98 protein-coding genes (1 of these 98 cut by a window edge) are annotated in these 113,434 nt (G+C 67.3%); 48 read left to right on the top strand and 50 right to left on the bottom strand.

Features of this window, described 5'->3' with window-relative positions; all coding sequences use genetic code 11:
• The 4 genes from GRX31_RS05570 to GRX31_RS05555 all read left to right on the top strand — a co-directional run.
• Positions 1-219, top strand: partial view of a GGDEF domain-containing protein gene (locus tag GRX31_RS05570; RefSeq protein ID WP_016451284.1) — the final stretch only. The gene continues 1,380 nt to the left of window position 1, outside the view; only the last 219 of its 1,599 coding nucleotides appear in the window; its start codon lies off the left edge, out of view; the stop codon is at positions 217-219.
• A 60-nt stretch (positions 220-279) separates the two neighbouring features.
• The gene (locus tag GRX31_RS05565; RefSeq protein WP_160851815.1) at positions 280-1,914 is read left to right on the top strand and encodes an alkaline phosphatase D family protein; all 1,635 of its coding nucleotides are present in this window, start codon (positions 280-282) and stop codon (positions 1,912-1,914) included.
• A gap of 137 nt (positions 1,915-2,051) precedes the next feature.
• On the top strand, positions 2,052-3,281 hold the full coding sequence (gene gltS / locus GRX31_RS05560; RefSeq protein WP_160851813.1) for a sodium/glutamate symporter: 1,230 nt from the start codon (positions 2,052-2,054) through the stop codon (positions 3,279-3,281).
• A gap of 23 nt (positions 3,282-3,304) precedes the next feature.
• Complete coding sequence (locus GRX31_RS05555) at positions 3,305-4,918, top strand: phospholipase D family protein (RefSeq protein ID WP_160851811.1); 1,614 nt, start codon at positions 3,305-3,307, stop codon at positions 4,916-4,918.
• Between the two features lie 16 nt (positions 4,919-4,934).
• On the opposite strand, the gene GRX31_RS05550 is transcribed toward GRX31_RS05555, so the two are convergent.
• On the bottom strand, positions 4,935-6,257 hold the full coding sequence (locus GRX31_RS05550) for an NAD(P)/FAD-dependent oxidoreductase (RefSeq protein WP_160851810.1): 1,323 nt from the start codon (positions 6,255-6,257) through the stop codon (positions 4,935-4,937).
• A 397-nt stretch (positions 6,258-6,654) separates the two neighbouring features.
• On the opposite strand from GRX31_RS05550, the gene GRX31_RS05545 reads away from it, so the two are divergent.
• The 3 genes from GRX31_RS05545 to GRX31_RS05535 are packed head-to-tail and all read left to right on the top strand — an operon-like array spanning position 6,655 to position 8,071.
• Complete coding sequence (locus tag GRX31_RS05545; RefSeq protein ID WP_016447576.1) at positions 6,655-6,930, top strand: ParD-like family protein; 276 nt, start codon at positions 6,655-6,657, stop codon at positions 6,928-6,930.
• On the top strand, positions 6,927-7,733 hold the full coding sequence (gene map, locus GRX31_RS05540; protein WP_046986652.1) for a type I methionyl aminopeptidase: 807 nt from the start codon (positions 6,927-6,929) through the stop codon (positions 7,731-7,733). The genes GRX31_RS05545 and map overlap by 4 nt, the downstream gene beginning before the upstream one ends.
• A gap of 2 nt (positions 7,734-7,735) precedes the next feature.
• Positions 7,736-8,071: an SMR family transporter gene (locus tag GRX31_RS05535; RefSeq protein WP_012206837.1), complete on the top strand. Its 336-nt coding sequence runs from the start codon at positions 7,736-7,738 to the stop codon at positions 8,069-8,071.
• A gap of 27 nt (positions 8,072-8,098) precedes the next feature.
• Here GRX31_RS05535 and GRX31_RS05530 read toward each other — a convergent pair whose 3' ends face one another.
• The 3 genes from GRX31_RS05530 to GRX31_RS05520 all read right to left on the bottom strand — a co-directional run bounded on the left by GRX31_RS05530 (position 8,099) and on the right by GRX31_RS05520 (position 13,030).
• Entirely contained in the window at positions 8,099-9,745 is a 1,647-nt protein-coding gene (locus tag GRX31_RS05530) for an acyl-CoA synthetase (protein WP_046986656.1), read from the bottom strand.
• 471 nt (positions 9,746-10,216) lie between these two features.
• On the bottom strand, positions 10,217-11,689 hold the full coding sequence (locus GRX31_RS05525; RefSeq protein ID WP_046986653.1) for a hypothetical protein: 1,473 nt from the start codon (positions 11,687-11,689) through the stop codon (positions 10,217-10,219).
• A gap of 3 nt (positions 11,690-11,692) precedes the next feature.
• Positions 11,693-13,030 (bottom strand): SPFH domain-containing protein, encoded by a 1,338-nt coding sequence (locus GRX31_RS05520; RefSeq protein WP_016451278.1) that lies wholly within the window; start codon positions 13,028-13,030, stop codon positions 11,693-11,695.
• Positions 13,031-13,306: 276 nt separating this feature from the next.
• On the opposite strand from GRX31_RS05520, the gene GRX31_RS05515 reads away from it, so the two are divergent.
• From GRX31_RS05515 to GRX31_RS05495, 5 genes are all read left to right on the top strand, one after another.
• A complete protein-coding gene (locus tag GRX31_RS05515; protein WP_016447581.1) occupies positions 13,307-14,032 on the top strand; it encodes a response regulator transcription factor in 726 nt (241 codons plus the stop codon).
• Positions 14,029-16,245: a sensor histidine kinase gene (locus GRX31_RS05510; RefSeq protein WP_160851808.1), complete on the top strand. Its 2,217-nt coding sequence runs from the start codon at positions 14,029-14,031 to the stop codon at positions 16,243-16,245. Before GRX31_RS05515 ends, GRX31_RS05510 begins: the two co-directional genes overlap by 4 nt.
• A gap of 41 nt (positions 16,246-16,286) precedes the next feature.
• Positions 16,287-18,323: a DNA primase gene (dnaG, locus tag GRX31_RS05505; RefSeq protein WP_160851806.1), complete on the top strand. Its 2,037-nt coding sequence runs from the start codon at positions 16,287-16,289 to the stop codon at positions 18,321-18,323.
• A gap of 260 nt (positions 18,324-18,583) precedes the next feature.
• Positions 18,584-21,019, top strand: a complete 2,436-nt coding sequence (gene rpoD, locus GRX31_RS05500; protein ID WP_016447584.1) for an RNA polymerase sigma factor RpoD — start codon at positions 18,584-18,586, stop codon at positions 21,017-21,019.
• Between the two features lie 149 nt (positions 21,020-21,168).
• Positions 21,169-21,648 carry a CYTH domain-containing protein gene (locus GRX31_RS05495; protein WP_074920971.1) on the top strand — a complete coding sequence of 160 codons (480 nt, stop codon included), beginning with the start codon at positions 21,169-21,171 and terminating at the stop codon, positions 21,646-21,648.
• 111 nt (positions 21,649-21,759) lie between these two features.
• Here the strand turns inward: GRX31_RS05495 and GRX31_RS05490 are convergent, their stop codons facing one another.
• A complete protein-coding gene (locus tag GRX31_RS05490) occupies positions 21,760-22,266 on the bottom strand; it encodes a GNAT family N-acetyltransferase (RefSeq protein ID WP_016447586.1) in 507 nt (168 codons plus the stop codon).
• Between the two features lie 102 nt (positions 22,267-22,368).
• Positions 22,369-23,877: a MocR-like pyridoxine biosynthesis transcription factor PdxR gene (pdxR, locus tag GRX31_RS05485; RefSeq protein WP_016447587.1), complete on the bottom strand. Its 1,509-nt coding sequence runs from the start codon at positions 23,875-23,877 to the stop codon at positions 22,369-22,371.
• 156 nt (positions 23,878-24,033) lie between these two features.
• Here pdxR and gabT point away from each other — a divergent pair, with 156 nt between their 5' ends.
• The 3 genes from gabT to GRX31_RS05470 all read left to right on the top strand — a co-directional run bounded on the left by gabT (position 24,034) and on the right by GRX31_RS05470 (position 27,933).
• Positions 24,034-25,362 carry a 4-aminobutyrate--2-oxoglutarate transaminase gene (gabT, locus tag GRX31_RS05480; RefSeq protein ID WP_043791862.1) on the top strand — a complete coding sequence of 443 codons (1,329 nt, stop codon included), beginning with the start codon at positions 24,034-24,036 and terminating at the stop codon, positions 25,360-25,362.
• A gap of 30 nt (positions 25,363-25,392) precedes the next feature.
• Entirely contained in the window at positions 25,393-26,850 is a 1,458-nt protein-coding gene (locus tag GRX31_RS05475) for an NAD-dependent succinate-semialdehyde dehydrogenase (RefSeq protein ID WP_160851804.1), read from the top strand.
• Positions 26,851-26,955: 105 nt separating this feature from the next.
• Complete coding sequence (locus GRX31_RS05470; protein WP_160851802.1) at positions 26,956-27,933, top strand: ketopantoate reductase family protein; 978 nt, start codon at positions 26,956-26,958, stop codon at positions 27,931-27,933.
• On the opposite strand, the gene GRX31_RS05465 is transcribed toward GRX31_RS05470, so the two are convergent.
• From GRX31_RS05465 to GRX31_RS05440, 6 genes are all read right to left on the bottom strand, one after another.
• The gene (locus GRX31_RS05465) at positions 27,921-30,101 is read right to left on the bottom strand and encodes a TonB-dependent receptor domain-containing protein (protein WP_016451273.1); all 2,181 of its coding nucleotides are present in this window, start codon (positions 30,099-30,101) and stop codon (positions 27,921-27,923) included. The genes GRX31_RS05470 and GRX31_RS05465 overlap by 13 nt on opposite strands.
• Before the next feature lie 229 nt (positions 30,102-30,330).
• A complete protein-coding gene (locus GRX31_RS05460; RefSeq protein ID WP_160851801.1) occupies positions 30,331-31,716 on the bottom strand; it encodes a sulfite reductase subunit alpha in 1,386 nt (461 codons plus the stop codon).
• 45 nt (positions 31,717-31,761) lie between these two features.
• On the bottom strand, positions 31,762-32,838 hold the full coding sequence (locus GRX31_RS05455; RefSeq protein WP_160851799.1) for an FAD:protein FMN transferase: 1,077 nt from the start codon (positions 32,836-32,838) through the stop codon (positions 31,762-31,764).
• Positions 32,839-32,885: 47 nt separating this feature from the next.
• A complete protein-coding gene (locus GRX31_RS05450) occupies positions 32,886-33,704 on the bottom strand; it encodes a DUF4198 domain-containing protein (protein ID WP_160851797.1) in 819 nt (272 codons plus the stop codon).
• Between the two features lie 186 nt (positions 33,705-33,890).
• Positions 33,891-34,418, bottom strand: a complete 528-nt coding sequence (locus GRX31_RS05445) for a DUF2271 domain-containing protein (protein ID WP_016447595.1) — start codon at positions 34,416-34,418, stop codon at positions 33,891-33,893.
• Between the two features lie 20 nt (positions 34,419-34,438).
• A complete protein-coding gene (locus GRX31_RS05440; protein WP_016447596.1) occupies positions 34,439-35,077 on the bottom strand; it encodes a PepSY-associated TM helix domain-containing protein in 639 nt (212 codons plus the stop codon).
• A 372-nt stretch (positions 35,078-35,449) separates the two neighbouring features.
• Here GRX31_RS05440 and GRX31_RS05435 point away from each other — a divergent pair, with 372 nt between their 5' ends.
• The 3 genes from GRX31_RS05435 to GRX31_RS05425 all read left to right on the top strand — a co-directional run bounded on the left by GRX31_RS05435 (position 35,450) and on the right by GRX31_RS05425 (position 37,485).
• Positions 35,450-36,496, top strand: coding sequence for a Bug family tripartite tricarboxylate transporter substrate binding protein (locus tag GRX31_RS05435; RefSeq protein ID WP_160851795.1), 1,047 nt, complete (start codon positions 35,450-35,452; stop codon positions 36,494-36,496).
• A gap of 220 nt (positions 36,497-36,716) precedes the next feature.
• Positions 36,717-37,022, top strand: a complete 306-nt coding sequence (locus tag GRX31_RS05430; protein WP_012206858.1) for a winged helix-turn-helix transcriptional regulator — start codon at positions 36,717-36,719, stop codon at positions 37,020-37,022.
• 109 nt (positions 37,023-37,131) lie between these two features.
• A complete protein-coding gene (locus tag GRX31_RS05425; RefSeq protein WP_012206859.1) occupies positions 37,132-37,485 on the top strand; it encodes an FKBP-type peptidyl-prolyl cis-trans isomerase in 354 nt (117 codons plus the stop codon).
• 107 nt (positions 37,486-37,592) lie between these two features.
• Here GRX31_RS05425 and GRX31_RS05420 read toward each other — a convergent pair whose 3' ends face one another.
• The 4 genes from GRX31_RS05420 to ppsA all read right to left on the bottom strand — a co-directional run bounded on the left by GRX31_RS05420 (position 37,593) and on the right by ppsA (position 43,186).
• A complete protein-coding gene (locus tag GRX31_RS05420; RefSeq protein ID WP_160851794.1) occupies positions 37,593-38,117 on the bottom strand; it encodes a hypothetical protein in 525 nt (174 codons plus the stop codon).
• A gap of 215 nt (positions 38,118-38,332) precedes the next feature.
• The gene (locus tag GRX31_RS05415) at positions 38,333-40,423 is read right to left on the bottom strand and encodes a VC_2705 family sodium/solute symporter (protein ID WP_016447599.1); all 2,091 of its coding nucleotides are present in this window, start codon (positions 40,421-40,423) and stop codon (positions 38,333-38,335) included.
• Positions 40,416-40,778 (bottom strand): DUF4212 domain-containing protein, encoded by a 363-nt coding sequence (locus tag GRX31_RS05410; protein ID WP_016447600.1) that lies wholly within the window; start codon positions 40,776-40,778, stop codon positions 40,416-40,418. The genes GRX31_RS05415 and GRX31_RS05410 overlap by 8 nt, the downstream gene beginning before the upstream one ends.
• Before the next feature lie 17 nt (positions 40,779-40,795).
• A complete protein-coding gene (gene ppsA, locus GRX31_RS05405; protein ID WP_016447601.1) occupies positions 40,796-43,186 on the bottom strand; it encodes a phosphoenolpyruvate synthase in 2,391 nt (796 codons plus the stop codon).
• Between the two features lie 208 nt (positions 43,187-43,394).
• Between ppsA and ppsR the strand changes: the two genes are divergently transcribed.
• On the top strand, positions 43,395-44,216 hold the full coding sequence (ppsR, locus tag GRX31_RS05400) for a posphoenolpyruvate synthetase regulatory kinase/phosphorylase PpsR (protein WP_016447602.1): 822 nt from the start codon (positions 43,395-43,397) through the stop codon (positions 44,214-44,216).
• 8 nt (positions 44,217-44,224) lie between these two features.
• Here ppsR and GRX31_RS05395 read toward each other — a convergent pair whose 3' ends face one another.
• Complete coding sequence (locus GRX31_RS05395) at positions 44,225-45,169, bottom strand: LysR family transcriptional regulator (RefSeq protein ID WP_043791855.1); 945 nt, start codon at positions 45,167-45,169, stop codon at positions 44,225-44,227.
• A gap of 144 nt (positions 45,170-45,313) precedes the next feature.
• On the opposite strand from GRX31_RS05395, the gene GRX31_RS05390 reads away from it, so the two are divergent.
• Positions 45,314-45,595 (top strand): DUF2798 domain-containing protein, encoded by a 282-nt coding sequence (locus GRX31_RS05390; RefSeq protein WP_016447604.1) that lies wholly within the window; start codon positions 45,314-45,316, stop codon positions 45,593-45,595.
• 36 nt (positions 45,596-45,631) lie between these two features.
• Here the strand turns inward: GRX31_RS05390 and GRX31_RS05385 are convergent, their stop codons facing one another.
• The 5 genes from GRX31_RS05385 to ahpC all read right to left on the bottom strand — a co-directional run bounded on the left by GRX31_RS05385 (position 45,632) and on the right by ahpC (position 51,995).
• Complete coding sequence (locus GRX31_RS05385; RefSeq protein ID WP_160851792.1) at positions 45,632-46,753, bottom strand: hemin-degrading factor; 1,122 nt, start codon at positions 46,751-46,753, stop codon at positions 45,632-45,634.
• A complete protein-coding gene (locus GRX31_RS05380; RefSeq protein WP_016447606.1) occupies positions 46,750-47,103 on the bottom strand; it encodes a hypothetical protein in 354 nt (117 codons plus the stop codon). The genes GRX31_RS05385 and GRX31_RS05380 overlap by 4 nt, the downstream gene beginning before the upstream one ends.
• Before the next feature lie 70 nt (positions 47,104-47,173).
• Positions 47,174-49,462, bottom strand: a complete 2,289-nt coding sequence (locus GRX31_RS05375) for a TonB-dependent hemoglobin/transferrin/lactoferrin family receptor (RefSeq protein ID WP_160851790.1) — start codon at positions 49,460-49,462, stop codon at positions 47,174-47,176.
• Positions 49,463-49,771: 309 nt separating this feature from the next.
• Complete coding sequence (gene ahpF, locus GRX31_RS05370; RefSeq protein ID WP_160851788.1) at positions 49,772-51,328, bottom strand: alkyl hydroperoxide reductase subunit F; 1,557 nt, start codon at positions 51,326-51,328, stop codon at positions 49,772-49,774.
• 103 nt (positions 51,329-51,431) lie between these two features.
• A complete protein-coding gene (ahpC, locus tag GRX31_RS05365) occupies positions 51,432-51,995 on the bottom strand; it encodes an alkyl hydroperoxide reductase subunit C (protein WP_012206871.1) in 564 nt (187 codons plus the stop codon).
• 368 nt (positions 51,996-52,363) lie between these two features.
• Here ahpC and bfr point away from each other — a divergent pair, with 368 nt between their 5' ends.
• Entirely contained in the window at positions 52,364-52,840 is a 477-nt protein-coding gene (gene bfr, locus GRX31_RS05360; RefSeq protein ID WP_016447611.1) for a bacterioferritin, read from the top strand.
• 94 nt (positions 52,841-52,934) lie between these two features.
• On the opposite strand, the gene GRX31_RS05355 is transcribed toward bfr, so the two are convergent.
• The 3 genes from GRX31_RS05355 to GRX31_RS05345 form a co-directional block, all read right to left on the bottom strand.
• A complete protein-coding gene (locus GRX31_RS05355) occupies positions 52,935-54,233 on the bottom strand; it encodes a sensor histidine kinase (RefSeq protein WP_016447612.1) in 1,299 nt (432 codons plus the stop codon).
• A gap of 97 nt (positions 54,234-54,330) precedes the next feature.
• A complete protein-coding gene (locus GRX31_RS05350) occupies positions 54,331-55,056 on the bottom strand; it encodes a FadR/GntR family transcriptional regulator (protein WP_016447613.1) in 726 nt (241 codons plus the stop codon).
• Positions 55,057-55,142: 86 nt separating this feature from the next.
• A complete protein-coding gene (locus tag GRX31_RS05345) occupies positions 55,143-56,477 on the bottom strand; it encodes an MFS transporter (RefSeq protein ID WP_160851786.1) in 1,335 nt (444 codons plus the stop codon).
• A gap of 216 nt (positions 56,478-56,693) precedes the next feature.
• Between GRX31_RS05345 and GRX31_RS05340 the strand changes: the two genes are divergently transcribed.
• On the top strand, positions 56,694-57,236 hold the full coding sequence (locus GRX31_RS05340) for an ureidoglycolate lyase (RefSeq protein WP_160851785.1): 543 nt from the start codon (positions 56,694-56,696) through the stop codon (positions 57,234-57,236).
• A 62-nt stretch (positions 57,237-57,298) separates the two neighbouring features.
• Here the strand turns inward: GRX31_RS05340 and GRX31_RS05335 are convergent, their stop codons facing one another.
• The 3 genes from GRX31_RS05335 to GRX31_RS05325 all read right to left on the bottom strand — a co-directional run bounded on the left by GRX31_RS05335 (position 57,299) and on the right by GRX31_RS05325 (position 62,409).
• Positions 57,299-58,267, bottom strand: coding sequence for an alpha-E domain-containing protein (locus GRX31_RS05335; protein ID WP_016447616.1), 969 nt, complete (start codon positions 58,265-58,267; stop codon positions 57,299-57,301).
• A complete protein-coding gene (locus tag GRX31_RS05330) occupies positions 58,268-59,737 on the bottom strand; it encodes a circularly permuted type 2 ATP-grasp protein (RefSeq protein WP_016447617.1) in 1,470 nt (489 codons plus the stop codon).
• Between the two features lie 143 nt (positions 59,738-59,880).
• The gene (locus tag GRX31_RS05325; protein WP_160851783.1) at positions 59,881-62,409 is read right to left on the bottom strand and encodes a DNA internalization-related competence protein ComEC/Rec2; all 2,529 of its coding nucleotides are present in this window, start codon (positions 62,407-62,409) and stop codon (positions 59,881-59,883) included.
• Positions 62,410-62,583: 174 nt separating this feature from the next.
• Here GRX31_RS05325 and GRX31_RS05320 point away from each other — a divergent pair, with 174 nt between their 5' ends.
• Positions 62,584-63,042 carry a RidA family protein gene (locus GRX31_RS05320; RefSeq protein ID WP_012206880.1) on the top strand — a complete coding sequence of 153 codons (459 nt, stop codon included), beginning with the start codon at positions 62,584-62,586 and terminating at the stop codon, positions 63,040-63,042.
• A gap of 40 nt (positions 63,043-63,082) precedes the next feature.
• Here the strand turns inward: GRX31_RS05320 and GRX31_RS05315 are convergent, their stop codons facing one another.
• The 4 genes from GRX31_RS05315 to GRX31_RS05300 form a co-directional block, all read right to left on the bottom strand.
• Positions 63,083-64,852: a methyl-accepting chemotaxis protein gene (locus GRX31_RS05315; protein ID WP_160851781.1), complete on the bottom strand. Its 1,770-nt coding sequence runs from the start codon at positions 64,850-64,852 to the stop codon at positions 63,083-63,085.
• 128 nt (positions 64,853-64,980) lie between these two features.
• Entirely contained in the window at positions 64,981-67,368 is a 2,388-nt protein-coding gene (parC, locus tag GRX31_RS05310; RefSeq protein ID WP_016451257.1) for a DNA topoisomerase IV subunit A, read from the bottom strand.
• Positions 67,369-67,407: 39 nt separating this feature from the next.
• Positions 67,408-68,289: a lytic transglycosylase domain-containing protein gene (locus GRX31_RS05305; RefSeq protein WP_160851779.1), complete on the bottom strand. Its 882-nt coding sequence runs from the start codon at positions 68,287-68,289 to the stop codon at positions 67,408-67,410.
• Positions 68,290-68,294: 5 nt separating this feature from the next.
• Entirely contained in the window at positions 68,295-70,277 is a 1,983-nt protein-coding gene (locus tag GRX31_RS05300) for a DNA topoisomerase IV subunit B (protein ID WP_016447623.1), read from the bottom strand.
• 170 nt (positions 70,278-70,447) lie between these two features.
• Here GRX31_RS05300 and GRX31_RS05295 point away from each other — a divergent pair, with 170 nt between their 5' ends.
• The 5 genes from GRX31_RS05295 (at position 70,448) to bamC (ending at position 74,588) form a co-directional block, all read left to right on the top strand.
• Complete coding sequence (locus tag GRX31_RS05295; protein WP_017404391.1) at positions 70,448-71,674, top strand: MFS transporter; 1,227 nt, start codon at positions 70,448-70,450, stop codon at positions 71,672-71,674.
• Position 71,675: 1 nt separating this feature from the next.
• The gene (locus GRX31_RS30505) at positions 71,676-71,825 is read left to right on the top strand and encodes a hypothetical protein (protein ID WP_016447625.1); all 150 of its coding nucleotides are present in this window, start codon (positions 71,676-71,678) and stop codon (positions 71,823-71,825) included.
• Between the two features lie 67 nt (positions 71,826-71,892).
• Positions 71,893-72,462, top strand: a complete 570-nt coding sequence (locus GRX31_RS05290; RefSeq protein ID WP_160851778.1) for a class I SAM-dependent methyltransferase — start codon at positions 71,893-71,895, stop codon at positions 72,460-72,462.
• Between the two features lie 75 nt (positions 72,463-72,537).
• Positions 72,538-73,434, top strand: coding sequence for a 4-hydroxy-tetrahydrodipicolinate synthase (gene dapA / locus GRX31_RS05285; RefSeq protein ID WP_016447627.1), 897 nt, complete (start codon positions 72,538-72,540; stop codon positions 73,432-73,434).
• A gap of 41 nt (positions 73,435-73,475) precedes the next feature.
• Positions 73,476-74,588: an outer membrane protein assembly factor BamC gene (gene bamC, locus GRX31_RS05280; RefSeq protein ID WP_016447628.1), complete on the top strand. Its 1,113-nt coding sequence runs from the start codon at positions 73,476-73,478 to the stop codon at positions 74,586-74,588.
• Between the two features lie 212 nt (positions 74,589-74,800).
• Here the strand turns inward: bamC and GRX31_RS05275 are convergent, their stop codons facing one another.
• The 3 genes from GRX31_RS05275 to GRX31_RS05265 all read right to left on the bottom strand — a co-directional run bounded on the left by GRX31_RS05275 (position 74,801) and on the right by GRX31_RS05265 (position 77,655).
• On the bottom strand, positions 74,801-75,076 hold the full coding sequence (locus GRX31_RS05275) for a hypothetical protein (RefSeq protein WP_160851776.1): 276 nt from the start codon (positions 75,074-75,076) through the stop codon (positions 74,801-74,803).
• 385 nt (positions 75,077-75,461) lie between these two features.
• Entirely contained in the window at positions 75,462-76,592 is a 1,131-nt protein-coding gene (locus tag GRX31_RS05270) for a cupin domain-containing protein (protein ID WP_046239715.1), read from the bottom strand.
• A gap of 103 nt (positions 76,593-76,695) precedes the next feature.
• The gene (locus GRX31_RS05265) at positions 76,696-77,655 is read right to left on the bottom strand and encodes a helix-turn-helix domain-containing protein (RefSeq protein WP_160851774.1); all 960 of its coding nucleotides are present in this window, start codon (positions 77,653-77,655) and stop codon (positions 76,696-76,698) included.
• A gap of 260 nt (positions 77,656-77,915) precedes the next feature.
• Here GRX31_RS05265 and GRX31_RS05260 point away from each other — a divergent pair, with 260 nt between their 5' ends.
• Both GRX31_RS05260 and GRX31_RS05255 read left to right on the top strand, forming a co-directional pair.
• Positions 77,916-79,367, top strand: coding sequence for an aldehyde dehydrogenase (locus tag GRX31_RS05260; RefSeq protein WP_160851773.1), 1,452 nt, complete (start codon positions 77,916-77,918; stop codon positions 79,365-79,367).
• Between the two features lie 152 nt (positions 79,368-79,519).
• Positions 79,520-80,041 carry an FKBP-type peptidyl-prolyl cis-trans isomerase gene (locus tag GRX31_RS05255; protein WP_043789867.1) on the top strand — a complete coding sequence of 174 codons (522 nt, stop codon included), beginning with the start codon at positions 79,520-79,522 and terminating at the stop codon, positions 80,039-80,041.
• Between the two features lie 67 nt (positions 80,042-80,108).
• On the opposite strand, the gene GRX31_RS05250 is transcribed toward GRX31_RS05255, so the two are convergent.
• Positions 80,109-80,684 carry a glycine zipper 2TM domain-containing protein gene (locus GRX31_RS05250; protein WP_043789866.1) on the bottom strand — a complete coding sequence of 192 codons (576 nt, stop codon included), beginning with the start codon at positions 80,682-80,684 and terminating at the stop codon, positions 80,109-80,111.
• Between the two features lie 145 nt (positions 80,685-80,829).
• Positions 80,830-81,210 (bottom strand): PepSY domain-containing protein, encoded by a 381-nt coding sequence (locus tag GRX31_RS05245; RefSeq protein WP_047474847.1) that lies wholly within the window; start codon positions 81,208-81,210, stop codon positions 80,830-80,832.
• 268 nt (positions 81,211-81,478) lie between these two features.
• Between GRX31_RS05245 and GRX31_RS05240 the strand changes: the two genes are divergently transcribed.
• From GRX31_RS05240 to GRX31_RS05230, 3 genes are read left to right on the top strand one after another with little or no spacing between them, the layout of a single operon-like run.
• Positions 81,479-81,784, top strand: coding sequence for a PepSY domain-containing protein (locus tag GRX31_RS05240; protein WP_012206897.1), 306 nt, complete (start codon positions 81,479-81,481; stop codon positions 81,782-81,784).
• A gap of 6 nt (positions 81,785-81,790) precedes the next feature.
• On the top strand, positions 81,791-82,462 hold the full coding sequence (locus GRX31_RS05235; protein WP_160851772.1) for a response regulator transcription factor: 672 nt from the start codon (positions 81,791-81,793) through the stop codon (positions 82,460-82,462).
• On the top strand, positions 82,459-83,907 hold the full coding sequence (locus GRX31_RS05230) for a sensor histidine kinase (protein WP_160851771.1): 1,449 nt from the start codon (positions 82,459-82,461) through the stop codon (positions 83,905-83,907). The genes GRX31_RS05235 and GRX31_RS05230 overlap by 4 nt, the downstream gene beginning before the upstream one ends.
• Before the next feature lie 25 nt (positions 83,908-83,932).
• Here the strand turns inward: GRX31_RS05230 and GRX31_RS05225 are convergent, their stop codons facing one another.
• The 4 genes from GRX31_RS05225 to coaBC all read right to left on the bottom strand — a co-directional run bounded on the left by GRX31_RS05225 (position 83,933) and on the right by coaBC (position 87,115).
• A complete protein-coding gene (locus tag GRX31_RS05225) occupies positions 83,933-84,757 on the bottom strand; it encodes a hypothetical protein (RefSeq protein WP_160851770.1) in 825 nt (274 codons plus the stop codon).
• A 63-nt stretch (positions 84,758-84,820) separates the two neighbouring features.
• Entirely contained in the window at positions 84,821-85,270 is a 450-nt protein-coding gene (gene dut, locus GRX31_RS05220) for a dUTP diphosphatase (RefSeq protein ID WP_017404378.1), read from the bottom strand.
• Between the two features lie 70 nt (positions 85,271-85,340).
• On the bottom strand, positions 85,341-85,874 hold the full coding sequence (locus tag GRX31_RS05215) for a hypothetical protein (RefSeq protein ID WP_160851769.1): 534 nt from the start codon (positions 85,872-85,874) through the stop codon (positions 85,341-85,343).
• 17 nt (positions 85,875-85,891) lie between these two features.
• Positions 85,892-87,115, bottom strand: a complete 1,224-nt coding sequence (gene coaBC, locus GRX31_RS05210; RefSeq protein WP_160851768.1) for a bifunctional phosphopantothenoylcysteine decarboxylase/phosphopantothenate--cysteine ligase CoaBC — start codon at positions 87,113-87,115, stop codon at positions 85,892-85,894.
• Positions 87,116-87,217: 102 nt separating this feature from the next.
• Here coaBC and GRX31_RS05205 point away from each other — a divergent pair, with 102 nt between their 5' ends.
• The 7 genes from GRX31_RS05205 (at position 87,218) to GRX31_RS05175 (ending at position 93,502) form a co-directional block, all read left to right on the top strand.
• A complete protein-coding gene (locus GRX31_RS05205; protein WP_016447642.1) occupies positions 87,218-88,876 on the top strand; it encodes a CTP synthase in 1,659 nt (552 codons plus the stop codon).
• A gap of 41 nt (positions 88,877-88,917) precedes the next feature.
• Complete coding sequence (gene kdsA / locus GRX31_RS05200; protein WP_017404374.1) at positions 88,918-89,775, top strand: 3-deoxy-8-phosphooctulonate synthase; 858 nt, start codon at positions 88,918-88,920, stop codon at positions 89,773-89,775.
• A 3-nt stretch (positions 89,776-89,778) separates the two neighbouring features.
• Positions 89,779-90,069 (top strand): DUF1330 domain-containing protein, encoded by a 291-nt coding sequence (locus tag GRX31_RS05195; protein WP_074921001.1) that lies wholly within the window; start codon positions 89,779-89,781, stop codon positions 90,067-90,069.
• Between the two features lie 475 nt (positions 90,070-90,544).
• The gene (locus GRX31_RS05190) at positions 90,545-91,237 is read left to right on the top strand and encodes a hypothetical protein (protein WP_160851767.1); all 693 of its coding nucleotides are present in this window, start codon (positions 90,545-90,547) and stop codon (positions 91,235-91,237) included.
• 31 nt (positions 91,238-91,268) lie between these two features.
• Positions 91,269-92,555, top strand: a complete 1,287-nt coding sequence (gene eno, locus GRX31_RS05185) for a phosphopyruvate hydratase (RefSeq protein WP_012206907.1) — start codon at positions 91,269-91,271, stop codon at positions 92,553-92,555.
• Positions 92,556-92,619: 64 nt separating this feature from the next.
• Complete coding sequence (ftsB, locus tag GRX31_RS05180; RefSeq protein ID WP_012206908.1) at positions 92,620-92,898, top strand: cell division protein FtsB; 279 nt, start codon at positions 92,620-92,622, stop codon at positions 92,896-92,898.
• Between the two features lie 175 nt (positions 92,899-93,073).
• Positions 93,074-93,502 (top strand): hypothetical protein, encoded by a 429-nt coding sequence (locus GRX31_RS05175; RefSeq protein ID WP_046987553.1) that lies wholly within the window; start codon positions 93,074-93,076, stop codon positions 93,500-93,502.
• 12 nt (positions 93,503-93,514) lie between these two features.
• Here the strand turns inward: GRX31_RS05175 and hslO are convergent, their stop codons facing one another.
• Both hslO and GRX31_RS05165 read right to left on the bottom strand, forming a co-directional pair.
• Positions 93,515-94,507, bottom strand: a complete 993-nt coding sequence (hslO, locus tag GRX31_RS05170) for an Hsp33 family molecular chaperone HslO (RefSeq protein WP_017404370.1) — start codon at positions 94,505-94,507, stop codon at positions 93,515-93,517.
• 35 nt (positions 94,508-94,542) lie between these two features.
• Positions 94,543-95,067 carry a gamma carbonic anhydrase family protein gene (locus GRX31_RS05165; protein WP_016447648.1) on the bottom strand — a complete coding sequence of 175 codons (525 nt, stop codon included), beginning with the start codon at positions 95,065-95,067 and terminating at the stop codon, positions 94,543-94,545.
• Positions 95,068-95,121: 54 nt separating this feature from the next.
• Between GRX31_RS05165 and GRX31_RS05160 the strand changes: the two genes are divergently transcribed.
• The 3 genes from GRX31_RS05160 to GRX31_RS05150 all read left to right on the top strand — a co-directional run bounded on the left by GRX31_RS05160 (position 95,122) and on the right by GRX31_RS05150 (position 98,742).
• Entirely contained in the window at positions 95,122-95,928 is an 807-nt protein-coding gene (locus GRX31_RS05160) for a ferritin-like domain-containing protein (RefSeq protein ID WP_043789857.1), read from the top strand.
• Positions 95,929-96,116: 188 nt separating this feature from the next.
• Positions 96,117-97,394: an EAL and HDOD domain-containing protein gene (locus tag GRX31_RS05155; RefSeq protein WP_016451246.1), complete on the top strand. Its 1,278-nt coding sequence runs from the start codon at positions 96,117-96,119 to the stop codon at positions 97,392-97,394.
• Between the two features lie 58 nt (positions 97,395-97,452).
• The gene (locus GRX31_RS05150) at positions 97,453-98,742 is read left to right on the top strand and encodes an EAL and HDOD domain-containing protein (protein WP_016447651.1); all 1,290 of its coding nucleotides are present in this window, start codon (positions 97,453-97,455) and stop codon (positions 98,740-98,742) included.
• A 96-nt stretch (positions 98,743-98,838) separates the two neighbouring features.
• On the opposite strand, the gene GRX31_RS05145 is transcribed toward GRX31_RS05150, so the two are convergent.
• The 3 genes from GRX31_RS05145 to GRX31_RS05135 all read right to left on the bottom strand — a co-directional run bounded on the left by GRX31_RS05145 (position 98,839) and on the right by GRX31_RS05135 (position 101,992).
• Positions 98,839-99,837: a Bug family tripartite tricarboxylate transporter substrate binding protein gene (locus GRX31_RS05145; protein ID WP_016447652.1), complete on the bottom strand. Its 999-nt coding sequence runs from the start codon at positions 99,835-99,837 to the stop codon at positions 98,839-98,841.
• Positions 99,838-99,968: 131 nt separating this feature from the next.
• Entirely contained in the window at positions 99,969-100,952 is a 984-nt protein-coding gene (xerD, locus tag GRX31_RS05140) for a site-specific tyrosine recombinase XerD (protein WP_061287430.1), read from the bottom strand.
• A gap of 77 nt (positions 100,953-101,029) precedes the next feature.
• On the bottom strand, positions 101,030-101,992 hold the full coding sequence (locus tag GRX31_RS05135) for a tripartite tricarboxylate transporter substrate binding protein BugE (RefSeq protein WP_016447654.1): 963 nt from the start codon (positions 101,990-101,992) through the stop codon (positions 101,030-101,032).
• Between the two features lie 327 nt (positions 101,993-102,319).
• Between GRX31_RS05135 and GRX31_RS05130 the strand changes: the two genes are divergently transcribed.
• Positions 102,320-103,228 carry an AEC family transporter gene (locus tag GRX31_RS05130; protein ID WP_047219406.1) on the top strand — a complete coding sequence of 303 codons (909 nt, stop codon included), beginning with the start codon at positions 102,320-102,322 and terminating at the stop codon, positions 103,226-103,228.
• A gap of 21 nt (positions 103,229-103,249) precedes the next feature.
• Here the strand turns inward: GRX31_RS05130 and GRX31_RS05125 are convergent, their stop codons facing one another.
• Positions 103,250-104,143, bottom strand: coding sequence for a LysR family transcriptional regulator (locus GRX31_RS05125; protein ID WP_016447656.1), 894 nt, complete (start codon positions 104,141-104,143; stop codon positions 103,250-103,252).
• Between the two features lie 231 nt (positions 104,144-104,374).
• Here GRX31_RS05125 and GRX31_RS05120 point away from each other — a divergent pair, with 231 nt between their 5' ends.
• A complete protein-coding gene (locus GRX31_RS05120; protein ID WP_016447657.1) occupies positions 104,375-105,763 on the top strand; it encodes a sodium:solute symporter in 1,389 nt (462 codons plus the stop codon).
• Between the two features lie 14 nt (positions 105,764-105,777).
• Entirely contained in the window at positions 105,778-106,848 is a 1,071-nt protein-coding gene (gene speB / locus GRX31_RS05115) for an agmatinase (protein ID WP_160851766.1), read from the top strand.
• Here speB and GRX31_RS05110 read toward each other — a convergent pair.
• From GRX31_RS05110 to queG, 3 genes are all read right to left on the bottom strand, one after another.
• Positions 106,845-107,870, bottom strand: a complete 1,026-nt coding sequence (locus GRX31_RS05110) for a helix-turn-helix transcriptional regulator (protein WP_202396492.1) — start codon at positions 107,868-107,870, stop codon at positions 106,845-106,847. The two genes, speB and GRX31_RS05110, sit on opposite strands and share 4 nt — an antisense overlap.
• Positions 107,871-108,094: 224 nt before the next feature.
• Complete coding sequence (locus GRX31_RS05105) at positions 108,095-111,130, bottom strand: diguanylate cyclase (protein ID WP_026062127.1); 3,036 nt, start codon at positions 111,128-111,130, stop codon at positions 108,095-108,097.
• Positions 111,131-111,244: 114 nt separating this feature from the next.
• Positions 111,245-112,300, bottom strand: a complete 1,056-nt coding sequence (gene queG, locus GRX31_RS05100; RefSeq protein WP_160851764.1) for a tRNA epoxyqueuosine(34) reductase QueG — start codon at positions 112,298-112,300, stop codon at positions 111,245-111,247.
• Between the two features lie 12 nt (positions 112,301-112,312).
• Here queG and tsaE point away from each other — a divergent pair, with 12 nt between their 5' ends.
• A complete protein-coding gene (gene tsaE / locus GRX31_RS05095) occupies positions 112,313-112,840 on the top strand; it encodes a tRNA (adenosine(37)-N6)-threonylcarbamoyltransferase complex ATPase subunit type 1 TsaE (RefSeq protein ID WP_070080931.1) in 528 nt (175 codons plus the stop codon).
• Positions 112,837-113,434 (top strand): AMIN domain-containing protein (locus tag GRX31_RS05090; RefSeq protein ID WP_160851762.1); only part of this gene is annotated, 598 nt, incomplete at its 3' end. The genes tsaE and GRX31_RS05090, both read left to right, overlap by 4 nt.

The raw sequence follows: 113,434 nt of genomic DNA, 5'->3' as shown, positions 1-113,434 counted from the left end.
CCTTTGCCAGCCTCTTCGCAGACGCCAGGCCAGCCGGCCCCCCGGCCATTGAGCTTCAGTGCGGGCGTGGCCCAGCTGCAAAGCCACGAAAACGGCATGGACGTGCTGCGCCGCGCGGATACCGCCATGCTGCAGGCCAAGGAGCGCGGCAAGCACAGCATTGCCACGGCATCAGGCGCACAATGGCAGCCAGTTGGAAATGCAGGCGCCGGCCTTTGATCCACCGAGGCCACGCTCCGTATCTCCCCGCTTTCTTGCGCCACCTGCCCCCGAACCGCCATGCCCCTGCCCTTCAGCGCCCCCGTCCCTGCACCGCGGCGCCAGTTTCTGGTCGCAGCGGGCCTGGCCACGGCGCTGGGCCAGTTGCCCGCCTGGGCCCGCCTGGGCGAGCGGCCTGCGCACAACCCCTTCACGCTGGGCGTGGCCAGCGGCGACCCCGAACCCGACAACGTGCTGCTGTGGACGCGGCTCACGCCGCCGCTTGCACAGCTGGGCGAGACCGACACCACGGCCATGCCTGCGCTCAAGATCCGCTGGGAGCTGGCGCACGACCCGCTGTTCCGCCAGATCGTGCGCAGCGGCGAGGCCATGGCCCAGCCCGAATGGGGCCACGGCGTGCATGTGCAGGTGGGAGGGCTGGCGCCTGACCGCTGGTACCACTACCGCTTCATGCTGGGCCAGGCCGTGAGCAGCACGGGCCGCTGCCGCACGGCGCCCGCGCCCGGCAGCATGTCCCAGCGGCTGCGCCTGGCCTATGCCTCCTGCCAGCGCTGGGAGCACGGCTACTACGCGGCCTGGCGCCAGGTGGTGCAGGACGCGCCGGACCTGGTGCTCTTCCTGGGCGACTACATCTACGAGTACGCCACGCCCGCCATGACGCTGGGCCTGGCCCGCACCCACAACCTGCGGGCCGCGCAAAGCCTGCAGGATTACCGGGACCGCTACGCCCTGCACAAGAGCGACCCGCTGCTGCAGGCAGCGCACGCCATGTGCAACTGGTCCGTGGGCTGGGACGACCATGAGGTGGAGAACAACTACGCCGGCGACCAGGGCCAGGGCGATGCCGGGCGCTTCCTGGCCCGGCGCATGGCTGCCTGGCAGGCCTTCTACGAGAACATGCCGCTGCGCGCCAGCGCGCTGACCGGCGCGGGCGCCCAGCATGGCGGCGGCGGGCTGCAGCTGTACCGCAGCCTGCAGTGGGGCCGGCTGGCCCGGCTGCATTTTCTGGACGGCCGCCAGTACCGCAGCGCCCAGGCCTGCCGCGCCGAGGGAGCGGCAGACAAGGGCAGCGTGCGCCCTGCGCAATGCGCAGCCCTGTCGGATACGGCGCGCAGCTTCCTGGGCTGGACGCAGGAGCAGTGGCTGTACCGCCAGCTGGCCGAAGATGCCCGCCAGCACGCAAGCGAGGGACCGCGCTGGAGCATCCTGGCCCAGCCCACCCTGGTGTCCACGCACCGGCCGCCCTCGGGATCGCAGGCCACGGACAGCTGGGACGGCTACCCTGCAGCGCGCCAGCGCCTGGTGCGCCACCTCACGCCGGGCGCCCAGCCCACGCCGCGCAACAGCGTGCTGCTGGGCGGCGACCTGCACCAGAACTATGTCTGTGCCGTGCACGCAGACCCCGAGGCCGCGCCCGAGCGGCGCAATCCCGTCGTGGCCAGCGAGTTCTGCAGCACGTCCATCACCTCGCGCAGCGGCACCACCCAGGCCAAGGTCGATGCCATCGTCGACCACAACCCGCAGGTGCTGTACGCACGCTGCGAGGAACGCGGCTACGGGCTGGCCGACATCACGCCCGAGCGCTGGACCAGCGAGCTGCGCGCCGTGGCCAACCCGATGCGAGCCGACAGCCGCATCTACACGCTGGCCCGCTTCACCGTCGAGGACAGGCGGCCCGGCCCCGTAGCCAGCTGACAGGGCACTGACGTAGGGCACGACCAAAGGGCACTTTCAGCAGGCCTGGCAATCAGTGGCTATCCTGACATCGCCCCCCGGCATGCCGCCTATCGTATGGTGCGCTGCCTTGCCCCGCCCACCGGAAAACGGAAGCCATGCACCTGACTTTCAGCGCCTACTACACCCTGATCTTCGCCGCCCTCGTCCTTTTGCTGGGCAAATGGCTGGTACGGCATCTGCGCCTGCTGCGCGAATTCAACATCCCCGAGCCCGTGGCCGGCGGCCTGGTCGTGGCCGTCGCCCTGTTCGTGCTCAACCAGACCCTGGGCTGCACCTTCAGCTTCAGCAGCGAGCTGCAGATGGCCTTCATGCTGGTGTTTTTCTCGTCCATCGGGCTGAGCGCCAATTTCGCCAAGCTGCGCGAAGGCGGCCGTTCGCTGCTGCTGTTCCTGGCCGTGGTCGCCGTCTTCATCAGCCTGCAGGATCTGGTCGGCGTGAGCCTGGCCAAGATGCTCGGGCTCGATCCGCTGTTCGGGCTGATCGCAGGCTCCGTCACCCTGACGGGCGGCCATGGCACGGCAGGTGCCTGGGGCCAGGTTTTCGAGCGCGAATACGGCATCCAGGGCGCGGTCACCCTGGGCATTGCCTGTGCCACCTTCGGACTGGTGATCGGCGGCCTGATCGGCGGCCCGCTGGCCAAGGCCCTGATCACGCGCCGCAGGCTTGCCGTGCATGACCCCGCAGCCGCCCCCGAAAAACAGCCCCCGCTGGGCGAAAGCGCAAGCCACGGCGGCTTCGAGAACCCCGAGCAGACGCGCCTGATCACCACCAGCGCGGCCATAGAAACACTGGCCCTGTTCGCGGGCTGCCTGGGCTTCGCCGAGTTCATGACGCAGTTCACCGCCGGCACCCTGTTCTCCCTGCCCACCTTCGTCTGGGCGCTGGCCGGTGGCGTCCTGATCCGCAACACGCTGGACTATGTCTTTCACTTCCAGGTATTCGACCGGGCCATCGACGTCTTCGGCAATGCCTCGCTGTCCATCTACCTGGCCATGGCCCTGCTGTCGCTCAAGCTGTGGGAGCTGGCGGGGCTGGCGGCGCCGCTGATGGTGATCCTGGCGGCCCAGACGCTGGCCATGGGCCTGTATGCCGCGCTGGTGACCTTCCGCATCATGGGCAGCAACTACGATGCGGCCGTGCTGGCCGCCGGCCACTGCGGTTTCGGCATGGGTGCCACGCCCACGGCCGTGGCCAATATGCAGGCCATCACCAACCAGTACGGCCCATCGCACAAGGCCTTTCTCATCGTCCCTATGGTGGGCGCCTTCTTCGTCGACATCGTCAATGCCACCGTGATCCAGCTGTTCATACGCTGGCTGCACTGACCACCACGAACACCGAACGCACCATGCCCCTGCTGCGCCGTGCCCTTGCCGCCACCCAGGCGCTCGTCCTGACCCTGCTGCTGGCAGGCTGCAGCCTGCCGCCCCTGGCCGGCCGCAGCGAATCCACGGCACTGCCGCCCGAGGCTGCCCAGGCCACGCTGCTGGGCCAGGCGCTGGCACCGCTGCTGGACCAGCATCCGGGGCTCACCGCAATCCACGCGCTGTCCGACGCACGCAATGCCTACGCCGCGCGCGCCCTGCTGGCCCGCGTGGCACAGCGCACGCTGGATGTGCAGTACTACATCTGGCGCGGCGACACCACGGGCCACCTGCTGCTCGACGAACTGCGCCGCGCCGCCGACCGGGGCGTGCGCGTTCGCCTGCTGCTGGACGACGGCGGCACGGCAGGACTGGACACCCAGCTCGGCGCCCTGGACCAGCATCCGCAGATCGAGGTGCGGCTGTTCAACCCCTTTGCCCAGCGCACGCCCAAGGCGCTGGGCTATGTCACGGATTTCTCGCGCACCCAGCGGCGCATGCACAACAAGAGCTTCACGGCCGACAGCCAGGCCAGCATCGTGGGCGGACGCAACATAGGCGACGAGTACTTCGCGGCCACCGACGGTGTGCTGTTCGCCGACCTGGACGTGGTGGCCATGGGGCCGGTGGTGGCCGACATTTCACATGCTTTCGACCAGTACTGGGCCAGCGCGTCGGCCTATCCCGCTGCCAGCCTGCTGCCGCCGCTGCCCGACTATGCGGTGGCGCGCGCCTACGAGGCCCTGGCCACCGAAGTGCAGCGCCCCGAAGCCCAGGCCTATGTGCACGCCGTGGCGCAAAGCCCGTTCACGCGCGAGCTGCTGGCCGGCCGCCTGCCACTGCAATGGGCCCGCGCCACCCTGGTCAGCGACGACCCGGCCAAGGTGCTGGGCCAGGTACCCAAGGAGGGCCTGCTGATCACCCAGCTGACCCCGGCCATCGGCCAGCCGCAGCGCCAGCTGGACCTGGTCTCACCCTACTTCGTGCCCACCGAGGCCGGCGTGCGCGCCCTGGCCGGCCTGCGCCGCCAGGGCATTGCCGTGCGCGTGCTCACCAACAGCCTGGAGGCGACCGACGTGGCCGTGGTCCATGCCGGCTATGCCCGCTACCGGCGCCCGCTGATCGAGGAAGGCGTGCAGCTGTACGAGCTGCGCCGGCAGATCGGCAGGGAGGACGACGAACCCAGCCCAGGCCCGCGTTCGCCCGCAGCGGCATCGGCAGGGAAAGCGGGGGTGGGCTCAGGCAGCCGCCCCGGCAGCTCGGGCTCCAGCCTGCATGCCAAAACCTTTGCGGTCGATGGCGAGCGCATCTTCGTGGGCTCGTTCAACTTCGACCCGCGCTCGGCCCACCTCAACACCGAGATGGGCCTGCTGATCGACAGCCCCGAGATGGCTTCGCAGATGAGCCACATGCTCGACCAGAGCCTGCCGTCCGCCGCCTACCACGTGCAGATCGATGCACAGGGCCGCCTGAGCTGGACCACGGAAAGCGGCACGCCGCCTGCGCCGCTCACCACCACCACCGAGCCCGGCAGCAGTGCATTCAAGCGCCTGATGCTGCGCGTGCTGGGCTGGCTGCCCATCGAGGGGCTGCTTTGATGCCGGGCCCGGCCGCTCAGTCCAGCCGGATCGACGGGCGCAGGCGCGAATTCATCAGATCAATCAGCCACAGCAGCCCGCCGCGCCAAAAGCCGTAGATGCGGGCCTGGTGCGAGCGGTACAGCATGATGTGGCTCAGCATGGCCATGCGCCCGCGGATCACGCCGCCGTTGAACAGGCCGAATTTGCCCAGCGATCCATAGGCGTCGTAATGGGCCAATGACACCAGGGCACCAAAGTCGCGGTAGGCAAAGCCTTCGGGACGGAAACCCGGCTCCTTCAGCAGGCGCGGCAGCGTCTCCACCAGATAGCGGGCCTGCTGGTGCGCCACCTGGGCGGTGGGCGGCAGCGGCACGCTGGCCCCGGGCAGGGTGAAGCTGGCGCAATCCCCCACGGCGTAGACATGGGGGTCGCTGGTCTGCAACTGGCCGTTGACCTTGAGCTGGTTGCCTTGCGTGGTCTCCATGCCCAGCTGCGCCAGGAAGGCCGGGGCCTTCACGCCCGCTGCCCAGACGCGCAGGCCTGCGGGGACGAACTCGCCGCTGGCCAGCACGAACCCCTCTTCGCTGGCCGACTGCACGCGGCCGTTGACGATCACCGAAACGCCCAGGGCCTGCAGGCGCAGGCGCGTGGCTTCGGAAATCTCTTCAGGAAAACCGGGCAGCAGGCGTGGCCCGGCCTCGATCAGCACGATGCCGAAGCGCGCGGCCTCGCCCAGCGCGCCATAGGCCCGGGCGCTCTCGGCCAGCTGCACCAGCTCTGCCGCCAGCTCCACGCCCGTGGCGCCGCCGCCCACGATGGCCACGCGCAGTTGCTCGCCGCTGGTCATGCAGCGCACCATGCGCAGGCGGATCTCGCTGTTGAAGGCATCGGCCTTGCGGCGCGAGTCGATCATGAAGCAGTGCTCGTCCACGCCCGGCGTGCCGAAATCATTGGCGCCGCTGCCCACGGCGATCACCAGCCTGTCGTAGGCAATGCGCCGGCCCGGCACGATCTCGCGGCCATCGGGCGCCTCGATGGGGGCCAGCAGCACCTCGCGGGCCTCGCGGTCCAGGCCGCACATTTCGCCGGGCTGGTAGGCAAAGCTGGCATCGCTGGCCTGGGCCAGGTAGGTGGTCTGCTGCTGGGCCAGGTCGCGCGTGCCGGCTGCAATGGTGTGCAGCATGGGCTTCCAGACATGGGCCGAATCGCTGTCCACCAGGGTCACCGAGCCGATGGCGTCCGTGCGCCCCTTGCCCAGCGCCGTGGCAATCTCCAGCCCCGCCACGCCACCGCCCACGACGACGATGCGCGCCCCGCCCGATGCCGTTGCCGAACCCGCTTCTTGTTCCTTGCCCATTGCTGCTCCCTGCCGGAAGGCCCGGCCGGCCGCACCATGCGCCGGCTTGCAGGACATTCGCTTCCAGACAGTCTTGATTCTTGTCAGTTTGGGTAGCAGGCGACTTGCTAGGGGTAAGCCCCAGATCTGCAACAGATATCTGATAGAAGACCGCCGATCGCGCAAGGCCCAGTCTTGTACAGGACCGCGCTGCAGGAAAAACATCATCCCTGCCGGATGGCCAGCCGGACGTAATCATTGCGCTATCAACACAAGAGCATCCACCCCGTACGTCACGCAGCATCGACGACAACATGGCGGCCTGCCTCTGCAGGCCTGCACGAATGTCCCGCCGCCGGGCCCGCGATTTGCGATTGTCAATATACGAAACGTATATTCCCCGTATGATCGCCACCCCATGGGAATCGTCAAAATATCCGACCAATTGCACGACCAGATCCGCCTGTCCAGCGCGGCCCTGGGTCGATCCATCAACGCCCAGGCCGAGCATTGGCTGCGTGTCGGCCAGTTGGCCGAACACCATCCCCATCTCGACTACGCAGGCATCTGCGCCCTGCTGCTGCAAGAGGCCGCGGCCACGCTGAAGCTGGGCGAGCCCGAAGCGGCACCGGCTCCCGCCGATACGGCAGCACGCCGCCCGCGCCCCGTGCGCCTGTCGGAAGGCCTGCAATGAGGGGCGCCAAGCTGCGCAGCGTTCCGCTGCACGATGCCCTCGATATCGGGCAATCACGCAAGGCCGGTGGCCTGGCCGCCCGTGTCCTGCAGATGCTGGTGCCCCACGTGCAGCCGGGCGTCAGCACCGAGCACCTGGACAAGCTCTGCCATGACTTCATCGTCGATGAACTGCGCTGCGTGCCCACCAACGTGGGCTACCACGGCTTTCCGAAGACGGTCTGCACCTCGCCCAACCACGTGGTCTGCCACGGCATCCCCGACGCCCGGCAGGTCCTGCGCGAGGGCGACATCCTCAACGTCGATGTGGCCGTGACCACGCCCGAGGGCTGGATCGGCGACACCAGCCGCATGTACTACGTGGGCCAGCCGTCCAACCAGGCGCGCCGCCTGGTGGAGACCACCTACGAGGCCCTGCTGGCCGGCATCCGCGCCGTGCGCCCCGGCGCCACGCTGGGCGACATCGGCCATGCCATCCAGACCGTGGCCCAGCGCGAGCGCTTCAGCGTGGTGCGCGAGTACTGCGGCCACGGCATCGGCAAGGTCTACCACGACGACCCTCAGGTGCTGCATTACGGCCAGCCTGGCCAGGGCATGGTGCTGGAGGCCGGCATGATCTTCACCATCGAGCCCATGCTCAACGCCGGCAAGGCGGCCACGCGCGAACTGGCCGACGGCTGGACGGTGATCACCAACGACAAGTCGCTGTCCGCCCAGTGGGAGCACATGGTGGTGGTGACCGACACGGGCTTCGATGTGCTCACGCGCTGGCCCGAGGGCACGGGCAGCTACGCGGCCATCTGAGCATGGCGTCCAACTACCTGTACCTGGGCCTGGCCATCGTCGCCGAGGTGGCGGCCACCTCCTGCCTTAAGCAGTCCGAAGGCTTCACGCGGCTGTGGCCCAGCGTGGTCACGGTCCTGGGCTACGCGCTGGCCTTCTACTTCCTGTCGCTGACGCTGCGCACCGTGCCCACGGGCGTGGCCTATGCGATCTGGTCCGGCGCGGGCATCGTGCTGATCTCGCTGGTGGGCTGGCTCTGGCAGGGCCAGACGCTGGACCTGCCCGCGCTGGCGGGCATGGGCCTGATCGTGGCGGGCGTGCTGGTCATCCAGCTGTTTTCCAAGACGGCCGGACACTGAGCCGCTGCCCGCGCTGCGGCCCGGCCCTCAGCCCGTGATGGCCTGGACCGATCCTGCCTGCCGGCGCAGCTCGAACTTCTGGATCTTGCCCGTGCTGGTCTTGGGGAGCTCGCCAAAGACCACGGCGCGCGGCACCTTGTAGCCGGCCAGGTGCTTCTTGCAGTGGGCCACGATGTCTTCGGCCGTGGTCTGGGCGCCGGCCTTCAGCTCGATGAAGGCGCAGGGCGTCTCCCCCCACTTGGGATCGGGCTTGGCCACCACGGCGGCGGCCAGCACGGCCGGGTGGCGGTAGAGCACGTCCTCGACCTCGATGGACGAGATGTTCTCCCCGCCCGAGATGATGATGTCCTTGCTGCGGTCCTTGATCTGTATATAGCCGTCCGGATGCTGCACGGCCAGGTCGCCCGTGTGGAACCAGCCGCCGCGGAAGGCCTCGTCCGTGGCCTGCGGGTTCTTCAGGTAGCCCTTCATGGCGATGTTGCCCTGGAACATGATCTCGCCCATGGTCTGGCCGTCATGGGGCACGGGTTCCATGGTCTCGGGATCGAGCACGCTGGCCGAGCGCTGCAGGTGGTAGCGCACGCCCTGGCGGGAATTGAGGCGCGCGCGTTCGCCGATGTCCAGCGCATCCCAGGCTGCATGCTTGGCGCAGACCGTGGCCGGGCCATAGACCTCGGTCAGGCCATAGACATGGGTGATGTCGAAGCCCAGCTGCTCCATGCCCTCGATCATCGAGGCCGGTGGCGCGGCGCCTGCCACCATGGCCTTGACTCCGGCGGGCACTCCCTCCTTCATGGCGGCCGGCGCATTGACCAGCAGGCCGTGCACGATGGGCGCGCCGCAGTAATGCGTGACGCCGTGGTTGCGGATGGCGTCGAAGATGGCCTGCGCCTCCACCCGGCGCAGGCAGACGTTGACGCCGGCGCGTGCCGCCACCGTCCACGGAAAGCACCAGCCGTTGCAATGGAACATGGGCAAGGTCCACAGGTAAACGGCGTGCTTGGGCATATCCCACTCCAGCACATTGCTGATGGCATTGATGGCCGCACCCCGGTGGTGGTAGACCACGCCCTTGGGGTTGCCCGTGGTGCCGCTGGTGTAGTTCAGCGCAATGGCGTCCCACTCGTCGGCGGGCAGCTGCCAGTCGAAACCGGCATCGCCGCCGGCCACGAAATCGTCGTAGTCCAGGCTGCCCACCTGCTCGGCGGCCGGGCCGTACAGCGTGTCCTCGACCTGGATCACCAGCAGCGGCGCGCTGCGCTGGCGCAGCTTCAGCGCCTTGGCCACCACGCCCGTGAACTCCGGGTCCACGATCAGCACCTTGGCCTCGCCATGGTCCAGCATGAAGGCGATGGTTTCCGCATCCAGCCGCGTGTTCAGCGCATTGAGCACGGCCCCCGCCATGGGCACGCCGAAATGCGCCTCCACCATGGGCGGCGTATTGGGCAGCATCACGGCCACGGTGTCGTTCTTGCCCACGCCCGCCTTGTGCAGGCTGCTGGCCAGCTGGCGGCAGCGCGCATAGGTCTCGCCCCAGTTGCGGCGCAGCGTGCCGTGGACCACGGCCAGCCGCTCGGGATAGACCTCGGCCGTGCGGGCGATGAAGCCCAAGGGGCTGAGCGGCGCATGGTTGGCGCTGTTGCGCTCCAGATGCTGGTCGTAAATGTGGGTCATCGTGGTCTCCGGTTCGCTGGGGTTCTTGGTGTGATGCAGGTCTGCCATTGCAGACTGGCGAAACCTGAAGATATAGCAAGACAGGCTTACACAAGCTTGATGCGCGACCACCGGGCGCGCCACCGCACAGGCCCGGATAACCAAAGCGGCATGCATGGTCTTTGCAGGGCATCACAACTTTCAGAATTTCATGGAAATTGAAAATACTCATGCAAAACAATCACTTGATCTGCCTGCAGACGCGCCCCCGACTGTCCCCCAGGCGACTGCACAACCACAGTCCTCTATAAGACATCATTTATCAGATGACTCGGCCGCACGGCCTCGGCTTCACTCGTAGAATCGCCGCTTGGATTCGCCGGCCAGCACCGCTGGAAGGCGAACAAGGAGTTCCTAGAGGAGTCGCCTGGCAACGCTCCAGGCATCGTTGGAGACGAGCCTGCACCCCACCGGTGCAGGCTTTTTTTTGCTTCAGCGCAGGCTCAGGGACTGGCGCTTCCAGGCCGGGTCCTGCCAGCGCTGGAACAGCGGCAGGGCGGACACATCGCCGGTCACGCGCTCGGTGGCCAGGCCGTCCAGCCGCACCACTTCGAAGCTCTTGCGGTAGCGGCCCTGGCCACGGGCCTCGCGCGCCACCAGCATCAGCTGGCCGCCAGGCACCCAGCCCGCCCATTCGGCCACGCCGGTCTCCGGCGCGGTGGCGGCGGGGGGAAGCACATCGGCCAGCCAGCCGCCTTCGGTCTTGCGCAGCACCCACAGTTCGCGCCAGCCTTCCAGCGGCTGCACGGCCAGGGCCACAGCCGTGCCCTCGCGGTTGGTGCTGGCCGATGCAGCCCACACCACGCCATAGGTGCAGCGGCGCAGCAAAGGAGCCTTGGCGCCGTGCTGGGCGTCCACCAGCAGCACGCAGGTTTCGCCGGCAGCACCGGGCTCGGTCAGCAGCGTCGGGCGGGCTCCGGCAGCAGGAGCCGCAGCAGCAACAGGCGACAGCGCCCAGCGCACGGCGCTCACCCGCATGGCCGCGTCGTTGTAGGCGCTCTGGTCTTCATCGGGCAGCTCGGACTTGCTGACGCCCGTGAACTCGGCCAGCGCCCGGGCGGCCGATGCCGCCACGGCAGGGTCGGCCATGCTCTTGCGCGCCTGCTGAAAGGCCAGCGCCGCCCACACGCTGGCGCGGCGCATCTGCACGCGGCCGCGCAGGTAGGGCGGCAGGCCGGTCACATCCACGCGCTCCAGCACATCGGCCTGCCAGGCGTACAGGCGGGCGCGCTCATGGGCCGGCAGATCGGGGTCCACGCATTCGGGCCGTGTCAGCGCCAGGGCGGCGCGGGCGCGCTGCGGCGCGTCGGCGGCCGGCATGGCCAGCACGCGGCGGAAGAATTCCCCTTCGTAGCAGACCTGCATGCGGCCTTCGACCTCATGGGTCGCAAAGCGCAGGCCGTAGCCGCTGGCCACATCCAGGTGGGCCGACAGCGTGGCGCCCGAGGTCTTGCCGGGCGCAGCGGCGGAGGCGCGCCGCGCCAGCCGGTCGGCAAAGCCGCCCAGTGCGTCGAAGGCCTGCGCGCCTTCGGCGCCAGCCAGGGTCCTGGCGGGCGCGGCCTGCAGGTAGGCGGCCGCCAGGCCGATGCCCAGCGCCTCGGCACCGGGCGTGTCCTGCACGAAGCGCAGCACGGCCAGCAGCGCGGGGGCATCGGCCTCTGTCAGGGCCACACGGCGCACATCGCTGGCGCGGATGAAGCCGCCGCGCTCGCGCTTGTGGTCCCAGACCTGGAGGTAGTCCAGGCGTTCGCCCCTGATCTCCAGCACCTCGCCCTGCCACAGGCTGGCCTGCTGCTGGGCGCCATCGCGCGGCGCGGCGCGCAGGCTGGCCTGGTCCTGCACCACGATGGCACTGCCCATGCCGGTGGCCAGCGCTGCGGCGGCCAAGGTCGATACGGTCAGCATGGCTTATTGCTCCTGAACGGCTGCGTTGGCATCTTCGGCCGCCACGGAGGCTGCGCCGGCCTGTGCATTGCGGCTGCCGCCCAGCAGGGCCGCGCCGATGAAGTCGCCATTGGTCGGCGGGGGCGCGATGATGACCTGGATCTTGTCCGAGAGCTTGTCGGCCAGCGTCTTCTGGATCAGCAGCGGGTAGCGCGTGACCAGGGTGCCTTCGCGCGCCATCTGCTCGGCGTTGACCTTGCCCAGGCGGTCCATGCGGAAGGCCTCGGCCTCGGCCAGCTTCTGGCGTGCATCGGCTTCGCCGTTGGCCTCGATGCGGCGGGCCTGGGCGCTGCCCTCGGCAGCTTTCACGCGGGCCACGCGCTCGGCCTCGGCTTCCAGCTGGCGCTGCTCGATCTGGCGCTGCTTGAAGGGCAGCACATGCTTCATGGCCTCTTCCTGGGCACGCGCCGCAATCACCTGCTCGCGTGCGGCGGCTTCGGCGGCCACTTCGCGGCGCACCTTGTCGGCATTGGCGTCCAGCTCGGTTTCCTTGACGCGCTTGTCCTTGAGTTCCAGCGTGTAGCGCATCTTCTCGGAGGCCAGCTCCTCGGCCAGCAGGCTGTCCATGCCGCGGCGGTACTCGGCGGGCAGGTCCACCTTGCCGATCTGGATGCTGCGCAGCGTCACGCCGTCGGCCGCCAGGCGCGTGCGCAGTTCGGTTTCCATGATCTGGGCGATCTCGGCACGCTTGGTCGAGAAGATCTCGCGCACGGTGTAGCGTGCGAACACCTTGTAGACCAGGCCCTGCACGGCGGGCTCCACGATGTCGCCGCCTATGTCCAGAGGCAGGTTGCCGGCCTTGACGGCGGGCGATGCGGGATCAAGCGCATAGCGCACGTTCAGGTCCAGACCCAGGGACAGGCCCTCGACCGACTGCAGGGGTGCGCTGCCATTGGCCTGGCGCATGGCCTCCGGACGGTAGCTCTGGTCGCGCAGGGAGAACACGCGCACCGTGTGCAGGCCCGGCACCACCCACACGCTGCCATCGCGCCACAGGCTGACGGAGCCCGTGAACTGGTTCAGGCGCACGCCCAGCGTGCCCTGCTCCAGGTGCTGCACGGGCGGGTTGCGCACCACCACCAGGCCGGCCGCCACCACCACGGCACCGATGGCCAGCCAGCGCACGGTACGTGCCGTGGGCAGCAGGACTGCCCAGTCCACGGGCTGGCGGCGGGGCGCGTTGCCCGGCAGCGTGCCGGCGTCGGCTGCAGGCTCGGAGAAATCGGCGGTGCCGGCTCCGTCCAGGCGGGCGGACTTGCGGCCCGTCAGGGCCTGCATGATGCGGTTCCAGGTGGCTTTCATGGTGTTCTCTCTCTCGGCTGTGATGGCTGTTGTTGGCTGTTGTTGGCTGTTGTTGGCTGTTTCTGAGGCACCGGAAACAGGGGTGGCTCATTGAGGACCGATTGTTCGGATCCACCCCGGAAGCAACAACGCAGCGCACGGACCAAAGCGCTCACACCGGCGGCGCAAACGCTCCGGCCCCGGAAGAAAAACTCACACCCGGGCCGGCGCAGGGCCGAGATAATCCCGCGAACACCGCCACGGCGGCCTCCCCCGACCCCACCCCTGCACAGCCCCATGACCCGTATCGCCGTGATCGAAGACGACCTGCCCACCAGCAACCAGTTGGCGGGATGGATACGCAGTGCGCGCAGCGGCATCGTGATCGACCAGTGGTTCACGCGCGACGAGGCCGAGGCCGCCCTGGCGCGCGAGCACTACGACGCCGTGGTGCTGGACATCGAGCTGGGCCGCGAGCGCCATGCCGGCGTGGCGCTGATCAACGCCATCAACAAGCTGGGCCAGGGCACGCCGGTGCTGGTGGTGTCGGCCATGCCGGCCGCCATCTACCGCAGCATCATGAAAGCGCTGGACGCCTGGGACTACCTGCAAAAGACCACCTTCGAGGAGGCGGACTTCATCGAGACTTTCCTCGACATCCTGCGCACCACGCAGCGCGCGGCGCCCGTGGCCGCGCAGGCCGCCGCAGCGCCCGCAGGCGATGCCCTGGTGCTGGACCCGCTGTGGCAGCGTACGCCCACCTGGCGCGGCGAGCGCATCAACCTGCCGCTGACGGCCCAGCGCATCCTGGCCACGCTGCACCAGCGCAGCGGCGAAGTGGTGTCCTACGACGAGCTGTTCGAGGTGGTCAAAAGCGGCCGCAACCGCGACAACGTGCGCAAGCACGTCAGCACCATCCGCGAGGCCCTGCGCGAGGTGGACCCGGGCTTCGAAGGCATAGAGAACGTGCCCATGCGCGGCTTTCGCTGGGTGGGCCAGGCCGGCGCCGCCGCCCGCGCATGAAGCGCCTGCTCAACCCCAAACTGGAGCTGCCCCGGCTGGAAGTTCCGCGCCTGGGCCTGGCCGCCTTCCGCCAGCGCATTCTGCTGCGCGGCGTGTTCGTGCTGCTGGCCGTGGCCACGGTGTCCTTGAGCGTGGTGGTGCTCAAGGATGAGAAGGAACGCGCCTGGCAGGCCTACCAGCACGGCTTTGTGCGCAGCCAGGCCGAGGTCATGGCGCGGCTGCGCCATCCTTCGGGCCGGCTGGCCCTGCTCAATGCCGGCCACCTGGGCCAGGGCGTGACACCGCTGGCGCCGCTGCTGCTGCCCTACGCGGCCATCGACTTCGACGATCCGCAAAAGTCCCAGCAGGCCGTGGAGATGGCCGGCTGCTCGGTGCAGTATCCCGATGGCGCCTCGCTGTGCGCAGCGATCGGCAACAACCCCTACGCAGGCGGCTTCATCTATCTGGTGGGCAGCTTCTTCGCAGGCGAGCTGACACCGCGCGAACGCGGCTCGCGCGAGCCCGCCCAGGCGCACCGCGCCCGCATCACGCTGGACATGCGCGGCAGCACCTACCGCTGGATCGCCCCCTATGAGGCCATGCCGCAGCAGGGCAGCAGGGCCGGCAACGGCGAGCACGGCCGGCTCACCGGCTTTGTGGACAACGGCACGCCCCAGCTTGACGCCCGCGCGCGGCCCGTGCGCGATTTCCGTGGCTGGCTCTGGCAGAACGGCCATTGCCGCGACCTGCCGCCTGGCGTGCAGGGCCATGCGGGCAATGACAAGACACCCCCTGCAGCCGATTGCCTGCGCCGCACGCACTACTCCATCCGCCTGCCGGTCGAGTTGTTCCGCGAGGCCCTGTTCCGCAGGGACGTGCGCCCCGTCTGGCCGCCCGAAGACCTGGGCAGCATGCGTGTGCGCGTGGAAATGCTGGCCCCGGGCGAGGCGGCCGCGCCCCTGTTCGACAGCAATGCGCCGGGGGCGCAGCTGGCCGCCTCGCTCAACGACATCTCGCGCAGCCTGCTGCCCGGCGAGCGCGTGCAGATCCGCAAGGTGGGTGCCGACGAGGCCAGCGCCATCACCCTCAAGGGCGTGGATGTGCAGGCCGCGCCGTCGGCGCCCTGGCTGCTGCGCCTGATCAGCTGGCTGCCGCTGGATGCAGCCGGCGTCTCCGCCGCCACCATGACCCCGGCCGTGCCCACGGGCCAGGACATTCTGGACACGCCCACGGGCAACTACACCGTCAGCTTCACCGGCCACCCGCGCGATGTGGAGCAGGGCCTGGCCGCCGTGGCCACGCGCCTGTCCTGGTACCTGGGCGCCATGCTGGCCGCCATTGCGCTGGCCTGGCTGATCGTCGAGCTGGGGCTGATCCGCCGCGTGACCGCCCTCACCCGGCGCGCCGCCGCCGTCTCCTACAACGTGCAGGACGGCCATGTCGGGCCACGCCTGGGCGATCTCGAAGTGTCGGACCTGCGTGGTTCCGACGAGCTGGGCATTCTGGCCGGCGGCCTGGCCGACCTGCTGCAGCGCGTGAAGGACGACCTGCAGCGCGAGCAGCTGCGCGCCCAGCAGGAACGCGACATGTGGCATGCCGTGGGCCACGAGATCATGTCGCCCCTGCAATCGCTGATGGTGCTGTACGGCCCCGACGACCCCGGCCACCGCTATGTGCAGCGCATGCAGCAGGCCGTGCATGTGCTCTACGGCACGGCATCGCCGGCCGAGGCGCTGCAGGCCGCCACCGTGCCGGAGGGCCGGCTGGACCTGGACGCCTTCCTCAGCCACGTGGCGGCCAACGCGCACTATGCGGGCATTGCCGATGTGGTCTACGAAGGCGGGAACAAGAGCGGGAGCGCGGGAGCCGCCGGCGCCGTGATCGTGCGCGCCGACGAATTTGCCCTGGAGGACGTGGTCACCCACATCCTGCGCAATGCCGACAGCTACCGGCCGGCCGGCACGGCCATCACGCTGTCGCTGTCGGCCTCCGAGTCCACCGCCAGCGCCACGCTGCACAACCAGGGCGCCACCATTGCGGAGGACCTGCTGGAGCGCATCTTCGAGCTGGGGGTGTCCGCGTCCCAGGAGCCTTCTGCCGCCAGCGGCGCCGAGCACCGGGGACAGGGCCTGTTCGTGGCCAGGACCTACATGGCCAAGATGGGCGGCACGATCAGGGCCCACAACACGCGCGATGGCGTGGCCTTCACGCTGACCTTCCAGCGCCTGGGCTGAGGGCCGGGCGCTGCCGGCCAGTGCCCCCGGGGCACGGCCGGATGGCCCCGCGAAGGCACAATACGCGGGTGTCCATTCCCCAATCGTTCATCCAGGAGTTGCTCGCGCGCGTCGACGTGGTCGACATCGTGGGCCGTTACGTACAGCTCAGGAAGGGCGGCGCCAACTTCATGGGCCTGTGCCCTTTCCACAGCGAGAAGTCGCCTTCCTTCACCGTCAGCCCCAGCAAGCAGTTCTATCACTGCTTCGGCTGCGGCAAGAACGGCAACGCCATCGGTTTTCTGATGGACCATGCCGGCATGGGCTTCGTTGAGGCCGTGCAGGATCTTGCCGGCCAGGTCGGCCTGCAGGTGCCGCAGGACGACATCAGCCCGGCCGAGCGCGAGCGCCAGGCCGCCCAGAAGCAGAAACAGGCCACCCTCACCGACGTGCTGAAAAAGGCCGGTGAATCTTTCCGCAAGCACCTGAAAGCCTCCCCCCAGGCCATCGAATACCTCAAGCGCCGCGGTGTCTCGGGCGAAACCGCCAGGCGCTTCGGCCTGGGCTATGCGCCCGCCGGCTGGCGCAACCTGGCCAGCGTGTTTGCGCATTACGACGATCCGCAGCTCGAAGAATCGGGCCTGGTCATCGTCGGCGAGGACGACGGCAAGCGCTACGACCGCTTCCGCGACCGGCTGATGTTTCCCATCCGCAACGTCAAGGGCGAGTGCATAGGCTTCGGCGGCCGCGTCTTCGGCGACGAGAAGCCCAAATACCTGAATTCGCCCGAAACCCCGGTGTTTCACAAGGGGCGCGAACTCTACGGCCTGTTCGAGGCCCGCACCGCCCTGCGCGACATGGGCTATGCGCTGGTCACCGAAGGCTATATGGACGTGGTGGCCCTGGCCCAGCTGGGCTTTGCCAACGCCGTCGCCACGCTGGGCACGGCCTGCACGCCCGATCACATTCACAAACTGTTTCGATTTACTGACGCCGTCGTTTTCAGCTTCGACGGCGACGGGGCGGGCCGGCGCGCCGCGCGCAAGGCGCTCGATGCGGCCCTGCCCTATGCCAGCGACACGCGCAGCGTCAAATTCCTCTTCCTGCCCGCCGAACACGACCCGGACAGCTTCATCCGCGAATACGGCAGCGAAGCCTTTGCCCGCTACGTGGGCGACGCGCTGCCGCTGAGCCGCTTTCTCATCGAGGCGGCCAGCGAAGGCTGCGACCTGGGCCAGGCCGAAGGCCGTGCCCACATGGCCAGCAATGCCCGCCCCCTGTGGACGGCCCTGCCTGACGGCGCGCTCAAGCGCCAGCTGCTGGGCGAGATCGCCGAACTCGTGCAGCTCGATGCGCGCGACCTCTCCGACCTGTGGTCGCAGGAAGCCGCCCGCAGCGGCCCGGCGCGGGGCTCCATGGCCGGCGGTGCTTCCCATCCGGGCCAGCAGGCCGGCCATGCACCGGCCGCGCCCGACTGGGGCCAGCCTGTCGAATACGGCGCGCCTTCGGGCTGGCACGAGCGTGGCGGCCATGGAAGCGGCGCGGGCGGCTGGCGCAGCGGCGAGCCCGGGCGCGGCGGCAAAAAGCCCTGGCCGCGCAAACCCTGGGACAAGAATGGCCGGGCCGACTTCAACCCGCCCCCCATGGGCCCGCGTGGCGCGCCAGCCACACGCACCGACCAGGCGGCACGCCTGCTCATGGCGCACATGGAATTCATGGAAGAACTCACCCACGAGGACTTCGAGGCACTGGCGCACTGCTCAGGCGAACATGGCGCCATGTTCCGCTGGATGGAGGCACAGTTCCAGGAATCCGGTGCCCGGCCCTTTGCCGTGCTGCGCGAACAACTGCGCGGCCTGCCTCACGAAACGCTGGCAGACAGGCTCATGAGCGGCCCCCACGCGCATCCCGAGGGCGAACTGCCCGAGCTGCGCCGTGAGTTGCGTGATGTCCTCAATCGCATGGTCATCGTCCACATCAAGGCCCAGATCGACGAAGCCTTGCGCGACATGGCACGGGACCCCAGCGCCGCCCAGCGCTATCGCGATCTCTTTGCCCGACAGCAGGCCCTGGAAAACCAGATGCGCACTTCCTCTTGAAATCGAGGTAAGCAGATATAATTGGGGGCTATCGGCAAGAGCGACAGCAGCACCTCCGGACCGGGCCCCGTGACGAACTCACGTGATTGCAGCAACTGCACGGCCCAATTTCCCGCAAGGACTGCACACCAAATGATCGCCCAGACATCTTGCCTGGAATATGTACGCTTCCCTGGCGGGCCTAGTCCGTCCGCGCGCGCTTAGGCGGCGCTTGTTTGAGTTTCCCTTTGTGTGTGTTCGCTCCCGACCGTGAGGTGCTCATGCCCGTTTCAAAGTCCGTGAAGTCCAAGCAGGCCCCCGAAGCTCCAGCGAAGCCCAAGACTTCGACAACCTCTTCAGCCCCGGCCGTCAAGGCCGGTGCCGGCAAAGCCGCTGCAGGACCGAAGAGCGCCGCATCTGCGGCCAAAGCAAAGAAAGATACCGACGTGGTAACCAAGTCCCAAGCCGAACTCAAAGCCATGGCCGACGAACTGCTCGCCGCCGCGACGCCCAAGCGTGGCCGCAAGAAGGCAGCCGAAGGCGACGACGCCCCCGCCCAGACAGAAAAGAAGCCTGCTGCCGCCAAGAAGGCGCCGGCCAAGGCCGCCACCTCCACCGCTGCAGCCAAGACTCCCGCCAAGCGCGGCCGCAAGCCCAAGGCCAAGGAAGCGGGCGACGACATGGACGACGCCGACCTGTCGGACATCGATGGCGACATCGATGGCGAAGTGGAAGGCGAAGTCGAGACCGAAGTGGAAGTCGAGGTCGAGGCCTCCTCGGCCCCGGCTGAAAAGGTCAAGCCCCTGCGCATGAAGATCAGCAAGGCCAAGGAACGGGCCTTGATGAAGGAATTCGGCCTGGACGAAACCGTCCTGACCGAAGAGGAAATGTCCACCCGCCGCCAGCGCCTGAAGGCGCTGATCAAGCTGGGCAAGACGCGCGGCTACCTGACGCACAGCGAAATCAACGACCACCTGCCCGACAAGCTGGTCGATGCCGAGACGCTGGAAGTCGTGATCTCCATGCTCAACGACATGGGCGTGGCCGTCTACGAGCAGACCCCCGACGCGGAAACCCTGCTGCTGAACAACACGGGCCAGTCCGCCACCACCGAAGAGGAAGCCGAGGAAGAGGCCGAAGCCGCCCTGTCCACGGTGGACTCCGAATTCGGCCGCACCACCGACCCCGTGCGCATGTACATGCGCGAAATGGGCACGGTGGAGCTGCTGACGCGCGAAGGCGAGATCGAAATCGCCAAGCGCATCGAAGGCGGCCTGATGGACATGATGGAGGCCATCTCGGCCTCGCCCGCCACCATCGCAGAAATCCTGGCCATGTCCGAGGAAATCCGCGAAGGCAAGGTCGTCATCTCCACCATCGTCGACGGTTTCGTCAACGCCAATGAGAACGACGACTACGTGGCCGAAGAAGACTTCGACGAATACGACGAAGAGGACGACGACGACGGCAAGGGCGGCTCCAAGGCACTGACCAAGAAGCTCGAAGAACTCAAGAACGAGGCGCTGCGCCGCTTCGACGCCATGCGCGAGAACTTCGACAAGATGCACAAGGTGTACGACAAGGAAGGCTACGGCACGCCCACGTACATCAAGGTGCAGAAGGCCCTGACCGAAGAGCTGATGACCATCCGCTTCACGGCCAAGACCATCGAGAAGCTGTGCGACCTCGTGCGTGCCCAGGTCGATGACGTGCGCAAGAAGGAACGCGAGCTGCGCAAGATCATCGTGGACAAGTGCGGCATGCCGCAGGAAACCTTCATCGCCCAGTTCCCGCCCAACCTGCTGAACCTGCAGTGGGTGGTGGAGCAGGTCGCGGCGGGCAAGCCCTGGAGCAGCGTGCTGGAGCGCAATGTCCCGCCCGTGCAGGAACTGCAGCAGAACCTGATCGACCTGCAATCGCGCGTGGTCGTGCCGCTGGACGAGCTCAAGCGCATCAACAAGCGCATGAACGACGGCGAGCGCGCCAGCCGTGACGCCAAGAAGGAGATGATCGAGGCCAACCTGCGCCTGGTGATCTCCATCGCCAAGAAGTACACGAACCGCGGCCTGCAGTTCCTGGACCTGATCCAGGAAGGCAACATCGGCCTGATGAAGGCCGTGGACAAGTTCGAATACCGTCGCGGCTACAAGTTCTCGACCTATGCCACGTGGTGGATCCGCCAGGCCATCACGCGCTCGATCGCCGACCAGGCGCGCACCATCCGCATCCCGGTGCACATGATCGAGACCATCAACAAGATGAACCGCATCTCGCGCCAGCATCTGCAGGAGTTCGGCTTCGAGCCCGATGCGTCCATCCTGGCGGCCAAGATGGAGATCCCGGAAGACAAGATCCGCAAGATCATGAAGATCGCCAAGGAGCCGATCTCCATGGAAACGCCGATCGGCGACGACGACGATTCGCACCTGGGCGACTTCATCGAGGACACCAACAACACCGCTCCCGTGGACGCCGCCATGCAGGCCGGCCTGCGCGACGTGGTCAAGGACATCCTCGACGGCCTGACCCCGCGCGAAGCCAAGGTGCTGCGCATGCGCTTCGGCATCGAAATGTCCACCGACCACACGCTGGAAGAAGTGGGCAAGCAGTTCGACGTCACGCGCGAACGCATCCGCCAGATCGAGGCCAAGGCCCTGCGCAAGCTCAAGCATCCGAGCCGCTCGGACAAGCTGCGCAGCTTCATCGACTCGCTGTAAGGCGCTGTGGATGCCGGCCCCCGGGCCGGCAACCACCCCCTGAAAAGCCCCGCACTCCCCTGCGGGGCTTTTTGTTTGTGGCGAGCCATCTGCCGGGCAGGGCGACGGTGGCGCGATAGACTGCCGCCTTTGTCTGCAAGGGCATCAGCATGGCTATCGAAATCGAACGCAAGTACCTTGTGGCCGACCCCGGCGTCGTGACCGGCCTGACCGGCGTGCGCATGGCGCAGGGATACATCGCCGACAACGGCATGTGGGTGCGGGTGCGCATCGCCGGGGACGCCGGATTTCTCACGCTCAAGGGGCCGGCACGCGGCATGAGCCGCGCCGAATTCGAATACCGGATTCCGCTGGCCGACGCCGAGACGCTGCTGGCCCAGCACTGCGCGCATGGCGCACTCGAAAAGGTGCGCTACATCGTGACGGTGGACGGCTTCGACTTCGAGGTCGATGTATTCGAAGGCCCGCTGGCCGGGCTGGTCACGGCCGAGATCGAACTGGCCAGCGAGGATATCCAGCCGCCCTCGCCCGCCTGGCTGGGAGCGGAGGTCACCGCTGATCTTCGCTACAGCAACGCGCAACTGGCCAAGACCCGGCAGGTGCCTTCACCGGCCGTGCTGCCGGGCTGATGCAGGACGGCCCTGTGGACGCCGGGGCTACGGGGGGCTACACGGGGGCCACCAGGGGGCGACAGAGGCCGCAGGGACTGACTGCCGGAACTTCCTGCGCTGTGCAGCGGCTCAGCCGCCGGCCCGGTCCAGGGCCATCGTCTGCACGCGCAGTTCGCAGCCCTCGCGCAGCGGCTGCAGCCCGCCCACAGGCCGGAAGCCGTTCGCCAGGTACAGGCGCATGGCGGGGGAGTCGGCATCGGTCACACCCAGCCGCACACGCTGCATGCCCTTGTGCCAGGCCCAGGCGACGGCCTGGGCCAGCAGGGCCTGGCCCGCACCCCGGCCACGCACGGCGGGATCGACCCACATCTGGAAGAGATCGGCCACGCCGGGCTCGGGGGCACACAGCTTGCACCAGAGCAGGCCGCAGGCCTGGCCGCCGTTGACGGCGAAGAGCACCCTGTCCCTGCCGCCGGCAACGGCGGCCTGCAGCCGCGCAGCCCAGTCCGCGTCAACCCTTGCGGCCTCCGACTCCCAGGTGCTGCCGAAGGCGTCGGGTGCATCGCGCAGGGCACGCAGGCGGATATCCCGGTACTGCGGCCATTCATGGGGTTCAACGGGGCGGATGGAGATCATGGTGCGTCCTTAGGCAGACAAAAAAGGGTTGGCGTCGGGAGCCAAGGCGGCGGGAATGGGGACAGAAAGGGCGGTGCCCGGCCGGATGGTCCGGCCCGGGCCTCAGCGCCGGCCATGCCGGGCTCCGAGCACTGCCAGCATGCGGAAGAAGGCTGCGCCTATCTCTTCCTCGGAAACGCAGGCATACCCCAGCAGCAGGCCACGCCGCCGGTGCGGACCCGCGTAGTAGCGCGACAGCGGCTTGACGAAGATGCCGGCCTGCCGGAGGTCCTCGGCGAGCACGACATCATCGTCCTGCCCGGGCAGCTGCATCACGAAATGCAGCCCCGCGCCGCTATCCACCCAGGGCAGGTGGTCGGCGCCCAGATAGCGCTCGATCAAGGCCATCAGCATGCGGCGGCGCTTGCCGTAGAGCAGGCGCATCTTGCGGATGTGGGCGGCGTAGTGGCCTTCCACGATCAGTTCGGCGATGACCTGCTGCGGCAGCTGGTGACCCTCTCGGTACAGCTCTGAATGGATGCGGCGCAGCGGCTCGGCCAGGGTCGGGGGCAGCACCATGTAGCCCATGCGCAGTCCCGGGTAGAGGGTCTTGCTGAAGGTGCCTATGTAGATGACGGGCGCGTCCTCCTCCATGCCCTGCATGCTGGGCACGGGGCTGCCGGAGAACCGGAATTCGCTGTCGTAGTCGTCCTCGACGATCCAGGCACCCACCCGGCGCGCGTAGGCGATCAGCGCGCGGCGCCGCGCCATGCTCATGACGGCGCCCAGCGGGTACTGGTGCGAGGGAGTGACGAAGATCAGCCGCGGCACGGGCAGGCCGTCCGGCAGATGCATGCCCTCCTCGTCCACTGGCACGCTGTGCAGGCTCAGCCCGTGCTGCATGCGCAACACGTTGGCGATGCCCCAGTAGCCCGGCTCCTCCATCCAGACGCAGTCGCCAGGGTCGGCAAGGCTGCGCACCACCAGGTCGATGGCCTGGTGCACGCCTTCTGTGATCAGCACCTGATCGGCTGCGCAGTTCACCGAGCGCGCCACGCGCAGGTGCTCGGCCAGCGCCTGCTTGAGCGCCTCCACGCCGCCGCGCGTGCCATAGGTGAGCAGCTGCGGCCCGGCGTGTCGCAGCAGGCGGTTGTGGATGCGCGCGTAGGCGGCGCGCGGGAACTGCGTCACGTCGGGCACGCCAGGCATGAAGGCGCCCCATTGCTGCTCCGAAGCCTGGGCGGTTTTCAGCAAGGCCTGTGCCTGCACGGACAGGCCGCCGCCAGGCGCAGGCGCTGCGGCGGCAGCGCGGCGGGCGGGTGCACGTCCGCCGCTCAGCAGCATGGCCGCAGGCAGGGTGTCGACCACCTGCGTGCCGCGCCCGACCTGGCTGCGCACATAGCCCTCCACCTGCAGCTGCTCATAGGCATGGTTGACGGTGTTGCGCGACACATCCAGCTCGCGGGCCAGGTCGCGCGAGGCCGGCAGGCGGCTGCCCGGCAACAGGGCCCCGCTGTCCACGGCCTGGCGCAGCGCCAGGTACAGGGCCCGGTTCAGGCGGACGCGGTCCCCGCCCAGCCCGCGCCAGTCCATCTGGAGGATGAGGTCCGCGCACACGGAAGGTTTTGCCATGTCTGCCTTGCCTGCGTTGCCTGCGTTGCCTGCCTTGTGGAAGCGATGGTGGCGAACTCGATTGGCACCATCATCTTTTCAAAAGATGGCTCCATTCATGGAACCAATCGCCACTATAACCGTAAGCATTGCAGCCACCTCAACGGAGACCTTCCCATGTCCAGCGCCGCCACCAACGACACCACCAGAGCCTCGTCCGTCAACCAGCAACTCCAGAGCCGGCGCACCGCCGCCATGCCGCGCGGCGTGGGCGTGATGTGCGGCTTCCACGCCGTGCAGGCCGACAACGCCTTGCTGACCGATGCCGAGGGCCGCCAGTACATCGACTTCGCGGCCGGCATTGCCGTGCTCAACACGGGCCACCGCCATCCGCGCGTGGTGCAGGCCGTGCAGCGCCAGCTGGAGTGCTTCACGCACACGGCCTTCCAGATCGTTCCCTATGAAAGCGCGATTGCGCTGGCCGAGCGCATCAATGCACTGGCGCCCATCGACGGCCCGGCCAAGACCGCCTTCTTCACCACGGGCGCCGAGGCGGTGGAAAACGCCGTCAAGATCGCCCGCCATGCCACGGGCCGCTCGGCCGTGATCGCCTTCCAGGGCGCCTTCCACGGCCGCACCCAGCTGGGCATGGCGCTGACGGGCAAGGTGGCGCCCTACAAGCAGGGCTTCGGCCCCATGCCGGGCGAAGTCTTCCACGCGCCCTTCCCCAGCGATGTGCAGGGCATCAGCGTGCAGCAGTCGCTGGACGCCATTGCCATGCTGCTCAAGACCTCGGTGGACCCGCAGCGCGTGGCAGCCATCATCGTGGAGCCCGTACAGGGCGAAGGCGGCTTCAACCCCGTGCCTGCCGCGCTGTTCACGGGCCTGCGCCAGCTGTGCAACCAGCACGGCATGCTGCTGATCGCCGACGAGGTGCAGACCGGCTTTGCACGCACGGGCAAGCTGTTTGCCATGGAGCACTACAGCGTGCGGCCCGACCTGATCACCATGGCCAAGAGCCTGGGCGGCGGCCTGCCGATCTCGGGCGTGGTCGGCCGCGCGGCCGTCATGGACGCACCCCACCCCGGCGGCCTGGGCGGCACCTATGCCGCCAACCCGCTGGCCGTGGCCGCGGCCCATGCCGTGCTCGACGTGATCGATGAAGAACGGCTGTGCGAGCGCGCCCACGCACTGGGCAACCAGCTGCGCGCGCGCCTGCAAGCCCTGCAGGCGCAGGATGCCGGCATCGCCGAAGTGCGCGGCCTGGGCTCGATGCTGGCCGTGGAATTCCACATTCCCGGCAGCGGCGAGCCCGACGCGCAGCGCGTGGCCGCCATCGTCCAGCGTGCGCAGCAGCAAGGCCTGCTGCTGCTGACCTGCGGCCTGTACGGCAACGCCATCCGCTTTCTCTATCCGCTGACGATTCCACAGCCGCTGTTCGCCAGGGCCCTGGACATCATCGACAGCGCCATCACACAGAGCGCGTCCCAGCCAGTCGCCGCCTGAATCCCCATCCCAGCCACACCCTGCTGCACCATGAGTCTTTCACTGCAACGCCCCGATCTGTTCCGCCAGGCCTGCCTGCTTGCCCAGGGCTGGCACCCCGTGGGCTCCGGCCCCGCCATCGATGTCTTCAATCCCGCCACCCGCGAACGCCTGGGCCAGGTACCCGCCCTGCAGGCCGGCGAGGCCGAGGCCGCCATTGCCGCCGCGCAGCGCGCCCTGCCCGCCTGGGCCGCGCTGACGGGCAAGCAGCGCGCCGGCATCCTGCGCCGCTGGTTCGACCTGATGCTGGCGCACCAGGACGATCTGGCGCGGCTGATGACGCTGGAGCAGGGCAAGCCCCTGGCCGAGGCGCGCGGCGAGATCGCCTATGCGGCCTCCTTCATCGAATGGTTTGCCGAGGAAGGCAAGCGCGTGGACGGCGAGCTGCTGCAGTCGCCCAACGCAGGCCAGCAGCTGCTCACGCTGCGCGAGCCCATTGGCGTGTGCGCCGCCATCACGCCCTGGAATTTCCCGGCCGCCATGATCACGCGCAAGGCCGGCCCGGCGCTGGCCGCCGGCTGCACCATGCTGGTCAAGCCGGCCGAAAGCACGCCCTTCACGGCCCTGGCCCTGGCCGTGCTGGCCGAGGAGGCCGGCATTCCCGCCGGCGTCTTCCAGGTGCTGACCGGCCATCCGCAGGACATCGGCCAGGCGCTGACGCAAAGCCCCGTGGTGCGCAAGCTCAGCTTCACGGGCTCCACGGCCACCGGGCGGCTGCTGATGCGCCAGTGCAGCGACACGGTCAAGAAGCTGTCGCTGGAGCTGGGCGGCAATGCACCGTTGATCGTGTTTGACGATGCCGACATCGACCAGGCCGTGGCCGGCATCGTGGCCTCCAAGTTCCGCAACGCCGGCCAGACCTGCGTGTGCGCCAACCGCATCTATGTGCAGGACGGCATCCACGACGAACTGGCCCGCCGCCTGGCCCGTGCCATGGCGGGCTTCAAGGTCGGCAATGGGCTGGAGCCCGGCGTGACCCATGGCCCGCTGATCAACGAGGCGGCCGTGCAGAAGGTGGAAAGCCATGTGGCCGATGCGCTGTCCAAGGGCGCGCGCCTGCTGGCGGGCGGCAGGCGCCCGGTGCCGGGCCAGCTGTTCTTCGAGCCCACGCTGCTGGCCGATGTGAACGACAGCATGCAAGTCTGCGAGGAAGAGACCTTCGGCCCGCTGGCGCCGCTGTTCCGCTTCCATGACGAGGAAGAGGTGGTGCGCCGCGCCAACGACACCATCTACGGCCTGGCCGCCTACCTGTTCACCAACGACAACCGCCGCATCTGGCGCGTGTCGCGCGCGCTGGAGTACGGCATGGTGGGCATCAACACCGGCCTGATCTGCAACGAGGTCGCGCCCTTCGGCGGCGTCAAGCAGTCCGGCCTGGGCCGCGAGGGCTCGCGCCACGGCATCGAGGAATACCTGGAGACCAAGTACCTGTGCCTGCAGACGGCATGAGGGTTGCCTGACGTCCGCAATGGCACCCGGCAGGGAAGACGGCATGGGCCTTCGACGGCAGCCTGGCTAGACTGGGCGCCATCAAAGGCCCATCCGATCTGCACCATGGACGCTTCTTCCGCCCGCCTCCCCTCTCCTTCCGAACCGCTGCGCATCGCCGTCATGGGCGCAGGCGCCGTGGGCTGCTATTTCGGCGCGCTGCTGGCGCGCGCCGGCCACCAGGTCACGCTGATCGGCCGCCCCGCCCATGTGCAGGCCGTGCAGCAGCATGGCCTGCGGCTGGAGACGGCGACGCTGGACATCCAGGTGCCCATGCAGGCATCGACCGAGGCCAGCGCCGTGCGCGATGCCGATGTGGTGATGTTCTGCGTCAAGTCCACGGCCACCGAGGAGGCAGCCCGCGAGATGCAGCCGCACCTGGCGCCGGGCACCCTGGTGCTGACCATGCAAAACGGCGTGGACAACGACGAGCGCGTGCGCGCCGTGCTGGGCCCGTCCGTGGCCGTGGCCGCCGCCGTGGTCTACGTGGCCACGGCCATGGCCGGCCCCGGCCATGTGCGCCATTTCGGCCGCGGCGAGCTGGTCATTGCGCCGTCTGCACTCAGTGAACAGGTGGCCCTGCAGTTTGGCAAGGCAGGCATTGCCGTGCAGGTATCGCCCGACGTGCGCGGCGCGCTGTGGGCCAAGCTGGTGATCAACTGCGCCTACAACGCGCTGTCGGCGCTGTGCCAGCTGCCCTACGGCCCGCTGGTGCAGTCGCCCGGCGTGACGGACGTGGTGGACGACGTGGTGGCCGAATGCCTGGCCGTGGCCAGGGCCGACGGCGTGGCCCTGCCCGGCGACGTGCCCGCTGCCGTGCGCGGCCTGCCGGCCACCATGCCGGGCCAGTTTTCGTCCACCGCCCAGGACCTGGCGCTGGGCAAGCCCAGCGAAATCGATCACCTCAACGGCTACGTGGTGCGGCGCGGCGAGGCCCTGGGCGTGCCCGTGCCGCTGAACCGCACGCTGCAGGTGCTGGTCAGGCTGGCCCCTTCACGCGTGCAGGCCAGCCAGGCGCCCCGGAACCCGCCTCAGAACTCGTAGTTGGCAGACACCCACAGGCGGCGGCCTTCCTGGTTGTTCGCGTAGCGGTTGCCAAAGATCACGGTGCCCTGGACCTGGCCCGGTACGTTGTAGGGCTGGTAGTCCACGAAATCCTTGTTGAACAGGTTGTAGATGGCCGCGTTGATGGTGAACTGCTTGCTCACGCGGTAGCTGCCGCCCAGGTGGAACTGGGTATAGGCCTTGTAGTTGCCCAGCGCGGCCTTGGCGGCCTGGGAGCTGGCGCTGGTGCCGGGGTCACGGTAGCGCTCGCTGCGGTACTCGGCGCGCAGCCACAGGTTCCACTGGGCACCCGGCTCCCAGTTCAGGCGGGCGTTGAGCGCGTGCCTGGGTGTGTCGCTCAGCGGGTTGCCACGGTTGGGGCCGCTCTTTTGCTCGCTCTTGGTGAAGGTGTAGTTGGCGCTGGCGTTCCAGCCGCGCGCCAGCGGCATGCGCGCACTCAGCTCCAGGCCACGCGTGACGGCCTCGTCCACGTTGATGGACTGGCCGAAGGCATCCACCAGCGGCCAGTCGCCGAAGCTCACGCAGCCGGGGCGATTGGGCGCTGCCGCAAAGTCGCAGTTGATCAGGCCCGGGCCGCTGGTGATCTTGTCCTTGAACTCGTTGTTGAACACCGTGGCGCTGCCCGCAAAGCCCGTGGGGCTGTCGAAATAGACGCCCAGTTCGGTGGTGCGGCTGGTTTCTGGCTTGAGGTTGGGGCTGCCCACCAGCGGCAGGCGGCCCTGCTGGCCGAAGCCGTTGATGCCGGGCGCCAGCTGCTCCACGCGCGGCGTCTTGTAGCCGTTGCTGACGCCGCCCTTCACGGTCCACTGCGGCGCGGCATTCCACACGCCGTAGATGCGCGGGCTGAGCTTGCCGCCGAAGAGGCTGTGGCGGTCATAGCGCGCGCCCATGGTGAGCTTGAAGGCGTCGGTCAGGCTCCATTCGTCCTCGGCAAACAGGGCCTTCTGCGTGAAGGCGAACTTGTTCGGCGCCACGCCGTCCTTCATCTCGGCATCCCACCACTGGCCGCCCAGCGTGGTCAGGTGGGCACCCCAGGGCAGGACCAGCTTGCTGTCCAGCACCTTGCTTTCCACCTCCAGCGTGCGCGCGGCACCTGGCGTCGCGCCCGGGGTTCCCCGGGGAATGGTCCGGCCGATGGTCTCGGTCCGGTTGACCATGAAGCTGGTGTCCCAGGTTCCGAAGCCGTAGCGACCGGTATGGGCCAGCGTGAGCTGGTCACGGTTGTATTTCTGCTCGGGGCTGTAGCCTCCCGTGCCCAGCGTGCCCAACTGGCCCTGCGAGTTGTCATAGGTCTGGCGGCCCGAGTCCAGGTCCAGCGTGATGTCGTGGTACCTGTTGGGCGTGAGCGCCAGGCGCAGGCCCAGGTTGTTGATCTCGGACTTGACGGGGTTGCCGCCCATGATGGGAACGGCTGGCTGGCCGTTGGCGCCCGCATAGGTGATGTCCGAAGCGGCCCGGCGCTGGGTGCTGCCGCGGATCGACAGGCCCAGCAGGTCCTCCTTGATGGGGCCGCTCAGGTAGAACTTGCCGGACTTGATATCACCGAACTCCGACTCTTGCTGCAGCGTGTAGTCGGCGCTGACGCTGCCCGTCCAGGTCTTGCCGACCTTGCGCGTGATGATATTGATCACGCCGCCCATGGCGTCGGAGCCGTAGAGAGTGGACATGGGGCCGCGGATGACCTCGATGCGCTCGATGGCGCCGATGGGCGGCATGAAGCTGGTCTGCGTCTCGCCAAAGCCGTTGGGCGTGACATTGCCGGCCGAATTCTGGCGGCGGCCGTCGATGAGCACCAGCGTGTAGTCGCTGGGCATGCCGCGGATGCTGATGTTCAGGCCGCCGGTCTTGCCTGCGGGGGCGCCTACGTCGATGCCTTCCACGCTCTCCAGCGCGTCGGTCAGGCTGCCGAAGCGGCCCTTGGCCAGTTCCTCGCGCGGGATGACGGTGATGGAGGCTGGCGCCTCCTTGATGTCCTGCTCGAAGCCCGAGGCAGAGACCACGACTTCGCGCAACTCGGTGGCGGCAGCCGCATTGCTTTGCGATGGGGTCTGTGCCGATGCGGCACCCGAAGCACAGATGGCGGCCACCAGGAGGGCCAGAGGGGAAGGACGCGACGGAAGAACGCCGCGCAGATCGCGATACGACATGCAAACACTCCAGAAACGGAAAACGGGCTGTGAGGCCCGTGCAACTCGCTTTGAAATCTTTGGTTATGCGATGGGATGGGGATATGTAACGAAATTATATGAACATTGAGAATCATTTCCATTCTCATGATCACAATAGGATTTATCTGTCGCACGGATGCTACGTTCCTAGGAGCAGAAAGCGCTGACGGCACCAATGCTTGCGCTGGCGCAAGCTGCTCTCACCACCTCAATACACGTCACGCCGGTAGCGGCCGCTGCGCACCAGCTGGTCCATTTGCGCCTCACCCAGCACGGCGTGCAACGCCTGGTCCACGCCCTGGGCCATACCCTGCAGGCTGCCGCACACATAGATGGCAGCGCCCTGCGCCACCCATTGGCGCAGCACATCGCCGGACTGCGCCAGCAGGTCCTGCACATAGGCGCGCGGCGCGCCTTCGCTGCGATCGCGCGAGAAAGCCAGGTCCAGGCGCTGCAGCACGCCGCCCTCGCACCAGGCCTGAAGCTCGTCGCCATAGAGCCGGTCATGCGCGGCATTGCGCTCGCCGAACAGCAGCCAGTTGGGCCCCAGGCCTGCTGCGGCACGCGCACGCAGGTGGCTGCGCAGGCCGGCCAGACCCGTGCCGTTGCCGATCAGCACCAGCGGGCGCTGCAGGTTGTCTTCCAGCCGGAAATTGCGGTGCGCACGCAGCCGCAGGGTGATGGCTGCCCCCAGGGGCGCGCCCTGCGTGAGCCAGCCCGAGGCCAGGCCCGGCGAGCCATCCTCGCGACGCGCCTGGCGCACCAGCAGGTGCACGCGGCCGTCCTGGGCGATGGAGGCGATGGAGTACTCGCGCGGATGCTGCGGGTCCGCAGGAATGCAGACCTGCGCCAGGTCGCCGGACTCCCACAGCGCGGCCTCCGTTGCAGGGGGCTGCAGCTCGATGTGGAACACCGGCTCGCCTGCGCTGCCCGGGTTCATATGCCGGCGCGCGGCCAGCGTCCATTTGCTGAATACCGGCGTCTCCCACGCAGGCATGTCGCCCAGGCTGCTGATCTGGGTCAGCTGGTGCTGCCAGGCGGTGAGCGCCTGCGGCGCGCCGTTGTCCATTTCAATGCGCTCGAACCAGGGACTGGCGCCTGCGGCGCGCAGCCAGCCGTCCAGCGCGCGGCCAAAGCCGCAGAACTGCGCGTACTGCCGGTCGCCCAGCGCCAGCAGGCCGTATTGCAGATGGGACAGGTCCTGCGCCTGCGCCATGGAGTGCGCCAGGAACAGGGCTGCGTTGTCGGGCGGATCGCCCTCGCCATAGGTGCTGGCGATGAACAGCGCCCTTTGGGTCTGCGCCAGCAGCTTCACATCAACGGCATCGAGGGCGCACAGATGCACGCTCTCACCGGCCGTATGCAGCAGCCGCGCAGTCTCGCGTGCCAGCTCCTCTGCCTGGCCCGTCTGGCTGGCATAGGCCACAAGCAGGGGGAGCGCGCCCTCGCGCGCCGAGGCCAGCGCCGCGGCTTCGTGCTGCGCCCGCGCGCGCTGGCGGCGCTCGCGCCACCAGATGGCGGCGCACATGGCCACATACAGCAGTACCAGGACAGCGGCTGCGAGTATGCGCAGCCCGGATTCGGACAGGGACATGGCGTGACCGGAAAATCTACACGGCGCAGAAAAGGTTAGGGGCGCTCACGGCGCCAGCGCGGCAAACGCCGTGGTCATCGCCATGGCAGGGCCCTGCGCCGTGCGCTCGCACAGCAGTGCGGCCACGCCGTGCTGCTCGGCAAAGTCCAGGCCCGCACGCGGCCCCAGCACGGTGAGCACGGTGGCCAGGGCGTCGGCCTGCATGCATTCGGCATGCAGCACGGTGACGCTGGTCAGGCCGTGCGCCACGGGCTCGCCGCTGCGCGGATCGATGGTGTGGGAGTAGCGGCGCCCGCCCTGCTCGAAGGTATGCCAGTGGTCGCCCGAGGTGGCGATGGCCATGTCGCGCAACGGCAGCGCCAGCGGCGTGGACTGGTCCGCCATGCTGGCCACGGCCACGCGCCAGGGCAGGTTGCCAGGGCGCTGACCGCAGGCACGCAGCTCGCCGCCCACTTCGACGAGGAAATCGGTATGGCCCAGCGCCTGCAGGTGCTCGGTGACCAGGTCCACCGAATAGCCTTTGGCAATGCCGCTGAAGTCCACATGCACGGCGCCGGGCTGCAGCGCGCGCCGGCCCTCCAGGTCCAGCACGATGCGCTGGTAGCCCACGCGCTCGCGCACCCGCCGCAGTGCATCGGCATCGGGGATGCCGGCGCCCTGCGCCTTTTCCGCACGCGGGCCGAAGCCCCACAGCTCGACCAGCGGCCCCACGGTGGGGTCCCAGGCGCCGCCACTGGCCTGCGCCCAATCGAGTGCACAGGTCAGCACGGTGAAGAATTCGGCAGGCAGCACATGCCAGCTGCCCGCCTCTGCGCGGTTGAAGCGCGAGATGTCGGAATCAGCCTCCCAGTTGCTCATCTGGCGCACGACCAGGGCCAGCGCAGCCTCTATGGCCTGGCGTGCCTCATCGAGCGGGCGGAAACCCGGGTTGTGCAGGCGCACGCTCCAGGTCGTGCCCATGGCCTCGCCGGTGAGTGTTTGCAGCGCGGCGGGGTCTGCCCGCCGCACGGCCTGCGGCGCGTAGCCGGAGACGGCAAAGGACGCCGCGCCCGCGGACACAGGCGCGGCGAGGCTCCGGCCTGCGCTGCCCTGCAACAGGGCGGGCGCGAAGCTCACGCGCACGGGCGCAGGCGCGGGCGCGGGCGGGGCCCCGGGTGGGGACGCAAGGCTCAGGGCAGCACCTCGAACGTGCCCACATAGGACAGGCGGCGCTCCTTGGCCTGGGGCAGCGAGGTCTTGTTGTCCTGGGCGTCGGCATCCACCCAGTACATGCCGGCGGTGGGCCAGGTCACGCTGAACTCGCCCTTGGCGTCGGTCGTGGCCTTGATCTCGCCCTTGTTGTCGCGGTAGCGCGTGGCGCCGGGCACCAGCACGACTTCCAGGTTGGCGGCGGGCTTGCCGTCCACATGGAAGGCGAAGGTGGCCTTCTCGCCCTTGACCAGGTCGTTGGGATGGGTCACGGGCACCAGCTCCAGCCCCTTGCCCGAAGGCTTGACGGCGCTGGGCTTGCCCACGGTCACGAAGGTCTCGATGCGGCCCACGGACTGGGTCACCTTCAGGTCCTGCGCGTCAGCGGGCACATCGGCGGCGAACTTCTCGGGCGAGCCGCGCCAGCGGCGGTTCTGGCCAGTGGCCTTGTCCTTCCAGGAGGCAAACAGGCCGTCGTTGACGATGGCCAGGCGGTAGGTGCCGCTTTGCTGCAGGTCCAGATCGAACACGCTGCGCAGCTTGCCGCGATGGGCATTCTGCGGCGCGACGGCCGAGCCGTCCGGCGCCGAGACAACGAGGTTGTCCAGGCCCAGCGGCACGTGGTTGAAGAAGAACAGGTCGTTGGAGACAGCGGCATCCACCGTGATCCATTCGGCCTTGGACAGCACCGTGGTCGAGGGCAGCAGCCACAGGTTGTGGGCCTGGGCGGACTGGAAGGCGCCGCAGGCAATGGCGAGGCTGGCCGCCAGACGGATGGCAAAGCGGGTCTTGGACTTCATGAAGATTCTCCTTGGTTCGTGGATGGGGCTGGCACATGGGTGCCCCGCAAGATGCGTGGCCCGCCCACATGCAGGGCCCAGTTCAGGGATGCCGGGCAAGGGCCTGGCCGGCCGCGCCGCCCCGCAGCGATGGCGTCACCCGCCTCGTGAGGGGGAGGACGCGCAAGGCCTCAGGGGGTTTCAATTTCAAGGCTTGAGCTCGACGCTGATCTCGCCCAGCTCGCTGCTGCCCTTGGCGCTCAGCTGCTCGGCCTTGGCGGCAGGCCACTTGAAGGGCACGGTGACCACTTCGCGGCCGCCGACTTCGCGCGCGGCCTCGACCACGAGCTTGTACTCGCCGGGCGGCAGCTTGGCGAAGGGGTTGGCGCCTTCGGTGAAGCTCAGCTGGTGCTTGCCCACGGGACGCGTGGGGCTGGTCACGCCATCGATGGGCAGCGTCAGGTCGCGGCCCGTGCGGCGCCACCACTGGCGCATGTCCTTGAGCCACTTCGTGCCTTCGGCATTGCGCATCTTCACGTCGTACCAGACCGACAGCGTGGCGGCCACCGAGGCGTCGGCGCGCTCGATCCACACGGCCACATAGGGGCGGTGGTACTCGGCGACATCCAGGCGCGGGACCTCCACGCCCACGTTCAGGCCGGCGGCAAAGGCCGGGGCCGCGCCCAGGCAGGCGCCAAGCGCCATGGTGTAGCGCAGAGAGAAGTGCGGATTCATAGGCAAGGCTCTTTCGGTTCTCAGTGGATCAACAGGAGGGCCAGCAGCATGGGAATCACCAGCCCCATGCCGACCATGGGCCAGGTGAAGGGACGGTTGCCCGCGTGCATCTTCAGGATGAACAGCCCGGTGACGGTGAACACCAGGCAGGCTGCGGCAAAGATATCGATGAACCAGCTCCAGGCAGCGCCCGTGTTGCGGCCCTTGTGCAGATCGTTCAGATAGGCGATCCAGCCCCGGTCGGTGCGCTCGTATTCGGCCTCGCCATCGGCCAGGGCCACGCGCACCCAGGCATCGCCGCCGGGGCGAGGCAGGGACACATACAGCTCGTCGGCCGTCCATTCGGCTTCGCGGCCCTCTGCCTCAAGCCCCCACTGGCCGCGCACCCAGTCCGCAAATGGCGCAGGCACGGGAGCACGGTCGCGCGACTGGCTGGCCTGCTGCCGGACCAGCTGCACGCGCAGCGCGTCCGGCAATGCCGCCTCGCCGCGCACGATGCGCGGCTTGGACTCGATCTGCCCCGCATGGTTGAGCGTGAACCCCGTGACGGCGAACAGCAGCATGCCGATCAGGCACAGCGCAGAGCTGACCCAATGCCACTCGTGCAGTGTCTTGAGCCAGTAGGAACGGCGCCGAGGGTCCGGTTTGGGGGATGTCATCGCAACAGAGGCAGGCGGCAGCACCACGCGGCCACAACCATCACGGCGGCGGCCACGGGGAGCACAGGAAAGAAAAAGGCCGGGGGATTCTACCGCCCACGAATAAGAATTGATCGCATTTACACAAGCTTTACCGGCTTAATCGACATCTGTGTCACGGCGCTCCATCTCCGCTCCTTGCCCCCGGAGCGCGCATGCCCCCACGCATCCCGGGACAGCGATGCACCGTCGGTGGGCCCTCGCCTGAAGCGTCTGGCACCCATGCCGCCAGACAGCCTGCGTTATGTCAACTAGCTGACGCACATGCTTACATAATCTGCTTTTCTGATTCATTTGCGCCCACAATGGCGCGCGAACCCGATTGGAGACTGCATGCGCCTTCCGAGCTTTTCGCAAACCACTGCCAACGCCGCCCACTCCGGTGACGGCACGCGCCAGAACCGCCGCCAGCTGCTGGCACAGGGCGCAGCCCTGGCCATGCTGTGCTCCCCGCTGGCCCATGCCGCGCCGCGCGCTGCCGCCGGGGGCCAGCGCGTGGCCGCCAGCCTGCGCATCGTCATTCCGGCCAATGCCGGGGGCGGCTGGGACCAGACCGGCCGCGCACTGGGCGCGGCCCTGGTGGCCTGCGGCGCGGCAGATCGCGTGGAGTATGAAAACCTGGGCGGCAAGGGCGGCACCATCGGCCTGGCACAGTTTGTCGAACGCCATGGCCAGGACCCCGATGCGCTGCTGATCGGCGGCATGGTCATGGTCGGTGCCGTGGCGCTGCAAAAGCCGGCCGTGAACATGTCGCACGTGCAGCCGATTGCCCGCCTGACCAGCGACTATCTGGTAGTGGCCGTGCCTGCCGACTCCCCCATCCGCAATGCCAAGGACCTGGTCGCCGCGCTGCGCAGCGATCTGGCCCACCAGTCGTTTGCGGGTGGCTCGGCCGGCGGCGTGGACCATATGTTTGCCGGCCTGCTCACGCGCGCCGCCAAGGCGGCGCCCGAGCAACTGGTCTACAAGCCCTTTCCGGGCGGCGCCCAGGTGGTGGAGGCCTTGCTCAAGGGCGATGCGCGCATGGGCGTGTCCGGCTACAGCGAGTTCAGCGAAGCCCTGGCCAGCGGCAGGCTGCGCGCCATTGGCGTGTCTTCGCGCCGCAGCCTGTTCGGCCTGCCTTCGTTCCGCGAACAGGGACTGGATGCCGACATGGCCAACTGGCGCGCCGTCTTCACGGGCAAGCAGGTCAGCGCCGCACGCGCCCAGGCCCTGCTGGGCGCCGTGGAGCAGGCGACCCAGCACGAAAGCTGGCAGCGCGCCCTGCGGCAGAACCGCTGGGAGCCTTCGTGGCAGGCAGGCCGCGATTTCAGCGGCTTTCTGGAGCTGGAGCACACCACGGCCAGCGTCATGACCTATCTGCTCAAACTCAAGAGCTGAGAAACCGAAGTCCAGCGGGCAGGTTGCGTGGCGGGCCTGCAACACTGGTTCGGAGATTCGCGTATTCCTCTAGCGAAGCGCATTGCCGCTGTGGGTTTTGAGCTACCAAACTTGTAGCAGAATGGATCCAGAGCTATAGTTCCCCGGGACTTGGCTCGGCGCGCGTCCCACCCGGATGCCCCCGCCGGCTCACACACACCATTGCGCAAGGAGAAGCGTCATGAGCTCCAAGGAAAACGCCGCCATCAACCAGCTGTTCGAGAAACTCGAATGCCGCTACGCGTTGCGCGTGCTGTGGGCTTTGCGTGACGGCCATCCTCAGACCTTTCGACTGCTGCAAGACAGCGTGGGCGGCATCACGCCCAACACGCTGAACACCCGCATCAAGGAACTGCGCGAATGCGGGCTGCTGGAGCATGGCTCCGACGGCTATACCGTGACGCTGGCCGGCCAGGACCTGCTCAAGCGCCTGTCCGATGTGCAGGCATTCGCCAACCGCTGGGTGGCCGCGCGCGCCAAGAAGTGATGTCAGGCCGGGCGCGGCACCAGGCGCCACGGCCTCTTCCCGCGCAGGGCCACCGGCCCGCCGGGTCGTCTCCTTTCCCCCTACCGTTTCTCTCTCAAGGAATACCACCATGGCTTTCACCACCACCGCATCCGGCCTGCAGTATGAAGACACCGTCGTGGGCGACGGCGCCGAAGCCCAGCGCGGCCGCAGCGTGACCGTGCACTACACGGGCTGGCTCTACAACAACGGCGTGCAGGGCGCCAAGTTCGACTCCAGCAAGGACCGCAACGATCCCTTCGTCTTCCCCCTGGGCGGCGGCATGGTGATCAAGGGCTGGGACGAAGGCGTGCAAGGCATGAAGGTGGGCGGCCAGCGCACCCTGATCATCCCAGCCGAGCTGGGCTATGGCGCCCGCGGCGCCGGCGGCGTGATCCCCCCCAACGCCACGCTGAAGTTCGACGTGGAGCTGCTGGCGGTCTGAGCCTGCACCCACAGGTTCATGCAAAGGCAAGGTGCGAAGGCGCCTTGCCTTTTTTCATGGACGGGCCGCCCCAAACCCTCTCGGGCCGCGTGGGGGCCATTCCTCATTCAAGGTGCCTTGCCGAACAGCGCCTCGTGCAGCGGCAGGTAGCTGGCAGGACTGGCCGCCTCGCGCAGGCGCGGTGCCAGTGCCACCAGCTGGTCGTAACCCATGGCCGCTTCCACGGCAAGGTTGAGCCGGAACCCCTTCAGGCCCAGGTTGGCCGTGATGGCCACGGCCAACGGATAGGCGTTGCGATAGCGCACGGCCAGCGATGGCTCGGACTGCGCGGGGGCATCGCCAGCCGAATCCGTGGACGAGGCCGCTGCAGCAGGCGCGGCAGGGACCGAAGGCATCGCAACGGCCACCACGCCCAGCCGGGGTTCGGCTGCATCGCGGGGCGCCAGCCATTCGCGCTCCACCAGCGCCAGGATTTCGTCCTGGGTCACGCCCATGCCGGCAACGGCCTGCAGCACCTGCGCCACGCTGCGTTGGCCGTCAAACAGCAAAAATGCCGAGCGCAGCCGGGGAGAGAGATCGGCATGGCGTTCCTTGAATGCCTGTTGGCCGGCGGACGTTTTCACAAGATGCATGGCGGACGCAATTTTCTGCAGGGGATCGGATCGGACACGGCTCGCAGCGTGTCATGAGCCTCCGGCTCCCAAAAGCGGGTTTTCCAGCACGCGCGGGCTTCAGTTGGGCCGGGACTGATCCAGATCTGCCATCAAGACAAAAATTGGCAATTTCGTTGGCAATTTCGTTGGCAATTTCGTTGGCAATGTCGTCGGCCCATAGAGCCCATGCCGCGTCAGGCCACGCGCCCTGGCACGGAGCGCGCCGCAGCGCGCCGGCGCGGGTCCAGGCAGCTGACCAGCCAGGTCACCAGCAGGCCCGCCGGCACGCCGAAGACACCCGAGGAAATCGGCTGTATGCCCCACCACAGGCGGGCATGCAGCGCCTCGGGCAACACAGGCTGCAGCGCGGGCACGTGCGAGACCATGTAGTAGACGGTGATGCCCAGGCCGGCCAGCATGCCGGCCACCGCCCCGCGACGCGTGGTGCCGCGCCAGAAGATGCCCAGCACCATGGCCGGAACAAAGGCCGATGCAGCCAGCGAGAACGAGGCCGTGACCATGGGCAGGATGTCCGAGGAACGGCGCGAGGCCACGAAGGCGGCCGACAGCGCCACCACCAGCAGCGCGAACTTGGACAGGATCACGCGCTGCTCGGGCGAGGCGCGGCGCCGCCGCGCGCGAAAGTACAAGTCGCGCACCAGCGCATTGCTGATGGTCAGCAGCAGGCCATCGGCCGTGGACAGCGCGGCGGCCAGGCCGCCCGCCGCGACCAGGCCCGAGACCACGTACGGCATGCCACCCAGCTCGGGCGTGGCCAGCATGATGAGGTCGGCGCCCATGCGGATCTCGCCGAACTGCAGGACACCGTCGCCATTGACGTCTTCCACGGCCAGCAACGAGGCATCGACCCGGGCCCACTGCGCCATCCAGGTGGGCAATTCGTCGAAGCGTATGCCCACCAGGTTGTTCATGACCTCGAACTTGACCAGCACGGCCAGGGCCGGCGCGCTCATGTACAGCACGCCGATGAAGAACAGCGTCCAGCCCACCGAGGCCCGCGCCCCCGACACCGAGGGCGCCGTGTAGTAGCGCGTGAGCAAATGCGGCAGGCCTGCCGTGCCGGCCATGAGACAGAACATCAGCGCCAGGAAGTTGCGCCGGCTGTCCTCGTAGACCTGACGTTCCTCGGCCGATCCATCGGGGTTGCCGGCAAAGGGCAGGCTGTGCAGCGGAATGCCGCCCAGCGGCTTCTCGCGCTCGCGCATCTCCTGCAGCTGGCGTGTCCACAGGGCGCGCGCAGTCGCTTCGTCGCGCGGCATGGCGGCCAGTTCGCGGCTGGCCGCCATGATGGCGCCAATGTCGCCGCTGCGCGTGCGCAGATCGCGTATGCGCTCGGAAAGCTGCTGGCGCTCGGCGGCCAGCACGCGCGGCACGTCCTTGAGCTTGTCCTCCAGCACCTCGGCGCGCAGGCGGTAGGCGGCGACCACTTCCTGTTCGGCCGGCGAGTCCAGCAGGCGCTGCTCCATCTCCGCGATCTGGCCGAGCTGGGCCGTATAGGCCAGCGGCGCCACGGGATTGCCCATCTGCCGGTAGGCCAGCCAGGACACGGGGATCAGAAAGGCCAGCAGGATGACCACGTACTGCGCGACCTGGGTCCAGGTGATGGCACGCATGCCGCCCAGGAAGGAGCACAGCAGCACGCCGCCCAGGCCCAGCATGATGCCGATCTCGAACTGCACGCCCGTCAGCCGCGAGGCAATCAGCCCCACGCCGTAGATCTGGGCCACCACGTAAGTGAACGAGCAGGTCACGGCAGCCAGCGCCGCGATCACGCGCGGCCAGCGCCCGCCGTAGCGCTGCTGGAAGAAGTCGGGAATGGTGTAGAGCTTCATCGCCCGCAGGTGCGGCGCGATCAGCATGGCGACCAGGCAAAAGCCGCCCGTCCAGCCCAGCAGGTAGGCCAGTCCGCCGGCCTGCCCCGGCACGCCGGCAAAGCCCTGCAGGTACAGCGCCCCCGACAGGCTGATGAAGGACGCCGCGCTGACCCAGTCCGCCGCTGCCGCCATGCCGTTGTAGAAGGGCGGGATGCGCCGGCCCGCGACGTAGTACTCCTCGGGATCGCTGGTGCGCAGGTACACGCCGATGGCCGCGTAGACCATGACGGTGAAGAACAGGAAGATGGGGCCTATCCAGTGGCGCGACAGGCCTTGCTGCTCGGCCCAGAACATGAGGGCCAGAAAGCCGAGCACGCCCAGCGTGTACAGGGCCACGATGCGGTGCAGCCGCCAGCGGGAGGCGGCCGTCAGCAGCGAGCGCTCAGCCATGGCCGGGAGGCGACGGCGGGGCGGGCGGTTGCGGGGCGGCGGGTTCAGACGGGGCAGCGGCCCGGGCCTCGCGGCGCTCGAAATGGTCCATGGACAGACAATAGACGATGACGATGGCCAGGAACATCAGGACTGCCCCCTGGGCCGCGAACCAGTAGGCCAGCGGCCAGTCGGGGACCAGCGCCTGCAGGTCGCGTGCGTAGTAGCAGGCACCGAAGGAGACGGCGACCCAGACCGCGAGCAGCACGGCCTTGAGCCACAGATGGTGGATGTCGTGCAGGTCGGGGGCGAAGGTCTCGCCTTCGGACGGTCCCCCGACTGCGTCGTCATGCAAGTGCGCGTCCGGCGTATGCATGGCGACGCTGCCAGCCCTTACTGCGCCAGGCGCTGCCAGGTGGCGACCACGCTGTCGGGATTCAGCGAGATGGAGGCAATGCCTTCGTCAGCCAGCCATTGGGCGAAGTCCGGGTGGTCGGATGGGCCCTGGCCGCAGATGCCCACGTACTTGCCCTGGTCCAGGCAGGCCTTGATGGCGCGCGACAGCATCTTGCGCACGGCGGGGTCGCGCTCGTCGAAGTCGGCGGCCAGCAGCTCCAGGCCGGAGTCGCGGTCCAGGCCCAGCGTGAGCTGGGTCAGGTCGTTGGAGCCGATGGAGAAGCCGTCGAAGAACTCGAGGAACTCGTCCGCCAGGATGGCGTTGGAGGGCACCTCGCACATCATGATGAGCTTGAGTTCGTTGTCGCCGCGCTTGAGGCCGTTGGCCGCCAGCAGCTGGGTGACGCGCTCGGCCTGCTTGAGCGTGCGCACGAAGGGAATCATGATCTGCACGTTGGTCAGGCCCATGTCCTCGCGCACGCGGCGCAGTGCCTCGCACTCCATGCGGAAGGCCTCGCCGAAGTCCTCGGAGATGTAGCGCGCCGCGCCACGGAAGCCCAGCATGGGGTTCTCTTCCTCGGGCTCGTAGCGGCTGCCGCCGATGAGCTTGCGGTACTCGTTGGACTTGAAGTCCGACATGCGCACGATCACGGGCTTGGGCCAGAAGGCGGCGGCAATCGTCGCCACGCCTTCGGCGACCTTGTCCACGTAGAAGGCGCGCGGCGAGGCATGGCCACGGGCCACGGACTCCACGGCCTTCTTGAGGTCGGCATCCACGGCGGGATAGTCCAGGATGGCCTTGGGGTGCACGCCGATGTTGTTGTTGATGATGAACTCCAGGCGGGCCAGGCCCACGCCCTCGTTGGGCAGCTGGGCGAAGTCGAAGGCCAGCTGGGGGTTGCCCACGTTCATCATGATCTTGGTCTTGATGGCGGGCATCTCGCCGCGCTGCACCTCGGTGACCTCGGTCTCGATCAGGCCGTCATAGATTTTGCCGGTATCGCCTTCGGCGCAGCTGACGGTGACCAGGGTGCCGTCCTTGAGCAGATCGGTGGCGTTGCCGCAGCCGACCACGGCCGGAATGCCCAGCTCGCGCGCAATGATGGCCGCGTGGCAGGTGCGGCCGCCACGGTTGGTGACGATGGCCGAGGCGCGCTTCATCACCGGCTCCCAGTTGGGATCGGTCATGTCGGTCACCAGCACGTCGCCGGGCTGGACCTGGTCCATGTTGGCGATGTCATTGACCAGGCGCACCGGGCCCGTGCCGATCTTCTGGCCGATGGCGCGGCCTTCGGCCAGCACATTGCCCGTGCCCTTGAGGGCGTAGCGCTGCTCGGCCTGGCCCTTGGCCTGGCTCTTCACGGTCTCGGGGCGGGCCTGCAGGATGTAGAGCTGGCCGTCCGTGCCGTCCTTGCCCCACTCGATGTCCATGGGGCGGCCATAGTGCTGCTCGATGACCAGGGCATAGTGGGCCAGCTGCTGCACGTCCTCGTCGGACAGCGAGTAGCGGTTGCGCAGCTCATGGGCCACGTCGGTGGTCTTGACAAGCTTGCCGCTGGCGGCCTTTTCCTCGGGCGAGGCAAAGACCATCTGGATCAGCTTGGAGCCCAGGTTGCGGCGGATCAGGGCCTTCTTGCCGGCCTTGAGCATGGGCTTGTGCACATAGAACTCGTCAGGATTGACGGCGCCCTGCACCACGGTCTCGCCCAGGCCGTAGCTGGAGGTGATGAAGACCACGTCCTCGAAGCCCGATTCGGTGTCGATGGTGAACATCACGCCGGCCGCGCCCAGGTCGGAGCGCACCATGCGCTGCACGCCGGCCGACAAGGCCACCACGTCATGGGCAAAGCCCTTGTGCACGCGGTAGGAGATGGCGCGGTCGTTGTACAGGGAGGCGAACACCTCCTTCATCTTGTGCAGCACCGACTCGATGCCCACCACGTTCAGGAAGGTTTCCTGCTGGCCGGCGAACGAGGCGTCGGGCAGGTCTTCGGCCGTGGCCGAGGAACGCACGGCGAACGAGGCCGCCTCGTTGCCGCCCTGCAGGCGCACGAATTCCTCGCGGATGGCCTGCTCCAGATCGGCCGGGAAGGGCTGGTTCTCGACCAGGGCACGGATCTCGGCACCGACCTGGGCCAGGGCGCGGACATCCTCCACGTCGAGGGCGGCCAGCTTGGCACTGATCTTGTCGGCCAGGCCGTCGTGGGCCAGGAACTGGCGGAAGGCATGGGCCGTGGTGGCAAAGCCCGTGGGCACGCGCACGCCCTGCGGCAGCTGCGAGATCATTTCGCCGAGCGAGGCGTTCTTGCCGCCTACGGACTCGACATCGGTCATCCTCAGTTGTTCAAACGGAACGACGAGGGCGGTGGCCTCGAACAGTTGAGACATGGGAAAGCTCCAGAAGTTGAAAACCGTAGTGCGCCGCCCCGGCTGCCAAAGCCGGGCACGGTCGATCCACCCACGCAGGCGTGCGCGAGGCTTTGCTGTTCTGGTTGGAGGCCGGCAGCGAGCATGGATGGGAAATTGGGAATAATGGGCGCCATTGTAGGCGTTTGCCGTGAACCGACGGCAGCCCCCTGTCCAGAGCCCGACCACCATGCACACCCACACCATCTTCGTCATCTCCGATGGCACTGGCATTACAGCCGAGACCTTTGGCACGGCCATCATGGCCCAGTTCGACACCAAGTCGCGCCTGGTCCGCATCCCCTTCGTGGACACCATGGACAAGGTCCACCAGGCCGTGCGGCAGATCAACCATGTGGCCGAGTCGGAAAGCCACAAGCCCATCGTCTTCACCACCCTGGTCAACCAGGACATGCTCGACCTGATCGAGAGCCAATGCAAGGGCAAGGTATTCGACATGTTCGGCACCTTCGTGCGGCCGCTGGAGCTGGAGCTGGGCCAGAAGTCGCTGCACCGCGTGGGCCGCTTCGCCGACATCAGCGAAAGCAAGGAATACCTGGAGCGCATGGAGGCCATCAACTACACGCTGGCCCATGACGACGGCCAGACCCACCAGGACCTGACGGGCGCCGACGTGATCCTGGTGGGCGTCTCGCGCAGCGGCAAGACGCCCACCAGCCTGTACCTGGCCATGCAGTTCGGTCTCAAGGTGGCCAACTACCCGCTGATTCCCGAGGATTTCGAGCGCAAGCAGCTGCCGCCCGCCCTGGTGCCCTACCGCAAGAAGCTGTTCGGCCTGACCATCGACCCCCAGCGCCTGTCCAGCATCCGCAACGAGCGCCGGCCCGACTCCAAGTACGCCAGCCTTGCCAACTGCCGCTACGAGGTGGCCGAGGCCGAGTCCATGATGCGCCGCAGCGGCATCCAGTGGCTGTCCAGCACCACCAAGTCCATCGAGGAAATCGCCACCACGATCCTGCAGGAAGTCCTGCCCCAGCACCTGGGGCACTGAACCCGGTCTCAGGCCGAGGCGTTCCAGCGCAGCATGGGCTGCTGCGGCAGCGTCTCGACCAGATAGTCCACCAGGGCACGCACCTTGGTCGGCACGTACTGGCGGTCGCGAAAGCAGGCGAAGAAATCCAGCGTGGTGTCATCGAAGTGCAGCTGCCCCTTGCGCGCCGGGCCCAGGGCCAGCGGTTGCAGCAGCCCTTCGCGCATGTACCGGTGGGCGATGAAGCTGCCGATCCAGACGATGCCGCCACCGGCCACGGCCATTTCGGTGAGTGCATCGACATCGCTGGCGATGGCGGTCACGCGCAGCTGCGGGTCCACGCGCTTGCCGTCGCGTGAAAACGGCCAGCGCATGAAGCGGCCATCGGCCTCGCGCCGGTACAGCAGGCAGGCATGGTCGAGCAGGTCCTGCGCGGTCTGCGGCCTGCCGTGGGCCTGCAGGTAGGCCGGCGAGGCGCACAGCACGCGCGGCACGGCCGCCAGCTGGCGCACGGCCATGCCGGGCTCCAGCACATCGCGGTAGCGCACGCTGATGTCCACGTCTTCCTTGAGCACATCCACCTGCCGGTCCACCACCAGCAACTCCAGCTCCAGCCGGGGATGCCGCGCGGCAAAGGCCGGCAGCAGCGGCGCCAGCACATGGCGGCCAAAGGCGGCCATGCAGGCGATGCGCAGCCGGCCCTGCAGTTCGCCATGCAGCTGCGACAGGTCGGACTGCGCTTTTTCCAGCTCCTGCAGCACAGGGCCCACACGTGCCAGATAGCGCTCGCCGGCTTCGGTCAACGCCATGGAGCGCGTGGTGCGCGTGATCAGGCGCGTGCCCAGTTCGCGCTCCAGCCGGGCGATGTTCTGGCTGGCCGCTGCAGGAGAAATACCCAGCTGGCGCGCGGCCGAGGCGATGGAGCCGCCTTCCAGGGCTTTGACGAAGGTCTCGATGGAGCGCAGATTAGGCACAAAAACCTATGGATGAAAAATCAATTCATCAATATAGCTTACGAGTGCACCAAGCTGCAGCCCTCTACACGGCGGCCCGGGCCTTGCCTACAGTTGCGCACTTGCCGCGCCGAATCGACAAGCGGCCTGACCGGATACGCCTTCATGCCCGATACCTCTGCCTCCATCGCTCCCGCAACCCCTGCGGCGCCGCGCAGCCGCAAGCTGCACCGCCGCTTCGCGCCCATCGTCTTTGCCTTCTACATGTCGGCCATCATGGCGTTTCTGATGTGCTGCGCCATCGTCGGCGCCAACAGCGGCCTGGGCGCCGACTACCTGCGGCGCGTGATGCAGACCTATGTGCTGGCCATGCCCGTGGCCTTTGTCTGCGTGATGGTGGTGCGTCCGCTGGTGGGCAGGCTGGTGGCCGCCACCGTGCATCTCTGAGGCGGCCCGGCCGGCTCTTTCCAGGGCCTGGGCCGCTCAGGCCAGGGTCTGCACTGCCAAGCGCGGCAAGCCCGCCACCAGCTCGCGCCATCCCGGCAGTTCGGCCAGGCCCGGTTTGCGCTCGCCAAAGAACATGGCCATCAGATCGCCCTGCGCGTCGAAGGCCTCGACCGAGGTGACCACGCCATCGGCCGTGGGCTTTTGCACGGCCCAGACGCTGGCGATCATGTCGCAGCGCAGATGCAGGTTGAAGCCCGGGTCCAGCACATTGATCCATTGCGCGCCGCCGGGCGTGCCCATGGGCTGGATATTGTGCACGCGGCCGGTATGGATCTGGATGCAGCCGCCGCTGTCCACGAAGACCATGATGGGCAGCCCGTCCACCGCCGCATCGCCCAGCAACTGGGCCACGGACTCGGGTGCCAGCCGCGCGCAATGGCCGGGGACCAGGCGGAAGGCTTGCTGGCGCTCCACGCCGAACCGGCGCAGCAGGTCGAAGAATTCATGCGTGTCCTGAAGGGCATCCCAGGCGGCGCTCAGGCCGTGCACGTCGATGACCTTGTCGGACTGCGGCAGCGCTCTGGGCCTGGCATGGCGAAACAGGTAGCCCGCGCTGGGCTCGGCAAAGCGCCGTACCAGCGCATCCCACGCTGCCATGTCGGTGGACTCGCGCGCATGGACCTTGTGCACGGCGCGGCCGTGGGCATTGAAGAACTGCAGGCTGTGCGTGGCCGGCCTTCCAGCCTGGGCGGGCTGCTCGGTCACGGCATAGCCGGCATGCCATTGGGCAAAGAACAGGCGCAGGTCGATCTCGCGGCCCAGCGCCAATCCCACGCCGCCGCTGGCCGAGAGCTTCTGGTACACGCCCGTCTTCTCATGCACCGTGGACTCATTGCGCGTGAGCGCCATCACGGTGCCGCAGTCCTGCAGCGCGCGCAGCACCTGCAGCCACTGCGCGCGCAGCGGCACGACCTGCAGGCCGCCGTCATGCAGGCCCGCGTGGGCGCCGATGGCGGCGCCTTCGGGCAGGCCCATGGATTCGGCGGCCTCCTTGGCACGCAGGCCGCTCTGGCGTGCCTGGGCAAAGCGCTGGCGCACGTCGGGCGCATTGACGGGAATCAGCAGGTCATCGCAGGCTGCGGCGGCGGTGGTGATCATTGCAGGGTCTCCAAAGGGGCATGCCAGAGCGCGTGGGCAACGGAGGGATGGCGGGTCTCGGCCGCCGCCTCGGCCCGGGGTGCGCGCTGCGCGGCGCTGGCCTCGGAGACCGCCTGCCAGCGCCGCTGCAAGCGTTGCAGCAAGGCCCGCATGTCCGGCGAAAAGCTGCTGTCGCCGGACAGGCCCTGCAGTTGATCGGCCACCTTGCCGGCAATGGCGGGCCGGTGGGCCTCGCAGCAACCGTGGCCGAAGCCGGTCATCAGCGCCAGCGTGGCGGCCAGTTGGGCCTCGCCTTCGGCCAGCAGGTATTCCTCGTCACGGGCAAGGCTTTCACTCTCGGTACGGTGCATGGGGCTCTCCTTGCGTTGCAAAACATCGTTGGGACACGGGTCGCGGCGCCTGGCCTTCAGGCGCCGGGCTTCAGAAATCCTTGATCAGCGAGACGCGCGCATGGCGCCCCGGCTGGCTGTAGGCGTCGGCAATCGCCGTGGTGGCCAGCAGGCCGCGCACATCGGACCAGCGCCAGTACTTCTTGTCGGTCAGGTTGTAGATGCCGGCGTTCAGGCGCAGGTCGGGACGGATGCGCCATTGCGCGCTCAGGTCCAGCACCGTGGCCGAGGGGCTGAGCCAGGCTGTGCTGCCGTTGGACACGTCGCCGGCCTTCTTGCCGCTCCAGTGCGAGACGTTGAACTGCACGCCCACGACAGAGCGCTCGTAGCGCATGCCCAGCACCAGTTGCTGGGGCGAGATGGTGTCCAGCGGCTTGTCGGTCTGGGTGTCCTTGCCGTCGGTGTAGCCGTAGGCCAGGCGCGTCTGCCAGTCGCCGCCGGCCCAGCGGCCCCAGTCGTAGTCGGCCTTGAGTTCGAAGCCGCTGATGCGGGCGCGGCCCACGTTGATGGACTGGTAGATGGCGGGGTTGGCCGCGTTGCCGGGCTGGCCTGCAACCAGTTGCTGGTCGACGATGAAGTCCTTGTAGCGTCCCCTGAACACGGCGGCGTCCAGGCGCAGCCTGTCCATGCGCCCGCGCAGGCCCAGCTCGAATGTCTGGCTCTTTTCGGGCCGCAGGTCGGGATTCGGAATGTTGCGGTAGAACGCCACCGGGTTCTCGAAGAAGGCGTTGATCTGCCCGGCGTTGGGCGCCCGGAAACCTGCCGCATAGTTGCCATAGACGGACCAGACCGGGCTGGCCTGCAGCATCACGCCCAGCTTGGGCGAGAGCGCGGAGTCCGAGTTGCTGACCACGGTGGGCACAAAGCCGTTCTGCCGGGGCTTGATGCTGTAGTGCTCGGCGCGCAGGCCCGGGGTCACGCTCCAGGGGCCGTTGTGCAGTTCGGCCTGGGCGAACAGGGCGGTGGCGCTTTCGGTGGTGTCGGGGAAGCGCTTGAGCGGGAAGCTCTCGCCCACGGGCGGCGTGATGCCGTTTTGCACGTTGACCACCTTGTTGCGGAGGTAGTCCAGCCCGTACGTGAACTTGCCGCTGGCCGAGGAACTCCAGCGCAGCAGGCGGCTGGCCTGGGCGTGCAGCTGGATCGCGTCCTCGTCATAGGTCACGTCGCGCTCGCGGTACGGCAGGCCGATGCGCGTCTCGGTGACGAATTCGCGCGCGTCGGACTTCTGGTAGCTGGCCATCAGCTGCAGTTCGTCGGCCAGCGCCGTGCCCAGCTGCTGCCACTGGCCCTGCCAGCTGGCCCGCCAGCGCTTCATGTCGGTGCGCGAGTCGGAATTGGCCACGGTGGCCGAGCGCGCGGACAGCAGGGCGTAGTCGGCGCGCTTGTCCACGTTCTCGAAGGTGAAGACATGCTTTTGCACGGCGCTGGGCGTGAAGACCAGGCGGCCCATCAGCGATTCGCTGCGGTCTTTCTCGGGATTGGGCGTGGTGCGCGCCGCCCCCGTCACGTTGTTCGTGCCCATGTTCTCCAGCGCACGGGAGCGGCCCAGGCCCGCCGACAGCAGCCATGCCCATTCGGGGCTGGCTCGGCCCGCCACGGTGGCGCCCAGCTTGCGGCCGTTGTCCGAGCCGTCATAGCCGGCAGCCACGCGGCCGGCGATGCGCTTGTCCCTGCCCAGCAGATCATCCGGCTGCACGGTCACGAAGTTGACCAGGCCGCCCATGCCGTCCGATCCATACAGCGCGGGCGTGGAGCCGCGCAGGATTTCCACGCGCTGCACCAGGCCCAGGTCCAGGTAGTCGCGGCCGAAGCTGTTGGCGCTGAAGCTGTAGCTGCGCGGCAGGCGCACGCCATCGACCAGCATGAGCACGCGGTTGCCGTCCAGGCCACGGATGTTGAAGCCGCTGTTCTGGTCACGCCCGGCCGACGAGGCCGCCAGCGAGAAGCGGGCCGGGGCGCGCGGCACATCGACATTGGGCAGCAGGTTGACCATCTCGCGGATGTCGCTGGCCTGTTCGCGCTCCATGCGGCCGGCGTCGATCACGTCGATGCTCATGGGCAGGGTGTCAGGGTCCTGCACCTCGCGCGAGGCGCTGATCACCATCTCCTTGAGGGCCGGGGCACGGGTCCGTGCCCCGGACGCGGCCTGCGCCAGCAATTGCGTGTCGGCATCTCCGGCGTTTGCGGCATTTGCCGCGTCTGCGGCGGCCTGCCCCGGCCCCTGGGCCAGGGCAGCGGAGGCGCACAGCAGCGCGCAGGCGGCGGCCAGGGGATGGCGCGCCCGCCGGGCGCTTGATTGCATTGCGAAGTCGTAAGCCATTGCGAAGCCCTCTCTCTCTGATCAACATGGATGTGCGAGAGCTGGCTTCTGCTTGCAGCAGCTGGCGGGCGGCCCGCCAGCCGTTGGCGCGTCATGTGCTGGCTGGATGAAGAAAAATTATATGCGAATAGTTCTCATTCATTGATTTGATCTGGCGCACAGGCCCTGGAGCAATCCCTGCTGGCACACCGGGCTGCTGGACAGCCATCTGTGTGCCACCTGCGCCGGCAAGGCACGCGCCTGACAGCGCCGGAATGAAAAAAGGCCCGGATGCCGAGGCATCCGGGCCCTTTCTCACGCCTGTTCAGCTCAGTGGCGGATCAGGTGGTCGAAGGCCGACAGCGCAGCCGTGGAGCCGGCACCGGCAGCGATGATGATCTGCTTGTACGGCACGTTGGTGCAGTCGCCTGCGGCGAACACGCCGGGCACGCTGGTGTGGCCCTTGGCATCGATCACGATCTCGCCGAAGCGGGTCAGCTCCACCGTGCCCTTGAGCCAGTCGGTGTTGGGCAGCAGGCCGATCTGCACGAAGATGCCTTCCAGCGCCACGGTCTTGACCTCTTCCGTCGTGCGGTCCTTGTAGGTCAGGCCGGTGACCTTCTTGCCGTCGCCGTTGACCTCGGTGGTCTGGGCGTTGAGGATGACGGTCACATTGGGCAGGCTCTTGAGCTTCTTTTGCAGCACGGCATCGGCCTTGAGCTCGCTGGCGAACTCCAGCAGCGTCACGCTGCGCACGATGCCGGCCAGGTCGATGGCCGCTTCCACGCCCGAGTTGCCGCCGCCGATGACGGCCACATTCTTGCCCTTGAACAGCGGTCCGTCGCAGTGCGGGCAGTAGGTCACGCCCTTGGTGCGGTACTTGTCCTCGCCCGGCACGTTCATGTTGCGCCAGCGCGCGCCGGTCGAGAGGATGACGGTCTTGGCCTTGAGGCTGGCGCCCGAGGCAGTCTGCACCTCGATCAGCCCGCCTTCCGTGGCAGCCGGAATCAGTTTGGAGGCCGTCTGCAGGTTCATGATGTCCACCTCGTAGTCGCGCACATGGCGCTCCATGGCGGCGGCCAGTTGCGGGCCTTCGGTCTTGGAGACCGAGATGAAGTTCTCGATGTCCACGGTGTCCAGCACCTGGCCACCGAAGCGCTCGGCGGCAATGCCGGTGCGGATGCCCTTGCGTGCCGCATAGATGGCAGCGGCCGCGCCGGCCGGGCCGCCGCCGACGATCAGCACGTCGAAGGCATCCTTGGCGGAAATCTTGGCCGCTTCACGCGAAGCGGCGCCGGTATCGACCTTGGCGACGATCTCGGCCAGCTCCATGCGGCCCTGGCCGAAGCGCTCGCCGTTCACAAAGACGGTGGGCACGCCCATGACTTCGCGCTGCTCGACTTCCTTCTGGAACAGCCCGCCGTCGATGGCGGTGTGGCTGATCTTGGGATTGAGCACGGACATCAGGTTCAGCGCCTGCACCACGTCCGGGCAGTTGTGGCAGGACAGCGAGTAGTAGGTCTCGAAGTGCAGCGGCACGTCGATGTTGCGCACCTGCTCCAGCAACTCGGCCGATTCCTTGGACGGATGGCCGCCGACCTGCAGCAGGGCCAGCACCAGCGAGGTGAATTCATGGCCCAGGGGGACGCCTGCGAAACGCACGCCGCTGTCCACGCCGGGATTGGTGATCAGGAACGAGGGCTTGCGCACCTCGGCGTCGTTGTGCTCGACGACGGTGATCTTGTCGCTCAGCTCGCGGATTTCCAGCAGCAGTTCCTTCAGCTCGCGCGCACCCTGGCTGTCATCCAGCGAAGCCACCAGCTCCACCGGACGCTGCAGGCGCTCCAGGTAGGCCTGCAATTGGGCTTTCAGGTTGTTGTCAAGCATGTCGGACTCCTAGGGAAATACGAATTTTCGGAAAAAAAAGCCCGGGCGCCAGGCACCCGGGCGTCTTCAACAGTTCAACTGTGAACAGGAAGCGGTGTACCGCTTAGATCTTGCCGACCAGGTCGAGCGAAGGAGCCAGGGTCTTGTCGCCTTCTTCCCACTTGGCGGGGCAGACTTCACCGGGGTGGTTGCGGACATACTGGGCAGCCTTGACCTTGCGCAGCAGATCGACGGCGTTGCGGCCAATGCCTTCGGCGGTGATTTCCACGGCCTGGATCACGCCATCGGGATCGACGATGAAGGTGCCGCGGTCAGCCAGGCCCTGGCCGGGACGCAGGACTTCGAAGTTGTTGCTGATTTCCCAGGTGGGGTCGCCCAGCATCGTGTACTTGATCTTGCGGATGGTGTCAGACGTGTCGTGCCATGCCTTGTGCACGAAGTGGGTGTCGGTGGACACGGAGAAGACTTCCACGCCCAGCTTTTGCAGTTCGTCGTAGTGGTCGGCCACGTCGCCCAGTTCGGTGGGGCACACGAAGGTGAAGTCAGCGGGGTAGAAGAAGAACACGGCCCACTTGCCCAGGACGTCCTTTTCGGTCACTTCGATGAACTTGCCATTCTTGAAGGCCTGCGTCTTGAAGGGCTTGATTTGGGTGTTGATCACGGACATTGCTGTTTCCTTTGTGGTTGGTGAGTGAACACAGGACGAAGTCTAGGCCCAGGCAATCGATTGATCCAATGAATTGATTGAATTCATCCGATTGCCAAAAACTATGTGAACATCCTTGGTCTCCAGGCCTGCGGGCTTGACCAGCCCGCCACCGGCCTGAAGAGGCTATTTTGGGCCGAAATATGACAAGGCAATGCAGCAACCCCGCAGCCGCGTCGGCAGCCGGCCCGCAAACGAGAACGCGCCTCATAAGCAGCCAATGCGCGATAACAGGGGTTTGCTTGATCTGACGCAGAAACCCTAGACAATCCACCCCTATAGCGGCCGGCGATCGGCGCGGTCCCCCACGTACAACAAAGGAGTTCCCCATGCAAGGCGACGCACAAGTCATCACCTGGCTGCAAGCCCAGCTCAAGAACGAGCTGACGGCCATCAACCAGTACTTCCTGCACTACCGCATGTACAAGCACTGGGGCTTCGACAAGCTGGCCAAGAAGGAATACAAGGAGTCCATCGGCGAGATGAAGCACGCCGACTGGCTCATGGACCGCATCTTCGTGCTCGACGGCCTGCCCAACCTGCAAGACCTGGGCAAGCTGCAAGTCGGCGAGGACGTGCCCGAAGCCCTGGCTTGCGACCTGAGCAGCGAGAAAACCGCGCAGCAGACCATCAAGGACGGCATCGCCCACTGCGAAAGCGTGCGCGACTATGTCTCGCGCGACCTGCTGCAAAAGATCCTGGACGATACCGAGGAGCACATCGACTACCTCGAAACCCAGCTGGACCTGATCGACAAGGTCGGCATCCAGAACTATCTGCAGTCGCAGATGGACGAAGAGTCCTGAGCACCGGACTCAGGGGCGGCGGCACAGGCCGCGCCCCGCACGCGAAACGACGGGCCTGTGTGCCCGTTTTTTCATCTCATGGCCCAGCTATCGGTCACTCGTCGGCGTATCGCAGCGGAAACAGAAGCAGAAAGGTCGTGCCGGTCTGCGCGGCCGACTGCACCTCGATAGTGGCGTCCAGCAATTCCGCCAGCCGCTTGACGATGGACAGGCCTATCCCCTCGCCTGCGCCGCTGCGGTAGCGGGCCGCCGCGACGCCGGGCCGTGGCTCGCCCCCGGCGCGGACCTCTGCGGAGGCCGCCGACGTCAGATGGCCCGAAGGGTCCAGGTCCGTGGCGTGCTTGAGGGCGGCAACCAGGGGCGCCGCCGGCTCCATGCCGGGGCCCGTATCCCCGATGGAGAGCATCCAGCGGCGCTGGTCCTCCCCATCACCAAGGGCCCACTTCACCGTGACGCCGCCCTCCTGGGTGTACTTGAGCGCGTTGAGCACCAGGTTCTGCGCGATGCGACGCAGTTTCAAGGCATCCCCCTCCACCGGCATCGTCCCCGGCCCCTGCAGGTGCAGGTACAGGCCGCGATCGTTGGCCAGGGCCTGCAGTCCCTCGCACAGATGGGTGATCACCTGGGCTGCGTCAAAGGAGGTCAGCTGGCGATGCTCGCGCCCGGCATGCAGCTTGGCCAGCTCCGTCACGTCATCCAGCAGATGTCGCAGCGACTGGACGTTGCGGTCCAGCATGCGCAGGAGTTTCTCGCGCGACTGCGCCGGCGCATGCTGCATGCCCAGGCCATGCGTCACATTGGCCACCACGCCGACGTTGCTGCGCAGGTCATGCGCAACCTGCTCCCACAGTTGCGAGCGCTGCAGGTCCAGCGCGCTCAGGTCATGCAGCGCCGCTTCCAGGTCCCGGACATGGCCCTCGGCCTCCTGCTGCTGCAGGCGGAAATACTGGGTGCTGCTGTCCTGAACGTCGCGGGTATAGGTGGCGGCCCAGGCCTTGCGCGCAACGGGCATGGCGACGTGCGCATCAGGGCGCCCCTGGGCATAGTCCTCCAGCTGCGCCACCATGACTTCGTTGAGCAGCCCCAGCTCGCGCACGACTTCATGCAGGTCATAGCCCTGCTGCCAGCGGTGCAGGCCGTGGGCGGCGGCCTGCTCGCCATCGCCCGGCGGCTCGGCGGTGTCTGCCGGTGCACCACCCAGGGTCCGCAGTTGCTGCTCGAACGCGGCCAGCACGGCCGGGATGTGATCGTTCAGCTGGGTTCGGGGAAGCGCCTCACCAGCGGTCAGCGCCGGGTCCCGCCTGACGGCCTTGCGCCATGTCTGCAAGAGTCCTTCGCGCTGCGCCTCTAGGGCGTCTGCCAGTATGCAGAGTTCATTTCCTTGGCTTGTCATGGATCGGCATCCGGGCGGTCTGTGGATAGGGAAAAAATGCGCTGCGCCGATGATGGTAAGGCCAAAAACCCGGCCGATCAGGCACGGGCTGGCGTGCCTACAGGCCGGTGGGAAAGTGCACGCCCGCGCGCTGGGCCGCCTGCACGATGTGGGTGGCCATGGCCTGCTGGGCCAGCTCGGGATGGCCGCGGGACAGGGCATCGATGATGGCCGCATGCTCCTCGGTGGTCGCATGCCGTGCGCCCCGCTTGTAGAACGGCAGGCGCTGGCTTTCCTGCATGACCTCGCCGCTGCCGCGCAGCACGTCGGCGATGGCATGGTTGCCCGAGATGGTGGCGATCTGCAGGTGGAACTCGAAATCCAGTCGCGTGGCCTGCACGAAATCGGCCCGCTCTATGCTCTGCTGCATGGCCTGCAGATTGGCCTGCAGGGCCTGCACATCCTCAGGCTGCACCACCAGGGCCGCCAGGCGCGCCACAAAGCCCTCCAGCGCGTAGCGCAGCTGATAGACATCGGTGAGCGCATGCGAGTCGGCAAAGCGCCAGGCGTCTGCGGCCGCAGCCTCGGGCGCCTCGGTCACGTACATGCCCTTGCCAGGCCGGGCCACGACCAGGCCCAGCCCCTGCAGCGTGGACAGCGCCTCGCGCAGCGAGGTGCGGCTGATGCCCAACTGCTCCGACAGGTCGCGCTGCGAAGGCAGGAGCGAGCCCACCGGATACACGCCGCCCTCGATCCACTCGCGGATCACGCGGGCGGCATTGCCGGCAACGGCGGTGCTGGCAGGGTTGCCGGCGGGTGTGCTGATGGCGGTGCTGGGTTCCATGCGTTGGCGGATCTCTGGCCCGGGGGCGGTGCGCCGATCTTAGCGACTGCGCGCCTCGCCCGCCGGTTCACGCGCCCTGTCCGGCGCTACTTGTTGACCAGTTTGGCGGGCACGGTATAGGTCAGGAAGGCCCCGAACAGCAGCACGCCGGCCAGCACGAACATGGCCGCATTGGTGCTCTGCGTCGCATCCTTGATGAGGCCGATCATGTAGGGGCTGATGAAGCCGGCCAGGTTGGCGAAGGAGTTGATCAGCGCAATGCCGGCCGCAGCGCCTGCGCTGGACAGGATGGCCGTGGGCAGGCTCCAGAACAGTGGCGAGGTTGCCAGGCTGCCGCCCGCGGCCAGCGCCAGGGCGGCCAGCGACACGTAGACGTTGCCGCTGAAGGTGGCCGACAGCATCAGGCCCGCCGCGCCCACGCAGAACGGAACGATCAGGTGCCAGCGGCGCTCGCGCATGCGGTCCGAGCTGCGGCTGACCAGGTTCATGGACACCACGGCCACCGAAAACGGCACGGCCGTCAGCAGGCCGATCTGGAAGGCACCCTCCACGCCCGACTGGCGGATCAGGCTGGGCAGCCAGAACGTGAGCCCGTACTGGCCCATGACGGTGCAAAAGCAGATCATGGCCATCTTGATGATGCGCGGGTCGGAAAACAGTGCGCGCAGCGTGACGTGGCTGTCGCTCTTGCTGGCGTTCTCGCGAGCGATGTTGCGCTCCAGCAGGGTCTTTTCCGCCTCGGTCAGCCAGCGCGCTGCGCGGATGCTGTTGTCCAGGTACCAGAGCACGGCCAGGCCCAGGATCAGCGAGGGAATGGCCTCGATCAGGAACAGCCATTGCCAGCCGCGCAGCCCCGCCACGCCCTGCATCAGGTCCATGATGCCGCCCGACAGCGGTCCGCCCAGGATGCCCGAGACCGGGATCGCGCACATGAACAGCGCCACCATGCGGGCGCGCCGGTACGAGGGAAACCAGTAGGTCATGTACAGGATCATGCCGGGGTAGAAACCGGCCTCGGCCGCGCCCAGCAGGAAGCGCAGCACGTAGAACTGCGTGGGCGTGGTCACGAACATCATGGCCGCCGAGATCAGGCTCCACATGATCATGATCCGCGAGATGGTGGCCTTGGCTCCTATGCGGTGCATCAGCATGTTGCTGGGCACCTCGAAGAAGAAATAGCCGATGAAGAACAGCCCCGCGCCCAGGCCGTACATGGCCTCGCTGAACTGCAGGTCGGCCAGCATGTGCAGCTTGGCAAAGCCCACGTTCACCCGGTCCAGATAGGCCGCCACGTAGCAGGCCATGATGAAGGGAAGCAGGCGCCAGGCCACCTTGCGGTAGACGGCTGCCTCGGCCGGCGTTTCGCTGGACAGCGCCGGGGCCGCGCCTGCGGCCTCGGCGGATGCGGGAAGTGATGACATCAGGAAGTCCTTGGTTGAAGGGTTGCGATCAACTGGTATTACCGGTCTGAAAATACGAAGCGAATGTTGCCCTTCCCGCCGGCCAATGCACACTCGCATTTACCCGAACCACCGCAAATGACGCGCAGGGCATAGGCTGGCGTCACTCAGATTTGACAAAATCCCCAGGCAACAGCAAACTGGTAATACCAGTATGAAAACAAGAGGCAATACTTCGTGAGTACCTTGTCAGAAACCCGCCCCGCCCGCCTTCGCCTGCGCGCCCAACCGCTGACCGCCGAAGCCTTTGCCGAGTTTGGCGAGGTCATCGACAGTGCAGGCCACACGCCGCTGCTGATCAATGACGGCATGACCGAGCGCTACCATGCCCTGGCCCGCGTGGACACGGGCGGCAGCGAGGGCCACGCGCTGATCAACCTGTTCCACGCCCGCCCCTATGCGCTGCCCCTGCAGCTGACGAGCATGGAGCGCCATCCCCTGGGCAGCCAGGCCTTCATGCCGCTGGACGCCCAGCCCTTCATCGTGGTGGTTGCGCCCCTGGGCGAGCAGGTGGCGCCCGGCGACCTGCGCGCCTTCATCACCAACGGACGCCAGGGCGTGAACTACCGCCGCGGCGTCTGGCACCACTCGCTGATTGCCCTGAACGCGCCCGCGCGCTTCATCGTGGTGGACCGGGGAGGCCCTGGCGACAACTGCGACGTGGTGCCCATCGGCGATGCCGAAGGCGTTGTGCTGGAGCTGGACAGCGCGCAGGACTGAATGGCCCTGCCCCAATGAACAAAGCCGCCCGAGGGCGGCTTTGTTCATTGGGCGACGGCGGCTCAGGCAGGCACCAGGAAGTCGCGGCTGATGCCCTGACCCAGGTCGTGCACGCGATCCAGGAACTGCGTGAGATAGGCGTGCAGGCCCGTGGCCAGGATTTCGTCGATGCGCGCATAGCGCAGGTCAGCCAGCAGGCGGCCCGCCTTGCGCTGGGTCTCGCGCGACTGGTCGTTGGCCACGCTTTCCAGGTTGGCCACCACTTCCAGCATGCTGGCCAGCAGCGAGCGCGGCATGTCGCTGCGCAGCATCAGCAGCTCGGCCACGCGCTCGGGCGTGATCACGTCGCGGTAGACCTTACGGTAGACCTCGAAGGCCGAGACGCTGCGCAGCAGCGCGCTCCAGTGGTAGAAGTCGAAGGGCGTGGCCCCTTTGCCCGACGCTCCGTTGCGCGCGCTGCCATGGTAGTCGCGCTCGATGGCGTGGAATTTCACGTCCAGCAGGCGCGCCGTGTTGTCGGCGCGCTCGATGAAGGTGCCCAGGCGCAGGAAGTGGAAGGCCTCGTCCTGCAGCATGGTGCCCAGTGTCACGCCGCGCGACAGGTGCGAGCGGTGCTTGACCCATTCGAAGAACTGGCCCGGATCGCGCTCCCAGTCCCCCTCGGCCAGCAGGCGCTTGAGTTCCAGCCAGGTCTGGTTCTGGGTCTCCCAGGCCTCGGTGGTCAGCGCCCCGCGCACGGCACGCGCATTCTCCCGCGCAGCGCGCAGGCAGGAGGCGATGGACGATGAGTTGCTCTCGTCGCGCACCATGAAGTGCAGCACGGCCTCTCGCTGCACCTCGCCGTGGCGGGAGGCATAGGCGGGGATCAGCTCGCTGATGGACAGCACGCCCTGCCAGGCCTTGCGCGCCGCCTGAGGCGCCTGGGGCAGCATGGAAGTGTCATAGGAGACGTTGAGCATGCGGGCAGTGTTCTCCGCACGCTCCGTGTAGCGGGACATCCAGTACAGATGATCGGCAGTACGGCTGAGCATTCAATGTCCTCCCTCGTTTGACTCACCGGCCCCGAGCACCCAGGTGTCCTTGGTGCCGCCGCCCTGTGATGAATTGACCACCAGCGAGCCTTCCTTGAGCGCCACGCGCGTGAGGCCGCCGGCCACCATGCGTACCTGATTGCCGCTGAGCACGAAGGGACGCAGGTCGATATGCCTTGGAGCGATGCCCTGCTCCACCAGGGTGGGGCAGGTGGACAGCGCCAGCGTGGGCTGCGCGATGTAGCCGCCGGGATTGGCGATGAGCGCGCGGCGGAAATCCTCTATCTCGCCGCGCGAGGCGGCAGGCCCGATCAGCATGCCGTAGCCACCGGCGCCATGGACTTCCTTGACCACCAGCTCATCCAGGTGGTCGAGCACGTAGCGCAGGTCGTCGGGCTTGCGGCACAGCCAGGTCGGCACGTTCTGCAGAATGGGTTCCTCGCCCAGGTAGAAGCGGATCATCTCCGGCACATAGGGATAGACCGATTTGTCGTCGGCCACCCCCGTGCCCGCCGCATTGCAGATGCTGACGTTGCCCGCGCGGTAGGCGCGCATGAGGCCGGGGCAGCCCAGCGTGGAGGTGGGACGGAAGACTTCGGGGTCCAGAAAATCATCGTCCACGCGCCGGTAGATCACGTCCACGCGCTGCAGGCCGCGCGTGGTGCGCATGTAGACCACGTCCTTGTCCACCACCAGGTCCTGGCCCTCGACCAGCTCCACGCCCATCTGCTGGGCCAGGAAGGCGTGCTCGAAGTAGGCGCTGTTGTACATGCCGGGCGTGAGCACCACCACCGTGGGCTCGGGCGTGCCGGCCGGAGCGCTGGCGCGCAGCGTCTCCAGCAGCATGTCGGGATAGTGGGCCACGGGCTCCACGGGATGACGGGAGAACAGGTCGGGGAACAGCCGCATCATCATGCGGCGGTTCTCCAGCATGTAAGACACGCCCGAAGGCACGCGCAGGTTGTCCTCCAGCACGTAGTACACGCCCTCGCCCTGGGCATTGGCGGCACGCACGATGTCGATGCCGGCGATGTGGGCGTAGATGCCGCCCTGCACGGCAAGGCCCCGCATCTCGGGGCGGTACTGGCTGTTGTTCAGCACCAGCTCGCGCGGCAGCAGGCCCGCGCGCAGGATTTCCTGGTCGTGGTAGACGTCGTGCAGAAAGCGGTTGAGCGCCGTCACGCGCTGCACTAGGCCTGCCTGCATGCGCTCCCATTCATGGGACGGGATGACGCGCGGAATCAGGTCGAAGGGAATGAGGCGCTCGGTGCCGGCGCCACTTTCATCCTTGTCGCCGTAGACGGCGAACGTGATGCCTACGCGCCGGAAGATGATCTCGGCCTCGGCGCTGCGCGCTCGCAGCGTCTGTTCGGACTGGCGCGCAAGCCATTGCGCATAGTCCTTGTAGTGCAGGCGCACATCGCTGCCGTCGAACGGCGTCATCGTGTACATCTCGTCAAATGGATGCATTCGTCACCTCCTGTCGCTGCATGTGTACGAGGTAAAGCAAGCTGCGGGCCAGCCCTCGTATCGCACCAGTGTAGCGATAGGTAACCTCAATCCGGACAAGCGGTATCCAGCATATGCCGACTGCGCGGCCATCGGCACCCGCCCTATCCGCCCTGCCTCTGCGTGATGTGCCTGACGTGCGTGACATGCATGTCCCAGTAACGGCGCGCCCGCTCCCGCTCGCAGACCAGCTGTGCGGGATCGGCAGAGCGCCAATGCGCTGCGCCGCAGCGGGCCGACTGCACCACGCTGGAGCCGTTGGCCTCATAGCGCCGCACCACCTCGGGGACCGGGTGTCCATAACGGCTGCGGTATCCCGCCTGAACCATGGCCCAGCGCGGTGCCAGGGCCTGCACCAGAGCAGTGCTCGATGAGGTGCGGCTGCCGTGGTGCGGCACCAGCAGCCACTGCACGGGCGTGAGGGCGCCGGCCTGCGCCAGCGCCCTTTCCTGTGCAGCCTCGATATCGCCGGCCAGCAAGGCCTGCACCCCGGATGCCGAACGCAGCAGCAGCACGCAGCTGCCCGCATTGGCGTGGGCCAGGGCCTGCGCGGCCGGCAGCGGTTCGCCCGCGGGTGGATGCAGCACCTGCATCTGCACGCCATCCCACTCCCACTGCTGGCCGGCCTCACATCGGCGCACGGCGCCCAGGCCGGCCAGAGCGGGGTCCAGGATCACGGAGTCCGATCCCCAGACCTCGGCCTGCGGCTGCGCGGCATGCACGGCCAAGGCACCGCCCGTATGGTCGCCGTCGCGGTGGCTGAGCCACAGCGCATCCAGGCGCAGCCCCAGGGCCTGCAGCAGCGGCACCAGCACCCGTTCGCCGGCATTGCTATCCATGCCGTACTGCGGACCCGTGTCATACAGCAGGGCGTGCCGGGCCGTGCGCAGCAGCACGGCATTGCCCTGGCCTATGTCCACGGCCATCAAATCGAACTCGCCATGTGCCGGTGCGGCCGGCGGCCACCACAGGGCCGGCAGGCACATGGCCAGGCCCCAGCAACGCCATCCGGCCGGCACCGGAGCCACCAGCGCCAGGCCTGCACCCAGCGCAGCCAGCCCCGCCCACAGCGGCGGCTGCGGCAGCTGCAACACGGCCCAGCCCCACCGGTCCAGCCACTGCAGCAGTTCCAGCAGCGGCGCCAGCGCCAGCGCCGCGCCCGTCCAGAACGGGGGCCACAAGGCCCCCAGCAAGGCCAGTGGCGTGACCACGAAAGTCACCCAGGGAATCGCGGCCAGATTGGCCAGCAGCCCCGACAGCGACAGCTGGCCAAACAGCATCAGCCCCAGCGGCGCCAGCGCCAGAGTGATGCGCCACTGCTCACCCCACAACGCCAGGGCACGGGCGGGCAGCGACGGCCGCACCGCGCCCTGCATGCGTGCATCGGTCGCCAGCAGCACGCCCACGGCGACAAAACTCAGCCAGAAGCCCGCCTGCCACAGGGCCCAGGGATCGAGCACGACAACCACGGCCAGCGCCAGGCACCACACTGCGGGCCAGGGCCAGCGCAGCCCTGTGACGCGCAACGCGGCCACCGTTGCCAGCATGCACACCGTGCGCTGCGCCGGCAGACCCCAGCCGCTGAACAGGGCATAGCCGCCCGCCAGCAGCACGCCAGCCAGCAGGGCCGCCTGCGGCGCCGGGCACCACAGGCAGGCCCGGGCACTGCAACGCCACAGTCGCCCCACGACCAGCGCAGCCAGCCATGCGAACAGGGTGATATGCAGTCCGGAAATACTCATCAAATGGGCCACGCCGGTATGGCGGAACAGCGTCCAATCGTCACGCGCAATGGCCTGCTGATCGCCCATGGCCAGGGCGGCCACCACGCCCAGCATGCGCGGCGACTGCGCGGGGTCCATGCCTACGCGCTGCATGGCTTGCGCGAGTGCGGCTGCCCGGTTCACGATGGCCTCGCGCATCTGCTGGCGCCAGCGCTGCAGGGCGTAGGCGCCGGTGTCGGCCAGCAGGCTCGCCGCTGGCTGTTCGCGCACATAGCCCGTGGCCTGCACGCCCTGCTCCCACTGCCACAGCTCATAGTCGAAACCGTGGGGATTGCGCGCGCCATGCGGGCGCTTGAGCCGCACGGTCAGGTCCCAGCGCTGGCCCGGGCGCAGGACGGGCAGCGACGCTGCGGCGCCCTTGGACGCCCGGCCCCGGGCTGCGAACCAGGACAGCTCGATCAACCCGGGAAACGGCGCCAGGGCCTCTTCGCTGCCCGCGATCTGCGCCTGCTCCACGGCCATGCGCCAGCGCACGCCCTGGGCCATGTTCTGGGACAGCGATGCCACGACGCCGACGATGCGCAGGTCACGCCCTTCCAGCTGCGGCGACAGCGCGTGGCCCGCAAAGTCCTGGGCACGCCAGCCTGTCAGGCCGGCCACCAGCGAGGCTGCGCAAGCGGCGACCCACAGGCCGCTGACCGCGCCGCGGCGGCCGCCGGCCCGGGCCCGCCGGACCTGTCCTGACAGATACAGCAAGGCCAGCAAGGCCAGGCCCATCATCAGCAGATACATCCACAGCGGCCACAGCTGGGGCTGCGTGACCTGCCAGGCGGCACCGACCACGCAGCCGAGCAGCCACGGCGTCCACGAAGACGATGAAGGAGTGGGTGCAGGGACCACAGCGCGCATCCAGGCATGCTAGAAGCAGGTGCCTCGAAGCCACCGTGCTCCGACCCAGATTCGGACAAGAATCAGACTGGCGCATGCCCAGCCCCTGACATGCCAGGGTGCACGGGGGCTGTGTCACACTGTCCGCCACCCCGGCACTGGCGCCGGATTTTTCTTGTCTCGAAGGAATCAACGATGAGCGTTTACGAACAACTGAAGGCCCTGAACATCGAACTGCCGTCGCCTGCCATCCCGGCGGCAGCCTACGTGCCCTATGTGCAGACGGGCAATCTGGTGTTCCTGAGCGGACATATCGCACGCAAGGACGGCAAGGTCTGGGCAGGCCAGCTGGGCCGTGATCTGCAGACTGCCGACGGCCAGCAGGCCGCGCGCGCCATCGCCATCGACCTGATGGGCACGCTCCAGCACGCCGCCGGCGGCGACCTGGGCCGCGTGCGCCGCATCGTCAAGCTGATGTGCCTGGTCAACTCCACGGGCGACTACACCGAGCAGCACCTGGTGGCCAATGGCTGCAGCGAGCTGCTGGGCCAGGTCTTCGGCGATGCCGGCACGCATGCGCGCAGCGCCTTCGGCGTGGCCCAGATCCCGCTGGGCTCCTGCGTGGAAATCGAGCTGATCGCCGAACTGGCCTGATCGGCATGCTGCCGCACGGCGCCGCCGTGCTCGCAGGCGGCTAGAAACTCTCCCATTGGCCATCCTCGGCTGCCGGTGCGGCGGGCCGGGGCGCCGAGGCCAGCTTGGGCGCCGCCTCCCTTGCTGCGGCAGGCCGCGCGGCAACCGGCCCGACAGCCGCAGGCGCCACGGCTGCTGCCGGCCGCCTTGGCGCTGCGGCCGCGCTGTGCGCAGTGCGCACCGCCGGCGCAGCCTGCCTTGCGAGCGTCGTCGGCGAGGGCGCCAGGTGCGCCACCTTGAACACCGCCACCGTCCGCGACAGCTGCTCGGCCTGCTCACGCAGGCTTTGCGCCGCGGCCGCGCTTTGCTCGACCAGGGCCGCGTTCTGCTGCGTCATCTGGTCCAGCTGTCCCACGGCCTGATTGACCTGGGCCACGCCCGCGCTTTGCTCCGAAGAGGCCGCCGTGATCTCGCCGATGGTGTCGGCCACGCGCTGCACGGACTGCACGATGCCCTCCATGGTGGTGCCGGCATCGCCCACCAGGCGGGCGCCGTCCTCCACCCGTTCCACCGAAGCGCCGATGAGCTGGCGTATCTCCTTGGCAGCCGCCGCGCTGCGCTGGGCCAGCGTGCGCACCTCGCTGGCCACCACGGCAAAGCCCCGGCCCTGCTCGCCGGCGCGGGCCGCCTCCACGGCGGCGTTCAGCGCCAGGATATTGGTCTGGAAGGCAATGGAGTCGATGACGCCGACGATGTCGGCAATCTGCCTGCTGCTGTCGTTGATGCCCTTCATGGTCTCGACCACCCGGGCCACGACCTCACCGCCGCGCTGGGCCACCTGTGACGCGCCCGCCGCCAGGCTGCTGGCCTGCTGCGCACTGCTGGCGCTTTGCTGCAGCGTGCTGGTGAACTGCTCCATGGCGGCCGCGGTCTCCTGCAGGTTGCTGGAGGTCTGCTCGGTGCGCACGGACAGGTCGTGGTTGCCGGTGGCAATCTCGGCACTGGCGATGGCAATGCTGTCCGTGCTCTGGCGCACCTGCTGCACCATGCCCGACAGCGATTCGCTCATGGCCTGCAGCGAGCGCAGCAGGTCGCCGAATTCGTCAGCGCGCTGTGTCTGTCCCTGCGCCGCTGCACTCAGGTCGCCTGCGGCAATGCGTTCGGCCAGTTCCCTGGCCTGGGCCAGGGGACGGCGGATGCTGGCAATCAGGAAATGGGCGCCGATGACGATGCACAGCAGCAGCACGCCCACGGCCGCAGCGGCAAAACCCACGGTGAGCCTGCGCGAGGCTGCCGTCTCTTCCTGGCTGCTGCGCACCACCTGCTCCTGCATCTGCACGAAGTCGCGCAGCGACTGCAGATAGGCATCCACGGCAGGTTTGTAGGACTGCTTGACCAGGGCCAACGCCTGCTCCTGCCGGCCATCGGCCTTGAGCTGGCGTGCCTGGGCACGCAGTTCGATCATGGTCTTGCGGGCTGCCGCAATCCTGGCCATCTGCGCCTTGTCTGCGTCGGACAGGGGCATGGCTTCCAGTGATTTCTGCACCTCGGTGATCCGCGCCGAGGTGGCGCTGATCACGTCCTTGAACTCGGCCTCGACGGCAGCATCACTGCTGACCACCAGGGCCTGGGTGCGGGCCGCATTGGTTTCGGTCAGCCCCATCCAGCGCACGGCGGCCTGGACCCGCGCCTGCATCTCCTGGGTGACGGCCTCGGACCGGGCCTGGACCTGGGCCGAGCGATAACCCGACAAGCCGACCACGCCCACCAGCGCCACCACGATGGCGGCCACGGCAAGCCACAGCTTGTGTGCCATGCGAAGTCGCAGCATATCCAGTCTCCCTCATGTTGGAAGACTCCATGTTGAGGCCTGCAGCAGGGCCCGGAGGTCGGAAAAACCCAGAGAAAACCCCTGATCCGCCCCTTTCGCGGAAGGCATTGCAGGGGCAGATGCGCTCTTTACTCCACGCGCGTCACGCTTTGCGGCTTGAAGCCCAGGTCGGCCGACTTGCCCTTGCGGCCGCGCGTGCCACGGGCATTGTTGAGACTACGGATCTCCAGCGTCTCGCTGCGCTCCTTGCCGCCGCGGCCCAGGCCATCGATGCGGATGCTGCGCGTGTAGGCGGCAGCGCCCGCCAGGGTGTCCTTGTCCTCCAGGTCGAGCAGCATCAGCCCGCGACCGCCCTTGGCCATGTGCTTGAGGCTGGCGATCTCGAAGGTGAGGATGCGGCCGCCCGTGGAGGCGCAGATCACATGCGTGGCCGGCAGCAGCAGGCCCGCGCCCTGCTCGCCTTCCTGCGGCTCGGCGCGTGCGCCCATGGGCACGCCGTAGGCCGTGGACGGGGCGCACAGCGTCTCGCCGTCGGCCAGCGTCACGAAGGCCTTGCCCGCCTTCTGGCGCGAGACCATGTCGCCCACCATGGCCACGAAGCCGTAGCCGCCCGACCCCGACAGCAGCAGCGCCGTTCCTTCGGCTCCCGCGAAGTAGTACAGGATCTGGGTGCCGGCCTCCAGCTCGATGAGCGTGGTCACGGGCTGGCCATCGCCGCGCCCGCCGGGCAGCTGCGACACCGGCACCGAATAGACCCGGCCATTGCTGCCGAAGGCCAGCAGCTGGTCCACCGTGCGGCACTCGAAGGTGCCGTGCAGGCTGTCGCCGGCCTTGAAGCTGAGCGTGCCCGCATCGACGCCATGGCCCTGGCGCGTGCGCACCCAGCCCTTGTCCGAGATGATGACCGTCACGGGCTCATCGACCACCTTGACTTCGGCGACCACCTTCTTTTCTTCCTGGATCAGCGTGCGGCGCGCATCGGCGAACTGCTTGGCGTCGGCCTCGATCTCCTTGCAGATCAGGCGGCGCATGACGCTATCACTGCCCAGGATGTCTTCGAGCTTGCCCTGCTCGACGCGCAGTTCCTTGAGTTCCTGCTCGATCTTGATGGCCTCCAGCCGCGCCAGCTGGCGCAGGCGGATTTCCAGAATGTCGTCGGCCTGGCGCTCGGACAGCGCAAAGGCATCGATCAGCGCCTGCCTGGGCTCGTCGCTGGCCCGGATGATGGCGATGACCTTGTCGATGTTCAGCAGCACGGCCTGACGGCCTTCGAGGATGTGGATGCGGTCCAGCACCTTGGCCAGCCGGTGCTGGCTGCGCCGCGTGACCGTGGTCTGGCGGAAGGCGATCCATTCCTCGAGCATCAGGCGCAGGCTTTTCTGCACCGGCCGGCCATCGAGGCCGATCATGGTCAGGTTGATGGAGCTGGACGACTCCAGGCTGGTGTGCGCCAGCAGCGCCGTGACCAGCTCCTGCTGCGGCACCTTGCCGGTCTTGGGCTCGAAGACCAGGCGCACGGGCGCATCCTTGCTGGACTCGTCGCGCACGCCGTCGAGCACGGCTAGCATGCTGGCCTTGAGCTGGGTCTGTTCCTGGCTCAGCGCCTTCTTGCCGGTCTTGACCTTGGGATTGGTGATGTCCTCGATCTCTTCGAGCACCTTCTGCGCCGAGACGCCGGGCGGCAGCTCGGTCACCACCATCTGCCACTGGCCGCGCGCCAGCTCCTCGATCTTCCAGCGCGCGCGCAGCTTGAGGCTGCCGCGCCCCGTGCGGTAGGCATCCTGGATGTCGGAGGCGCTGCTGATGATCTGCCCGCCGCCCGGATAGTCGGGGCCGGGGATGATCTGGAACAGTTCCTCGTCGCTGAGCTGCGGCCGCTTGATCAGGGCCACGCAGGCGTCGGCCACCTCGCGCAGGTTGTGGCTGGGGATTTCCGTGGCCAGGCCCACGGCAATGCCGCTGGCGCCGTTGAGCAGGGCGAACGGCAGGCGCGCGGGCAGCTGCTGCGGCTCCTGCGTGCTGCCGTCGTAGTTGGGCACGAAGTCCACCGTGCCCATGTCGATCTCGTCGAGCAGCAGGCCCGTGATCTTGGACAGGCGCGCCTCGGTGTAGCGCATGGCCGCTGCGCCGTCGCCGTCGCGGCTGCCGAAATTGCCCTGGCCATCGACCAGCGGATAGCGCTGGTTGAAGTCCTGGGCCATGCGCACCAGCGCGTCGTAGGCCGACTGGTCGCCGTGCGGGTGAAAGCGCCCCAGCACATCGCCGACCACGCGCGCGCTTTTGACCGGCTTGGCCGCCGTGTTGTGGTTGGGGCCGCTGTAGCTCAGGCCCATGCGGTCCATGGCGTACAGAATGCGCCGCTGCACGGGCTTGAGGCCGTCGGTGACATCGGGCAGTGCCCGGCCCTTGACGACAGACAGTGCGTATTCAAGGTAGGCGCGCTGTGCGTACTGGCCCAGGTCCAGGGCATCGCCGGCCGCCTGTTGGGCCAGATCCAGAGTGTTTTGATCGCTCATGAAGAAATTCGTGATCTCAATAAATGCAGTGAAGGCCGCTCATCGCGGCGAGGGCAGCCCTGTGGACAAGGTCATCCGTATCCGGGGCGCTGTGCCAGGCTGTGCCGCCACCGCAGGCGCTGCCTGGCCCGCACGCTGGCGCCCGCCCTGCAGCTGCTCGTAGATACCGAGCACGGCCTTCACGTAATTGCGGGTTTCCTGATAGGGAGGAATGGCCTGCCCCGCACGCCGCACGGCACCCTCGCCCGCGTTGTAGGCGGCCAGCACCAAGTCCAGCCGCCCGGGGAACAGCCCCATCAGATGGTTGAGGTAGCGCGCGCCGGCCGGCACGTTGACGGCCGGGTCGGCCAGTTGCTGCTGCACGCTGCGCTGGCGGCTGGCCTCCACGCCGAAGCGCTGGGCCGTGGCGGGCATCAGCTGCATCAGGCCGACTGCGCCCTTGGGCGAGATGGCCTGCGCGTCAAAGCCCGACTCGACGGCAATCACGGCCTTGAGCAGGTCGTAGTCCACCCCCGTGTGGTCCGCCGCCTTGCGCAGGTGGCCGCGCACGCTCTTGTAGCGCGGCGAGATGTCGAAGAAGCTTTGCATCCGCGTGCTCGCCTGCAGCCTGCGCCCGGCATCGCTGCCGCCGTCATCGTCGGCAGCGGCCTCGGCCTCCACCAGCGGGGGCTTGAGTCCCTGCTCGGTGCTGTCATACAGCGAGCCGCGGAAGTAGAGCTTGTAGCGCTCGTCCAGCGCCTGCGCGGCGAAGTGCGTGATGCCGCGCTCGTCCACGAAGGCCCAGAGATCGGCATGCGCGGGCTGCGCCCCCCCCCACAGCGCCAGGGCCGCGCCCAGCGCTGCAAGCGCGCGCGCGGCAGCGCCGCGCGCAGGGTGCGGGCGGTGTGGAAGGTGCTGTGGGGCAGCCGGGCGCAGGGGCATGGGGATCAGATATCCACTTCGATGGCGTCGCCGTGCAACTCCATCAGCTCGCGGCGCGCCGCAGCCTCGCCCTTGCCCATCAGCTTGGTGACGACCTGCTCGGCCGCCGCAAAGTCCAGATTCATGAACTGCACGGGCAGCAGGCGGCGCGTGTCGGGGTTGAGCGTGGTTTCCCACAGCTGCTCGGCATTCATCTCGCCCAGGCCCTTGAAGCGGCTGATCTGGCATTTCTCGCGCGGCACGCCATCCTTGGCGGACTTGTCGAGGATGGCGGTCAGCTCGCCCTCGTCCAGCGCGTACATCTTGGCTGCTGGCTTCTTGCCGCGCGCAGGCACATCGACGCGGAACAGCGGCGGCAGCGCCACATGGATGTGGCCGGCCTCGATGAGCTTGGGGAAGTGGCGGAAGAACAGCGTGAGCAGCAGCACCTGGATGTGCGAGCCGTCCACGTCGGCATCCGAAAGAATGCAGATCTTGCCGTAGCGCAGGCCGGACAGGTCGGGCGTGTCATGGGGGCCATGCGGGTCCACGCCGATGGCCACCGAGATGTCGTGGATCTCGTTGTTGGCGAACAGGCGGTCACGGTCGACTTCCCAGGTGTTGAGCACCTTGCCGCGCAGGGGCAGCACGGCCTGGGTTTCCTTGTCGCGTCCCATCTTGGCGCTGCCGCCGGCCGAGTCGCCCTCGACCAGGAAGACCTCGTTCAGGCTCAAGTCGCGGCTTTCGCAATCGGTGAGCTTGCCGGGCAGCACGGCCACGCCCGAGCCCTTGCGCTTTTCGACCTTCTGGCCCGCCTTCTGGCGGGTCTGGGCAGCCTTGATGGCGATCTCGGCCAGCTTGCGGCCCCATTCCACATGCTCGTTGAGCCACAGCTCCAGCGCAGGGCGAACGTAGCCACTGACCAGGCGCACGGCATCGCGCGAGTTCAGGCGCTCCTTGATCTGGCCCTGGAACTGCGGGTCCAGCACCTTGGCATTGAGCACGTAGCTGGCGCGCGCGAAGACGTCGTCAGGCATGAGCTTGACGCCCTTGGGCAGCAGCGAATGCATCTCGATGAAGGCCTTGACCGCCTGGAACAGGCCGTCGCGCAGGCCGCTGTCGTGCGTGCCGCCGGCCGTGGTGGGGATCAGGTTGACATAGCTTTCGCGCAGCGGCGCGCCATCCTCGGTGAAGGCCACGCACCAGGCGGCGCCCTCGCCTTCGGCAAAGCTGTCGTGGTTGCGGTCGGCAAAGCCCTCGCCTTCGAACAGGGGGATGACGGCCTCGCCATGCAGGCTTTGCTGCAGATAGTCGCGCAGGCCGCCCTTGAACTGCCAGGTCTGGGTGTCGCGCGTCTTCTCGTTGACCAGGGTCACCGACACGCCGGGCATGAGCACGGCCTTGCTGCGCAGCAGATGCATCAGCTCGCCCATGGGCAGCTGGGAGGATTCGAAGTAGCGGGCATCGGGCCACACGCGCACGGTCGTGCCCTGCTTGCGCTCGCCCGCGGCCAGCGGCCGCGACTGCAGGGGCTCGACCACGTCGCCGCCCGAGAACGCGATGGTGGCCACCTTGCCCTCGCGGTGGATGCAGGCCTCAAGGCGCGTGGCCAGCGCATTCGTGACCGAGACGCCCACGCCATGCAGGCCGCCCGAGAAGCTGTAGGCGCCGCCCTTGCCCTTGTCGAACTTGCCGCCCGCATGCAGGCGGGTGAAGACCAGCTCCACCACGGGCGCCTTTTCCTCGGGGTGCATGCCGAAGGGGATGCCCCGGCCGTCGTCCTCGACGCTGTAGGAGCCGTCGGAATGCAGGGTGAAGCGGATTTTCTTGCCGAAGCCGGCCAGCGCCTCGTCGGCCGCGTTGTCGATCACCTCCTGCAGCACATGCAGGGGGTTGTCGGTGCGCGTGTACATGCCGGGACGCTGCTTGACGGGCTCCAGGCCCTTGAGCACGCGTATCGAGCCTTCGGAGTATTCGCTGGCGGAAGTGGGAGATGGTTTGACTGCCATGGGGGCGGATTGTAGTGCGCGGCCCGGCTCAGTGCTGGATACATTCACAGTCATTGACATTGACTATCCCGAAAAGGCCAGTGCCGCCAAGGGCTACGAAGTGCCGCGCTGGCGCATGGGCGACCCATGCGTCGCAGCGCAAAACCCGGAGTTTCGCTAAAGTTTGCCGCATGCACAAAAACAACCAACCCATGTCCATGGTGCAGATACTGCTGTGCGGGGGCGCAGTCGTGACGCTGTCCATGGGAATCCGGCACGGCTTCGGCCTGTGGCTGCAGCCTATCACCCAGGAGATGGGCTGGACGCGCGAGTCCTTCGCGCTGGCCATTGCCATCCAGAACCTGTCCTGGGGCGTGCTCGGCATCTTCGGCGGCATGCTGGCCGACCGCTTCGGCGCCTTCCGCGTGCTCCTGGTGGGCGCGCTGCTGTATGCGCTGGGCCTGGCCGGCATGGCCATGGCGCCCACGACAACCTGGTTCGCCCTGACGGCCGGCGTGGTGATAGGCGCAGCCCAGGCCGGCACCACCTATGCCGTGATCTACGGCGTGCTGGGCCGCCAGATTCCCGTGGCGCGGCGCAGCTGGGCCATGGGCGTGACGGCGGCGGCGGGCTCCTTCGGCCAGTTCTTCATGGTGCCCGTGGAAGGCAGCCTGATCTCGAACTTCGGCTGGTCCAACGCCCTGCTGCTGCTGTCGCTGTGCGCCCTGATGATCATTCCGCTGGCCTTCGGCCTGCGCGAGCCGGGCTTCACGGCCGGCAATACCCGACCCGTGCGCGACCAGAGCGCGGGCCAGGCCGTCGCCGAAGCGCTGCGCACGCCCAGCTTCGTGCTGCTGACGGCCGGCTACTTCGTCTGCGGCTTCCAGGTGATGTTCATCGGCGTGCACATGCCCAGCTACCTCAAGGACTACGGCCTGGCACCGCAGGTGGCCAGCATCTCGCTGGCGCTGGTGGGGCTGTTCAACATCGTTGGCACCTACGTGGCCGGCAACCTGGGCCAGCGCCTGCCCAAGCGCTACCTGCTGTCCACCATCTACTTCACGCGCTCGGTGGTGATCGTGCTCTTCCTGCTCGCGCCGCTGACGCCCTGGTCGGTCTACATCTTCTCTGCCGCCATGGGCCTACTGTGGCTGTCCACCGTGCCGCTGACCAACGCCACCGTGGCCCAGATCTTCGGCGTGCAGCATCTGTCCATGTTGAGCGGCATGGTGTTCTTCAGCCACCAGGTCGGCAGCTTCCTGGGCGTCTGGCTGGGCGGCTATCTGTATGACCACACGGGCAGCTACCAGGTGGTGTGGTACCTTGCCATCGGCCTGGGCGTGGCCGCCGGCCTGCTGAACCTGCCGATACGCGAAGCCCCGGTGGCAAGGCCGCGTGCGGCGCAGGCGGCGGCCTGACATGACGACAGCCACCACGCCCCGCCCACAGCTGCTGCGCAGGCTGGCGCTGTGGGCCGCCGTGCTGCTGGTGCTGGGCCTGGTCTTCATGCTCTATCTGCAGCCCGAGTTCATGCTGGGCATGGCCGACCAGCTCTGGGCCTGCTTCTGAAATTGAAGCGCGGCAAAGGCCTGGCGGCACAATGGCGGCCGCTTTCAATTCATTTCCGAGATTTCACATGCACGCAGCCACGCCGCCTTCGCCCTGGATCCAACGCTGGTCGCATCTTCTGGCACCCGAGGCCACCGTGCTCGACGTGGCCTGCGGCCCTGGCCGCCACATGCGCTGGTTCCATGCACGCGGCCATGCAGTGACGGGCGTGGACCGCGACGCCCAGGCCCTGGCCGGCCTGCAGGGCGTGGGCGAGCTGCTGTGCGCCGACATTGAAAACGGCCCCTGGCCCCTGCCCGGCAGGCAGTTCGGCGCCGTGGTCGTGACCCACTATCTGTGGCGCCCGCTGTGGCCGGCGCTGCTGGGCAGCGTGGCACCCGGCGGCGTGCTGCTGTACGAAACCTTTGCCCAGGGCAACGAGGCCTTCGGCAAGCCTTCCCGGCCCGATTTCCTGCTGGCGCCCGGCGAGCTGCTGCAGACCTGCGCGGGCTGGCACATCGTGGCCTACGAGCACGGCCAGCTGGGCGAGCCCGATCGCATGGTCCAGCGCATCGCGGCACTGCGCCCCGATGCAACAGGCCGGGAACCCGTGGCCATGCTGGCGCATCAGAAGGCGTCAGGCTCTGCAATCGCCTGAATCCCTACAGGAGACCGCCTTGGGCCTGCCTCCGACACTCGTTAGAATGATCCTTTCCCGTTTTTTCTTGCGGACATGACATCCTCCTCCGTCGCTCTCACTGGCAGCATCGTTGCCCTCATCACGCCCATGCACGAGGACGGTAGTGTTGACTACCCGGCGCTGCGAAAACTCATCGACTGGCATGTGGCCGAGGGCACGGACTGCATCGGCGTGGTGGGAACGACAGGCGAATCCCCCACCGTCAACGTGGAGGAACACTGCGAAATCATCCGCGTGTCCGTCGAGCAGGCTGCGGGCCGCGTTCCCGTGATGGCCGGCTGCGGCGCCAACAGCACGCACGAGGCCATCGAGCTGGCCCGCTACGCCAAGAAGGTCGGTGCCGACAGCCAGCTGCAGGTCGTGCCCTACTACAACAAGCCCACGCAGGAAGGCCAGTACCAGCATTTCAAGGCCATTGCCGAAGCGGTGGGCGACCTGCCTGTGGTGCTCTACAACGTGCCCGGCCGCTCGGTGGCCGACATGCAGCACGACACCGTGCTGCGCCTGGCGCAGATTCCCGCCATCATCGGCATCAAGGAAGCCACGGGCAACATCGAACGCGCCCAGTGGCTGATCCGTGAAGTGCCCGAAGGCTTCGGCGTGTACTCCGGCGATGATCCGACCGCTGTGGCACTGATGCTGTGCGGCGGCCACGGCAACATCAGCGTCACGGCCAACGTGGCGCCGCGCCTGATGAGCGATCTGTGCAAGGCGGCCCTGGCCGGCGACGTGCGCACCGCCATGGACATCCAGATGCGCCTGATGCCTGTGCACAAGAACCTCTTCGTCGAGGCCAACCCCATTCCCGTCAAGTGGGCCGCAGCCCGCCTGGGCCTTTGCGGCCCGGCCATGCGCCTGCCGATGACACCCCTGAGCAAGAATCTGGAAGCCACCGTGGAAGCCGCCCTGAGCTCCGCTGGCCTGCTGTGAGGCGCCCCGCCCCACCGACCGAACGCACCAAGGATATTCGCGTGAAACAGCCCATTGCACGTCTGAGCCTGCTGAGCCTGGCCATCGGCCTGACAGCCTGCACGACCACGTTCCAAGAGAGCAAGATCGACTACAAGAGCGCCGGCAAGCAGCAGGCGCCCACCCTGGAAGTCCCGCCAGACCTGACACAGCTGTCCACGGACTCCCGCTACGCCGTGCCCGGCGGCGTGGTCTCCGCCGCCGCCATGGAAGCCAACTCCAAGGCGCAAAAGCCGGCAGAGGGCCGAACGGCCACCGCCGCCCTGGGCGATGTGCGCATCGAGCGCAATGGCGAGCAGCGCTGGCTGGTGATCAAGCGTCCTGCCGACCAGCTGTGGGAGCCCGTGCGCGACTTCTGGCTGGAAAACGGCTTCATCTTCACCACTGAAGACCGCCAGCTCGGCATCATCGAAACGGATTGGGCCGAGAACCGCGCCAAGATCCCGCAGGACGTGATCCGCAAGACGCTGGGCAAGGTCTTCGACGGCCTGTACTCCACCAGCGAGCGCGACAGGTTCCGCACCCGCCTGGAGCGCTCGGCCGACGGCTCCACCGAGGTCTACATCACGCACCGCGGCATGCAGGAGGTGTACACCAGCGCCCAGAAGGACCAGACCATCTGGCAGCCGCGCCCCTCCGATCCGGAACTGGAAACCGAATTCCTGCGCCGCCTGATGGTCAAGCTCGGCGTGAGCCAGGAGCAGGCCGACGCCGTGGCCAAGGCCAACACCACCACGGCAGCCGCCACCGGCAGCGTGCGCATGGAATCCGCCAACGGACAGCCCGTGCTGCAGATCGACGAAGGCTTTGACCGCGCATGGCGCCGTGTCGGCGTGGCCCTGGACCGCACGGGCTTCACCGTGGAAGACCGCGACCGCAGCCGCGGCATCTACTTCGTGCGCTATGTGGCGCCCGATGCCAAGGTCGAGCCCAAGGGATTCTTCAGCAAGCTGTTCAGCCGCTCGCCCGACGCGGCCGCGCCGGTCAAGTACCAGATCCAGGTGCGCAGCGAGGGCGACAAGTCCACGGTCACCGTGCTCAACACCCAGGGCCAGCCAGAGACCTCGGCCAATGCCCAGCGCATCGTGCGCGTCATCACCGACGACATGAAGTAGGCGATCCTCACGTCGGGATTGAGGCGGCAGCCGCCGCCCTCGCCTGCAGCCACCGCGCATTCACTTGCCGGTGGCTTTTTTGCATCCGGGCCGTCGTGCATAGACCATGGATATGCATGACCGGGCCCCGGTGGACGAAAAAAAACCGCAGCCCGAAGGATGCGGTTTTTTCGCAGCACAAGCCTAAGCCTGTGCCATCGGCGAAGGCCGGATTACTGCTTGGTGGCTTCCTTGGCGGCAGCGTCGGCAGCAGCCTTGGCGGCGTCTGCAGCAGCAGCGTCAGCAGCGGGAGCGGCAGGTGCAGCTGCGTCAGCGGCGGGCGCTGCGGGAGCAGCTGCGTCGGCGGCGGGAGCAGCAGGAGCGGCTTCTGCGGGAGCGGGAGCTTCAACAGCAGGAGCGGGAGCGGGGGCCGGAGCCTCTTCCTTCTTGCCGCAAGCGGCCAGAGCTGCAGCAGCGATCACGGTAGCCAGGATCAGAGAGTTCTTCATCACAGTTTCCTAGAGAGTAGGTAAGAAGACAGTAAACAGGAGGGCCCCGCCATTGCGACACCGGATGCAGGCAACCGGAGCGCTACGGCCAAGCCACGTCAAAACATTCATTCGACTCGCGTCAGATTATAGGGAGGTTTTCCCAAAGCTGACCGAAACTGACAGCCTCAGAACAATTCCGCACAAATCCTCTTGCAAAGTCCGGATGGGGCAGTTGATTGACTGCCTTGACATGCACTGTGTAACAAAAGCAGGTGGCTGTCAATTTACTGACGGACTCAAGACAATTCTTTACAAATCTAACGAAGTCCGCCCTTGTTCAGCAGCACGCTGTCAACAGTGAATGCCCGAACTTAGCATGCCTGTGGCGCAGCGTCTACCCGCTTCAGGACAGCTTGCCGCCACGCACCCAGCCTGCGTCAAACCACGAGGACAGCAGCTCCAGCGCATCGTCGCTGGCCTTGGCCAGATCGGTGCGCGACAGCGCGCGCGTGTCGGCCAGCTTGCGCATCAGCGTGGCATCGCGGCCACCGGCCAGATAGCTTTCTCCGTTGATGAAGATGTGCCTGGCGTCATACATCATGCGGGTGCGGCGGTCCAGGACCACGCTCTCGAACATGCCGTTTTCCTCGCCATGCTCGAACCACACATTGGCCTTGGGCTCGGTCATGTACTCGCCCAGAGCGCGCTCCAGCGCCAGCGGCTCGGCCAGCGCGCGTTCCAGCGACTTGCGGGCGAAATCGTGCAGGCTGGCGGGAATCTCGCCCGGGGCTTCGACGGCCGGCTGGTCGGGATCACGGTAGACGACCGGCACTTCGGGCTCATCGGGCTCGTCGGACATGCGCAGCAGCAGCTCGCGGGCCAGCTCGTCGCGCGCGGGCGAGCGAAAGCCGATGGAGTAGGTCATGCATTCGCCCTCGGCGATGCCGTCATGGGCCCACTTCGGGGGCAGGTAGAGCATGTCGCCGGGCTCGAGCACGAACTCCTCCTCGGGCTCGAAATTCGAGAGCACCTTCAGCGGCACATCGGGCTGCAGCGACAGGTCCTTCTGGCGGCCGATGCGCCAGCGCCGACGGCCATGCGCCTGCAGCAGGAAGACGTCGTAGCTGTCGAAATGCGGGCCGACGCCGCCCTGGTCGGTGGCAAAGCTGATCATCAGGTCGTCCAGCCGCGCCTCGGGCACGAAGCGGAACTGCTGCATCAGCTGGTGCACGCCGTCGTCGTGCAGGTCCACGCCCTGCACGAGCACGGTCCATCCGGGCTTTTGCAGCGAGGGCAGGCTGCGGCGCGACAGCGGGCCGTGGCTGAGCTTCCAGTGGCCACCGTCCTGCTGCTGGATCAGGCGCGATTCCACACCGTCCTCGCCTGCCATGGCCAGCAGCCTGGCGCGGGGAATCAGGGGCTTGAAGCCCGGGATTGCCTGGCGCACCAGCAAGGGCTTCTTGTGCCAGTGGCGGCGCATGAATTGGGAAGCGGTAAGCCCGCCCAGCAGGGCAAGCGGTGTGTTGGTGTCCATGAAATGGTCCGAAGTGAGCGAAGAGACAGGGCGGCATTGTCCTATGCGGGCATTGCCCTGTCCTGGCGCCAGCGCAAGCTGCCCCGCAATGGCTTCGTGGCAGTCAGCCGGCCGGCTTGCGCATGGCCCTGAAATCCGAGGGCGCCAGGCCCGTATAGGCCTTGAAGGCCCGGCTGAAATGCGCGCTGCTGCCAAAGCCGCAGTCCATGGCGACTTCGGTGATGGTGCGCTGCGCGTGCTCGGGCAGCAGCAGCTCGCGCATGCACAGCTCCAGCCGGCTGTGCTGTATGAAGGCGCCCAGGCTGGTCTGGCTGTCCGCAAAGGCGTTGTGCAAATGGCGCTTGCTGCAGTTGAGCGCGGCGGCCACGGACTCCACCGACAGGCCCGGATCGCGCAGATGGGCCACCACATGGGCGCGTATGCGGTCCTGCAGCGCCAGTTGCTGGGTGCCTGCCGTGCCCTGCCCGGCCAGCTCCTGCAGCGAAAGATGGACCATGTCCACCAGCAGCTCGCCCGCGCGGCGCGCCAGGTGCGGTGCCATGCCGGGCAGCTCCTGGTAGGTGCTGCGCATGGTCTCCAGCGCGATGCGGGCGATGCCCGAGCTGCCGCCCACATTGCGCCCCATCAGCCCTTCCAGCCGGATGCCCCGTTCCACGATGGCCTGGCGCGGCAGCATCACGATGAGGTGCTCCGACCATTCGGGATTGGCCACCTCGTACTCCTGCGCCGTGTCATAGATCACCCAGCTGCCCTTGCGCACGCTGGCCTCGCGGTTGTGCTGGCGCACGCTGGCCACGCCCTCCCAGGGCGCAACGATCTTCAGATAGGGCGACTCATGGGCGCGCAGGCCCTGCATGCTGCGCATGACGCGGTGGCGACCCGCCTCCAGCCGGGTCAGGACCACATCGCCGGCGTTGGCCACGCGCACATGGCCTTCGAACAGGCGTTCGCCATAGACATCGGTATCCAGGCCCGCAAACAGGCTCGACATCCAGGCATGCCAGGCCGACGCCGTCTCGCCGGGCGGCAGTCCGTCGGTGCTCAACACCATGGCATCGGTCATGTGCGGTCTCTCCTGATCGCCGCACGGGTGAAGGATCTGTGTGCGGCCATGGACGTGATTATGGGAAAGTGCAGGCCCGTCGCGCCCCATGGCTTTCCCCGCGGACAGCCAGGACAAGGGTAAACCCCGGAGCCCGTGCACGATCCGTCATGCGCTTTGTGCGCCCAGCGGGCTGCCTGCGCCATCGCCTGCTTCTACGATGACCGGCACGCCCGGCTGCGCCAACGCCCAGGCCACAACCGCATACCAAGGAGACAGTCATGATCGAACAAACCATGCTCATCGCAGGCCAGGCCGTCCAGGCCGGCAACGGCGCCACCTTCGAGCGCCGCAATCCGCTGGACGGATCGGTGGCCACGCGCGCCCCGGCCGCGACGCCGCAGGATGCCGTGCGCGCGGTCGAAGCCGCACAACAGGCCTTCCCCGCCTGGGCCGCGCTGGGCCCGACCGAGCGCCGCCAGATGCTGATGAAGGCATCGCAGGCGCTGGAGGCCAAGACCGAGGCCTTTGCCGCCGCCATGGCCGCCGAGACCGGCGCCTCGGGCATCTGGGCCGGCTTCAACGTGCACCTGGCCGCCAACATGTTCCTGGAGGCCGCATCGCTGACCACCCAGATCAATGGCCAGATCATTCCCTCGGACGTGCCCGGCAGCCTGGCCATGGCCGTGCGCCAGCCCGCTGGCGTGGTGCTGGGCATTGCGCCCTGGAATGCGCCCGTCATCCTGGCCGTGCGCGCCATCGCCACGCCGCTGGCCTGCGGCAACACCGTGGTGCTCAAGGGCTCGGAGCTGTGCCCCGCCACGCACGGCCTGATCATCGAGGCCCTGCAGGAAGGCGGCCTGCCGCCCGGCGTGGTCAACTTCGTGACCAATGCGCCCGAAGATGCCGGCGCCGTGGTCGAGGCCATGGTGGCACACCCGGCCGTGCGCCGCGTGAACTTCACAGGCTCCACGCGCGTGGGCCGCATCATCGGCCAGACCTGCGCCAAGTACCTCAAGCCCGCCATCCTGGAGCTCGGCGGCAAGGCGCCCTTCGTGGTGCTGGACGATGCCGACATCGACGCCGCCGTGGCCGGCTGCACCTTCGGTGCCTTCGCCAACTCGGGCCAGATCTGCATGTCCACCGAACGCATCATCGTGGACGAGTCCGTGGCCGGGGATTTCCTGGACAAGCTGGTGGCCCGTGCCACCTCGCTGCCGCTGGGCGATCCGCGCAAGGGCCCCGTGGTGCTGGGCTCGGTGGTGGACATGGCCACCGTGGAGCGCGCCAACCGCCTGATCGACGACGCGCTGGCCAAGGGCGCAAAGCTGCTGTGCGGCGGCAAGGCCTCCAACACCCTGATGGCGGCCACGCTGATCGACGGCGTCACGCCCGAGATGGACATCTTCCGCGAGGAAACCTTCGCCCCCGTCAAGGCCATCGTGCGCGTGCGCGGCGAGGAGCAGGCCATCGCCATGGCCAACGACAACGAGTTCGGCCTGTCCTCGTCCGTCTACACCCGCGATACCGCACGCGGCTGGCGCGTGGCCGCGCGCATCGAGGCCGGCATCTGCCACGTCAACGGCCCCACCGTGCATGACGAGGCACAGATGCCCTTTGGCGGCGTGAAGAACTCGGGCTACGGCCACTTCGGCGGCCAGGCAGGCATCGATGCCTTCACCGAGACGCGCTGGATCACCATGCAGACCGCGCCCCGCCACTATCCGTTCTGATCGGCAGGACTCGCCGCCCGGCCTGCGCAGCAGCCGGGCCGCCGTGGGAAAATCGCGCCAACGCGGCCGCCGGCACGCCTTCGTCAAACACGGGCGCGCGCGGCGGTCTTTCTTTTTCCCCACCGCGGCATGGGCCGCACAAGCTGCACACCATGGAAATCACAGAACAATGCGTGGTCGCTCTGACCTGGACCCTCAAGGACACCCTGGGCGAGGAACTGGACGTGCTCGATGAGCCCGTGGAGTTCCTGGTCGGCGGCGACGACCTGCTCAAGCGCATCGAGGAGGCCCTGCAGGGCCACGGCCAGGGCAAGGTCCTGGACCTGCACCTGGAGCCCGAGGAAGCCTTCGGCGACTACAACGAAAGCCTGATCTTCCTGGAGCCGCGCGCCCTGTTCCCGGCCGAGCTGGAGGAAGGCATGAGCTTCGAGGCCAGCGCCCTGCCCAAGGGCTGCAGCGCCGTGCCGCCCGACCTGCTCTACACGGTGACCGAAATCTATCCCGAGCATGTGGTGCTGGACGGCAACCATCCGCTGGCCGGCATCGCGCTGCGCCTGCACCTGAAGGTCGAAGGCGTGCGCGAAGCCACCGAGGAGGAAATCGGCCGCGGCTCGGCCGGCACCGGCTTCTTCCGCATCCAGCCCATGGCACCGGGCAACGACACGCTGCACTGAAATTGCCGCGCTGAAATGGCAAAGGGCTCCCTTCGGGGAGCCCTTTTGCATGGAGCGAGCCTGGTACTCAGCGCAGCAGCTGGTTGTTGTCCACGCGCACGCTCTCGCCTACGCGCAGCTGCGGATTGCTCTGGTAGTCGAACACGCGCGTGCTGCCGTCGTTCAACTGCACGGTGACACGGTAGACATCGCGCAGGTCGCCAGGGCCGGTGTTCTTCTCGATGGCATTGCCCGCCATGGCACCGCCCACCACGCCCGCAATGGTGGCGATGTCGCGCCCGCTGCCCTTGCCCACCTGACGGCCCAGCACCCCGCCGACCACGCCACCCACCACTGCCCCGGCACCTATGCCCGAGCCACCGATGCCGCTGGGCTGCTGGATCTGAACCAGTTGCACATTGGTCACGCGCCCCTGCTGCACATAGCCACCGCCGCCCGGGTAGGCCGTGCCGGGCTGGCCGCTGGCGGGATAGCCCCCGCTGGGGTAGCCCCCGGCGGGATATCCGCCAGCGGGATAGCCACCTGCAGGGTAGCCGCCACCCGGATATCCGCCCTGCTGTGGATAGCCCGCGCAGGCGCTGAGCATCAGCGCTGCAATGCAGCTGGTGCCGATGGCGCCCAAGCGATGAATGGAAGGGGGCATGGAAATCTCCTGTGTACTGTCCGTGGATCGATCAAGGGCAGCCGCCGACCTTGCCTGCGGCTGCATACCACTCCAACGCCCCAGGCTGCATGTGCGCCGACCGGACTGAACACTTGCTGACAAAAATCAGCCCGCCGGCCCGGCCTCAATTGCGTGCGCGAATGCTGAGCACGTTGCCGTTGTTGCCATCGACATAGAGCTTCACGGGACGGCCATCGCCGGTCTGGCCCTTGACCTGGTAGAGGCCGTCTTCCCACTCGATCTCGCGCAGGTCGCGGTAGCCCAGGCCTTCCATGCGCTCGAAGACTTCGCGGATGCTCAGGCCCGGCCCCTGGAAGGCGCCGCGCACGGAGGCCACCGTGGTGGCCACGGCTTCGCCGGCCTGCACGGTCACCGAAGGACCGCCCGTGGCGGCGGCCTGGGCCTGCACCTGGGCGACCAGCCCGGCAGTGGCGATCAGAACAATGCCCAGGCCCGTCAGGCCATGGCGTGCAGCGCGGGAAATCAGTTGTCGGATGGAAGGCATGAGGTTCTCCTTGGCATGTGAAGGTCGGCGACTGGGCCGGCGACTGGGCCGGCGATTGGGTCGGCGATTGGGCTGGCGATGCATTCGAAAAGGCCGCATCTGCCGGCTGCTGCGCCTTCGTTTCCGGTGGATTGCGACGGCGTGCAGCCATTGTTCGATGCAGGCCATGAACGCAAGCTGAAGCAGCCGTTCATCCGAGGTTCATCCACGCTGGGCTATAAAGTTTTCCATGCCCACTCCATCCTTCTCCACCCCTCGCAGGCCCTGGATGCTGCTGGCCGCACTGCTGCTGATGGCGGCGGCCCTGGCCTCCTGGACCACGCCCTCGGATGCCGGCGACAGCGACCATGAACTCGCGCGCCAGGCCCTGCAGCAAGGCCGCGTGCTGCCGCTGCGCACCGTGCTCGACCAGGTCGAGCGCGACTACCAGGGCCAGGTCATCAAGGTCGAGTTCGAGCATGACGACGGCCGCTTCATCTACGAGATCCGGCTGCTGCAATCGGGCGGCCGCGTGGCCAAGCTCAAGATCGATGCACGCGATGGCAAGGTGCTGAGCTTCAAGCGCAAGGACTAGACGCAGATGCGAATCCTCGTGGTGGAAGACGAGCCCACGCTGAGCAGCCAGCTCGTGCAGGCGCTGCAGCAGGCCGGGCATACGGTGGAGACGGCGGCCGACGGCGCAACGGCCCAGTACCTTGGCGAGGTCGAGGAGTTCGATGCCGCCGTGCTGGACCTGGGCCTGCCCGTACGCGATGGCCTGACGGTGTTGCGCGCCTGGCGCGACCAAGGGCGGGTCATGCCGGTGATGATCCTCACGGCGCGCGGCGCCTGGCATGAGAAGGTGGCCGGCATGGATGCCGGCGCCGACGACTATCTGGCCAAGCCCTTCCACATGGAAGAGCTGATGGCCCGCCTGCGCGCCCTGCTGCGCCGGCTCAGCCCGCACGCCAGCGCCCAGTGGCAATGCGGCCCCATCGTGCTGGACTCGCGCCAGGCGCGTGTGAGCGTGGGGGGCCAGCCGCTCACGCTGACCAGCCATGAATTCAAGGTGCTGGCCCTGCTGATGCAGCGCGTGGGCCAGGTGATATCGCGCACCGAGCTGTCCGAACACATCTACCCGCAGGACAGCGACCGCGACTCCAACACCATCGAGGTCTTCGTCGGCCGCCTGCGCAAGAAGCTGCCGGCCGGCAGCATAGAGACCGTACGCGGACTGGGCTACCGGCTGGTGGAAGGCGCGCCCGCTGCATGAACGCACCACAGGAAAGACAGGTATCCCGGCTCGGTGATTCGCTGCGCCTGCGCCTGCTGGCCGGCACGCTGGCCTGGGTGCTGGCGGCCGTGCTGCTGGCCGGCTGGGGACTGCGCGGACTGTTCCGCGATCACATCGCGCAGCAGTTGCAGGCGCAGCTGGTGCTGCAGCTCGACCAGCTCAGCGCAGCCGTCAACAGCCTGCCCGGCGGGCGCATTGAGGTAGGACTGGCCGTGGGCGATCCGCGCTTGGCGCAGCCGCTGTCGGGCCTGTACTGGCAGATCGACCAGGTGAGCGATGGGGCGGGTCCGCCCGAGAAGGCCGGCTTGCTGCGCTCTCGTTCGCTGTGGGACCAGACACTGGACTGGCGCCAGTTCCGTGCCGATGCCGGCAATCCCGGCGAACACCGGGAAGACACGGCGTTGAGCACGGGCATGCTGCCCGATGGTCAGGGCCACCCGCTCGTGGCCGTGGCACGCCCCCTGCAATTGCCCGAAGCCGACGCGCCGCCGTTGCGCCTGATCGTTGCGGCCGACAGCGCCCTGCTGGCCGAGCCCATGCAGCGCTTCACCACCATGCTGATCGCCGCACTGGGCACGCTGGCGGCCGGGCTGGCTCTGGCCGTGGTGCTGCAGCTGCGCCTGGCGCTGCGGCCGCTGCAGTTGCTGCGCACAGGCCTGGCCGACGTGCGCAAGGGCGCCACGCCGCGCCTTGAAGGCCGGTTTCCGCAGGAACTGCGCCCCCTGGTGCAGGAGTTCAATCATGTGCTGGATGTGAACGCCGACATGGTCCAGCGCGCGCGCACGCAGGCCGGCAACCTGGCCCATGCGGTGAACACGCCGCTGTCCATCCTCGGCAATGCCGCCGCGCAGGAAGGCGGGGCGCTGGCCGAACTGGTTCGCGAGCAGGTCGCCAGCGCCAGCCGCCAGGTGGACCACCATCTGGCACGCGCCCGCGCTGCGGCCCGCCAGGCCACAGGCCTGCGCACGCCGCTGCAGCCGCCGCTGGCCTCGCTGGTGCGCACCATGGAGCGGCTGCACGCCGGCCGCGGCATCCGCTTCGCGCTGAAGGGCGATGCGCAGCCTTGGGACTTTCTGGGCGATGGCCAGGACCTGATGGAAATCCTGGGCAACCTGCTGGACAACGCCGGCAAGTGGGCAGCCCAGGCCGTGAGCCTGGAAGTCCAGGGCCTGGAGCACGATCAGGCCGGCGGCCCCTTGCTGCTGACGGTGGACGATGACGGCCCCGGCATCGAAGACGCCGACCTTGGCCGCATCTTCGAGCGCGGCGAGCGCCTGGACGAACGCAGGCCCGGCGCAGGCCTGGGCCTGGATATCGTGCGTGACCTGGTGCAGACCTATGGCGGCAGCATTGCAGCCAGCCGCTCGCCGCTGGGCGGCCTGCGCATGCAGCTGCACCTGCCCGGAGCGCGACGAGAGGCATGAGCGCGGGAGGCCGCAGGGCAGCGGCTCAACCCCCTCTCAGCGCTCGCAGCACCTGCACCAGGGTGTCTGCCTGGGGAAACAGCCAGTCGGCCGCAGCGCCCAGGGCCACGGCGGCCACCAGCGCGCCCAGCACCGGCTTCCAGCTCAGGCGCAGCGCGGCCAGCAGCCAGCCTTCGCGCTCCACCACGTAGAGCGTGCGCGCCATCAGCAGCGCAAAGGCCACCTCCACCGCCACGGCCAGGAACAGGTCGGCCCCAAAGACCAGCCACAGCAGCGACCCGGCGCCCGTGACCGCGACCAGCAGCGCCGCAAACACCAGCAGCACCGGCACCAGGACGACAGCGCCTTCGTCCAGCCCATCGATGCCGGGCACGTCAAAGCCTTGCGACGCCGAGGAAGCGGCCTCGGACATGGCACCGCCGTCGTCCCAGCTGCCGCTGGAGCCACCGCCGCCATAAGAGCCGCCCTGCCCGCTCTCGAATCCGCCAGCCTCGGGCGTGCGGGCCGGTGAAGAACCGCTGCCGCCGGGCGTCACATCGGGAACATCGGACACCTCCCAGTCGCGGCGCAGCATGCACTCGGCCCACAGGCGTACCAGCAGCAGATACAGCAGATAGCCGCAGACCAGGGCCACGCCGTAGCGCAGCGCCATGCTGTGCACGCCCGCATGCAGCAAGGCCAGGCTCAGCAGCGACATGCCGGCCAGGCTGAGGCCGCCCGTCAACGCCGCATGCAGTCGCAGCCAGTGGCGCTGCTGCAGGCGGCGGCGCATGCGGTCTTCCTGCGTGAGCACCACGCGCGTCCACGACGCGGATGGGCGATGGCGCGTGCGCCGGGATGGCCTGGCCATGCGGACTCCTCCCTGAAGCGATGCCCTGGCAGCGCAGCTGCGGGCGATGTCTGGCGGAAAGCCTTATTGCTTGCCGGTGGAGCCGTAGCCGCCCGCACCGCGCTCGGAGGCCGACTCGAACTCCTCGACCACATTGAAGCTGGGTTGCACCACGGGCACGATGATCAGCTGGGCCAGGCGGTCCATGGGCTGCAGCGTGAAGGCCGTGGCCGAGCGGTTCCAGGCGCTGACCATGAGCTGGCCCTGGTAGTCGCTATCGATCAGGCCGACCAGGTTGCCCAGCACGATGCCGTGCTTGTGGCCCATGCCCGAGCGCGGCAGGATCATGGCGGCGTAGCCGGGGTCCTTGAGGTACATGGCCATGCCCGTGGGCACCAGTTGCCATTGGCCGGGCTCCAGCGTCAGCGGCGCATCGATGCAGGCGCGCAGGTCCAGGCCCGCGCTTCCCGGCGTGGCGTAGGCGGGCATGTTCTCGCGCAGGCGCGCGTCAAGGATCTTGATATCAACGTTCATGGAAACAATCTGGGGAGCGCCTCACGGCAGGCTCTCTTGAAAAGCAAAGCGCGCATTGTGCCCCGCGCCGTCACCCGGACGACTTGAGCCCGCTGCGAAAGCCTTTGACGATGGCATTGATGATGGTGAGCAGCAGGATGAAAGGGCCGACGCCCGGAATCACCACGGCCAGGATCAGGCCGATCACGATACCCAGCAACTGGCCCGGACCTATCTTGAAGACCGTCTTCTTGACAGCCTTGGCGGCGGAGGAGGCCTGGGCTTGCTGTGCCCGCGCCGCCTGCCGGCCGCGATCGGCCCTGCCACCATTCCTGTCGCCATTCCTGTCGCCTGCAGACGGCGGGCGCCCCGGCAGGGCAGGCACCGACGCCTGCTGCGCAGCAATGCGCGCCTTCTCGGCCGCAGCCTGCACCTGCTCGCGCACGCGCTCGACCACGGACTGGGACTGCGCGCCCGGCGTGGCCACCGCGTCGGTGAAATCGCTGCGTCCCTGCGCCATCCAGCCGTGGGCCGCAGAGCGGTACAGGGGGCTGGCGCGCAGCAGCTCATCCACATAGCGCACATAGTCGCCGTGGCGGGGGCCTTCGTAGGTGTTCTGTGACATGCGGGCCTTCGGTGGTGTCAACGGACGGGTGGCAGGCGCCGGGCGATCTCGGCCACCAGCTGGCGCGCCAGCAGGGACTTGGCGGCGTGCGGCAACTCCTGGGTGCCGGACTCGTCGATCAGCAGCAGGGCATTGTCATCCCGCCCAAAGGTTGCGGGACCGATATTGCCCACCAGCAGCGGCACCTGCTTGCGCAGGCGCTTGGCGCTGGCGTGCTGCAGCAGGTCATGGCTTTCGGCGGCGAAGCCCACGCAGTACAGCCGTCCGCTGCGTGCGGGCTCGGACTGCGCGGCGGCCGCCAGGATGTCGGGGTTCTCGACGAAGGTCAGCGTGGGGGTCTGGCCCGAGCCGTCCTTCTTGATCTTCTGGTCTGACGCCGTGGCCGGGCGCCAGTCGGCCACGGCCGCCGTGGCGATGAACACGCCAGCCTGGGGCAGTTGCTGCTGCACGGCATCGAACATCTGCTGCGCCGACTGCACGTCGATGCGCTGCACGCCACGCGGCGTGCGCAGGTGCACGGGCCCGGCCACCAGGGTCACCTGGGCGCCCGCCTCGCGTGCGGCGCGCGCAATGGCAAAGCCCATCTTTCCGCTGGAATGGTTGGTAATGCCGCGCACGGGGTCGATGGCCTCGAAGGTCGGGCCCGCCGTGACCAGCACCTGGCGGCCCTGCAGCAGCTTGGGCGTGAAGAAGGCGGCCAGCTCCTCCATGATTTCCTCGGGCTCCAGCATGCGGCCGTCGCCCACCTCGCCACAGGCCTGGTCGCCCGTTCCCACGCCCAGCACCAGTGCGCCGTCGGCGGCCACCTGCGCCAGGTTGCGCTGCGTGGCCGGGTGTGCCCACATCTCGCGGTTCATGGCCGGAGCCAACAGCAGGGGCACGCGGTCCATGGGGCGCGCCAGGCACATCAGGCTCAGCAACTCGTCGGAGCGGCCCTGCACCAGGCGCGCGATGAAGTCGGCGCTGCAGGGCGCGATCAGCATCGCGTCGGCCTCGCGGCTGAGGTTGATGTGGGGCATGTTGTTGGGCTCGCGCGCGTCCCACTGCGATCCGTAGACAGGGCGGCCCGACAGCGCCTGCATGGTCACCGGCGTGATGAACTGCTCGGCCGCCTCGGTCATCACCACCTGCACGGTGGCCCCGGCCTGTACCAGCAGGCGCACCAGCTGGGCAGATTTGTAACAAGCCACGCCTCCGGAGAGGCCGAGCACCAGATGTTTACCAGCGAACACTTCAGTCATGGCGCGCAATTTAGCAGAGCCGCAACGTCCGAGCAGCCCCGCGCGGCGCGGCGAATTCGGCGGCGCATCTATAATCCTGCTTTACCACCACCAATAAAAGACATGACCAAATTTGTCTTCGTCACAGGCGGTGTGGTGTCTTCCCTGGGCAAGGGAATCGCCTCAGCCTCCCTTGCTGCGATCCTCGAATCGCGCGGCCTCAAAGTCACTCTCATCAAGCTGGACCCGTACATCAATGTGGACCCGGGCACCATGTCGCCCTTCCAGCACGGTGAAGTGTTCGTGACCGACGATGGCGCAGAGACCGATCTGGACCTGGGCCACTACGAGCGTTTCATCGAAACGCGCATGAAGCAGTCCAACAACTTCACCACCGGCCGCATCTACCAGAGCGTTCTGGAGAAGGAGCGCCGCGGCGACTACCTGGGCAAGACCGTGCAGGTGATTCCTCACGTGACCAATGAAATCCAGGAGTACATCAAGCGCGGCGCCGGCATCGGCACGCCGGATGCCGTGGACGTGGCCATCTGCGAAGTCGGCGGCACGGTGGGCGATATCGAGTCCCTGCCCTTCCTCGAAGCCGTGCGCCAGCTGGCCCTCAAGCAGGGCCCCAACAACACGGCCTTCGTGCACCTGACCTACCTGCCCTGGATCGCCACGGCCGGCGAGCTCAAGACCAAGCCTACGCAGCACACCGTGCAGAAGCTGCGCGAGATCGGCATCCAGCCCGACGCCCTGCTGTGCCGCGCCCAGCACCGCGTGCCGGACGAGGAAAAGGAAAAGATCTCGCTGTTCACCAACGTTCCCGAATGGGGCGTGATCTCCATGTGGGACGTGGACACCATCTACAAGGTGCCCCGCATGCTGCACGAGCAGGGCCTGGACGGCCTGATCTGCGACAAGCTGCGCCTGAACACGCCGCCCACCAACCTCAAGCGCTGGGATGACCTGGTCCACGAGACCGAGCACCCGCAGGGCGAGGTCAAGATCGCCATGGTCGGCAAGTACGTCGAGCTGTCGGACGCCTACAAGTCCGTCAACGAGGCGCTCAAGCACGCCGGCATGCAAAGCCATGTGGCCGTGAAGATCACCCATGTGGACTCCGAGACCATCAGCGACGCCAATGCGCGCGACAAGCTCTCGCAGTACGACGCCATCCTCGTGCCCGGCGGCTTCGGCTCGCGCGGCGTGGAAGGCAAGATCTCCACGGCCCGCTACGCCCGCGAAAACAAGGTGCCCTACCTGGGCATCTGCCTGGGCATGCAGGTGGCCACCATCGAATACGCCCGCCATGTGGCCGGCCTCGAAGGCGCCAACTCCACCGAGTTCGACCCCAAGTCCGCCAACCCCGTGATCGCCCTGATCACCGAGTGGAAGGATGCCGACGGCACGGTCAAGACCCGCGACGAGAACTCCGACCTGGGCGGCACCATGCGCCTGGGCGCGCAGTCCTCCGACGTGCAGGCCGGCACGCTGGCCCACAGCATCTACGGTGACGTGGTCACCGAGCGCCACCGCCATCGCTACGAAGCCAACGTCCAGTATCTGGACCAGCTGCGCGAAGCGGGCCTGGTGATCTCGGCGCTGACCCAGCGTGAGCAGCTGACCGAGATCGTCGAACTTCCCAAGGAAGTTCACCCCTGGTACATCGGCGTGCAGTTCCACCCCGAGTTCAAGTCCACGCCGTGGAGCGGCCACCCGCTGTTCAATGCCTTCGTGAAGGCTGCGATCGAGCGCCAGAAGGCACCGCGCAAGTCCTGAGCCCCGCAACGCCGCCCACCATTTCCCAAGGAATCCCCACCATGAAACTCTGCGGCTTCGACGTCGGCCTCGACCGGCGCTTCTTTCTCATTGCAGGTCCCTGCGTCGTCGAGTCCGAGCAGCTGCAGATGGACGTGGCGGGGCAGCTCAAGGAAATCACGGCGGCCCTGGGCATCCACTTCATCTTCAAGAGCAGCTACGACAAGGCCAACCGCAGTTCGGGCGCCAGCTTTCGCGGCCCGGGCATGGACAAGGGCCTGGAGATCCTCGCCAAGGTGAAGAAGGACCTGCAGGTCCCCATCCTGACCGACGTCCACACCGAGGCCGAGATACCGGCCGTGTCCCAGGTCGTGGACGTACTGCAGACGCCGGCCTTCCTGTGCCGCCAGACCGACTTCATCCGTGCCGTGGCCCAGTCGGGCCGGCCGGTGAACATCAAGAAGGGCCAGTTCCTGGCCCCGCATGACATGAAGAATGTCATCGACAAGGCCCGCGCCGCCGCCAAGGAGGCCGGCCTGCCCGAGGACAGCTTCATGGCCTGCGAGCGCGGCGCCAGCTTCGGCTACAACAATCTGGTCTCGGACATGCGCAGCCTGTCCATCATGCGCGAGACCGGTGCGCCCGTTGTCTTCGATGCCACGCACAGCGTGCAGCTGCCCGGTGGCAACGGCACCAGCAGCGGCGGCATGCGCGAGATGGTGCCCGTGCTCTCGCGTGCGGCCGTGGCCGTGGGCGTGGCCGGACTGTTCATGGAAACCCATCCCAATCCTCCCTGCGCCCTCAGCGACGGCCCCAACGCCGTGCCGCTCAAGCACATGAAGGCCCTGCTCGAAACCCTGGTCGCGCTCGACGACGTGACCAAGAAGAACGGCTTCCTCGAAAACGATTTTGGAGTCTGACCCATGGCCAGCGGCTACATCATTGCGTCCGTCACCGTCACCAAGCCCGAGCAGTACGAGGAGTACCGCAAGTGGAGCACCGAGGCCATGCGCGCGCATGGTGCCGAAGTCTGCGTGCGCGGCGGCAAGGTCGAAGTGCTCGAAGGCGACTGGAATCCCGGCCGCACCGTGATCCTCAAGTTCCCCAGCTTCGAAGCCGCCAAGGCTTTCTACGACACGCCCGAGTACCTGCGTGCCCGCGAAGCCCGCGAAGGCGCGGCCATCATGCGCATGGTCTGCGTGGAAGGTACCTGATTCCACCTCAGCCTCCTCTCTCCCGCACTCGACAGCGACCCGAACCGACCATCGATGCGGCATCCGACATCTGATCTGTTGCCGAAGACGCCAGAACCTGACGGTCCCGGAAGGCAGAAACGGTCTGCCACATTGCGCTCGAGGAAAGCTGTTTTGACTTTGCCACCTATTCCCCTAGCACCCGCATCCCACAAGAATACAAGGCACAGGGAAGCTCGATCGATGAATGGCACCTTGCACTTGGAGGATGAGAAGAAGCACTGCGCGTATCGAGATCCCGCTTTGGTACAACCACGCCCGGCGCTCCTTCTATTGCAGCAACCCTGGCCAGCCATGGCATCATCAGGCTCGCAAGCCACAGTAGAACGACTGTCCCACGCGAAATCCAAGCCGCATCTCGGCCCTACTGAGTTAGTTTGCAGATTAGCAAATCCAAACCGGATATATAACCACTTTCAAAGAGCAAATCTGGAGCATGCAAAAATTCAACAAACTCATCCTTTCCATCGGCATGATAAGCGTCTTATCTGCCTGCGGCGGCGGGGACAGCTCGTCGGAACCTCTTTCTTCCGCCAGTTGCTTTGATATCGCGACCTACACCCCAGGCCCCCCTATTCTGCATGGAACCGAGGAGCCATCTGGAGACAACATCTGGAAATCCCAGGGCATCAGTATCAATGCAATCCTAAAAAACAATCAGACCCATTTTTCAGTATTAAGAGTAGATGATTCCTATTTACTCCCCACTCGCTCCTCACGAGAAGGATATATCCGGGACAACAGAACCATCACCACGGATATATTCCATGAATCAGGTACCGGGCCTCGTCGCGCGAATGCACATACGATCTACGACCCACCCATAGAAGATAAAAAATTCACCCTCAAACAAGGGGAATCCACCACCTACAACACAACAGTCACCCATACCATTAAAAGATATTTGAGCCCGGACCCATTGATTGATGTGTATCAATTAAATGAAACCATCACCTTTGAAGGCAAAGATCAGATTCCCATCGGCAAAAGAACCGTTGAAGCATGCAGATTCAGCAACGGGTATTCCCTTGAATGGTTTTACAGAGGAATACCTGTGCAATCCGCCAGACTTGATGGAGCCATCACCCGCCGCACGACCGGGCTTACACGTGATGGGCAGATTTACTGAATTTTCAAATCACTGACTGAAAGGAAACAAATTGAGTGCAATCGTTGACATCGTAGGCCGTGAAGTGCTGGACAGCCGCGGCAACCCCACCGTCGAGTGCGACGTGCTGCTGGAATCGGGCGTGATGGGCCGCGCGGCCGTGCCTTCGGGCGCGTCCACCGGCTCGCGCGAAGCCATCGAGCTGCGTGACGGCGACAAGAGCCGCTACCTGGGCAAGGGCGTGCTCAAGGCCGTCGAGCATATCAACACCGAGATCTCCGAAGCCGTGCTGGGCCTGGACGCCTCCGAGCAGGCCTTCCTGGACAAGACCCTGATCGACCTGGACGGCACGGACAACAAGGGCCGCCTGGGCGCCAACGCCATGCTGGCCGTCTCCATGGCCGTGGCCCGCGCCGCTGCCGAAGAGGCCGGCCTGCCGCTGTACCGCTACCTGGGCGGCATGGGCGGCATGCAGCTGCCCGTGCCGATGATGAACGTCATCAACGGCGGCGCGCACGCCAACAACAGCCTGGACCTGCAGGAATTCATGATCATCCCCGTGGGCGCGCCTTCGTTCCGCGAAGCCGTGCGCTGGGGCGCCGAAGTCTTCCACGCGCTCAAGAAGATCATCCACGACAAGGGCATGAGCACGGCCGTGGGCGACGAAGGCGGTTTTGCGCCTTCCGTGGAAAACCACGAAGCCGCCATCCAGCTGATCCTGCAGGCCATCGAAAACGCAGGCTACAAGGCCGGCGAACAGATCGCCCTGGGCCTGGACTGCGCCGCCAGCGAGTTCTACAAGGACGGCATGTACGTGCTGGCCGGTGAAGGCAACCTGACGCTGACCGCCACCCAGTGGACCGACATGCTGGCCGGCTGGTGCGACAAGTACCCCATCATCTCCATCGAGGACGGCATGGCCGAAGGCGACTGGGATGGCTGGAAGATCCTGACCGACCGTCTGGCCGCCAAGGTCCAGCTGGTGGGCGACGACCTGTTCGTCACCAACACCAAGATCCTGAAGGAAGGCATCGACAAGAAGATCGCCAACTCCATCCTGATCAAGATCAACCAGATCGGCACGCTGACCGAAACCTTCGCCGCCATCGAAATGGCCAAGCGCGCAGGCTACACGGCCGTGATCTCGCACCGCTCCGGTGAAACCGAGGATTCGACGATTGCCGACATCTCGGTGGGCACCAATGCCGGCCAGATCAAGACCGGCTCGCTGAGCCGTTCGGACCGCATCGCCAAGTACAACCAGCTGCTGCGCATCGAGGAAGACCTGGGTGACATCGCCCACTACCCCGGCCGCGAGGCTTTCTACAACCTGCGCTGAAAAGCGTTAGGCTTGCAAGCCATCGGGCCTGCAAGCCTTTTTCCTTTCTGCAACATCTGCTGCCATGGTTAACCGCGTCGTCCCCCTTGTCCTGCTCGCCCTGCTGGCTGCCGTGCACGCGCAGCTGTGGCTGGGCCATGGCAGCGTGGCCTACGTCAAGGAACTGCAGCAGCAGATCCACGACCAGAACGTGGCCAACGCGCTGGAAAAAGCCGAGAACGACCGTCTGGCCTCCGAGGTCAACGACCTCAAGGACGGCCTGGCCATGGTCGAGGAAAAGGCCCGCAGCGAACTGGGCATGGTCAAGCCCAACGAGATCTTCGTGCAGATCGTGCGGCGCTGAGGATTGGGATTTCCTGCACCAAGGCCGGCTTCATGCCGGCCTTGTGCTTTTGCAACAAGGCGCCTGCGCCCCTTGCCCGGGCCTGCGCGCAAGCCGAGACAGGTACTTGGACACAGACCGCTTGCCCCCGCCCCCGGTGATTCTTCTGGGATCGCCACCCGCGCTCGCGCTTTCCATGGCCCATGCACTACGCCAGGCCTGGCGGCACCACGGAGCATCTCCTGCCGACTGGCAATGCCTGGCGGCCGAGCCGGGGCAGTCTCTGCCGGAACATGGGGCCGTCTACCTGCTGGGACTGGATTGGAGAGCCTCCGTCACCGAGCACGAAGGGGTGAGCGATGGCCCTGCCGCACAGCTCCAGCATTGGCGCGACCAATTGCAAAGCCAGTCACGCGACTACGTGGTGCTCTACGGCAATACCGCCCGGCAATGGCAACAGCTGGCCGAGTCGCTCAGGCTCAAGGCTCCGCAAATGGACTGGTCCTGGCTACCCGCAAGCCCCGCGCAACGCGGCGCCCGCCTTCGCCCCTACGGCTGCGAGCAATGCAGCGACCCGGACTGCGAGCGGCGATTGTTCGACGCGCTGCGCAGCGGGCGAGACTGAAGCCGGGCGTATTTACTGGACGTTCGTCGAGGTCGGCGGCTGCTTGCCGGCCTCGGTGAACAGCTGAGCTGCGTCGATGGGATCGAATTCGTACTGCTTGCCGCAGAAGTCGCAGCCCACCTCGATGCTGCCGCGCTCCTCCAGGATGCTCTCCACCTCTTCGGAGCCCAGCGACACCAGCATGGACGCCACACGGTCACGGCTGCAGGTGCACGCAAAGCGCGGATGCTCCTCGTCCTGCTGGGGCACGAAGCGCATCAGCTTCTCTTCCCAGAACAGGCGGCGCAGTATGGTCTCCACATCCAGCGTGAGCAGCTCGTCGCGCGTGAGGCTGGAGGCCAGCGTGGCGATACGGTTGTAGTCCTCGTTCAGCCCGATGGCATCCTGACCCGACTGCTCGCTTTCGGTGGCAGCGGCCAGGTTGGCCTCACCCTTGACCGGCATGCGCTGGATCAGCAGGCCGGCGGCCACCTGGTCGTCGGCCGCCAGCACCAGCACGGTGTCCAGCTGTTCCGACTGCAGCATGTAGTGCTGCAGCGCGTCGGACACCTTGGTGAAGCGCCGGCCCTGCGCATCCTGCAGCGGCACCACGCCCTGGTAGGGCTGCTGGCCCGGCTGGCGCCCCTTGGGGTCCAGCGTGATGGCGCAGCGGCCGCCGCCGTGCACATTGAGCAGTTGTTCCAGCGTGGCGCCTTCGGGAGGGTCGCCGATCAGGGTGGCGGTGGCGCGCAGGCCGAAATCGGACTGCACCTCGGCCACAGCCAGCTTGACCGGGCCATCGCCCATGACCTGGAAGACCAGGGCGCCGTTGAACTTGATATTGGACTGCATGAGCACGCCCGCAGCCGCCATTTCTCCCAGCAGTTCGCTCACGGCAGCGGGGTAGGCGCCGGTCTCGCCGTTGCCCGCGCGGCGCTGCAGGATTTCCTGCCAGGCATCGGTGAGGCGAACGATGGAGCCGCGCACGGGCAGGCCTTCGAAGATGAATTTATGCAGTTCAGACACGCTGATGGATTCCGTAAAAAAGTGCCGGGCCTCGCTCAGCCCAGCTTGCGCAGCCCGGTCTTGAACCGGCGCGCATTGTCGACATAGTGTTGGGCGCTTCGGCGCAAGCCCTCGATCTGCTCGGGCGTCAATTGGCGCACGGCCTTGGCCGGGCTGCCGATGATCATCGAGCCATCGGGAAATTCCTTGCCTTCGGTGATGAGGGCGCCTGCGCCGACCAGGCAGTTGCGGCCGATCTTCGCGCCGTTGAGCACCACGGCACCGATGCCTATCAGCGACTCGTCGCCAATGGTGCAGCCATGCAGCATGACCTGGTGGCCCACGGTCACGTGGCGCCCCACGACCAGCGGCTGGCCCAGGTCGGCATGCAGCACGCTCGCGTCCTGGATGTTGCTGCCCTCACCGATGGTGATGCTCTCGCAGTCGCCGCGCAGCACGGCGCCGAACCAGATGCTGGCGTCTTCGGCCAGCTGCACATTGCCCATCACTTCGGCGCTGTCGGCCACCCAGGCCGACGCCGCCACTTCAGGGGCCACTCCATCCAGTTCATAGATCGCCATGGGTCTTTGTCTCCGTCAATTATTGGTGATGGCAGGAAACCTAGAATTGTAGGGATGGAGTTACGTCACCGCGCCCTTGAGGTCTTGTGCCTCACGGACCCCGAAGAAAAGGCCGCCGCCGCGTTGGACATGTATGCGCGGCAGGCGCTTTATTCAATAGCACCGCAGGCACCGGCCCTGCCGGATCCCGTGCCGGACCTGCCGGGCCGCCCGCTGCGGCCCGAGCTGCGCCACCACACCGCCGTTGCAAGGCGTTCGCCGGCGACGCCGGAAGGCCGGGCCGTGCTGATCCACGCCATAGCCCACATCGAGTTCAACGCCATCAATCTGGCGCTGGACGCCGTCTGGCGCTTTGACGGCATGCCGCAGCAGTACTACCTGGACTGGCTGCAGGTGGCCGCCGAGGAGGCCAGGCACTTTCGCCTGCTGCGCGAGCATCTGCGCGCGCACCTGGGCCACGACTACGGCGATTTCCCGGCCCACCAGGGCCTGTGGACCATGTGCGAGAAGACCGCCCATGACGTGGTGGCCCGCATGGCCCTGGTGCCGCGCACGCTGGAGGCACGGGGCCTGGACGCCACGCCCCAGATCCAGAACAAGCTGCGCAACACGCGTGCGCCCGATGCGCTGGCGGCGGTGGACATCCTCGACATCATCTTGCGCGAGGAAGTGGGCCACGTGGCCATAGGCAATCATTGGTACCGCTGGCTGTGCGAGCGCGAAGGCCTGGAGCCCGAGGCCCACTACCAGGCGCTGACCCTGCGCTACGAGGCGCCGCGCCTGCGCCCGCCCTTCAACGAACGCGCACGCCGCGCCGCAGGCTTCACCGATACTGAACTGGCCTGGTTGCAGCAGGTCTGAAGAAAGCCTGCCTGCGCCGTGCGGACAGGCCCAGGCCGCTCGTGAAGCCACACAATGGTTTACAAACTAGGATGGGTCCGACTCCGCAATCGGACTTGTCCCAGCAGACACGGCCTGTCGGCATATTTATTCAGAACATTCCTACAATCAGATCTGCTGCTTCCCGTGTCCCTTCGACCGAACACTCCATGACCGAATTGCCTGTCCATCTCTTCAACGATGCCCCTGTGGCCAGCCCCGCGTCCACGGATCGGGGAATGATTGCGCGCCAGGCCATCGTCAACGGGGTGCAGCAGATCATCGGCTATGAGCTTTTCAACCGTTCGCGCGCCTACCCGGACCATACGGCGGCCTCGGATGTGTCCCTGGTGTTCACGGCCCTGTCGCATGCGGGCGAAGAAGATCTGGTTGGCACCAAGCTGATGTTCGTCAACTGCACGCATGAAAGCCTGGCCGGCGGGCATCTGGAGCTGCTCAACCCCGACAAGGTGGTGCTGGAGATACCGCCGCTGGGCCTGGCCGCCCAGCAGGAGGTACAGGCCCGCCTGCCCATCCTCAGCAATCTGCGCGCACGCGGTTTCAACCTGGCCTTCAATCACACGGTGCTGGAGTCCGCCTATGCAGCCTGGCTGCCCCTGGCCGACTACATCAAGTTCGACCTGTCCGTGCTGGCCCCTGACCAGTTGGCCGTGCTGGTCAATTTTGCCGGCCGCCACACGCGCGCCGAGCTGATCGCCGAGAAGGTGGAAAGCGCCCAGCAGCATGAGCAGGTGGGCCGCCTGGGCATACAGCTGTTCCAGGGCTTCTGGTTCGCGCGGCCCACGGTGGTGCGCACCAAGCTGCTGTCGCCCTCGCAGCAAAGCATTGTCCAGCTGCTGAATCTGGTGCGCCAGCAGGCCAGCACAGATGCCATCGAGGATGTGCTCAAGAAGGATGCGGGCCTGGCTTTCAACCTGATGCGCCTGATCAATTCCGTGGGCTTCGGCGTGCAGCGCGAGATCACCTCGTTCCGCCAGGCCGTGATGCTCATGGGCCTCAAGAAGCTGTTCCGCTGGGCGGCCATGCTGCTGACCGCATCGCGCAACGGCGGCCCGCCGCCGGCCATCGGCCAGACCGCCGTGATCCGCGGGCGGCTGATGGAGCTGCTGGCCCAGGAATCGCTGAGCGAGGAAGACTCCGACCAGGCCTTTGTCGTCGGCATCTTCTCGCTGCTGGGCAGCATGCTGGACCTGCCGCAGGACGTGGCCATGAGCCTGATCCCCGTGCCCGACGCCGTCTCCGCCGCCGTGCTGCGCCACGAAGGCGTGCTGGGCGAGCTGCTGATCCTGGCCCAGGCCTGCGAAGCCAGCGACGATGCAGCCTTCCACCGCAGCGCAGGCGCGCTGCGCCTGAGCAGCCAGCAGATCAACTGGGCCCATCTGCAGGCCCTGGCCTGGACCGACCAACTGGCAGACAGCTCGCTATAGCTATAAGCTATAGAACGCCATCGAAAGCCATCGCTCATCCATCTTTCTCAGCTTCCAAATGACTACCAACGACAACTCCTCCGCTCCGCCGCCCCCCCTGCCAGCCGGGGTGGAGGACGGGCAGGTGGCCGTCATTGCGCGCCAGGCCATCGTCAACGAGGCGCGCGATGTCTTCGGCTATGAGCTTTTCGACCGCTCCACGGCCCAGCATGCGCACACGGCTGCCTCCGATGCCGCCCTGCTCTTCAACGCGCTGTCGTATGCGGGCGCCGAAGCGCTGGTGGGCAAGAAGACGGTCTTCATCAACTGCACGCATGACAGCCTGGCCGGCGGCCACCTGGAACTGATCCACCCCGACAAGGTGGTGCTGGAAGTGCCCACGCTGGGCGAGAACGCCACGGCTGCCGATATCGAGGAACGCCTGCCCACCTTCCAGGCCCTGCGCCAGCGCGGCTTCCGCCTGGCCTTCAACCAGCACCTGCTGCGCCGCGCCTATGCCAGCTGGCTGCCTGCGGCCGCCTTCATCAAGCTGGACATGCAGACCTTCGCACTGGCCGATGCCGAGACCCTGGTGAAGTTCGCGCGCGCCCATACCAATGCCCAGATCGTGGCCGAAAAGGTCGAGACCTCCGAGCAGTTCGAGCGCATGCGCGACCTGGGCGTGCGGCTGTTCCAGGGCTTTTGGTTCGCCCAGCCGCAACTCGTGCAGGCGCGCACCATCCGCCCCACGCAGGCCACCATCATCCAGCTGATCAATCTGGTGCGCCAGCAGGCCAGCACGGACGAGATCGAAGCCCTGCTCAAGAAGGATCCCACGCTGTCCTTCAACCTGCTGCGCTTCATCAACTCCTCGGGCTTCGGCCTGTCGTGCGAGATCACCTCGTTCCGCCACGCGGTGATGATCCTGGGCCTCAAGAAGCTGTTCCGCTGGGCGGCCCTGCTTTTGACCACTTCGCGCGCGGGCGGCACGCCGCCGGCCGTGGGCCAGACCGCCGTGGTCCGCGGGCGCCTGATGGAGTTGCTGACGGCCGAGCTGCTCTCGCCCGAGGAGTGCGACAACGCCTTCGTGGTCGGCGTGTTCTCGCTGCTGGACGTGATGCTGGGCCAGCCCATGGAAAAGGCGCTGGAGTCCATCGCCCTGCCCCAGCCCGTGATCGATGCGCTGGTGCACAACAAGGGCGTGTTCGCGCCCTTCCTGGAGTTGACGCGTGCCTGCGAAAGCGGCGATGACGAAGGCTTTGCGCGCGCAGCCAATGCACTGCAGCTGTCCAACCACCAGGTCAACTGGGCGCATCTGCAGGCCCTGGCCTGGGCCGACAATCTCACGGCGGACGAGCCCATGGCATAGGCGGGCCCCGCACATCCGGCACCAAAGACAAAGGGCTTGCGGCCATGACGGCTGCAAGCCCTTTTTGCATGGGCGCCGGTGGCGCCCTGCGCTCCATCAATTGAGCTTGATGCCGGCTGCGCGAATGATGCGCGCGTTGGACTGGGACTCGGCCTCGATCTGGCGTGCAAAGTCCTCGGCCTTGCCGCCCATGGCCACGTTGTCGGTGGCCTCCAGCTTGGCGCGCATGTCCGGCTGGGCCAGTACCTGGTTGATCTCGGCATTGAGCTTTTGCAGCACGGGCGCAGGCGTTCCAGCGGGCGCGAAGATGCCGAACACCGAGGTCATGTTGGCGCTCTTGTAGCCCAGTTCGGCCAGCGTGGGAACGCCGGGCAGCGACTCCAGGCGCTGGGGTGCGCCCACGGCCAGGGCCTTGAACTTGCCCGCCTTGATGTGCTGCAAAACGGCCGGGCCGGCATTGGTGGACAGCACTTCGAACTGCGCGCTCAGGCCGTCATTGAGCTGCTGCCCGCCGCCCTTGTAGGGAATGTGCGTGATCCGGACCTGCGAGGCATGCATGATCTGCTCGAGCATGATGTGGCCCAGCGAGGCCAGGCCGGCCGTGGCCCAGCGCACTTCGCCGGGCTGCGCCTTGGCCTGGGCCACCAGCGCATTGAAGTCGGCCGCCGTGGAGCGGGCCGTGCCCAGCAGCAGCACGGGCGAGTACATCACGCTGGTCACGGGCACCAGGTCGCGCTGCGGATCGAACAGGGGCTTGCCCAGATGCGGGCTCAGCGTCAGCGGGCTGATGGAGGAAAAGCCCAGCGTGTAGCCATCGGGTGCGGCCTTGGCCACCAGGTCCAGGCCGATGGCGCCGCCGGCGCCGGCCTTGTTGTCCACCACCACGGGCTGGCCCAGGCGGGCGGCCAGCTTCTCGCCCAGGGCGCGGGCCACCACATCGCTGACGCCGCCGGCCGGGTAGGAAACCACCACGCGGATGGGCCGGCTGGGCCAGGCCGCATCGGCAGCCGACGCGGACATCGGCAGGGCCGCGGCAGCCACCGTCGCCGCCAGCATGGAAGTCACCAGCACATGCCGGCGCAGGAAATCAGTCATCGAGAACTCCGCAGAAACACATCGAACACGACGGTGATTGTTGTGCAAAGCACATATCCCCGAGGCGGGCTTTGCCACTTCGACGGTTTCAACGCCGGAAATAGGCAATCCGGCGAACCGACCACATCCAATCAACCACGCGGATGGTGCAAAGCGTGCAGCGCCTTGAGCCGCTCGCGCGCCACATGGGTGTAGATGGTGGTGGTGGAGATATCGGCATGGCCCAGCAGCATCTGCACCACGCGCAGGTCTGCGCCATGGTTGAGCAGGTGGGTGGCGAAGGCATGGCGCAGCGTGTGCGGCGACAGCGGTGCCGTGACACCCGCAACCTGCGCGCAGCGCTTGACGATGACCCAGAACATCACGCGGCTCATCGCAGCCCCGCGCTGGGTCACGAAGACCGCATCGCTGCGCTGCCCGCCCAGGATGGCACCGCGCGCCGTGGCCAGATAGCGCTCCAGCCACCAATGTGCCTCCTGGCCGAAAGGCACCAGTCTTTCCTTTTGCCCCTTGCCGGTCACGCGCAGCACGCCCGAGCGCAGATCGATGCCATGCATCGGCAGATCCACCAGCTCGCTCACGCGCAGGCCGCTGGCGTACATCAGCTCCAGCATGGCGCGGTCACGCAGGCCCAGCGGCGTATCGACATCGGGCGCCTTGAGCAGCGCCTCCACCTGAGCCTGCGTCAGCGTATGCGGCACGCGCGGCGGCTGCCGTGCCGCCAGCATGCGCACCGTGGGATCGGCCGCAATGCGCTGCTCGCGCAGCGCCCAGTGGTAGTAGCGGCGCAGCACCGTCAACCGCCGGTTGGAAGAACTGGCCTTGGTCTGCTCCACGCGCACCGCGAAATAGCCCTGCAGTTCCAGCTCGCCCGCCGCATCCAGCGCCAGCGGCGGCCGCTGGTGCGCCAGCCACCGCCCCCAGGCCGTCAGATCGCGGCGGTAGGCCGCCAGCGTATTGCGCGACAGCCCGTCTTCCAGCAGCAAAGCATCCATGAACAGGTCCAGCGCATCCAGGCTGGCCGGCAGCGGCGCGGGCCAGGATGCAGGATCGGCAGCAGGTTCGGCTTCGGCAACCGAGGGGGACACGATGGAAGCGGCAGGCACTTGGGACATCCCATCAAGCCTACAACGAAAAAAACCCGAGGTCCGCAAGGAGCCTCGGGTTCTGATCCAACCGCTCTGGGCGGTGCTTACTCCAGCGTGAGTTTTTGCTGGGCAACCACCTTCTTGTAGGTCTCGTACTCTTCCTTGATCTGCTTGGCGAACTCTTCAGGCGAGTTGCCGATGACCAGGGAGCCCGTGTCCTCGATGCGCTTGCGCACGGCCGGGTCCTGCAGCACCTTGCGCACGGCGGCGTTGATCTTGTCCACCACATCCTTGGGCATGTTCTTGGGGCCCAGGATGCCGTAGTAGGCCATGCGGTTCACCGGCTCCAGGCCCACTTCCTTGAAGGTGGGCACATTGGGCAGCACGGCCAGGCGCTGGGGCGCGGCCACCACGATGGGCACCAGGCGGTTGTCCTTGATGAACGGCAGGGCCGAGGGCAGGTTGTCCAGCACCATGGGCACCTGGCCCGCCACCACGTCGTTGAGCGCAGGGCCCGCGCCGCGGTAGGGGATGTGGGTGACGAAGGTGTTGGTCAGGCTCTTGTACAGCTCCATCAGCATGTGCTGGATGCCGCCCGTGCCCGAGGACGCATAGGAGTACTTGCCCTGGGACTTCTTGAGTTCGGCCTCGAAGCTCTTGTAGTCCTTGGCGGGGAACTTGGGGTTCACCGCAATCACGTTGGGCGTGGCCGCCACGTTGATGATGGGCGTGAAGTCCGTCAGCGTGTTGTACGAGATCTTGGGGTTGATCGCGGGGTTGGTCGCCGTGGTCGAGACCGTGGCGATGCCCAGGCTGTAGCCATCGGGCTGCGAGCGCGCGGTTTCCATGGCGCCGATGACGCCACCGCCGCCGCCGCGGTTGTCCACCACCACGGGCTGGCCCAGTTCCTTGGTCAGGGGTTCGGCGATCACGCGGGCGATGATGTCGGTCGTGCCACCGGGGGCGAAGGGCACCACCAGCTTGATCGGCTTGGTGGGGTAGGCCTGGGCCAGGGCTCCGGTGCTTGCGAGGACCAGGGTCAGTCCCATCCAGCTGCGACGATTCATACAGGATCTCCTTTTGGGGGTCGTGTTGACGAAGAGGTTTTCATGGACATCCGCAAGGCCGTGCCTGCGGATGGATGGTCTGCGAAATGAAGGCTCGCAAACGCTGCCACGGAACAGCCATAGTGGGGCCTGGAGCCCGCTGCGCGCTTGACGGTCGTCAGGACCTGCGCTTTCGGATCGGCTGTGTGGACCCCAGCGATGCTAAGGCCCGGGGCCCGGTTGTCACAGTTTGTCGCAGCACTGATTTCCCGGTGTTTACCCCTAGCCTCGCGCCATGGTTTCTCGGGAGACGCGGCGACTGCGGGGTTGCGCTTATGCTCAGCCCCCGTGAACTACGCCGTGCTGCTCTTCCCCGATTTTTCGCTCATCGTGCTTGGCTACGTGCTGTGCCGCTTCACACAGCTCAATCGCACGGTCTGGCAGGCGGTGGAGGCGCTGGTGTACTACCTGCTGTTTCCGGTGCTGCTGTTCCACTCCATCGTCAAGAGCCCGGTGGACTGGGGTGCCACCTCCCACTTGCTGGCCGCTGGCGTGTGTGCGGCCCTGGTCGGCATCGGCCTGGCCTACAGCCTGCCCTGGTGGCCCGGCCTGCGCGGCCGCATCGATGTGCGCGAGCATGCCGGCGCCGTGCAGGTGGCGTTTCGCTTCAACTCCTTCATCGGCCTGGCGCTGGCCAGCCGGCTGGCGGGGCCTGAGGGCCTGCTGTTCATCTCGGTGCTGATCGGCGTGAGCGTGCCGCTGTGCAATATCGCGGCCGTCTGGCCCATGGCGCGCGGCAGCAACCAGCACTTCCTGGGGCAACTGGTGCGCAATCCGCTGATCGTGGGCACGCTGTCGGGCCTGGTGTTCAGCGCGCTGGGGCTGAAGCTGCCCGCGCTGCTCGAGCCGTCAGTCTCCCGCATAGGCGCAGCCTCCATCGCGCTGGGCCTGATGTCGGCCGGCGCCGGCATGCAGTTCGGCGCGCTGGCCGCCGGCAAGCTGCTGGCCGTGTGCCTGCTGGCCGTGCGGCATCTGGTGCAGCCGCTGATCGCCTATGCCATGGTGCGGGCATTTGGCCTCAGCGGTGCGCAGGCGCTGATCCTCATGGCCTTCTCGGCCCTGCCCACCGCATCGTCGTGCTATGTGCTGGCCGCGCGCATGGGCTACAACGGCTCGTATGTGGCGGGGCTGGTCACGCTGTCCACGCTGCTGGGCGTGCTCAGCCTGCCGTTTGCGCTGAGCCTGCTGCAGTTCTGATGCCGCTGTGCCGCGGCGCCCCTACAGCACGGCACGCATGTCGTCCGTGAAGGCGGCCGTGATGTCGTCCTGGCGTGCGCGCTTCCTGGCCACCATGGTGATGTCCACGTCATAGCTGAAGAGGGATTCGTCCAGCGCGTGCAGCAGGCCGGCAGCCACATAGGGCGCCGCGTAGTGCTCGGGCAGGTAGCCCAGGTGGGCGCCTGACAGGATGAGGATGGCGGCCGCCTCCATGTTGTCCGCCTCCGAGGTGACATGGCGCGGGCGCCCCGTCAGCGGCGCCTGCGGCAGTGGATAGGTGCGCCAGGTCCAGTCGGCTTCGCCCGCCTCCTGCGCGCCGATGCGGCCCGCGCGCGCGGCAAAGGGATGGCTGGCGCTGCAATAGGCCACCTGCCTTTCGCTGAACAGCCGCGTGTATTCCAGCGCCGGGGCGCGGTGCAGGAAATAGCCCACGGCGACCTGCAGCTCATCGCGCAGCAGCATTTCCTCCAGCTCGCGCGGCCCGCGCACCAGCACCGACAGGCGCACGGCCTCGTCGCGCTGGCGAAAGCGCTGTATGGCCCGCCCCATCAACGCGTTGTATTCCGTGGGTGCATTGCCGATCAGGCCGATGGCCAGGCTGCCGACCAGTTGCCTATGCATGTTGCGCGCCTGCGCGCTGAATCCTTCCAGGCCCTGCAGCGCAGCGCGGGCCAGGTCGACGAAGCGCCGGCCCTTGGCCGTCAGGCGAAAGCCGCCGCGCCCGCGCTCGCACAGGCTGAACCCCAGGCGTGTCTCCAGCGTGGACAGCTGGCTGCTGAGCGTGGACTGCCCCACGCCAAGAATGGCCTGCGCAGCCGATACACCGCCCGCGTCGACGATGGCCAGAAAAACGCGCAGCAGCCGCAGGTCGAGATCTGAAACGGTATGGAGCATGGGGTTTTCACTCGGCAAAGATCGATGTTCATCGATGTTTGTAGATGGAACTTGAAATGGATGCAAGCCCGGCTGCTGTCTAGCATTCACGGCTGTTGCGGCGCGCTTCGGTTCACCGAAGCACGCCGCCAGCGCAGAACAAGAGGGGCGGTCCGTGACATTCACTTGCGTGAATACCGCTGTTTCAGAAGGACCCTGCACACGGGGTCGGAACAAAAGGGGAGAGAGACCATGGTGCTTGATATCTCGGTGGTAGTGATCTACGCGGCAGCCATGCTGCTGCTGGGCTGGTACGGCATGCGCCGCGCGAAGACGCAGGAGGATTTTCTCGTGGCGGGCCGCAACCTCGGGCCGGGCCTGTACATGGGCACCATGGCTGCCACGGTGATCGGCGGGGCCAGCACGGTGGGCACGGTACGCCTGGGCTACGTGTACGGCATCTCGGGCTTGTGGCTGTGCGCGGCTCTGGGTGCGGGCCTGCTGGTGCTGAACCTGTTCCTGGCCAAGCCCCTGCTCAGGCTGCGCATCTGCACCGTGACCCAGGTGCTGGAGCGGCGCTACAGCGCCCGCACCCAGCAGGCCAGCGCACTGGTGATGCTGGCCTATGCGCTGATGCTGGCGGCCACGTCGGTGATCGCCATCGGCACCGTGATGCAGGTGCTGTTCGACCTGCCTCTGTGGATCTCCATCCTGGTGGGCGGTGGCGTCGTGGTCATCTACTCGGCCGTGGGCGGCATGTGGTCGCTGACGCTGACGGACATCGTGCAGTTCGTGATCAAGACCGCGGGCCTGATGCTGATCCTGCTGCCCATCTGCCTGTACCGCGTGGGCGGCTGGGACCAGCTGGTTGCACGGCTGCCTGCGTCCAGCTTCGATGTCACATACATCGGCTGGGACACCATCGCCACCTACTTCGTCATCTATTTCTTCGGAATCATGATCGGCCAGGACGTGTGGCAGCGCGTGTTCACGGCCCGCAGCGAACGCGTGGCCGCCGTGGCGGGCAGCCTCGCCGGCCTGTACTGCGTGGTCTACGGGCTGGTCGGCGCCCTGGTGGGCATGGCGGCGCGGGTGCTGCTGCCGGAACTGGACAATCCCAACAACGCCTTTGCCGCCATCGTGCAGGCCAGCCTGCCGGACGGCGTCCGCGGCCTGGTGATCGCTGCCGCGCTGGCCGCCATGATGTCCACCGCCAGCGCGGCCATGCTGGCGGGCTCCACCGTGCTGGCCGAAGACCTCGTGCCCCTGCTGCGGCAAGGCAAGCCGCTGGCCGATGTGCGCTGGCACCGGCTGCTGACGCTGCTGGTGGGCCTTGCCGTGCTGGGCATCGCCCTGGTGGTGGACGACGTGCTCAATGCCCTGACCACCGCCTACAACCTGCTCGTGGGCGGCATGCTGGTGCCGCTGATCGGCGCCATCTACTGGCGCCGCGCCACCACGGCCGGCGCCATTGCCAGCATGCTGCTGGGCTGCGCCACGGCAGTGGTCTTCATGGTCCGCGACGGATTGGCCGCCAACACGCCGATCTACGCCAGCCTGGCCATGAGCACGGCCAGTTTCATCCTCATCAGCCTGGCGCAGCGCTCGCAGCAGCGCTCCCTGTCGGGCATCCAATCCTGAACCAAGGGACACCCATGACCCTCTTTACTGCAGACAGGCTGGCCGCGCTGCGTGCGCGCTTCGGCGGAGACAACGAGTCCGTCATCCACGATCCGCATTTCCGCACCGTGGCCGCTCACATCATCGACGCCAGCGGCACGCGCAGCGCACCCTACGCAGGCATTCCCACGCTGCTAGATGCCCCCATGCACCCCATGGACTGGAGCCGCCCGGACTTCGGCGAACTGCAGGCCGCGCTGATCGGCGTGCCCATGGACCTGGGCATCAGCAACCGCAGCGGCTGCCGCTTCGGGCCCAGGGCGCTGCGCGCGATAGAGCGCGTGGGCCCCTACAACCATGTACTCAGATCCGCGCCCACGCGCGAGCTGCGCGTGGCGGACATCGGCGACGTGCCGCTGTCCAGCCGCTACAGCCTGGAGCAGTCGCACCGCGACATAGAGTCGGCCTACGCGAAGATCCATGCGGCCGGCGTGATTCCGCTGTCTGCGGGCGGAGACCACTCCATCACCCTGCCCATACTGCGCGCGCTGGGCCGCGACCGGCCACTGGCCCTGGTCCACTTCGATGCCCACTGCGATACTGGCGGCCCCTTCGACGGCAGCCGCTTCCACCACGGCGGCCCCTTTCGCCAGGCCGTGCTGGATGGCGTGCTCGACCCCACGCGGACCATACAGATCGGCATACGCGGCGCGGCCGAATATCTCTGGGAGTTCTCCTACGAGTCGGGCATGACGGTGATCCACGCAGAGGACCTTCCCGCCCTGGGCGTGGACGGCGTCATTGCCCGTGCACGCGAGGTGGTGGGCGATGCGCCCGTCTACGTCTCCTTCGACGTCGACTGCCTGGACCCGGCCTTTGCGCCCGGCACGGGCACGCCCGAGGTGGGAGGCCTGACGGTGCGCGAAGCCCAGGCCATGGTGCGCGGCCTGGCCGGCATCCACATCGTGGGCGGTGACGTGGTCGAGGTCTCGCCCGCCTACGACGCCACCACCAACACCGCCCATGCGGGAGCGCAGATGCTGTTCGAAATCCTCAGCCTGATCTGCGCACGCCACGCCGACCGAGGCGCCGCAAGCCCTGTCTAGGTGCCCGCCCCGTCCCCGTGCCAGGTGGACGACCCCATGCCCTCCACCCCCGCCTCACGCAGCAGCTCCAGCGGCGTGCTGCCGTAGCGTGCCCTGAAGCGCCGGGAAAAATGCGCGAGCGAGTTGAAGCCACAGCGCTGCGAGATTTCCGTGACGCCCAGCGTTCCCGGCTTCGCTGCGCGCAGCAGCGCATGGGCGCGCTCCAGTCGATAGTCCATGAGTTCGGCGCTGAGGCTGGTGCCTTCGCGCGACAGCCGCGATTGCAGCGAGCGCACGGAAAGTCCCAGCCTCGATGCCACGCGCTCCGGCCCCAGCGCCGGGTCCGGATATTGGCGGGCGATCAATTGGCGCACCCGGCACAACAGCACGTGCATGGGCGCGTCAGGCCGGGCTGCAGCCCTTTCGGCCCCGGCCTGCAGCACGGTCTTCAAGGTGTTGATGACCAGATCGGACAGCTGCGCGGACTCGCCCTCGGGCAGGGGAGCCTGCCATGCATGGATCAGTTGCATCTGCTGGACGAGCAGCTGCAACGACGCGCAGTCAGGCAGGCTGCGTGCCAGCAGTTGCGAAGCCATGCCTGCGCACGAATCGATCAGCGCCAGCGGCACGGCCAGCACGAGCAGGTCCACGGCTTCGTCCTGCCAGATGCGGTAGCCGCACCGCTCGTCCAGCAGGAACAGTTGGCCGGGCTGCGCATGCGACTCGCCGCCCGCAACCGCCGCGCCCGGCCCATCGAGCGCAGACACCCGGGCGCGACCCTTGAGGTAGAGCAGGCACAGCAGGCTGGCCGGGCTCGCGCGCTGGCAACCCGCCTGCAGGCGCTGCATGCCGTGGCCCGCCGCCATCTGGATGCGGTTGAACACCACCGCGCCCACGCCACGCGATGTGAGCACGGCCTCGAAGCGCTCGGGCCGCGCCACCAGGGGCGTGTGCGGCATCTGCGCCTCACGGCTGGCATCGCTCCAGAATTGCGCTCGCCCCAGGGGGGCGACATGCATCGTGGACCACCGGTTGTATGTCATACATTCCTCGCCCGGCGCGCAGCGCGCGGCCTGTTTTTGTGAGGGGCTGTGCGGGGAAGTCGATCGCGCCCCGGGGACTCGGGCAGACGGACCGACGACAGGGCCACGCGGCAGCATGAACCCTGGATTTTCGGGATTCCGGCGCCATCAGGCCATTGGACCATTCTGAAAATCGGCAGTCGACCGGGATGAATTCCTAGGCCGTTGCGCCGAAGCGGCCCGGATCACCGCGCGATGGCTGGCAGCCGCTCGCTCCACAGCGTGGACTGGTTGCGGCCATTGCGCTTGGAGTAGTACAGCGCCGCATCGGCCCGCTCCAGGCAGCCCTGGGCCGATGCATCGCTGCGCTGCAGCTCGTACACGCCCAGGCTGATGGTGATGTGCAGGTCTCCGGCCTTGCCCGCATCGATGGCCTGCCCGGCAATGGCTTCGCGCAGGCTTTCGGCGCGCCGCAGGCCCACCTCCGCATTGGTGTCGGACAGCAGCACGGCGAACTCCTCGCCGCCCAGCCGGCCCACCATGTCTTCCCTGCGCATCTCCTGCGCCACCGAGGCCAGCAGTTCCTTGAGCACGATGTCGCCCACCGCGTGGCCGTAGCCGTCGTTCACCTGCTTGAAGTGGTCTATGTCCAGCATGATCAGCGTGGAATGCGCGACCAGGCCGCTGCGCAGATGGTCCAGCTCCATCGCCAGCCGCTCCAGGAAGGCGCGGCGATTGGGAATGCCCGTCAGCGCATCGGTCAGCGCCAGCGTTTCCAGCTGGGATTCGCGCTGCTGCCTCTCCGTCGCATCGTGGAAGACCCAGCAATGGCCGATGGAGCGGTCGCCGTCGCGCAGCTGCATGCCCTCGATCTCCACATAGTGGCCATCGGGCAGCGCATGCAGGGAGCGGCCGGCCACGGGCCCTGCGCTGAGCACGTCCGCCACCGACGCCGGCAGCAGCTGGATCAGCGCCGGCATGCCCAGCCCCACAAGGGCGGCAGGCGCCATGTCCAGTTGCAGGGCAGCGGCCAGCATGCGGTTGGCCGCCAGCACCTGGCGGCCCTGCGCGTCGGTGACCAGGATGCCTGCGGGAAAGCGGTCGATGATGGCCTCCAGCCGGTGCTGGGTCTCGGCCAGCGCGGTCTCGGCGCGCCGGCGCGCATCGGTGTCGATCATGGTCCAGATGACGCGGCCATCGTCCTCGTCGGGGTCCAGCAGCGAGCCCTGCATGTCGAACCAGTGGTCCGAGCCCGACGGCATGCGCAGAATCCATTCCGTGCGCACCGTGCCGCGTGCGTTGAGCTGCCCGTACAGCTGGCCGAAGCGTTCGAAACTCTCGTCGCTGACATGCAGCGAGCGCAGGTTCACGCCACCGGGCAGCCGCTCCGTCTCGATCTGGAAGGTCTGCGCCGCGCGCTCGTTGGCATAGAGGATTTCGCGCTGGGGACCGGCCATCACGATGAGGGCGCTGCCCCGGTCCAGCAAGGCCTTGATCAGGCGGGACTGCTCCACGCGCTGCTGTATGTCGGTGTGCGTGCCCAGCATGCGCACGGGCTTGCCGTCGGCATCGCGCTGGGTGATCTCGCCGCGCGACTCCACCCACAGCCAGCTGTCGGCCGAGCCGCGCAGCCGCATCTCCACACGGAAGTCGGCACCGGCCTCGGCATGGCGCTGCAGCCGCGCCAGCACGCGCGCCCTGTCCGAGGGATGGACCATCGCGCAGAAGGCGTCGTAGTTCATGGGGAACTGGCCTGGCTCGAAGCCCAGCATCTGGTAGCAGCGCGCATCCCACTCCACATGGCCGCTGCGGCAGTCCCACTCCCACAGGCCGTCACGCACGGCGCCCACCGTCAGGCGCAGGCGCTCCTCGCTGTGGCGTATGGATTCCTGTATGGCCTGGTCCTGCGTGACGTCGTGCACATAGCCATGCCACAGCAGCGAGCCGTCTTCCTCCTGCTGCGGCCGGGCGTGGCCGTGCAGCCAGCGCAGCTCGCCTCCAGGCCCGTAGACGCGGTATTTGTGCTCCCAGACATCCTTGCGCCCCACGCTGTCCTGCACCGAGGTCGCCAGGGCGGGCAGATCCTCGGGGTGCACGCGCTTGAGCAGTTCATGGTCGGCGAAACGCACGGCGTCGGCCCTTGCGCCATGCAGCTCGAAGAACCCCGGGCTGGTGAAGGGAAACTGGAACTGGCCATCCGCGCCGATGCGGAACTGGAACAGCCCCCCGGGCACCTCCTGCGCCAGCCGCGCGAAGCGCCGCTCGCCCTGCAGCCGCATGCGCTCGCTGAGCTGGCGCTGGCGCGCCAGCCACAGCGTCAGCAGTACGGCCAGCAGCAGCACCGCCGTGCCTATGCCATTGCGCAGCAGGCCGCGCTCCAGCGATTCCTCCAGCGATTCGAAGATGGCCTTCTTGTCCAGCCCTGCGCTGACGATCAGCGGATAGCCCTCCACCCTGCTCCAGGCATACATGCGCAGCACGCCATCGACCGAGGACTCGGCCTCGTAGGTGCCGCGCTCCATGGCCGGCGCGAACTGTGACACGCGCACATCGGAGACCGAACGCCCCATCACCTCGTCCTGTCCCTGAGAGCGCGCCAGATAGACACCGTCGGTGCGCAGCAGCAAGATCACGTCCTTGGCGCCATCGAAGATGGACTGGAAATACCCCGAGATGTAGTCGGGCGACAGCGACAGCACCAGCACGCCCGAGAAGCGCCCCTGGCGGTACAGCGCGCGGCTCAGCTGTATGGTCCATTTATGGGAGACGCGCCCCTGCACGGGCCGGCCGATGAACATCCCCATGGTCTCGCGGTTGGCATGGACCTGGAAATGCTCCCGGTCGCGGATCGAGACCTTGGCGGCCCGGGTCTGCGCATCCTGCTGCAGATTGGAGTAGACGATGTCCCCGCTCTCGTCGGCCACGGCGATCTGCAGGAAGGTGCCGGCCGGATAGGCATCGAAGGTGGTCTGCACGGCATGCTGAAAGACGTCGGCCTCGCCATCGGCAAAGTCGGACTCCAGGCCGCGCATGGTGTAGTCCAGGCCGGACAGCAGGGTCTGCACCTGCACCGAAACCGCATGCGACATCTGCCCCACGCGCAGCCAGGACTGGGCTTCGGTGAAGTTTCGCTGCGTGCGATGGCTGTCCACCAGCACCGTCCAGTACGCCACCGTGGCCAGCAGCACGCAGCACAGGCCTACCCAGACGGCCACGGCGGTCTGGGTGAGAGGTTCGGCGTTCAGCAGACGGAAAGGCTTTGCGCGCATATCGAACACCATGTTGAGTCACACAGACCCCGCGCCCTCAGGGGCGGTGGCCCGCAACAGGCCGCCGGGGAGCCCTCAGACTGAGCGCAACAATTGTTTCACACACCAGCGCCCCGGCTTATCAGCTCAATCCGATCTTTGCGACAGTGCCCAGGCCACATGCTCGCGCACCAGGGCGTCGGGATGTTCGGCGCGGCTGGCCAGCGCCAGGCGCAGTGCCGTATCGCCGGTTTCACGCCAGGCGTTTCCCAGCGCCACGGCCACGTTGCGCAGCCAGCGCGCATGGCCTATGCGCCGGATGGGACTGCCTTCGGTCAGGCGCAGGAAGGTCGCCTCGTCCCAGGCGAAGAAGTGCACCAGCTGCCCGCCAGCCAGGATCTCGCGCGCATCGAAATCAGGCAGGCGGCTGGGCTGGGCAAACTTGTTCCAGGGGCAGGCCAGCTGGCAGTCGTCGCAGCCGTAGATGCGATTGGCAATCAGCGGCCGCAACTCCTCGGGAATGGCGCCCGCATGCTCGATGGTCAGGTAGGAGATGCAGCGCCGCGCATCCACCCGGTGCGGCGCCACGATGGCGCCCGTGGGGCAGGCCGTGATGCAGGCCGCGCAGCTGCCGCAGTGCGCGGTCACCGGCGCCGTGGGCTCCAGCGCCAGGTCCACATAGATCTCGCCCAGGAAGAACATGGAGCCTGCCTCGCGGTTGAGCACCAGCGTGTGCTTGCCACGCCAGCCCTGGCCGCTGCGCCGGGCCAGCTCGGCCTCCAGCACGGGAGCGGAATCGGTGAAGGCGCGGTGGCCGAAGGGGCCGACCTCCTGGGCGATGCGCTCTGCCAGCTTCTGCAGCCGGTTGCGCAGCACCTTGTGGTAGTCACGGCCCCGGGCATAGACGGAGACGATGCCCTCGGCGGGCCGCTGCAGCCTCTCCCACTCCATGGCCTGCCAGGCGCCGGGCGCGTCGGCGGGCGTGTCGCGCGGCAGGTAGTCCATGCGGGCCGTGATCACGCTCACGGTGCCTGGCACCAGCTCGGCAGGCCGCGCGCGGCGCAGTCCGTGGGCCTGCATATAGTCCATCTCGCCATGGAACCCCTGGGCCAGCCACTGCATCAAACCCGGCTCCGCAGACGACAAATCCACGCCAGCCACGCCAATTTGGGAAAATCCCAGTTCGCGGGCCCAGCCTTGCATCAAAGGAACCAATTGACTGCTGCACAACATACTCCCTCGATTGTAGAAAGCGCCCGGCCGCAGGATGCGGAAACTGCGGGCCATCGCTGGATGTGGGGCAGCGAGGAAGACACGCAGCGGTTTGCGCAGCAGCTCGCGGACCATCCGGCGCTGCGCAATGCCTACGTCACGCTGCACGGCGACCTGGGCGCCGGCAAGACCACGCTGGTGCGGCACTGGCTGCGCGCACTGGGCGTGCAGGGCCGCATCAAAAGCCCCACCTATGCCGTGGTGGAGCCGCACGAGGCGCCGGGCCTGTCCATCTGGCATTTCGACTTCTACCGCTTCGACGATCCGCGCGAGTGGGAGGATGCAGGATTTCGCGATATTTTCGCCAGCCCCGGTCTCAAGCTGGCAGAATGGCCCGAAAAGGCCGCAGCGCTTACGCCTGCGGCAGATATAGCTATTCATATCGAAGCAATCGACGAGACGCAGCGCCAGGTGAGCCTGATCGCCGGCACGCCCGTCGGACGCGCCGTGATCGAAGCACTCAAGGCATGAGCGACGCCCAATCCTTCTCCTATCCGTCCGGCCTGTCGCGCCGCAACCTGCTGCAGGCGGGCTCCATCGTGCTGCTGCTGGGCCGCCAGCACATTGCGCACGGCGCCACCATCGTGGCCGTGCGCGTCTGGCCTGCGCCAGAGTACACGCGCGTGACCATCGAGTCCGACCGGCCGCTGGCTGCCAAGCAGTTCTTCGTGGACCAGCCGCCTCGGCTGGCCGTGGACATCGAAGGCATCGACCTCAATCCCGCGCTGCGTGAGCTGGTCGCCAAGGTGCGCTCCGACGACCCCAACATCGCATCCATCCGCGTGGGCCAGAACTCGCCCAGCGTGGTGCGCCTGGTGATCGATCTCAAGCAGCCCGCCAAGCCCCAGGTCTTCACCCTGCAGCCGGTGGCGGCCTACAAGCACCGGCTGGTGTTCGACCTGTACCCGGCCAAGGCCGTGGACCCGCTGGAGGCGCTGATCAGCGAGCGTCTGCGTGATGCCTCCGGCGACGACACCGCCGTGGCGGCGGCACCTCCACCACCTCCTGCACCCGCAATGCCCCGCCCCCCAGGCGCCGCGGCGCCTGGGGGGCGGGGCATTGCGG

Source organism: Delftia sp. CH05 (assembly GCF_009827015.1).
GTDB lineage: Bacteria > Pseudomonadota > Gammaproteobacteria > Burkholderiales > Burkholderiaceae_C > Comamonas > Comamonas tsuruhatensis.
This window is presented reverse-complemented; position numbering and strand designations above follow the sequence as displayed.

Excerpts from the sequence above, each read along its gene's own strand:
- GRX31_RS05565 (WP_160851815.1), top strand. The coding sequence starts at position 280 with ATGCCCCTGCCCTTCAGCGCCCCCGTCCCTGCACCGCGGCGCCAGTTT.
- gltS (WP_160851813.1), top strand. The coding sequence starts at position 2,052 with ATGCACCTGACTTTCAGCGCCTACTACACCCTGATCTTCGCCGCCCTC.
- GRX31_RS05555 (WP_160851811.1), top strand. The coding sequence starts at position 3,305 with ATGCCCCTGCTGCGCCGTGCCCTTGCCGCCACCCAGGCGCTCGTCCTG.
- GRX31_RS05550 (WP_160851810.1), bottom strand. The coding sequence starts at position 6,257 with ATGGGCAAGGAACAAGAAGCGGGTTCGGCAACGGCATCGGGCGGGGCG.
- GRX31_RS05545 (WP_016447576.1), top strand. The coding sequence starts at position 6,655 with ATGGGAATCGTCAAAATATCCGACCAATTGCACGACCAGATCCGCCTG.
- map (WP_046986652.1), top strand. The coding sequence starts at position 6,927 with ATGAGGGGCGCCAAGCTGCGCAGCGTTCCGCTGCACGATGCCCTCGAT.
- GRX31_RS05535 (WP_012206837.1), top strand. The coding sequence starts at position 7,736 with ATGGCGTCCAACTACCTGTACCTGGGCCTGGCCATCGTCGCCGAGGTG.
- GRX31_RS05530 (WP_046986656.1), bottom strand. The coding sequence starts at position 9,745 with ATGACCCACATTTACGACCAGCATCTGGAGCGCAACAGCGCCAACCAT.
- GRX31_RS05525 (WP_046986653.1), bottom strand. The coding sequence starts at position 11,689 with ATGCTGACCGTATCGACCTTGGCCGCCGCAGCGCTGGCCACCGGCATG.
- GRX31_RS05520 (WP_016451278.1), bottom strand. The coding sequence starts at position 13,030 with ATGAAAGCCACCTGGAACCGCATCATGCAGGCCCTGACGGGCCGCAAG.
- GRX31_RS05515 (WP_016447581.1), top strand. The coding sequence starts at position 13,307 with ATGACCCGTATCGCCGTGATCGAAGACGACCTGCCCACCAGCAACCAG.
- GRX31_RS05510 (WP_160851808.1), top strand. The coding sequence starts at position 14,029 with ATGAAGCGCCTGCTCAACCCCAAACTGGAGCTGCCCCGGCTGGAAGTT.
- dnaG (WP_160851806.1), top strand. The coding sequence starts at position 16,287 with ATGGCCCCGCGAAGGCACAATACGCGGGTGTCCATTCCCCAATCGTTC.
- rpoD (WP_016447584.1), top strand. The coding sequence starts at position 18,584 with ATGCCCGTTTCAAAGTCCGTGAAGTCCAAGCAGGCCCCCGAAGCTCCA.
- GRX31_RS05495 (WP_074920971.1), top strand. The coding sequence starts at position 21,169 with ATGGCTATCGAAATCGAACGCAAGTACCTTGTGGCCGACCCCGGCGTC.
- GRX31_RS05490 (WP_016447586.1), bottom strand. The coding sequence starts at position 22,266 with ATGATCTCCATCCGCCCCGTTGAACCCCATGAATGGCCGCAGTACCGG.
- pdxR (WP_016447587.1), bottom strand. The coding sequence starts at position 23,877 with ATGGCAAAACCTTCCGTGTGCGCGGACCTCATCCTCCAGATGGACTGG.
- gabT (WP_043791862.1), top strand. The coding sequence starts at position 24,034 with ATGTCCAGCGCCGCCACCAACGACACCACCAGAGCCTCGTCCGTCAAC.
- GRX31_RS05475 (WP_160851804.1), top strand. The coding sequence starts at position 25,393 with ATGAGTCTTTCACTGCAACGCCCCGATCTGTTCCGCCAGGCCTGCCTG.
- GRX31_RS05470 (WP_160851802.1), top strand. The coding sequence starts at position 26,956 with ATGGACGCTTCTTCCGCCCGCCTCCCCTCTCCTTCCGAACCGCTGCGC.
- GRX31_RS05465 (WP_016451273.1), bottom strand. The coding sequence starts at position 30,101 with ATGTCGTATCGCGATCTGCGCGGCGTTCTTCCGTCGCGTCCTTCCCCT.
- GRX31_RS05460 (WP_160851801.1), bottom strand. The coding sequence starts at position 31,716 with ATGTCCCTGTCCGAATCCGGGCTGCGCATACTCGCAGCCGCTGTCCTG.
- GRX31_RS05450 (WP_160851797.1), bottom strand. The coding sequence starts at position 33,704 with ATGAAGTCCAAGACCCGCTTTGCCATCCGTCTGGCGGCCAGCCTCGCC.
- GRX31_RS05445 (WP_016447595.1), bottom strand. The coding sequence starts at position 34,418 with ATGAATCCGCACTTCTCTCTGCGCTACACCATGGCGCTTGGCGCCTGC.
- GRX31_RS05440 (WP_016447596.1), bottom strand. The coding sequence starts at position 35,077 with ATGACATCCCCCAAACCGGACCCTCGGCGCCGTTCCTACTGGCTCAAG.
- GRX31_RS05435 (WP_160851795.1), top strand. The coding sequence starts at position 35,450 with ATGCGCCTTCCGAGCTTTTCGCAAACCACTGCCAACGCCGCCCACTCC.
- GRX31_RS05430 (WP_012206858.1), top strand. The coding sequence starts at position 36,717 with ATGAGCTCCAAGGAAAACGCCGCCATCAACCAGCTGTTCGAGAAACTC.
- GRX31_RS05425 (WP_012206859.1), top strand. The coding sequence starts at position 37,132 with ATGGCTTTCACCACCACCGCATCCGGCCTGCAGTATGAAGACACCGTC.
- GRX31_RS05420 (WP_160851794.1), bottom strand. The coding sequence starts at position 38,117 with ATGCATCTTGTGAAAACGTCCGCCGGCCAACAGGCATTCAAGGAACGC.
- GRX31_RS05415 (WP_016447599.1), bottom strand. The coding sequence starts at position 40,423 with ATGGCTGAGCGCTCGCTGCTGACGGCCGCCTCCCGCTGGCGGCTGCAC.
- GRX31_RS05410 (WP_016447600.1), bottom strand. The coding sequence starts at position 40,778 with ATGCATACGCCGGACGCGCACTTGCATGACGACGCAGTCGGGGGACCG.
- ppsA (WP_016447601.1), bottom strand. The coding sequence starts at position 43,186 with ATGTCTCAACTGTTCGAGGCCACCGCCCTCGTCGTTCCGTTTGAACAA.
- ppsR (WP_016447602.1), top strand. The coding sequence starts at position 43,395 with ATGCACACCCACACCATCTTCGTCATCTCCGATGGCACTGGCATTACA.
- GRX31_RS05390 (WP_016447604.1), top strand. The coding sequence starts at position 45,314 with ATGCCCGATACCTCTGCCTCCATCGCTCCCGCAACCCCTGCGGCGCCG.
- GRX31_RS05385 (WP_160851792.1), bottom strand. The coding sequence starts at position 46,753 with ATGATCACCACCGCCGCCGCAGCCTGCGATGACCTGCTGATTCCCGTC.
- GRX31_RS05380 (WP_016447606.1), bottom strand. The coding sequence starts at position 47,103 with ATGCACCGTACCGAGAGTGAAAGCCTTGCCCGTGACGAGGAATACCTG.
- GRX31_RS05375 (WP_160851790.1), bottom strand. The coding sequence starts at position 49,462 with ATGGCTTACGACTTCGCAATGCAATCAAGCGCCCGGCGGGCGCGCCAT.
- ahpF (WP_160851788.1), bottom strand. The coding sequence starts at position 51,328 with ATGCTTGACAACAACCTGAAAGCCCAATTGCAGGCCTACCTGGAGCGC.
- ahpC (WP_012206871.1), bottom strand. The coding sequence starts at position 51,995 with ATGTCCGTGATCAACACCCAAATCAAGCCCTTCAAGACGCAGGCCTTC.
- bfr (WP_016447611.1), top strand. The coding sequence starts at position 52,364 with ATGCAAGGCGACGCACAAGTCATCACCTGGCTGCAAGCCCAGCTCAAG.
- GRX31_RS05355 (WP_016447612.1), bottom strand. The coding sequence starts at position 54,233 with ATGACAAGCCAAGGAAATGAACTCTGCATACTGGCAGACGCCCTAGAG.
- GRX31_RS05350 (WP_016447613.1), bottom strand. The coding sequence starts at position 55,056 with ATGGAACCCAGCACCGCCATCAGCACACCCGCCGGCAACCCTGCCAGC.
- GRX31_RS05345 (WP_160851786.1), bottom strand. The coding sequence starts at position 56,477 with ATGTCATCACTTCCCGCATCCGCCGAGGCCGCAGGCGCGGCCCCGGCG.
- GRX31_RS05335 (WP_016447616.1), bottom strand. The coding sequence starts at position 58,267 with ATGCTCAGCCGTACTGCCGATCATCTGTACTGGATGTCCCGCTACACG.
- GRX31_RS05330 (WP_016447617.1), bottom strand. The coding sequence starts at position 59,737 with ATGCATCCATTTGACGAGATGTACACGATGACGCCGTTCGACGGCAGC.
- GRX31_RS05325 (WP_160851783.1), bottom strand. The coding sequence starts at position 62,409 with ATGCGCGCTGTGGTCCCTGCACCCACTCCTTCATCGTCTTCGTGGACG.
- GRX31_RS05320 (WP_012206880.1), top strand. The coding sequence starts at position 62,584 with ATGAGCGTTTACGAACAACTGAAGGCCCTGAACATCGAACTGCCGTCG.
- GRX31_RS05315 (WP_160851781.1), bottom strand. The coding sequence starts at position 64,852 with ATGCTGCGACTTCGCATGGCACACAAGCTGTGGCTTGCCGTGGCCGCC.
- parC (WP_016451257.1), bottom strand. The coding sequence starts at position 67,368 with ATGAGCGATCAAAACACTCTGGATCTGGCCCAACAGGCGGCCGGCGAT.
- GRX31_RS05305 (WP_160851779.1), bottom strand. The coding sequence starts at position 68,289 with ATGCCCCTGCGCCCGGCTGCCCCACAGCACCTTCCACACCGCCCGCAC.
- GRX31_RS05300 (WP_016447623.1), bottom strand. The coding sequence starts at position 70,277 with ATGGCAGTCAAACCATCTCCCACTTCCGCCAGCGAATACTCCGAAGGC.
- GRX31_RS05295 (WP_017404391.1), top strand. The coding sequence starts at position 70,448 with ATGCACAAAAACAACCAACCCATGTCCATGGTGCAGATACTGCTGTGC.
- GRX31_RS30505 (WP_016447625.1), top strand. The coding sequence starts at position 71,676 with ATGACGACAGCCACCACGCCCCGCCCACAGCTGCTGCGCAGGCTGGCG.
- GRX31_RS05290 (WP_160851778.1), top strand. The coding sequence starts at position 71,893 with ATGCACGCAGCCACGCCGCCTTCGCCCTGGATCCAACGCTGGTCGCAT.
- dapA (WP_016447627.1), top strand. The coding sequence starts at position 72,538 with ATGACATCCTCCTCCGTCGCTCTCACTGGCAGCATCGTTGCCCTCATC.
- GRX31_RS05275 (WP_160851776.1), bottom strand. The coding sequence starts at position 75,076 with ATGAAGAACTCTCTGATCCTGGCTACCGTGATCGCTGCTGCAGCTCTG.
- GRX31_RS05270 (WP_046239715.1), bottom strand. The coding sequence starts at position 76,592 with ATGGACACCAACACACCGCTTGCCCTGCTGGGCGGGCTTACCGCTTCC.
- GRX31_RS05265 (WP_160851774.1), bottom strand. The coding sequence starts at position 77,655 with ATGACCGATGCCATGGTGTTGAGCACCGACGGACTGCCGCCCGGCGAG.
- GRX31_RS05260 (WP_160851773.1), top strand. The coding sequence starts at position 77,916 with ATGATCGAACAAACCATGCTCATCGCAGGCCAGGCCGTCCAGGCCGGC.
- GRX31_RS05255 (WP_043789867.1), top strand. The coding sequence starts at position 79,520 with ATGGAAATCACAGAACAATGCGTGGTCGCTCTGACCTGGACCCTCAAG.
- GRX31_RS05250 (WP_043789866.1), bottom strand. The coding sequence starts at position 80,684 with ATGCCCCCTTCCATTCATCGCTTGGGCGCCATCGGCACCAGCTGCATT.
- GRX31_RS05245 (WP_047474847.1), bottom strand. The coding sequence starts at position 81,210 with ATGCCTTCCATCCGACAACTGATTTCCCGCGCTGCACGCCATGGCCTG.
- GRX31_RS05240 (WP_012206897.1), top strand. The coding sequence starts at position 81,479 with ATGCTGCTGGCCGCACTGCTGCTGATGGCGGCGGCCCTGGCCTCCTGG.
- GRX31_RS05235 (WP_160851772.1), top strand. The coding sequence starts at position 81,791 with ATGCGAATCCTCGTGGTGGAAGACGAGCCCACGCTGAGCAGCCAGCTC.
- GRX31_RS05230 (WP_160851771.1), top strand. The coding sequence starts at position 82,459 with ATGAACGCACCACAGGAAAGACAGGTATCCCGGCTCGGTGATTCGCTG.
- GRX31_RS05225 (WP_160851770.1), bottom strand. The coding sequence starts at position 84,757 with ATGGCCAGGCCATCCCGGCGCACGCGCCATCGCCCATCCGCGTCGTGG.
- dut (WP_017404378.1), bottom strand. The coding sequence starts at position 85,270 with ATGAACGTTGATATCAAGATCCTTGACGCGCGCCTGCGCGAGAACATG.
- GRX31_RS05215 (WP_160851769.1), bottom strand. The coding sequence starts at position 85,874 with ATGTCACAGAACACCTACGAAGGCCCCCGCCACGGCGACTATGTGCGC.
- coaBC (WP_160851768.1), bottom strand. The coding sequence starts at position 87,115 with ATGACTGAAGTGTTCGCTGGTAAACATCTGGTGCTCGGCCTCTCCGGA.
- GRX31_RS05205 (WP_016447642.1), top strand. The coding sequence starts at position 87,218 with ATGACCAAATTTGTCTTCGTCACAGGCGGTGTGGTGTCTTCCCTGGGC.
- kdsA (WP_017404374.1), top strand. The coding sequence starts at position 88,918 with ATGAAACTCTGCGGCTTCGACGTCGGCCTCGACCGGCGCTTCTTTCTC.
- GRX31_RS05195 (WP_074921001.1), top strand. The coding sequence starts at position 89,779 with ATGGCCAGCGGCTACATCATTGCGTCCGTCACCGTCACCAAGCCCGAG.
- GRX31_RS05190 (WP_160851767.1), top strand. The coding sequence starts at position 90,545 with ATGCAAAAATTCAACAAACTCATCCTTTCCATCGGCATGATAAGCGTC.
- ftsB (WP_012206908.1), top strand. The coding sequence starts at position 92,620 with ATGGTTAACCGCGTCGTCCCCCTTGTCCTGCTCGCCCTGCTGGCTGCC.
- GRX31_RS05175 (WP_046987553.1), top strand. The coding sequence starts at position 93,074 with ATGGCCCATGCACTACGCCAGGCCTGGCGGCACCACGGAGCATCTCCT.
- GRX31_RS05165 (WP_016447648.1), bottom strand. The coding sequence starts at position 95,067 with ATGGCGATCTATGAACTGGATGGAGTGGCCCCTGAAGTGGCGGCGTCG.
- GRX31_RS05160 (WP_043789857.1), top strand. The coding sequence starts at position 95,122 with ATGGAGTTACGTCACCGCGCCCTTGAGGTCTTGTGCCTCACGGACCCC.
- GRX31_RS05155 (WP_016451246.1), top strand. The coding sequence starts at position 96,117 with ATGACCGAATTGCCTGTCCATCTCTTCAACGATGCCCCTGTGGCCAGC.
- GRX31_RS05150 (WP_016447651.1), top strand. The coding sequence starts at position 97,453 with ATGACTACCAACGACAACTCCTCCGCTCCGCCGCCCCCCCTGCCAGCC.
- GRX31_RS05145 (WP_016447652.1), bottom strand. The coding sequence starts at position 99,837 with ATGACTGATTTCCTGCGCCGGCATGTGCTGGTGACTTCCATGCTGGCG.
- xerD (WP_061287430.1), bottom strand. The coding sequence starts at position 100,952 with ATGTCCCAAGTGCCTGCCGCTTCCATCGTGTCCCCCTCGGTTGCCGAA.
- GRX31_RS05135 (WP_016447654.1), bottom strand. The coding sequence starts at position 101,992 with ATGAATCGTCGCAGCTGGATGGGACTGACCCTGGTCCTCGCAAGCACC.
- GRX31_RS05125 (WP_016447656.1), bottom strand. The coding sequence starts at position 104,143 with ATGCTCCATACCGTTTCAGATCTCGACCTGCGGCTGCTGCGCGTTTTT.
- GRX31_RS05120 (WP_016447657.1), top strand. The coding sequence starts at position 104,375 with ATGGTGCTTGATATCTCGGTGGTAGTGATCTACGCGGCAGCCATGCTG.
- speB (WP_160851766.1), top strand. The coding sequence starts at position 105,778 with ATGACCCTCTTTACTGCAGACAGGCTGGCCGCGCTGCGTGCGCGCTTC.
- GRX31_RS05110 (WP_202396492.1), bottom strand. The coding sequence starts at position 107,870 with ATGACATACAACCGGTGGTCCACGATGCATGTCGCCCCCCTGGGGCGA.
- GRX31_RS05105 (WP_026062127.1), bottom strand. The coding sequence starts at position 111,130 with ATGGTGTTCGATATGCGCGCAAAGCCTTTCCGTCTGCTGAACGCCGAA.
- queG (WP_160851764.1), bottom strand. The coding sequence starts at position 112,300 with ATGCAAGGCTGGGCCCGCGAACTGGGATTTTCCCAAATTGGCGTGGCT.